The sequence below is a fragment of the Ruegeria sp. N4 genome (assembly GCF_056531425.1).
Genome location: NZ_JBQFLT010000006.1, coordinates 1 through 111,842, shown reverse-complemented (window position 1 = coordinate 111,842; position 111,842 = coordinate 1). Strand labels below are relative to the sequence as shown.

Genomic DNA, 111,842 nt, shown 5'->3' with positions numbered 1-111,842 from the left:
GTCTGGCAATTGTCCGATCCCAAAATTACATCACATGTTAAATAAATTGTTTGACTCGAGACCGCAACGTTCGATAGGTATAATATTACTTAACATATCAAATAAAATGGATTGAGACGTGCCGCATATCCACATCGAATATTCCGCAAACCTGGAACAGGTCGTGGATATGGCCGGGCTGTGTGATGCGTTAAGGCAATCTGCGGCCCGGATCGACGCCTTGCCCATGCCCGGTTTGCGTGTGCGGGCGATCCGCGTCGATCATTATTCCATCGCGGATGGCGATCCCAAACACGGGTTTGTCGACATATCGGTCCGCCTGCGCGAAGGACGGGCGGATGAGGTCAAGCAGAACGTCATCAAGCAGATTTTCGACACCGCGCGGGTCTTTCTGAAACCCGCAATGGACACGCATTCAATCGCTTTGTCGTCTGAATTGCGGGACATCGACGCTGGTCTATCGCCCAAATTCGGCACGATCCGCGACCATCTGGAGGATCCGAAATGAGCAGTTTGGAGCAGAACCTGGAAAAGCTGAACGGGTTGCTGGCGCGGTTCCGGAAGAATGGGATCAGGAACCGGATTGCGGGCGAGGATCGGGACGGGTCCGCAGGCAGGTTCCAAACCACGTCTCCGGTCGACAAAAGCGTGATTTGCGAGGTTGCCCAGGGCAATGCGGACGATATCGACGCTGCGGCCAATGCTGCGGTAGATGCCTTTCCCCAATGGCGTGACATGCCCGCAACCGAACGACGCGAAATCCTGATCCGTGTGGCCGAAGGCATTGGGGCGCGCGCTGAGGAGATCGCCTTGTGCGAATGCTGGGACACCGGACAGGCGTTGAAATTCATGTCGAAGGCCGCACTGCGCGGGGCCGAGAACTTTCGCTATTTTGCGGATCAGGTTGTGCAGGCGCGGGATGGTCAGCATCTGAAATCGCCGACGCTGATGAACATCACCACGCGCGTCCCGATTGGCCCGGTCGGTGTGATCACGCCCTGGAACACGCCCTTCATGCTGTCCACGTGGAAAATCGCACCGGCGCTGGCGGCCGGGTGCACAGTGGTTCACAAACCGGCCGAGGCCAGCCCGCTGACGGCAAGGCTGTTGGTCGAAATCGCGGAAGAGGCCGGTCTGCCAAAAGGCGTTTTGAACACGGTGAACGGTTTTGGCGAAGAGGCGGGAAAGGCGCTGTGCGAACATCCGAAAATTCGCGCCATCGCCTTTGTGGGCGAAAGCCGCACGGGCAGCCTGATCACCAAACAGGGGGCAGACACGCTCAAACGCAACCATCTGGAGCTGGGCGGCAAGAACCCGGTTATCGTGTTTGACGATGCCGATCTGGACCGCGCGCTGGATGCGGTGATCTTCATGATCTATTCGATCAACGGCGAGCGCTGCACCTCCTCCTCGCGTTTGCTGGTGCAGGATACGATCAAGGATGCCTTTGAGGCCAAGCTTGTTGAGCGCGTGAACAAGATCAAGGTCGGCCACCCGCTGGACCCGGCGACCGAGATCGGACCGCTGGTGACCGAGGAACATTTCAACAAGGTCACCAGTTACTTTGAGATCGCGAAAGAGGATGGGGCGACCATCGCCGCGGGCGGAACGACAGTCGGGGAGACCGGCTATTTTGTACGACCGACCCTTTTCACCAACGCAAACAACCAGATGCGCATCGCGCGCGAGGAAATCTTTGGCCCGGTTCTGACCGCCATTCCATTCTCGACCGAGGATGAGGCGCTGCAGTTGGCCAACGACACACCCTACGGTCTGACCGGCTATGTCTGGACCAACGACCTGACCCGCGCCTTGCGTTTCACCGACAAGCTTGAGGCCGGGATGATCTGGGTGAACTCGGAAAACGTCCGCCATCTGCCGACGCCGTTCGGTGGTGTCAAAGCCTCGGGGATTGGTCGGGACGGCGGCGATTGGAGCTTTGAGTTCTACATGGAACAAAAGCACATCGGCTTTGCCACCGGTCAGCACAAGATCACTCGCCTTGGGACCTGACACGCGTCGCCCTGACAATCCAAAGCACTTAGGAGTTTGAAATGCCTGTACCCGCTCCGAACCTCTACCCGGATTTCAACACGATCCGCCTGAGCCATGTTTGCCTGAACGTTAAGGATCTGGCGGTATCCAGGGCGTTTTATGTTGACATGTTCGGCCTGCAGGTGGCGCATGAATCCGACACTCACATCTACCTGCGCGCGCTGGAAGAGCGTGGGCATCACAGCGTGGTTCTGCAGAAATCCGACGCGCCCGGCACGGTCGATGTCATGGGGTTCAAGGTCTTTGATGAGGCTGATCTTGATCGCGCCGAAGCCTGGTTTCAGGCCAAAGGCCGCCCGACCCAGTGGATCGAACGCCCGTTTCAGGGGCGCACGCTGCTGACCTCGGACAATATCGGTATCCCATTGGAATTCTACAACAAGATGGACCGGCTGCCGACGATCCATCAGGACTATGTCCGATACCATGGCGTGCGCCCCTTGCGGATAGACCATTTCAACTGTTTCAGCCCAAACGTCGATCACAGCGTCGCCTTCTACAGCGACATGGGATTTCGGGTTACGGAATATACCGAAGACGAAGACAGCAAGCGGTTGTGGGCGGCGTGGTTGCATCGCAAAGGTGGTGTGCATGACATGGCCTTTACCAACGGTACCGGGCCACGCATGCACCATGTGGCGTTCTGGGTCGCCAACCCGATGCACATCATCGATCTTCTGGACGTCATGTCGACCACGGGTTACGTCGAGAACATCGAACGCGGGCCGGGACGGCACGGTATTTCCAACGCGTTCTTTCTGTATATCCTTGACCCGGATGGTCACCGGATCGAAATCTACAGCTCGGATTATCAGACGTTGGACCCCGATCATGAGCCGCTGAAATGGGACCTGAAAGACCCGCAGCGGCAAACCCTATGGGGTGCGCCCGCACCGCGCAGCTGGTTTGAACATGGGTCTCGGTTCACAGGCGTTGACGTGGCCGAGGCGGATCTGAACGCCACCCCAATCATCGCACCCTGAGGAGGCGGGAATGGACTGGGACGAGTTTAGCCACTGGGGCAAACGCATATCCGACTGGGCTGCGGATTATCACAAGACTTTGCCCGACCTGCCGGTGCGCGCGCAAACCGCCCCGGGTGAGATTGCCGCGCAGCTTCCCCAGCAGCCACCAGAACACGCGCAGGCCATGGACACCATCATGGCCGATTTCGAACGGATCGTGATGCCGGGTATGACCCATTGGCAGCACCCGCGTTTCTTTGCCTATTTCCCGGCCAATGCCGCGCCGCCGTCGATGCTGGCCGAGATGCTGGTCACCACAATCGCGGCGCAGTGCATGTTGTGGCAGACCTCTCCGGCCGCGACCGAGGTCGAAGGGGTTATGGTCGACTGGCTTAGGCAGGCGCTGGGCTTGCCCGAAGGCATGACCGGGGTCATTCAGGACAGCGCGTCCTCGGCCACCTTGTCGGCGGTGCTGACCATGCGCGAACGGGCCACGGGCTTTACCGGCAATCGTGACGGGTTGAACACCAAAGGCGCGCTGCGGATTTATTGCTCGGACCAGGTGCATTCGTCGATTGACCGGGCCTGCTGGGTCGCGGGTATCGGTCAGGACAATCTGGTCAAACTGCCCGCACATGGCCCGACCTTTGCGATTGATCCAGATGCGCTGGAGGCCGCAATTCAGCGCGACATCGCCGCCGGGCATGTGCCCGCCGGGATCATTGCCATCACCGGGGGCACCGGGGTGGGGGCATGCGATGATCTCAATGCGGTTGCTGATGTGGCGCAGAAACACGACCTCTACACCCATCTGGATGCGGCATGGGCCGGGTCGGCCATGATCTGCCCTGAATTTCGCCAGACGTTTTGGTCCGGGGCCGACCGCTATGACAGTATCGTCTTCAACCCGCATAAATGGCTGGGCGCGCAGTTCGATTGCGCCATTCAATTCCTCAGGGACGCCACACCGCAGTTGAACACGCTGAAGATTGAGCCCGAATACCTCAAGACAACCGGGGCAGAGGTCACGAATTATTCGGAATGGACGATCCCCTTGGGGCGCAGGTTCCGGGCGCTGAAAATCTGGTTCCTGTTGCGCTCATACGGGTTGGAGGGGTTGCGGGCCCGCATCCGCAACCACGTCGCCTGGGCAGCTGAACTTGCCGAGATGATTAGCACGATGGAAGGGTTTGAGGTGACGACGGGCCCGATCCTCAGCCTGTTTTCCTTCCGTTGTCCCGGCGATGATGAGATGCAGCAGCGATTGGTGGATGCGCTGAACGATGATGGCCGGATTTACCTGACCCAAGGCCTGTTCGACGGTCGCAAGATCATCCGCTTTCAGGTCGGCCAATTCGATACAACGCGCGAAGACGTGCTGATGGCGGCAGAGGTCATTCGCGACGTCTGGGGAAAGATCGCATGAAGTTTGCTACCTACACATCAGATAACAGGACGTTTTTTGGGGCCATCACCGACAACGGCGCTATCGCTCTGAATGATGCGTCCCCGGATTGCGCCAGCCTGTATGAGGTGATCGCCTCGAGTGCATTCGGGCAGTTGGCCAAAGCTGCCGAAGGCAGGCCCGTCACCCATACCGAGTTCACCTATGAGATGGTGATGCCGGATGCGCGCCGTATCCTATGTGTTGGGGTGAACTTTCCGGACCGAAATGCGGAATACAAGGACGGCAGCGCGCAGCCCAAATACATGTCGCTGTTTCCACGTTTTCCCAGCGGCTTTACCGGCCATGACCGCCCATTGATCCGACCGCCCGAAAACCACACGCTGGATTATGAAGGCGAGGTTGCAATTGTGATCGGCAAGGGAGGGCGCAGGATCGCTCAGCAAGACGCGTATGACCATATCGCGGCCTTGACCTTATGCAATGAAGGCACGATCCGGGATTGGGTGCGGCACGCCAAGTTTAACGTCACGCAAGGAAAGAACTGGGACAAATCGGGGTCAATCGGCCCGTGGCTGGTGCCGTTCACCGATGCGGCGCAACTGGATGACGCCCGCATCCAGACCCGCGTGAATGGCGAGCTACGGCAGGATGATACGCTGAACCGCATGATGTTCCCGATCCGGCGCGAGATCGAATATATCTCGACCTTCATGACCTTGCAGCCCGGCGATATCATCGTCACCGGCACCCCGAGCGGCGCGGGCGCGCGGTTCGATCCGCCAAGATACCTGGTGCCCGGCGACGTCATAGAGGTGTCGGTCGACGGCATCGGCACCCTGCGCAACACGGTCGAGGATGAACAGGTATGACCCCCGAAGATCACGACCGCGCCGCTGCCGATTTGATGCAAGCCGAACGAACGCGCGAACAGATCGGGTTGCTGAGCCTGCGCCACCCCGAGATGGGTATGGACGACGCCTATGAGGTGCAGAATGCGATCTACCGCCAGAAACTGGCCGAAGGACGCAAGGTGATTGGCTGGAAGATCGGGCTGACCTCGAAAGCGATGCAATATGCGTTGAATATCGACATCCCCGACAGCGGGATTTTGTTCGATGATATGGTGTTCGCGAATGGCAGCACTGTCCCGGCAGGGCGTTTCATCCAACCCCGGATCGAGGCCGAGATTGCCTTTGTCATGCACTCCGCCGTGGGGGGCGAGGACGTCCGTCGTGAGGATGTCATCGCAGCCACGGATTACGTCGCGCCGTCCATCGAAATCCTCGACACCCGTATTCAGCGGGTGGATCCCGAGACCGGCAAGGCGCGCACGGTGTTTGACACGATCAGCGACAATGCGGCAAATGCGGGCGTCGTGTTGGGCGATGAACGCCATGCAATTGATGCGTTTGATCTGCGTTGGGTGGGCGCACTGACCTTCCGTAATGGCGAGATTGAGGAAACAGGGCTGGGGGCCGGTGTATTGAGCGATCCTATCGAAAGCGTTGTCTGGCTGGCCCGCCGCATGGCGCAGTACGGCCAAAGCATCGAACTGGGTCAGGTCATCTTGTCCGGCAGCTTCATCCGACCTGTCGAATGCCCGTCAGGCACTGACATCCACGCCGATTTCGGCGCGTTTGGCTCGGTCGATATTTCTTTCGCCTGAACGGAGCGAAACAGATGCCCGATCCGATCTACGCAATAGGCGACATTCACGGTCAATTTGGGATGCTGGAGGACGCCCTGGCGCGGATCGAACGCGACGGCGGCCCCGATGCCAAAGTGGTGTTCATTGGCGATTACACCGACCGGGGGCCACAAAGCCGTGAGGTTCTGGATTTACTGATCAAAGGGCAGGCCGAGGGCAGGAACTGGACGTTCCTGCGCGGCAATCACGACCAGATGTATGCGATGTTCTTGGAGGATTATCCGCGCAACGATGCCCGTCTGCTGGTCGGGTATCATTGGCTGCATCCCCGGATCGGAGGTGCCGAGACATTGCAGTCTTACGGGGTAGGGGTAGAGGACGGAGATCGCATCTATCAGGTTCACGCTCAGGCGAAACAGGCGGTGCCACAGGCGCATATCGACTTTATGAATCAGTTGCAGCCCTACCACCTGACCACCGATGTGCTGTTTGTCCATGCAGGCATTCGACCCGGTGTGCCATTAAAGCAGCAGGACCCCGACGACCTGATCTGGATCCGCGATGAGTTTCTGGATCACGAAAGCCAGCATCCGTGGCTGGTGGTACACGGCCACAGCCACGTGTCTGCGCCGGATCACCGGGGTAATCGGATCAATATCGACACCGGTGCAGGCTATGGCCACCCGCTGACTGCGGTGGTGTTCGAAGGCACGGACTGTTGGGTGCTCGAAGCTCAGGGCCGCAATCGACTGGTGCCCTAAGCTGTATTTCGGATCTGTCGCCGGGTCTGACGCTTTTCAAGCAGCGGCTTGCAGGGCCTGCCTGAGCGTTTCGTGATCCCCAATATGATTGGCCAGCACAAGGATCAGTCGGGCGTTCAGCGCTTCGCTATCCTCATCCGACAGCCCGTCATGGGCCGCGATCAGATCGGCGTAGAAATCGTCCGGTGATGGCAGGTTTGGCTCGGTAATCAACGGCATGTGCTATTCCTTTCCGCAGGCTTTGCGAACCGCCGCGCGCGTCGCCGCCTCATCAAACGCCACCCAGCGGGCCGCTACATGCTGATCCGGGCGGATCAGATAAACGGCCTGTTTGTTCGCCCCAAGATAGCGGGCAGCTAAGGCATCGGTCGTCTGGACAGAGACGGTGCGCAGGGTGATCCCATCCACGTCCAGATGTGCCGGTGCATCCGTGTTGATCGCCAGAAGAACAAACTCATCCCCAAGCCGGTCGAGCAGGAAGCCATCGCCCAAAGGCACATCTGCACATGTCGCACCGACGCGCGTTCCGCTTGGGCCGTCGGGCAGGGCATCCTCGCCGTTCAGGGATGAATGATCGTAGGTGCAGGGCACGGACAACCGCCCCGAATTGACCAGAGGCCGGGCAAAGCTGTGCGTTTCAGCCAGCTTCAAGACTGCATCGCGAAACCTTTTGCTGGTTTTGGATTTCGGGGTGATGAAATCGGTCGAACGGGTCGAGTTGAGGATATTCTCATCCGCCGCAAACACCCGTTCCTGATCGTAGCTGTCCAGCAGGCTGTCGGCTGCCTTGCCCGCAATCACAAGGCCAAGCTTCCAGCCCAGATTGTCCACATCCTGCATCCCCGAATTGGCCCCGCGCGCGCCAAACGGGGATACCTGATGCGCGGCATCACCTGCAAAGATCACCCGGCCATGGCGGAAGTTCTGCATGCGGCGGCACTGGAAGGTGTAGATTGACGACCAGACAAGTTCATATTCGACGTTGTCACCCAGCATCGCATCCAGCCGTCTGCGGATGTTTTCCTCTTTCAGCTCCTCTTTGCGGTCCACGTCCCAGCCGATCTGAAAATCCACGCGCCAGACATCATCGGGCTGCTTGTGCAGCAAGGTCGAGGCACCGGATTTGAAGTAAGGCTCGAACCAGAACCAGCGTTCTGTCGGGAACTCGGCGGTTTTCATCCTGATATCGGCGATCAGGAAGCTGTCCTGAAACACGCGCCCCTCGAACCCCAGATCAAGCATGTCCCGCGTTGGGGACCCCGCGCCGTCGCAGGCGATCAGCCAATCCGCCTCGATCTGGTAAGGGCCATCCGGGGTTTCTACGGAAAGGGTCACGTGGTCATCTTTGACATCAATCGCTTCAACCCGGTTCTTGCCGCGGATTTCGATGGGCGTTCCGCGCTCCTGTTCGGCACAAATGGCCTCGAAGATGAACTTCTCGAAATAGGGCTGTTGCAGGTTGATGAACGCCGGGTTGCGATGGCCGGTTTCGGGCAGAAGGTTGAATTCATAGACTTGTCGGTCGTCCTGAAACACCTTGCCGACATTCCAGACCACGCCCTTGTCCAGCATCGGTGCGCCGCACCCGTGGCGGTCTGCGATCTCCAGCGTTCGCTTGGCAAAGCAGATCGCGCGGCTGCCCATGCCGATCCCTTCGTGATCGTCCAGAACCAGTGCAGGAATGCCCTGCCGTCCCAGATCCAGCGCCATGGCCAGCCCGATCGGGCCGCCGCCTACGATAACAACCGGATGGCGCCTGGCATGTGGTGCGTCCTGATCAGCGGATTTCCGATAGGGATAAAGCCGAAACGCGAGCGAATATCTGTCCTGAAGCATCTGAATACCTGACGTGCCGAATTGGGTGTAATCGGATCAGCCTTGCAACTGCTCCCACATCTCCAGATCGCGTTTGTCGGTCCAGATGCGGGGGTGGGTGATCCCGCGTGCTTCGTCATAGGCGCGGCTGACGTTGAAGGGCAGGCAGTGTTCGTAGATGGCGTAGTCCTTGAACTTGGGGTCACAGGCGTCACGCACGGCGTCCCATGCATCCTTGAGCGACCCGCCCTTCATCGCCACGCGCTGGGCCGGGGTGTAGGTCGAATTCACAAAATCCCGCGTGCTTTCGATGGCGCGCTCCACCGCCTCCTTGCCCACCAGCGCCGCACCACGACCCGGCGCAATGGCGTCCACGTCATAGGCCTTGATCGCGTCGAGCGTTCCGCCCCAATCCGCGAAATGCCCGTCGCCGCAATAACAGGCCGAATGATCCTCGACGATATCGCCGGTGAACATCACATTCTGGTCGGGCACATGGATCACTGCGTCACCTGCCGTATGGGCCCGGCCGATCTGTTTGATATCCACGCGGCGATTGCCCAGATAGACCGTCATACTCTCGCTGAAGGTCGTCGTGGGCCATGTCAGGCCGGGGATGCTTTCGTGTCCTTCGAACAGCCGCGGGAAGCGTTGGAATTCGCTATCCCAATCCTCTTGCCCGCGTTCGACAACCATCGAGCGGGCGACATCGGACATGATGATTTGCTGCGCATTAAAGGCCGACGCGCCCAGCACCCGAACGGCGTGATAGTGGGTCAGCACAACGTGGGTGATCGGTTTGTCGGTCACGGTCCGGACGCATTCGATCACTTTGTTGGCCAGTCGTGGGGTGGCCTGCGCCTCGACAATCATGACGCTGTCGTCGCCGATGATGACGCCAGAATTCGGGTCGCCCTCGGCGGTAAACGCGTACAGCCCTTCGCCAATCTCATCAAAAGTGATTGTCTTTTCGGTCAGATCGCCTTGCGATGCAAATGCCTTGGCCACGAGGATCGGTCCTTTTGCTGTTTTGACGAAGAAGGCCCCGGGGCGCTTCTGGTCCGAGTGTATAGGAAATTGCCTCAGATAATCGTTGCATTTGCAACGGTGTCAATATTTTTGTTGCATTTGCAATGAATATTTGGCCTCCATACGAAAAAAAGGACGTTGCCGGATGACGCCAAACACCTTGCCCGAGTTCGATCTGGAGAAATACCTGCCGTACCGCCTGACGGTCCTGGCTGCGCGCCTGAGTATGGACATGGCGCAGCAGTATAAAAGTGAGTTTGGCATTTCGATTCCCGAGTGGCGGGTTCTTGTAAACATTGGATACGCAAAGAACTTATCGGTGCGGGACATCGAAAAACGGGTCAGTTTGGAAAAATCGATGGTCAGCCGGGCAGCGGCGCGGCTAGAGGCGCGCGGGCTTGTTTCCAAGACGGTCGACCCCAAGGACCGGCGTCTGGTGAAGCTTGAACTGACCGAAGAGGGGGCCTTGGTCCTTGGAAAACTGATCCCGATCGCCTCGGCCTTTCAGGCAGATCTGGAGCGCAAGCTTGGGGCGGAAAAAGACGCGCTTTATTCCGCGCTGGATAGGTTGGCGGATTGAAGACCGTTGGCCTTTTTGGCGCAACGCGGCAGGAAGGACGTGGTCGCGCCCCGGGAAAAACGCAACGGAACTGTGGCCAGTTGCGTGCGCTTATACTCTAGTCAAACCAGGTATCGGGTTGAGAGGAGGGCCGGGCACACCGGCTGATAGGGGCAATGTTGGTAAAGGCGGCAAAGATCTTCGCGGGCGCGGCAGTCGCCGGCGCACTCGGTCTGACAGGGTATCTGTTGATTGCGCCGCCCGATTTGCTGAAGGTTGGCACGAACTACTCGGCCAAGATCGTCTGTTCCAACGTGTTCATCGCGGGGCGCGACCCGGATGAGGTTCTGTCGGTTGACGTGCAAGCCCCCGGGCATCCATTGCTGCGGCAAATCTCGATCAAAGTGGACCGCGAAGCGCAAAACGTCGAGGCACGGATTTTCCGGTTCTTTGCGCCTGCAACTTCTCAATACCGCGAGGGGTTGGGGTGTACGAACCTGCACACATCCGAACTCAGCGACAAGACCCTTGCTGCGTCGCCGTCATTGCCGGACGGCATCTGGCCGAAGGGAAACCGCGTCAATCCGTCTCAAGAAGCTGAAATAGAACGCATTCTGGCAGACGAGACCTTGCTTGGCGAAGGGTATCGCGCTGTCGTTGTCGTGCGAGATGGTCGCATCGTTGGGGAAAGCTATGCGCCGGGTTTCGACGAAAACACCCCACTGCTGGGATGGTCCATGACCAAGACCGTGACGGCGGGCCTAATTGGTACGTTGATACAGTCCGGCCAGATGGCGTTGGATGATAAACTGATCGACAGTTTCCCCGAATGGGCCGGTGACAGCCGCAGGGACATCACTGTCGCGTATATGTTGTCGATGACAAGCGGACTGGAGTGGAACGAAGAATATGGGGATGTTTCTGACGTCACCAGAATGCTCTATCTGCGTGATGACATGGCCGGATTTGCGGCCGGTCGTCCAGCAGAGAGCGAAATTGGTACCGACTTCAACTATTCTTCCGGAACATCCACCGCATTGTCCCGCGTGTGGCAAGACGCGGTTGGGGACGAGGCGCTAAGCTATCCAAAGGAGGCATTGTTTGAGCCATTGGGCATGACCTCGGTCGTGATGGAAACAGATGCTGCGGATACGTTTGTCGGGTCCAGCTATATGTACGCTACGGCGCGGGATTGGGCGCGGTTTGGGCAGTTTTTGCTGCAAAAGGGCGTCTGGGACAGGCAGCAGATACTGCCCGAGGGATTTACGGATTGGATGTTTGAGCCGGTGGCCGCGTCGAATGGTGCCTATGCCAAAGGGCACATTTGGATCGAGGCACCGGGTGGCGTGCCGTCCTTCGAAGATTCGGTCTGGTTGCAAGGCCACGACGGACAAACCATCGGCATTTTCCCGTCCCATGACATGGTCGTTGTCCGGCTGGGCCTGACGCCTTCGAAACTGGGGTATTCCTCGCTGCCTTTGGCGCAGGAACTGATTGCGGCCTTTGCAGAAAACTAACTTTATAGGGGGAGGTTCTGATCCACGCTGCTGAGAATGCCAGCCTCACAGAATCTCAGCAGATTTTGGATCAAGTCGTCAGACTGCGGTTCGTCACCCATGCCGCCGAGCGCGGCAATCCGCCAGTCAGAGGTGCAGAGCGCCAGCATGGACGACACCGCGAACACCAGCGCGCCAGCGACGCGCGCCGGGTCCGCGCCGGGGAAGCGCGCGCACAGCAACTGCACGACACGCGTGGCCACCGGATCGAAATGCGTATTGGCCAGCGCGCGCCATCGCGTGTCAGCGGAAACAATGGCCACGATACGCGCATAAGCTAGCCACTGAGGATCGCCGCCAAAGGCGCGGGTCACAAGTGGCAGCATGAAGGCCGACATCAGGTCGCCTACGCTCCAGTCCTGTTGAGCTTCAAGCGCTCTGATAGACGCAAGGCGTTCTTCCGACAACTCGGCGGCCCGACGCGCCACGATACGCTCGAACAACTCGTCTTTCGGGCCACCGTGAAAGTTCACGCTGGCCTTTTGAACCCGCGCCCGTTCGGCAATGTCCCGGATCGATGCCCCTTCGAATCCCCGTTCTGCAAAAACCAGCTCGGCGGCGTCCAGGATTCGGTCCCTCGCGGCAAGCGATCGCTGCGAGGGTGCTCTTTTTCTTTCTTTTACAGCATGTTGGGCCATCTCAAAAACCAGTTTGCCTTATTTCGAACGTTCGTTCAAGATAATAGATGTCGCAGGAGGAGGCGCGGATGGAACAGGGGCAGGTAAGAGCGGGCCAACCGGTTGAGGTAAAGGCCCGCCCCCAAGAGTGTTTTGCATTGATCGGCGCGGGGCCCATGGGTCTTGCAATGGCCAAGACACTGATCGAGCAGGGAGTGCCATTTCAGGGATTTGAACTGGCAGATGATGTGGGTGGTCTTTGGAATATCGATTCACCCAGGTCCACGATGTACGAGACCGCCCACCTCATATCCTCCAAGCGGATGACGGAATTCACTGACTTCCCCATGCAGGAGGACACGGCAGAATACCCGTCGCATCGCGAGATGAAGCGTTATTTTCAGGAATTCGCGAACGCCTTCGACCTGAATCAGCACTTTCACTTCGGTGCCGAAGTTCTAAGCGCCAAGCCTTTGCAGGATGGCGGATGGGATGTGACCTGGCGCGATAGGGCCGGGGTCGAACAGACCCAGACCTTTGCGGGTGTTCTGGTCGCAAATGGCACCTTGTCGGAACCCAACATGCCCAAGTTCAAGGGCGAGTTCACAGGTGAACTGATCCACGCGTCCGAATACCGGTATCCGACCCAATTCGCCGGTAAGCGTGTTCTGGTCATCGGCGCGGGGAATTCCGGGTGCGACATTGCGGTGGATGCCATCCACCACGGGCTGTCCTGCGATCTGTCGATGCGCCGCGGGTATTACTTTGTGCCGAAATACGTGTTTGGCGTTCCGGCGGACACGATGGGCGGCAAGATCCGCCTACCCATGTGGTTGAAGCGCAAAGTTGACGGGGCAATCCTGAAATGGTTCGTCGGTGATCCGCAGAAATACGGGTTTCCGAAACCGGACTATGCGCTTTATGAATCCCATCCTGTTGTGAACTCGCTGATCCTGTTCCATGCCGGGCACGGGGACCTGAAGGTGCGCCCGGATGTGGAACGGTTCGAGGGTAAGACGGTTCATTTCCGTGATGGCAGTTCAGCCGACTATGACATGATCCTGACAGCCACCGGGTATTCGCTGCACTATCCTTTCATCGAAAAGGAGTTGCTGAACTGGAAGGGCGACGCCCCGGACCTGTACCTCAATTGCATGCACCCGGACCGGGATGACCTGTTCGTCCTTGGCATGGTCGAGGCGTCGGGGTTGGGCTGGCAGGGTCGCCATGAGCAGGCCGAGATGGTTGCGCGGTATATCGCTGGTCTGCGCTCGGGCAACGCGGCAGCCAAGGCGATCCGTGCCACCAAATCCAAAGGGTATGAGCGGGCGACGGGGGGCATGAACTATATCGACCTTCCGCGCATGGCGTATTACGTCGACAAGGCAACCTATCGCAAAGAAGTCACCGGTCAGATTGCGGCGCTGCGGGCGGCTGAGCGATGAACGGTATCGATCAGGTTGCGCTGAACTTTGATGCCGGAAACCTCAGGGTTCTGAATGCGGTTCTGGCGATCATCATGTTCTCGATTGCGCTGGATTTGCGGATTGACGATTTTCGCCGCGTTGTGCGCGGACCCAAGCCACTGATTGTCGGGCTGGCGTCGCAGTTTCTGATCCTGCCTGCGCTGACATTTCTGATGATCCTTGTGCTTCGGCCCATGCCATCTGTTGCGATGGGCCTTATTCTGGTTGCGGCCTGTCCCGGCGGGAATATCTCGAACTTCATGACCCATCGGGCGCAGGGCAATGTCGCGCTGTCCGTTTCCATGACGGCCTTTGCGACGGTCGGGGCGATTGTCATCACACCGATAAACATTGCGTTCTGGGGCAATCTTTATGGCCCGACGCGCGAGATTTTGCAGCGTACGGAAATCGATCCGGTCTCGGTCGCGATAACGGTTGGGTTCATGCTGATCCTGCCGCTGATCCTGGGAATGGTCGTGAACGCGCGGTTCACTGCATTTGCCGACCGTATTCGCCGACCAATGCAGTGGGTGTCGATGGGCATTTTCGTGGCCTTCATCGCATTGGCGCTGGCCGCGAACTGGGCCCATTTCCTAAGCTTTGCCGGGGCGATCATCGGCCTTGTCATAATCCACAACGCGCTGGCCTTTTTAGGCGGGTATGTCACCGCGACCGTGGCGGGGCTGTCCGAACGGGATCGCCGGTCCGTGACCATCGAGACCGGCATTCAGAACTCGGGCCTTGGGCTGATCCTGATCTTTGCCTTCTTTGGGGGGCTGGGCGGGATGGCCGTTGCAGCGGCCCTTTGGGGCATATGGCACGCGATCTCGGGGATCGCACTGGCGCGCTATTTCGCACGGCGAGCGGTTCCGGCATGACCCGGATATTGATCACTGGCGCAGCCGGGGCGGTGGGGGCCGCGCTTTTGCGGCGCCTTGGTGAACGCCCGGAACTGGATGTGGTTGCGACCGACATTCGCAAGCCTGAGGACTTGCCGCCCAACGCGCGTTTTCTGACGATGGACGTGACAGGCGACGACCCGCAGAACATCATCCTTGCAGAACGCCCCGATACCGTTGTGCATCTGGCATCGATTGTAACTCCGGGCCCCGAGTCAACGCGAGAGATCGAATATCAGGTCGATGTCGAAGGCACCCGGAATGTGCTGAACGCGGCCATTGCAGCCGGGGTGCGGCGTTTGGTGGTCACGTCCTCGGGCGCGGCTTATGGCTATCACGCCGACAACCCTGTACCGCTGTGTGAAACGGACGCGATCCGGGGCAATCGGGAGTTTGCCTATTCCTGGCACAAGCGCTTGGTCGAAGAGATGTTGGCCGAGGCCAGAGAAAACGCCCCCGATCTGCAACAGGTCGTTCTGCGCGTGGGTACGGTGCTGGGCGAAGGTGTCGAGAACCAGATCACGTCCCTGTTCCATAAACCGCGATTGCTCGGGTTAAGGGGGTCGGACAGCCCCTTTGTTTTCACCTGGGATCAGGACCTTGCCGAGATTTTGCTGCGGGCTGCAACCGACGGGCCAGCGGGTGTTTTTAACGTTTCGGGTGATGGCGCTTTGACACTGTCCGAAATCGCCAATGCAATGGGTAAAACCGTGCGATGGCTGCCGCCGAGGCTGATCAAACTGGCCTTGACCGTGGCCCGGCCCTTGGGTCTGAGCCGTTACGGACCCGAGCAGGTCAGGTTCTTGCAGTATCGGCCCGTGCTGGACAACGCATCCCTGAAATCCGACTTTGGCTATCACCCCAGCCTTTCCAGCGCCGAAACGTTCCAGCGCTGGTGGGAGAGCAGGACATGACAAAGACCGCCGTCATAACCGGAGGGGCAGGCGGGCTAGGGCAGGCCCTTGCCAAGGCGCTGCGGGATCAGGGTTGGCATACGGCGTTGATCGACCTTCCCGGCCCTGAACTTGATGCACTGGCGGCTTTGGAAAATGTCAGCGTCTACGCCTGCGATCTGACCAAGCCAGATCATTGTGCGGCGACCTGCGCCGAGATCATTGGTGACAGACCCTCGGTCGATCTGGTCATCTACAACGCGGGCGTTTCGCAAATAGCGGCCTTTGTCGACAGCGACATGCAGGCACACAGGAAACTGTTCGAAATCAACTATTTTGCAGCCGTCGAGTGTGCAAAACACTTTCTAGAACCCGTCCGCTTGGCCAAAGGAACCCATCTGGCAATATCCTCGGTCGCCGGGTTTGCGCCGTTGCTGCACCGCACCGCCTACGCCGCCAGCAAACACGCGATGGAGGGGTTTTTCAAATCGCTACGGGCCGAGGAATTGCCTCATGGGGTAAACGTGGTCATCGCGGCCCCGTCTTTTGTCGCGACCAATATCGGGCGACCGCATGCCAACCAATCGGATTTTGTGCGTCCGGGCTCTGCGGCTGATGGTATCGAGTACATTGCGCCTCAGGACGCAGCACGGATCATTCTTCGCGGTGTGCAAAAGCAGCAGGATTTTGTTCCCGTTGGGCGTGTGGCCACGCTTTCGAACATTTTGAACCGCGTGTCCCCAACGCTTTACCTGCGCCAGATGATACGAAGGATTGGAAAGGGTTGAAGCGCCCATAGGCTGGTGCAGGGTCAACTCAGCATTCTTTGCGAGACGTCTTCCAGAAGATCGTGCAAATCGAAATCCTGGCCTTTCTCTGCAAGCGCATGGTCTTTCAGGATGAAGGACAACCCGTGAACGAAACTCCACAACAGAAAGCCTCGGCGGCGGACCTCTTCTGTGATTTCCGATTCACCCAGACATTTCGCCACTTCGGCCAAGAGAATCCCAAAGCTCTGCTGCCCACCTTCTTCAAGGCGCTGGTCGGCGATGCGGTCCGTGAATCCGCCGAATTTCAGCCGGAAAATCCCCGGCTCGTTCAGCGCGAAGGCAATGTATTCCATGCCGATTGCGGTGATGCGTTCGGGCGAGCCTTCGGGGATGCCCTCGAGCGCCGCCAGCATGTTTTCGCGATGCCGGACCATCCCTTCGAGAACGGTGGCGACAAGCATTTCCGTCTTGTCCTTGAAGTGTTTGTAAGGCGCAGCGGTGGATACTCCGGCCAGCCTGCAGGCTTCGGATACGGAAAAACTGTCGGGGCCTTTTTCTTCCACCAATTGCCGGGTCGCTTCGATCAGGGCGGCCCGTAAATCACCGTGATGATAGGCTTTCTTGCCCACGGCCTGGCGGTCAGCGCCCCTGGTTGGCGCGAGGATTTTTTCTGTGCTCGTCATGATCCAACATCTGCCAGATCGCGTACCCCTTGTCAAAGTAAGAGGTTCTAACATATGTTAGAGAGGCTAACTTGATGAGGTCCCCAAATGCCGAATCCTGCGACATCCCCCTCTGAACCTGCCAAGCAAGGTCTGTTTTCGCGCGTGTTGCGCGGCACGGTGCGGCTTGGATTGACCGTCAGCGTGATCGCCGTTGCAGCCGCCGCTGTTTACGTCGGAACCGCGGAACTGACGCGCAGGGCGGATGCTGTGCCTGCACCAGACGCCGCCGCAGTGACCCCGGTATCCGTCACTCCGATCATCTCTGAAAACGCCTATACGGTGGATCGGGTCTTCATCGGGCAGGTCGAACCTCAACGCTCGGCTGATGTTTCGTTCGAACTGAATGGCAGGCTGGATCAGATTCTTGTGGATGAGGGCGATGCAGTGGCCAAGGGGCAGCTTCTTGCGACCTTGGACATTGCGCTGCTGGAGGTGGAACGCGATCGCCTGACCGCGTCACGAGATGCCATTGCCGCGCAGCTTGCCTTTGCAAAGAAAACAGTCGAGCGAAACGCAAAACTCATCGGGCAGGGCTTTACCAGCCAGGCCCGTCTGGACGAGGCCGTCGCGCAGCAGGATGAACTGTTGTCCCGGATTGGTGAGCTTGACGCTGGTTTGCGGGATGTGACGGTGCGAATCGAGAAATCCAGCATCGAGGCCCCGTTTGCGGGTCAAATCACCTCGCGGCACGTGGATGGCGGGGAAACGCTCCGGTCCGGTGAGTTGGTGTTGGGCATGGTCGAGCTTGTCTCGCCTCAGGTTCGGATCGGAATCCCGCTGGATGTCGATCCGGCGCTGCTGGCGGATGTTGAGATCGAAATCGCGGGTCAGAGCTACCTGGCAGAACTTGCAACCCTGCGCCCCGATATTGATCCGGTGACCCGTACGCGGACGGCACTGTTCGATCTGAAAAACGGGCCGGATGTTGCGTTCGGGCAGACTGCACGCGTGCATGTCCTTGATCCGGTGGAAAGTGCCGGGACATGGGTGCCCACGACATCCCTAAAGGAAGGGACGCGGGGGCAGTGGACGCTGCTGGTTGCCGATGCGCAAAAGACCGTGCGGCTTGCGACTGTCGAAGTGCTGCATGCCGAGGATGACCGGGTCTTTGTGCGCGGGCAGTTTCCGGACGGGACCGTCCTGATCGATCAGGGGCCACAACGTGTCACTGTTGGTCAGCGTGTCGCCTTCGGCGCCGGCGAGTAACGGAGCGGTCCCATGGAAACCCTGACCTTTCGCCACCCCCGCCTTGTCGCCCTGATTATTCTGGTTCTGGTCTCAGCGGGCCTGTCATCCTTCCTGTCGCTGGGACGTCAGGAAGACCCTACGATCACCAACCTTTTTGCAACAGTGACCACACAGTTTCCGGGTGCTGACCCCGAGCGGGTCGAAGCGCTGGTTACGGCAGAGATCGAGGAAGAACTGCGAAAAATCGCCGAGGTGGATGAGATCAGTTCCGTGTCCCGCTCGGGCGTTTCGGTGGTCTCGGTCGAATTGCTGGAAACACTGGACGAAGCCACCATAGAACAGGTTTGGGCCGAGGCGCGCGATGCCGTCGAAGATGCCCGTCAGACCTTCCCGGCAGGTGTGCTGCCCCCGGATTTCGATGCCGAGGGCATTTCGGCCTATTCAGCGGTTATCGCAGTCGCTGCGGATAGCCCGGATTTCCCGGTCACATTGTTGTCGCGCCATGCCGAGGCCTTGGGGGATCGTTTGCGCGCGATCCCTGCAACGCGCGCCGTTGAGTATTTTGGTCAGCCAGATGAGGAAGTGCTGGTCAGTGTGGATATGGACAGGGCAGCGGCCCTGGGGCTAAGCGCCGCCGAGATCTCGCAGCGCATTGCCGAGGCGGATGGCAAGGTCCAGTCGGGCCGACTGCAATCCGACGTGGATTTGACAATCAACATCAGCGGTGAAATCGAAACGCTGGACCGCATTCGCAGCATCGTCCTGCGGGAAAGTGAAGAAGGGGCGGTGGTGCAGCTGGGCGATATCGCCAGCGTGGATCGCGGTGCGCGCAATCCGCAATCCTCAATCGCCTTTGCCAATGGCAAGCCCGCCGTGCTGGTGGGCGTGCTTGCACAAGACGGCGCGCAGATCGACCGCTGGACCGGTTTCCTGCGGGACGAGCTTGCGGCAGGTGCGCCGTCGGTCCCGTTGGGCGTTCAGGAAGTGCTGCTGTTCGATCAAAGCCAGTATACAACGGACCGTCTGACCGAGGTCGGGATCAATATGGCCATTGGCGTCGCGCTGGTTGTGGCCGTTTTGTTCATCACACTTGGTGTTCGCGCTGCGGCCATTGTGGCCTTGGTGCTGCCTGTCGTCTCATTGGCGACCTTGGCCACGATGAATATGATCGGGCTGCCGATCCATCAGATGTCTGTCACCGGCCTGATTGTGGCCTTGGGTCTGCTGGTGGACGCGGCCATTGTCATGACAGACGAAATCCGACGACGCTTGCAAGACGGGATGGCCCGTATTGCCGCCGTGCAGGACGCCGTTCGCCGGTTGGCCGCGCCGTTGCTGGCATCGACGGTCACCACGGCGCTGGCCTTTACACCCATGATCCTGCTGCCCGGGCCCGCCGGGGATTTTGTCGGCGCCATCGCCATTGCGGTGGTTTTGATGCTGGTGTGGTCTCTGGTCGTTGCCCTGACCGTGACGCCGGCGATTGCGGGCTGGGTTTTGTCCGACCGCCCGGATGCCGGAATGCTGAGCCGGGGCATCAGCATCCCGCCGCTTGCCCGCCTGTTCGAAGCCTCGATCCGCCTGTCGGTGGCCAACCCGGTTCGGTCCATCGCACTGGCGCTGGTTCTGCCCGTGCTTGGGTTCGCGGCCTTCCCGACGCTGACCGCGCAGTTCTTTCCGGGTGTCGACCGCAACCAGTTCTATATCGAGATCGACATGCCAGGCGGCACATCCATTGCCACCACCGAAGCAACAGCGCGGCAGATCGACGCCATGCTGCTGGCCGACAAAGGCGTCAAAAGCGTCTACTGGACCGTGGGTGAGTCCGGCCCGGCCTTTTACTACAACATCGTCGGCAACCGCTCACGCGAACCGGGGTTTGCGCAGGCCATGATCACGACCGACACCGCCGATGACGCAGCCCGCCTTGTTGGGGCGCTTCAAAGCCGTCTGGATACCGATTTCCCCGATGCTCAGATCATCGTACGCAATCTGGTGCAAGGCCCGCCGGTTGACGCCCCGGTCGAGGTCAAAATTCAGGGGCAGGACATCACTGTTCTGCGCAATCTGGGCGACGAAGTTCGCTCGATCATGGCGAACCTTGATCTGGTGACGCAGGCACGGGCCAGCGTCAACGGCGGCAACCCTCAGATCCGGTTCGAGATTGATGAGGTCAAGGCCCGCCTGCTGGGACTGGACGTGGCCGATATTGCCAGTCAGTTGGATACGGCACTGGTGGGCATTACCGGCGGGTCGCTGATCGAAGGCACCGAGCAATTGCCTGTGCGCGTACGGCTGGGCGACGAAGTCCGCTCGGACCTGAGCGCGATTGTCAGCATGCCGATCCTGTTGCCGAATGCCCCTGCAGTTTCGGCCACCGGAGTGTTCCCGGCAGTGCCGTTGTCAGAACTGGCGCGGCCCGTTCTGGAACCTGCCGAAAGCACCATCACCCGGACAGATGGCGTGCGCGAAAACACCATTCAGGCGTTCATCGTGCCGGGCGTATTGCCGGAAGAGGCGTTGCAGGACGTGCTGGAAGCGCTGGACGCATCCGGATTTGTCCTGCCGCAAGGCTACTCGATGTCTTTGGGCGGGGACAGCGATGCGCGGTCCAACACGGTGGGCAATCTGCTGGCATCTGTCGGGCTGATTGTCACCTTGTCGATTGCGACTATTGTGCTGACCTTCAATTCCTTCCGTCTGACCGTTGTAACGCTGGTCGTGTGCATTCTGTCCGCCGGACTGTCGATGCTGTCACTGGCCGTCATGCAATTCCCATTCGGGATCACCGCGATCATTGGCGTGATTGGGTCAATCGGCGTGTCGATCAACGCGGCGATCATCATTCTGACCGGATTGCAAAAGGACCCGGATGCAAGTCAGGGCGATCTGCACGCCATGGCGCGGGTTGTGTCAGGGTCAAGCCGCCACATTATCTCAACAACCATCACCACGTTCGGCGGGTTTCTTCCCCTGATCCTTGGCGGGGGCGCATTTTGGCCGCCCTTTGCCGTGGCAATCGCCGGTGGTGTTTTGCTGTCGACTGTGGTGTCCTTTTACTTCACGCCGCCCGTCTTTGCGATGTTGTACCGAAGACGGTCTGGCGCGATATGCTTACCTGCCAGCCGGAAATCCGAGCCTGGCACTGCGGTTGTCCCACTTGCCGCCGAATAAGAGTTCTGACGCCTGAGGGCAGGGTTCTTTTCGGTTTCGCCAACCTATTTTGAGACGATCAGGAACAGATCGTCTCAATACGCGCCAATAAAAGTGGAAACCTACTCGGCCACCATTTGGGCAGACGGCGTGGACATCGAGATTGCCTGTTCCTCGTCCGTCATCTCGTCTTCGATCCCTTCAAACAAAGGTGTCGAGAGATAGCGTTCGCCCGTATCCGGCAGCATGACCAAAATCACCGAACCTTCGGGGGCATCTTCGGCCACCTTCATCGCCACTGCAAAAGTCGAACCACCGGAGATTCCGGTAAAGATACCTTCCTCGGCGGCAAGGCGGCGCGACCATTCGATGCCTTCGGCACCAGGAATTGGGATCAACTGGTCATAGTAGGATTGATCGATCGCTTCCTGCAGAACCCACGGGATGAAATCCGGCGTCCAGCCCTGAATGGGATGCGGCTCAAACTCGGGGTGGCTTTCGGTTGGCTGATGATCCGCATTGCGGGTGTTTACATAGCCCGATCCGACAAGGGCCGCATTCGCAGGCTCGGTCAGGATGATCTTGGTGTCAGGGCGTTCCTTGCGCAGAACGCGCGCGACGCCGGACACCGTTCCGCCCGTTCCATACCCCGTGATCCAGTAATCCAGCCGTCCGCTGCCGAAATCGCCAAGGATTTCCTGCGCGGTTGTGTTTTCGTGGATATCCGCGTTGGCGGCGGTCTCGAACTGGCTGGCCAGGAACCACCCGTTCTGCTCGGCCAGTTCCTTGGCCTTGGTATACATCCCAAAGCCCTTCTGCGCCCGTGGCGTCAGAACAACCTTCGCACCCAGAAACCGCATCAGCTTGCGCCGTTCGACCGAGAAGCTGTCTGCCATGGTCACGACAAGCGGGTACCCTTTGGCCGCACAAACCATCGCCAAACCGATCCCGGTATTGCCCGACGTCGCCTCGACAACCGTTTGACCCGGCTTCAGGCGACCGTCGCGCTCGGCTGCTTCGATGATGTTGAGGGCCAGACGATCCTTGACAGATCCGGCAGGATTGAACGCTTCGAACTTGACATAGACGGACACATGCGCCGGTGCGATCCTGCCGATGCGGATGCAGGGCGTGTCACCTACCGTGTCCAAAACACTGTCGAACAGGCGTCCACGCCCCTTAGTCTTGCGAATAGCCATGAGGTCCTCCCAGTTTTCTTTGTTTGCGAACCGTGCCACAGGTCGGCTCAGATTGATACGTCACTTGGTCGTTCTGCGGGGTCAGACGCTGATCGGAGAGATGCCGCCCGCGAAAGCCGCCAAAATGGGGGCGGCCAGCGCAAAACCTGCGCGCATGAAATCGCCGGGCCCATCTGACAGCCCGTGTTCCTTGCGCCAGTCCTGAACGTCAAAATCGTCCTCACCGCCTTCATTCTGGCGGGCGGCGATTGCCAGATTTGTGACGCGGCCGTCCAGAATTACAGCCACAGGCAGGAAAAAGCTGAGCATCAGCAGGCAGAAATAGGTGCCGGTCAGCAAGGCCGAGGCGGTGACCAGGGATGTGAATGCGGATTTTTCCGACTCGGCAATCACCGGCAAGGGCCAGTACATCCAGCTTGAGGCGAAAAACATGCCGAAAGTCAGGATCAGGCTGGACAGGTAAAGCTGTTGCTTCATCTGGCGTATGTTGCGGGCCAACCTGACGGCGGTGTCTTCGATATCGCCGTTTTCGCCGGTTGCCAGGCACAGGATCATTCCCGCAATCAAAGCCCCGACCGCAAGACCTGCCAGCCCGGTGATGATGTCCATCACACGACGGAACAGTGAAAACACCGGAATTTCCCCGCATGTGCCCATCAGCCAGCGATCGCCGACGCTCTGGCAGCCGGGCAGGGTTCCTTTGGACAAGGTCATCTCGAACACTTCTTTTCCCACCTGCCGGTAAATTTGCGGCGGCGTTCCCGTCAGGTACTGTTGGATCACCGGGATCATGGCCAGCATAAATACGACCAGAACGGTCAGAACCGCCGCAACCCTTGTATTCCGTTCGGTCGGGCGCATCAGATTTCGGGCCAGCACCGCGACCGGCAGAATGGCCAGCGCGGCAAAGAACCAGGCGGCGGCAAGAAACCTGTACCTGCCAACCGTCTCCAACCAGTCCTTGTCCTGCACCAGAATGTCAGGGGAAAGGTCCAGATCCTTGGACAGCATATGGGTCTGGATCAGTTCATGGACCGCAAAGACGCATATGGGCAGCGCGACAATGGAAAAGTAAACCAGTTCAACTCGACGTTTGCGCACGCCAGACCCCCTGCGTGAAAAACCATGACAAAACAAAGCATATCACGGATTTGAAGCAGCTTCATCGTTTCTGAGGTTCAGCCCACGGGCCACGCATGTCGGCAGTTTTCGGCCATGGCTTGGCCACGGTGTGTTATGATCAAGCCCGAGCAAGTTTTGGTGGGGCCATGATCAACCCGATTCAGAACTATCACTACAATCAGCAGCGCCGCGCCGGGCCCCGGCCTGTCCTGTGTTACAGCCCATCGACCAGCCTGTATTTCGGCACGGACGGCAATGTCTCAAGCTGTTGCTACAATCGCGAGCCTTTGGGCCGGTACCCGGATCAATCCATCCACGAAATCTGGCAGGGGCGTCCGCGCCAGACATTGTGCCAGCGCGTGGCAAAAGGCGAACTTGGCGGAGGGTGCAACGGATGCGGATCGCAGATTGAATTCGGGAACTACGGCGCGGTCGTCGCGCAGCACTTTGACCGTTGGAGCGTTGATCCGGATCACCCAACCTCGTTTTCCTTCGAGTTGCACAATGCCTGCAATCTTGAATGCATCATGTGCAATGGCGAGCTGTCCTCGCGCATTCGCCGCTACAGGGAACTGCGTGCGCCCATGCAGCAAGCTTATGGCGATGGTTTTGTCGAGGAGTTGGAGGATTTTATCCCGTACCTCGAAGGCACGACCTTCTATGGTGGTGAGCCGTTCCTGATGCGGCTTTACTACCGGATTTGGGAGAAGATGATCACTCTGAACCCGGATTGCGAGATTACCATTCAGACCAACGCAACCCTGCTGCCGGATCAGGCCTTGTCCGTGCTGGAGCGGGGTAACGTACATATCGGTATCTCCCTCGATACGGTCCGGCGTGACACCTATGGCTCGATCCGGCGCAACGCGGATTTTGATGAGGTGATCCAAAACACCCGCTGGCTGGCTGACTATTCGCACCATCACAACCGGCCCATTGGCATTTCGGCCTGTATCATGACGGTGAACTGGCAGGAGCTGTCCGAATTGATGGATTTCACCGACGATCTGGGCGCGGTTTTGTATTTCAACACAGTGTGGGAGCCCGAGCATCTGTCGCTGGCTTATGCCGAACCCACCATGATCCTGCGCGTCATCGAACATTACAGCCAGCTTTCGGTCGAACGGGGGCTGCGCGGGCCGCATGATACCGCCGGAACCGTGACATCGACCAATCTGACGGGATATATCGCCCTGCTTGGAACTTGGTATCAGGCCGCTATCCGCCGGGCGGGTGAGGCGAAATTGGCGAATTTCAACAGTTTGGTGTAAGCTGGCCGCATTGGCGAGTGCAGCAGACAGAGGGCTGAGATGGCTAAAGCAACCGGCAAGCAACCCGCAAAACGCCCGCGTCCCAAAGCAAAGCAAACGGCGCCCAAGCCCAAACCCAAGCCGGAACCGGTTGAGGTTAAGCCGGAGGTCGAGGTTGCGCATGCCGCTGAACCGCCCACGCATCACGGATTGGGCAAACAGGCGGAATTGCAGGCAGCGATGGAGGAAAGCTATCGCCAGCTTCAATCGATCTATACCGCCTTCACGCAGCAATACACCGACGCAGGTACGCAATATCAGCGATTGTCGGAACAGGGCTATGACCCTGACATGGCCGATCTCTACAAGGAATTCACCGAAACGCGCGGGGCCGAGATTGCGCAAGAGGGGTTGCAGCTTGCCATCCGTTATGCGGCCTCGGCTCAGGTCCTGTCCAAGCGTTATACGGACGAACTGTTCCAGTTTCTGAACAATCGGGGAAGAAACGGGCTTGCTGCCGAGCAGCCCGCGCAACCCCAGACGGCCACGATCTCATTGAGCGGCGCGGCTGGCAGCACCCTGTCGGCCAGTTTCGAGTTGGAGAACAGCACCGCGACAAGTGTCAGCCCCCGGATTTCGACCACCCCGGTTCTGGACGAGGACGGCGTTGCAGTTGAAGGCGCGATGATCGACGTGATCCCCGATCTGATCAATCTGGCACCGGGTCAAAAGCAACTGGTCAAGGTCATGGTTCCCGTCGACGCCGAACTGTACCGCGCAGGGCATAGCTACTCTACAGCGTTGGTCATCGTAGGGTTAGGACAGGCGCGCAATCAGTTGATTTCCATGGAAATCGACGTCAGTTAGAGGGCTTCCTGAGCCGCCAGATGCGATAGCTCCATTCCCCGGATTTCATCGACTCGTAAACCGCCGATCCGGGCGCGGCGAGGAAGTTGCTCATCTCCTGATCGCCGCCGAAGGCACCAAGACGCGACGCGGCAATCTCATCGCAGGACAGCAGAACATTCGGCGTGATGTCGCGTTCATCTTCGATGTCAAAGCCAAGATCTTTCAGACGTTCAATGCACTGGTTCAGTTTCCCGAGCGGTAGCAGGTCAGTGTAAAGAAACGCGCCGCCGGGTTTCAGGACGCGCAGGACCGAGGCATAGAATTTCTGGATCGCCGGATAGGTGTGTGAGCTTTCGATATTTGTGACCGCGTCGAACTGGCCATCCTCGAATGGCAGGTTCTCGGCGTCGCCTTGCACAAAGGTCAGGCGGGGATCGGTATGCGTTTTCCGGCAGAACGCGATGGCGGCCCCGGATAAATCCAGCCCGGTGACAGAGGCGGGCTCAAAGAACTCGACCAGCGTCCGGGCCGTACCGCCGCGACCGCATCCCACATCCAGAACGGATGTGCCGTCAATCGGGTGCGTGCCAATCACCTCCAACGCAAGTTTGACCGAGTTTCGGTTCATCATCGTGTCGCTGAGCCGGACATCCGACGCCGCGGGCGCACCGTTGGGCGCATAGCCGTAGTTCAGGAAATGCGCAAAAGTCCCGAAGGCCGAGCTATCAAGCTGGTTGGTCACGCCGTCATACATGTCCTGAAAGCTTTTCTTGGCCCCTTCCAGGTCAAGATCAGGCTCGGGCTGTGGGGCCGCAATGTCCGGCTGGATTGGTTTGTCGGTGGTCTTGCCAATATTGGCTTCGATGATCGGGGCCAGACCCGCGATTGTGGGCGTATCAAAGATCTGGCCGACCTCGGGGTTAAAGCCAAAGCGCTCCTCGATCCGCATAGTCATTTCGATGGCCAGCAGCGAATGACCGCCCAGTTCAAAAAACTTGTCATGGATGCCAACGGGGCTGAGGCCCAGCAGATCTTCCCAAATGCCAGCGAGGATGGTCTCCATATCCGTTTTTGGTGTTTCGAACGGGTTGCTGAGGTTGGGGCGGCTATGGCCCGTGGCAGTGGTTTCGGTGGTTTTGGGCGTAGCCGTGAACTCGACCCATTCCGCCAGACGCGCGTGCAACGGGGTGGCTGAGATCACGATCTGATTGGCCTCCAATGCAGACAAACGGTGCAGCGCCTCGACCCCATCTGCGGGCGAGATTGCGTCCTCTCCATGCGACTGATCGGCAAAGGCCCATTGATCCCAGTTGACCGAAATCCAGCGGGTATCGGAGGGGCGCGAGGCGGCGAACGCGTCCAGCATCTGGTTTGCGATGGCGTAATATCCAAGGTTCAATCCGCCAAGAACAGCGGACAAGGACGAGCCCAGCATGACGAAATCCGGGCTGTGATCGTGCAATACCTGCGCAAGTACGCGGGCACCGCCGATCTTTGGGTCAATCTGACTGTGCAGATCGTCTGCTGTCAGATCGCTGAGTTTGCCAAACCCGCTGCCAACATTTCCGGCCATGTGGAAGACGCCATTGATAGGGCTTAGCTTTCGGACGGCTTCGGACAAGGCGCTGCGCATCGCCTTTTCGTCCGACACGTCTGCTTTCAAAACCATAACTTCGGTTTTGTGCGACAAGTCCAGCAGCCTGCGTGCCAGCATCGCGGTTTTGTCGAACTCGTTGGGGCCGTTGGCCAGCGCCTCCCATTCGGATTCCGAAGGTCCGCCCGAACGGGACAAAAGGACCAACTTGGCGTTGTAGCGTTCGGCCAGCATCTCGGCCATTGCCAGCCCGATATTGCCCAAGCCGCCGGTGATGACATAGACATCTTTGCGTTTGAACAGAGGTGACGCTTCTACGGGTTCCAACTGCTGCGCCTGATAGCTGAGGCGGCACCGTTTCCCGTCGATATAGGCAACCGAAGGGGCGAACTCTGGCGCTTGCAATTCGTTCAAAAGCCAGCCTGCGAGGCGATCCGCGGCAGGTTTGGTCCGGTCGTTTTCCGCAATGTCGACCGAGGTAACGCGCAGCGAGGGGACCTCCTGTCCCAGCACCTTCGCCAAGGCGAGTGTAGCCGAGGCATCGACGCCCGTCGTCTCGTCCGCTCGGGCAGGCTGCGCCTGGGATGTGACCGAGATTATCCGAACCTTGGCCAGTCCGTTGGCTTTGGCGATGGCCAAAGCCGCGCTCTGCATCGCCATGACATTGGCCGAGGCGTCCAATAGCGCGAGAGGCCAGAGATAAACGGTATGTGTGATCGGCTTGTCGTTGTCCCGCAGTTCGCTTGCAAGCCGGGTGAAGTGTGTTGGATTGCTCGGATCAACCGAGAACGCCCTGTCCTTGCGGTGCATGAACCGCGAAGATGCGGTGACAATGGTAGCGTCGACCCCCTTGGATCGTAACGTTTTTTGCAAAACTCTGGCTGCTTGCCCCTTGTCGCTGAAGATCAGGACACGCGCATCGTCGGGCAGACCTTCCGTGTCTGTGATCGGAGCGTCTATCCACTTGGGCACATACCCCCAATCGACCATCGCTTTGCGCGTTGCCGCCGCGTCCACGCTGGGATCTTCTGCACCGCCGACCCAATAGCTGTCCCGTTCGAACGGGTAAATCGGCACGGGTACTTTGCATCGCGCTTCGTCCGCATAATAGCGATGCCAGTCGATTTCAGCCCCATGCGCCCAAAGCTGGCCGAGCGTGTCGGTGGCCATGTCAGCCTCGAACTGCGGGCCGGATTTGCTGTCCATCGAGGGCAGGGCGACCGAGCCGGTCCCGCTCAGTTGCAGCCCGGCGAGGTTGGTCAGGGATCGGCCGGGGCCGACCTCAAGGAAAATGGCATCGGGCAGGTCCAGCCCGGCTTTGACGCAGTCAGCAAACCGCACCGCGCTGCGCAGGTGCATGGCCCAGTAGGCCGGGTCGATTGCGGCGGTTTTGGTCAGGACGGTGCCGGTGAGGTTCGAATAAATGTCGATCTGAGGCGCACGCAGGCGAATGCCCTGAAATGCGTCGATGAAGTCGTCCAGAATCGGGTCCATCATCGCTGAATGGAACGCGTGTGAGGTTCGCAGAATAGTGGCTTTGATCTTCTGGTTCTCAAGCCGCTTCGCCAGTCGCTTGATTGCCGGGCTCGGTCCGGCCACAACGGTCATTCCGGGAGCGTTCACAGCGGCAACCGCGATGTCGTCGGGAAGCAACGGGCGCAGATAGGCTTCCTCTTTCGGAACTGCCAGCATCGAGCCGGGCTTGCATGACGCCATCAGAGCTCCACGTCGGGCCACCAGTTTTGCCGCGTCCTTTAATGTCATTACCCCGGCCAATGTTGCCGCAACATATTCGCCGATGCTGTGCCCGATCATCGCGCGCGGTCGAACGCCCCACGACATCCAAAGCTGCGCCAGCGCATATTCTACGGCAAACAGCGCAGGCTGCGTGAATTGCGTCTGCTTCAATTGCTCAGCCGCGCGTTCACGGTCCGCTTTTTTGGCGAAAACGATGGGCTTCAGGTCCAGACCGCTGCTGTCCCGAAAGGCGCGGCAACAACGGTCGAAGGCTTTGCGAAACACCGCTTCCGACCGATAGAGGCCCTTGCCCATGTCAGGGTATTGCGCGCCTTGGCCCGAGAACATGAAAACGACAGGGCGATCCTCGCCGCTGGATTCAATCGTGCGGACCTTGTCGCTGTTATTCGCCAACAGGGCCAAAGCGCTGCCCGCAGGGTTTTTGGCATCAACGCGCACATAGCGCCGAAGGGCAAACCGCGCGCGGCTTGTTTGGGTTGTGTAGGCAATATCCGCCAGGTCCGAGGGCGCGGCGCTCATGATGCGGCGTGCATGTGACAGCGCCAACCGATCCAGCGCGGCTTTGTTGCGTGCGGACATGACGATCAATTGCTGCGGGCGCCCCGGCCCGGATGGGCCCTGTTTCGGAGGCTCCTCGAGCAGGATATGCGCGTTGGTTCCGCCAACCCCAAACGAACTGACACCGGCCCGGCGCGGACCGTCGCTTGCCGCCACCTTGGTCGCGTCGCGGTTGACGTAGAACGGGCTGGTCGGAAAATCGATGCCCGGGGCAGGGATGTTGAAATGGGGGTTGGGGGGGACCGTGCCGGTCTCGGCCACCAAAGCGGCCTTGATCAGCCCGGTTACTCCGGCAGCGCAGCTTAGATGGCCGACATTGGCTTTGACCGATCCGATCGCGCAGAACTGCTTGTCCTCGGTCGATTTGCGGAACACGCGCGACAGGGCCGCGACCTCGATAGGGTCGCCGAGCATGGTCGCGGTTCCGTGCGCCTCGATATAGCCGACCGAGCGGGGCGGGATGCCCGCCATCTGAAACGCGGTTTCAATTGCACGGGCCTGACCTTCAGCGCTGGGCGCAGCATAGCTAACCTTGTTCGATCCGTCGTTGTTATGCCCAAACCCCCGGATCACGGCGCGTATGCGATCACCGTCGCGCAGGGCCTTGTCTAGCCGTTTGAGCACCACAAGACCCACGCCGCTGCCCACGATTGTCCCTTGCGCCGCCGCATCGAAAGGGCGGCACTGGCCGTCCGGCGACAGGATGCCCCCGGCAGCAAACAGGTAGCCGCGTCGCTGGGGGACCTTGACCGTAACGCCCCCGGCCAGCGCAATGTCGCAGCTTTCTTCCAGCAGGCTCTGACAGGCGAGACAGGTCGCGACGAGGGAGGTTGAGCATGAGGTCTGAACCGTGATCGCAGGCCCGGTCAGGTTCAGCTTATAGGCCACCTGTGTGGCCATGTAGTCCTTGTCGTTGGTGATCATCAACTGCATGCCGTCCAGAAAGCCCAGACGGTCAAGATTGCGGTTGATCAGGTACAGGTAGCCCGACAATTCACAGCCGCCAAAGACACCAACGTCTCCTTTGTAGCGGTCGGGTACATAGCCCGCATCTTCAAGCGCGTGCCACGCGCATTCCAGAAACAGGCGGTGCTGGGGGTCGGTCAGTTCCGCATCGCGCGGGCTGAAGCCGAAGAACTCGGCGTCGAACTTGTCCACGTCATCCAGCAGGGTGGCCTTGTTGACGTAGTTCGGCAGCTCGTGCAGCTCTTTCGGGACCTGCGCGCCTTCCATTTGCTCGGGGCTCAGCGTCGTGACGGCCTCGCGCCCGGCCAGCAGGTTCTGCCACAACTCATCCACACTGGCCGCGCCGGGAAAGCGGCCCTGCATGCCGATAATGGCAATCGACGCCTCATCCGGCGCGATGGAGATCCTTTGAGTGTTCATTCAGGGCATCATCAACGTAGTCGAAAAGTGTGTCGGCGAAATCCGGGTTGGAAAAGGGGAAGAAGTGATCGCCTGCAAACAGGCGGCATTCAAAACGGCTGCGCGTGCGGTGCCGCCAGCCGAGAATGCTGTGGAACGGAACCTGCGGGTCATTGTCCGAGCCGACCGCAAGGATTGGGCAGCTTAACGGGGGGTGCTTGCTGGCGCGGTCCGCGTCATACGCTTCGAGCAGGGCAAAATCTGCGCGCAAGGCAGGCAGAAACCGATCCATCAAGTCTGCATTGGACAGAACATCGGGCGGCGTGCCGTTGATGGCCTCAATCTCGGACAGAAACCTCGACCTTGGCAGCCCGGATATTGAGCGTTCACGCCGGGCCACCTGCGGTGCAGACCCGGCGACGACCAGCAGGTCGGGCGGCTTGCCCTGATCGTCAAGCGCGCGGGTGATTTCATAGGCCAGCAAGGCCCCGAAACTGTGACCGAATACAGCAAAGGGTCGATCTGTCAGTGGTTGAATCCCGGCCAGAACCGACTCGATCAGATCTGGCCAGTGATCCACTGGTGGTTGGTCCAAAAGCCGTCCGCGTCCGGGCAGGGTAACGGCCCTGACATCCAGAACCGGCGCAAATCCGCTCATCCAGTCGTGAAAGCGCTCTGCCGCGCCGCCCGCATGCGGAAAACAGACCAGCCGACCCGACAGCCCGGCATGGGTAGGGTTCTGCGGAGTCAATGCGATTTCTACACTCACAGCGTCTGTCACCTTTGGTGATACCCTCGTTCGCGTCGCGCAGACGTCGTTTTGGTCAGCGCCTATCATACCACGAATTCAGGGGTTTGACGCCGTCCAAGCCGCCGGACCACAGGTTCACCCGTGAAACAGAGGCCAAAATATGCTACCTTGGCGGTACTTTTTGCACAGTTTTCGTGCCAAGCGCTTACTCAGGTGCGGCGAGCACCGGAATGGATTTGGAGGTGACTATGCCAGGGGGCGGAGGCAAAGGTGGCGGTGGCCGCAGCACCGTAAACGTCAATAACGGACCCATCACAATCGACTCGGACACAGATGCCGATGTCACCATCAACGGCCTCGACGATATCGGTGTCACGCTGAACGGGGGTCAAACACCGATCAAGACCGAGACCAAGCTGGAAGGCGGCGATCCGATCAAGACCGAGAGCGTTCAGGACCTGAAAATCTCGGAACCCATCGTCAGCGAAAACACCACCGACCTGACGCTTGAGATCAAGCCGCTGTCGATTGATCTGAAACCTGTGGCGCTGGATCTGTGCACGACCGTCAATTACGGCAAGCTTCCGACCGGTATCATCCGCCAGCCCTATCACCACCATATCGGCGTGACTTATATGGGCGTCGAATATTACGGCGTAACCTATAGCGGCGAAAGCAAGCAGGTCTACGAAGAGTTGCCCTTCCGCCCCTCGGTCCAATTGCCTGCGCAAAGCTCGGCCCCGTCCGGTGGGTCGAAAACGGCCAAGCCCAGCACATCCTCGGGCGGCGTCAAAATTCACATCAAATAGGGGTGCGATATGGCCAGGGCTGCAAAGACCAAGACGCCGGATGTCACACTTCTTGAGCCACTTGTTCTGGTGGGCGCGCCCGGCGCGGTGCACGGCACCTTGAACCTGGGCAACGCAAGCACGGAACGCAAAGCCCTGCGTGATTTGAAGCTGACAGAGGTCAAACCCACATCGGGCCGGGGGGCGCGGGCTGCGGCAGCGAAACCCACACTATCCGTGGATCTGCCGCGGGTGAAACTGCGGGCCGGGGCCAGCAAGTCCGTACCGGTTACAGTAGCGCTCAGCCCGACGACCCCGCCGGGTATCTACGCGATGACGCTGCCCGTTGATGGCACAGAACACCCGGCCGAGGTTATCGTGACCGAGGTGGTGGATTTCGAGATCAACCCGGATGAGGTGTTTCTGGTCGGCGCCGCCGGAACCAAGGTCAAGAAACTGATGGCGTTCCGAAACCACGGCAATGTGCCGGTTGATGTTCCCTCCATCGGGGCCGTGCAATTGGATCTGGATCTGCTGCATTGCCGGGCGCAGCGCGAGACCCTGAAGAAACTGCGCGATACAGATCGGACTCTGGACGACGTCATGAAGGCCATGTCGCTGAGTTATGATGCCGAGCTGGAGAGCTTCACGCCGCTCAAGGTCAAGAACGATCCGGTAACGGTGGCTGCGGGGCAGACGGTCTCGCAAATGTGGGAATTCACGATACCGGGCACGATCCCCAAGGGGGTCGAGGCCAACGCGGCCATCCGGATTTTGTCTGAAACAGTGACAGTGCACATTCTGGCGGTTTGAACGCTCTGTCCGTGATGAGGAGGCAAGAAAATGCAAAGAACCATGACACGGCGCAGCAGTGGGAAGGGCAGAAACCCCGAGGTGTTTTACGGCTACTGCTACCGGACGCAGGGCATGCGGATGATGACGGTCGACGACTATCTCTGTAACCTGCGCGAGGGGTATACGCAGATACAAGCCTATACCCAAAGCCTGTACGGCGTCCCAGATGCGCGGCGGTCCTATTACGACGATTGTGGCTGCGATTGTGACCCGTGCGGGCACGACAGTTGCTGCGACTGCTGTATCTGCGATGGCGATGTGCTGATCGAAGCGCGCTGTTCTGAACGACGCGTTATCTCGCTGACCTTCTCAAATGACTCGCGCCGCACCCGTGACGTCACCGTTTCGCTGAGCAGCTTTTCAACCGCCAGCGGGCGCGATCTTGGCTGGGCGGCGGCCCTGTCGGACACAAAGTTCACGCTTGGTCCTTGCGAGGAAAAGGTGGTTCAACTTGTCGTAAATATCGATTGTTCGGTTTTCCTCAAAGACGATCCCGCAAGCACGGCAAGCACGGCAGGCACGGCAAGTTCAGCTGCCAAGGCCCGCAAGGATGACAATAACCAACGCCTTGTGGACGTGGACAGGTGCGAGGTCGCCTATGCCCGCGTCAGTGCCGATGGCTGCATTTCGCGCCCGGTTCTGGTTGCGGTCGCCGTATTGCCGAACCATTGCGACAGCTACGTCGCGACGTGCAAATGCGATTGTTGCTGATCAGGTCGCGCTGCAATCAGACAACTGCATAATGTAAGCCGTGCCTTGCGTGCATGGCGCGTTGCGCTTTACCTGCAGTAATTGTGGAAGGCGTTGCCTTTGCCCTGCGGTTTTCGCCGAAGACTTACGCAATTCGGCAAGTAATTCCGAAAATCTCGAATATTGGTTTTCGTAATTTCGAACAAACTTCGTTTCTGCTGTGTCGCGCTTGATGCGCAATACATTCGCATGTTTCACTTTTCCAACACGTGTATCGCCAATGGGTGCAGGCTAACAAGCTGCAAACACACGTGTTGTCAAAAAAGAACAGGCGCGGGTGGGTGGGACCTGCTGAAACACCGTGCCCCATAAAGTTCAACATGGAGAGATCTTATGAAAAAACTATCGTTGCTACTGGGTGGTGCTTCTGCAGTCGTCGCCCTGCCGGCTTTTGCGGCCGACATCGTGATCGGCGTACCAAACTGGGCCTCGGTCAACGCAACGGCGCATATCCTTGAGGTTGTCATCGAAGAGAATCTGGGCCTGGATGTCGAACTGCAAAACGGCACCAATCCCATCGTGTTCGAGGCGATGGACAGTGGTTCAATGCATGTTCACCCCGAAGTGTGGATGCCGAACCAGCAGAACCTGCATGATACCTATGTCAAGGATAACGGCACTGTTGTGATGAACGAAAACCCGGTTCAGGCGGAACAGGGCATGTGTATCCCGACCTATATCGCGGAACAGCACGGCATCACCTCGATTGATGACCTGAGCGACCCGGACAAGATGGCCATTTTCGACACAGACGGAAATGGCACGCCAGAGGTATGGATCGGCGCGCCCGGATGGGCCTCGACCGTGGTCGAGAAGATACGCGCGAAATCATATGGTTATGATCAGATCTTCGACCTGACCGAATACGAAGAGACCATCGCCTACGCCAATCTGGCCAACGCGACCAAGGCAGGCGATCCGTGGATCGGGTTCTGTTATAGCCCGCACTACATCTTCGTGACGCAGGATCTGACTGTGCTGGAAGAACCCGCCCATGATCCGGCGACCTGGACGATTGTCCAGCCGACCGATGATCCTGATTGGCTGGCCAAGTCCGAAGCATCAACAGCCTGGAACGGTGCGACCTTGCACCTGCACTATGCGAAAGAACTGGAAGAGGCCTATCCCGAAGTGGCCGCATTGTTCCGCAACTATCAGATGCAGGGCGACGACCTGAGCGCGATGGGCAAGGCGCTGGCCGTGGATAACATGGAAGCATCGGATTTCGCTCAGCAATGGGTGGCCGACAACGAAGACACGGTAATTGGCTGGTTGACCAACTAAGCCGATGAAACCCGGGCCGTTGCGACAGATCGCGACGGCCCTTTTCCTATCTGCCTGGCGAAACCGCGCCTTATGGGGGGCAAATGGACGAATCTGTCGTTAAACTTGAACATGTCTGGAAAATCTTCGGTAACCGCGCGCCCGAAGCCATGGAGGCCGTCCTGAAAGAGGGTCTGACCAAAGCGCAGGTTCTGGAGCGTTTTGGCTGTGTGGTCGGCGTGCAGGACGCCAGTTTCGAGGTCTCGCGCGGCGAGATTTTCTGCATCATGGGCCTTTCGGGATCGGGCAAATCCACTCTGGTCCGGCACGTGAACCGCCTGATCGAACCCACGGCGGGCAAGATTGAAATTCTGGGCAAGGATGTATCAGCCATTTCCGAAACAGAACTGCGCCGCATTCGCGCGCAACAGATCGGAATGGTGTTTCAGCATATGGCGCTGATGCCGCATCGCTCTGTCCGCGATAACGTGGCCTATCCGCTGGAAATTCGCAAAGTGTCGAAGTCCAAACGCTGGGCGGTGTCAGATCACGCATTGGGCCTTGTGGACCTGACCGGTTATGAAGACCGCCTGCCCAAAGAGCTGTCCGGCGGGATGCAGCAACGCGTGGGGATCGCGCGGGCGCTGGCCTCGGACCCTGAGATTTTGTTGATGGATGAACCGTTCTCGGCACTGGACCCGTTGATCCGCCTGCAATTGCAGGATCAGTTCAAGGCACTTGTGGCGCAGCTGAAAAAGACGACGCTGTTCATCACCCATGACCTGGACGAGGCCATTCGCATCGGCCACCGCATCGCCATCATGAAGGACGGCGTGATCGTTCAGATCGGCACGCCCGAAGATATCGTGATGAACCCAGCAGACGACTATGTGCGCGAGTTTGTGCAGGGCATCTCGAAGCTGAAACTGGTCAAGGCGCATTCGATCATGGAGCCGGTCGCCAGCTATTCCGGTCCGCTGGATGGCGCGCCGCGTGCAGATGAAGGGGCCGATCTGGATCAGTTGATCGATCTGGCCGTGAATACCGATATGCCGGTGGTCATCACCGACGCGGGCGCGGATGTAGGCGTCGTGACCAAGCCGCGCTTGCTGCGCGGAATTCAGGGGGGCAAAAATGACTGATGCAGCCATGGAAATGAAGGTCACCGCCGCCTCGGATATCGAAGTCGACCGCGAGACGCTGGATCGCTCGATCCACGAATTCGCTGGGCCAAACGGAGACTATTACGTCAACGCGTTTCACAAGATCCACGACGCGACCAGTGCGATCCCGAACACCTTCAACCTGTGGGCCGCCGTGCTGGGGCCGTTCTGGTCGGCGTCGCGCGCCATCTGGGGTATGTTCTGGACCTTCCTGATCCTCGAAATCATCGCCTGGGTCCAGATCGGGCGCGGAGCCTGGGGCAATCCGGGCGCGGATTTTGCCGACCGGGCGGCGCGTCAGCAGGAACGCGCGGACGAGTTGCTGGGTCGGGCTGCCGAGGCGACCGAGCAGGCAGATATCGACCGTTTCACCAAACTGGCCGAGAATATCCAGAAAGCGGCGGACACAAGCCTTGAGCGTGCGCTGGCCGCGCAGTCCGAGGCGACGGGCATCCTGATCACCGGGCTCTTGATGCTGTTGGTTTTCAAGGTGGTTCAGGGCTTCTACGCCGACCGTGTGTACGAGAAACAGTATTCGAACTGGCGGATCAATCCGGACAGGACGGAAAGCGGGCGGTCCACGCGGAATATCGTTATGGGCGCGATCCTGATCGCTGCCATCGGGCCTCTGATCGTCTACAAGTTCACCGTGAACGCATCGCTGCCCTTGTTGGACGCCTTCCCGGAACAGGAGGTCTCGGCTGTCTTTTTGGGCGAGGATGGTGGGACGCTGTTCTCAGCGCTTGCCAGTTGGATGGAGGCGCAGATTGATGCCGCCGCAGCCGCCGGGGGCGATGTCTTTGACGGGATCGTCGCAGGTGTCCGATCCGTTCTGGATGCGCTGACCATTGCCCTGATCGGGTCGCCCTGGCCGGTGGTCATGTTGGTCATCTGCGTGACCGCCTGGCGGGCGGCTGGCCCTCGGGTCGCAATCTTCACGGCGGCGTCCTTGGCGTATATCGCGCTGTTGGGATACTGGGACGTGGCGATGGAGACGGTTGCGCTGGTGGGTGCAGCGGTGATCCTGTGCGTGGTGTTCGGCATTCCGCTGGGCATCTGGTTCGGTAAATCTCAGCGCGCCTATCGCGCGGCGGAACCGGTGCTGGACCTGATGCAGACCCTCCCCGCGTTCGTCTACCTGATCCCGATCATCGCCTTCTTTGGCACCGGCAACCCACCGGGCATTCTGGCCACGATCATCTTTGGCATGCCCCCCGTGATCCGCCTGACGGCGCTGGGGATGCGTGGGGTGCCTGAAAGCATCAAAGAGGCTGCGGTCGCCTTTGGAGCCTCGAAATGGCAATTGCTGAAGGATGTGGAGATTCCACTGGCCTTGCCCTCGATCATGACCGGGGTAAACCAGACCATCCTGATGTGCCTGTCGATGGTGGTGATCATCTCACTGATCGGCGGCGGGGGCCTGGGCAAGGAAATCCTTGAAGCGCTGCAATACGCGGCCAAGGGGCCGGGCCTGCTGGGCGGCTTTGCCATCCTGTTCTGCGCCATGGTCATCGACCGCATCGTGCAGGGTGCCTTCCGGCGAGAAGACGAGAAAATCTGAATGCAAACGCCCTCGGTTCCCGCCGGGGGCGTTTTTCTTTTAGGGAGAGCGGAATGGTAGATCGCTACGAACAATCCATGATGGATAATCTGTACTGGTGGGGTGTGCCGACGCTGTTTCGCTGCCCCAACACAGGCCCCGAGGGGCAGGACATCGCCTTGGTCGGCGTCCCGCATTCCACGGGTAACGGCACGACCGAGCGGGACCAGCATCTGGGGCCGCGCGCTTTGCGCCACGTCTCGGCCGTGCAGCGCAGGGTCCATTCCCTATTTCAGATCGACCCGTGGACCAGTGCGAAAATCGCGGATGTGGGCGACGTGCCCTTTCCCCGCGCCAATGACAACGAAGCCTGTATCGAGCAGATCACCAAGTTCTACAAAGACATTGACGCCGCCGGTGCGCGCCCGGTTTCCATTGGTGGCGATCACTCGATCACAGGCGGTATCGTTCAGGCGCTGGGCTGTGGCAAGCTGGCGGGGGGCGAGCCGGTGAGCTTCCTGCATCTCGATGCCCACACGGATGTGTTCACCAAGGTGGACCACTTTCTGGGCGCAAAGAAATCGGCGGCGCATTGGGGGGCGTATCTGGCCGATCAGGGGCAGGTTGATCCAAACCGGTCCATGCAGATCGGTCTGCGGGGGCATCCGCGCAGTCTGGACTGGCTCCAGCCATCTTATGACTACGGCTATAACATCGTCACGATGCGCGAGTTTCGGCAGCGCGGTCTTGCCGACGTGGTGGCGCAATCGCGCGAAGTGCTGGGCGACCGTCCTGTCTATATCACCTTCGATCTGGATTGCCTTGACCCGACCGTTGCGCCTGCGGTGTCCAATCTGGAACCCGGCGAGAAGGGTTTCGATATTGATGAGGCTGTGGGCCTTCTGCATGCCGCGCGTGGGCTGAACATCATCGGAGGCGACGTGGTCTGCATGATGCCTACGAAAGACAGCCCGAACAACATCACCGCGCTGACGGCTGCGGCGGTGATGTTCGAGATGATCTCGATGATTGCCGAAAACGTCAGCTAGCGCCGCGCATCCACGGCCTGCGCCAGCACACAGAGCAGTTCGAACATCAGTGAAATACCAAGCCATGCCGTACCCCCGTTTGGATCGAACGGGGGTGCGACCTCGACCAGATCGGCGCCGACAAGGTTCACGCCGGACATCTGGCGAATGACCTGCTGCGCCTGAAAGCTGTTGGGTCCGCCGATTTCGGGTGTGCCTGTGCCGGGGGCGTAGGTCGGGTCGACAAAGTCTATGTCATAGGTGCAATAGGTCGGGGCTGTGCCGACAATCTGTCGGACCTCGGCCATGACATCATCGATGCCGCGGTCGAACAGTTCCTCGATGCGGATAATACGAATGCCTTGCGCCTCGCCCCACTCGATATCCTCGGTATTGTAGGCGGTGCCGCGAATGCCGACTTGCACAAAGCGTTTCGGATCGACCAGACCTTCTTCGACCGCGCGGCGGAACGGGGTGCCGTGGGTGAATTTGTGGCCGCCGAAATAGGTGTCGAACAGGTCGGTATGGCTGTCGAATTGGATCAGACCCAGCGGACCGGATTCTGCCAAAGCGCGCAGGACGGGCAGGGTGGTCAGGTGATCCCCGCCAGCGGTAAGCGGCGTAACGCCATCCGACACAAGACGACCGTAGAAGCTGGTCACGCGATCCAGAGTGTCGTCAATGTCGACCGGATTGGGCGCAACATCGCCCAGATCGGCGCAGTTCACCAAGGAAAACGGGCTGACGCCGGTGACCGGGTTCATGGCGCGGATCATGGTGGAATAGTCGCGCAATTGCCGGGGGCCATGCCGCGCGCCGGGTCGGTTTGTAGTGCCACCGTCCCATGGGATGCCGACCAGCGCCAGATCGACGTCTTTGTATCGCTCATGCTCGGGTGTCAGGTTCGGCAGGCGCATGAAGGTTGGAACACCCGCAAAGCGGGCAAGGTCCATCGCCGATACCGGTTGAAAAAATGCGTCTGCCATGGTTCCCCCTGATCCGTGTCGGTGTGACCCTAACCGGCTGGCGGTGTGTCGCCAATCCATAGATTGCGGTCAGTAGAGAATACGAAACCGCTTGCGAATCTCTGCATCCTGCTCGGGCGTCAGATAGGTGGGGTGATGGGTTTGCAAGGTCTCGATGGCTTGTTCGCGGGCGTTGGTCCAGGCGTCCTTTGCGCCGTCCTCTTGCCACGTGCGCGGCTCGGTTCGATCTGCAAGGGCCGGGTAGAAATAGTCCCGCTCCATCGCTTCATAAGTATGAGAACTTCCGAGGAAGTGACCATCACCCAAAACCGACTGGCAGATCGCCTCGAAGCCCAGATTTTCCTCGGTCACTTCGATCCCCCGCAGCGCACGATAGGTGTGAGAGTGCATTTCGTTGTCCAGCACAAAGGCTTCAAAACTCGCACCCAATAGCGACGCGGTCATGCCCGAGCTTTCATAGATCAGGTTGCCGCCCGCCAAAGCCGCCGCCAGCGAGGTCATGCCCTTCTCAACCCCATATTGCGCGTCAATGGCCTTGGCGTCCGTCATCGAGGCCGCAACGCCCGAGGGCAGGCCCAGCCAGTTGATGATCTGGGCCGAGGCCGCGTTCAGGATGGCGGTCTCGCCACTGCCGCCCGCAAATGCCCCGGTCCGCAGATCCACGATGAAGGGCCAGTTGGAAAACACCATGGGAAAGCCGGGCTGGATCGTATTGACCATCACCAGACTGGCCAGTGTCTCGGCCAATGATTGCGCCAGAAACCCGGCCAGCGTTGCAGGGGCCGTCGCCCCGGCCTGCGCGGCGGTGATGCAGGACATCGGGATGTTGTGCCGGACGCATTCATAAACCACGTCCACCGCATCTTCACCGTATCGCAACGGAGAAATTACGGGACTGATATGCGCCTTCAGAAACGGCCGTTCGGAAAATGCGCCGGGGCCACCTGCGGCAATGTCCAAAAGCGAGACAATAGGTGCGACATGCTCGGCCAGAGTGAACGATGTCGCGACGGGTTTTGTGGTGTTTTTGACCAGCGCGTAAGCGGTGTTCACGTCCAGATCCAAAACATCGGGTACATCTGTCGCGACGCAGCAACGGGTGAACCAGCTGACATTGGCCAGCGTGTCCTGCAGGCGGGTGAAATCATGCAGATCGGCAAGGGTTGAGGGGCGATAAACACCGCTCTCAAGGTCCAGCGTCTGGACCGCAGCCCCTCCGGTTCCGAAAAACACCCGATTGCCACCGACTTCGATCGAACGGGCCTCGTCCCGCCCATGCAGGGTGAAAGTTTTTGCCGCCGTGTTGATTGCACGTTCGACCATCGCGCGCGGGAACAAAACGCGGTCATGTTCAGCCTCCAACGCGCCTGCTGCCAGCAGGTCCTTGCGCAAACGATCCGGGACTTCGCCCATGCCAAGCGTTTCCAGCAGACGAAGCGCGGTGTCGAAGATCCGGGAAATCTCACCCTCGGTCAGCGGCTTGTAGAAACCGCCAACCTGACCGGGCGCGCAGGGGTCAACCTCGGGCTTGGCCGCGCGTTGGGCATGACGGGCCTTGCGACCGCTTCTTCTGTTTCCGTCCGATGCCATGCGCGGGGCGCTCCTCCGTCGTGTCTGGTCCCACCGTAAAACTCACATATCGCGGCCCGCAAAACCAGAAATCAGCCTTTTGAAATCTAAAACCACAGTTTCGATTTTTTCAAAGCAACAAAAGGCGCGTTGCTGAGAGATCCGGTTTGTCCCCACCATCTGACCGACGCAGGAAGGAGCGCGCGATGAAGTCACGCACAAAGGTCGTTGTGATCGGAGGGGGGATCGCCGGGTGTTCCACCCTGTACCATCTGACGCAGGAAGGGTGGAACGATGTGGTTCTGGTTGAACGGAACGAACTGACATCGGGCACCACATGGCATTCTGCCGCGCAAGTGACGAATTTCGGCATGAACCAGACGATGGTCGGGCTGAAATCCCACTCGATCCGGCTGTATAAAGAGCTGGCAGAAGATCCCGATTACCCGATCAACTACCACCACGGTGATGGCGGCATTCGGCTGGCCAATACCGAGGCGCAAATGCAGGGTTATCGCCACTTCGCCTCGATGGCGCGGGGGATGGATGTGCATTTCGAGGTGATCGATGCCGAGGAATGCGCCCGCAGGCACCCTTTGATTTCCACAGATAACCTGATCGGCGGGCTGTGGGACCCTTTGGATGGTGATATTGACCCGGCGCAACTGTGTCAGGCTTTGGCGCGTCGTGCCCGGAAAGCAGGGGCCGAGGTTTATCGCAACACGCCTGTGATCGGATTGATCCAGCACAGCGACGACACCTGGACCGTGAAGACAGAACATGGCGAAATCGACTGCGATATCGTCGTGAATGCCTGTGGCTATCGTGTGAACGAGGTTGGCGCGATGATGGGGGTGCATCATCCGGTTTCCTCGATGGAGCATCAGTATTTCCTGACGGAAGAGATCGCGGCCATTCGCGATGCCGGCCACCGAATGCCGCTGCTCAGATGTCCGATCAGCGACTATTACTGCCGTCAGGAAAAAAATGGCCTATTGGTCGGTTTCTATGAGCAGGATTGCAAAACCTGGGGCATGGACGGGATCGATCCCAATTTCGTCAATGCCCTGTGCCCCGATGATCTGGACCGCGTAACGGACGTTCTGGAAGGCGCTTTTGCCCGGATGCCTGCCTTGATGGAGGTCGGTATTCACACGGTCGTCAATGGCCCGATCACCTACACGATAGACGGCGCGCCGTTGGTCGGGCCGATACCCGGCAAGCGCAACGCGTTCTGCATCATCGGGCTACGCGCCGGGTTGGGCGAGGGTGGTGGGCACGGTTGGCTGCTGGCCCAGCAGATCGTGCATGGTGAGGCCTGCTATGACACATGGTGCCTCGATCCGCGTCGGTTCACCGGGCACGCGAATGTCGAACTCACGGCGCTGAAGGCGATTGAGGACTATCAAAACGAATTCAGGTTTCATTTTCCGCACGAACACCGCCCTGCCGGTCGCCCGGCCAAGACCACGCCGTTGACTCCGGTTCTGGCTGCGGCTGGCGCCGAATTTACGGTGGTGAACGGATGGGAACGTGTCGATTACATAAAACCCAGTTCTGAGTTTGAGCCGACCTTGGGCTTCGATTTTGACGAAACGTTCGACGTTGTCGCCGCAGAAGTGCAGAACGTGCAGACAAATGTCGGACTGGCCGAGGTAAACGGGTTCAACCGGATCGAGATCACCGGCGCGGATCGCCATGCCTTTCTGGATCGCATGTTCTGCGGCACGGTGACGAAACGCGAAGGACGCGTCGGGCTGGGCTATCTGCTGAACCATCACGGCATGATCAAGGGTGAGGCGACGGTTGCGAACCTGCCCGCCAGTGATCGCGGCCCTGCGCGGGTCTGGTACGGCTCGGCGGCGGCTAGTGAGTTTCATGATATGGACTGGCTGACCCGACATCTGCGCACGGACGAGGATGTGCATCTGAAAAGCCTGACCAATGACCAGACGATCCTTGTGCTGGCGGGCCCGAACGCGCGCGCGGTTCTGTCCGCCTGCGCGCGGGGTGATTGGTCGGCGGACGCCTTCCCGTGGCTTAGCGTGCGAGAGTGTTTCGTGGGCATCGCACCCGCGACGGTGATGAATATCAGTTTCTCGGGTGAACTGGCCTATGAGATTCACGTGCCCAACGCTTCGCTTTATGCCGCATACCTTGCCTTGCAACAGGCAGGTGCCGCGTTTGACATGCGCCTGTTCGGGGCACGAGCGGTTGACTCGATGCGAATGGAGAAGGGATTTCTGCACTGGAAAGCCGACCTGATCACCGAATTTGATCCATATGAGACGGGATTGGCCCGTTTTGTGAAACCGCAGAAGGGTGAATTCATCGGGCGAGAGGCATTGGCCCAGCGACACGCCAGGGGGCCATTGAAATGTCTTGTGACCCTTGCGGTGAACGCCACCCATGCCCCGGCGCATGGGGGCGCGTCGGTGATGCAAGGGGACCGTGTGGTGGGGACGGTGACGTCGGGCGAGTGGGGGCACCGGACGGGATTGAACCTGGCCTATGCCTTTGTCGATGCGGCCTTGGCCAGCGTCGATACCACGTTTGACATCGACATGTGCGGAACGCGGGCCGAGGCCAGGATCATCGCCCCGTCCCCCTATGATCCACAGTTCGAGCGGATGCGCAGCTAGGCGAAAACGGCCCGATTTTTGCCCAGCCGCGCCGCATTCGGTGGCCGAACTCCGAATTGAACATTGCCGATCCGACGATTCTCTGTTTCGATTTTACCGAAAGAACGGGGCCGGAGGAGGCGCGCCTATGTCGAAATCGCTGAGCCTGCGCTGGCTGGAGGTGTTCCAGTTGATTGCCAAATCCGGGTCCATCCAACAGACGGCCTCGGAAACTGGGTTGTCGATCAGCACCGTCTCGAACCATTTGCGCAGTCTGGAAACCGCGTTGGGGATTGATCTGGTCGACCACACCCGACGCCCCATGAGCCTGACCCCCGCCGGAGAGGTGTTTGCCCGCTATGTGCGCGAAGGTCTGACCGTGTTGAAACGGGGTGAGGCGGAAATCCGATCCGGCAACTGGCTGCACGCGACCTCTTTGCGGTTGGCGCTGATCGACGATTTCGACAATCAGGTCGCGCCTGAGCTGTTTCGCTATCTCGCCCAAACCCTGCCGCGATGCAATTTCCGCCATTTCACCCGCCCCAGCCACGAAATCATCGCGAAACTGCAGGAACACAAACTGGATGCAGGCGTCGCGACCCGGCCACCGGGCAAGACCGATGGGCTGGTCGAATACCCGCTGCTGCGGGATCCGTTCATTGTCATTCTGCCCAAGTCCTTCGGCGGATCGATTGAGGATGTGCTGAAACCCGACGCGGACCTGCCTTTCCTGCGCTATTCCCGCGATTATACCATCGGGAAGCAGATCGAGATTCAGTTGACGCGCAGCAAATACAACCTGCCCAACCGGTTTGAGCTGGAATGCAATCAATCCATCGTCGGGCTTGTGGCCGAAGGCAGCGGGTGGGCCGTGACCACGGCGGCCAGTTTTCGGCGCGCGCGGCGGTTTCATGACAGCATTGATGCACAGCCCTTCCCGGGCCGGAATTTTGTGCGCACCGTGTCCCTGTTCACTACGGATGTGTATCCCAGATCGACCTCTCTGCTGATCCACCGTGTTCTCGGTAAACTGATCCAAACCAATTATTGCGACCCTATCGGCGCAAAACACCGCTGGATGGAGAACGAGTTCAGAACCTTGCCCAGCGGGGTCGACGGTTAGCGCGGGCGCATGAAGACTAGCCCTTGGTGCAGGGCGTCGCTTCGTGCCACACTGATCGGGTCATCGCACCGGGATCGCGCTTATGTCTGACGCAAAGCTTAAAGGCTGGAACCACATGCCCGAGGTTCCGATACAGGTCTCGCCCTTTTTCACCTGGCCGCTCAGGCCGGTTCGGATGCTGCGCTGGGTCTGGGACTCTTGGCTGCTGATCTCGGAAAAGCTGATTATCCTGCTGATTTCCTGCGCCTGTTACCTGTGGCTCAGCCCATCCTTGGCAGAGACGACGCAGTTGCAGTTCGGTTGGATCGCGCAAATCTACGTTCGCAATCTGGTGCTGATCTTTTGCATCGCCGGGCTGCTGCACCTGTGGTTTTATAGGTATTCGGCCCAAGGCGATCGGCTGAAATACGACCCCCGGCCCCTGATGCTGAAGGGTAAACAGTTCACTCTGGGCGGTCAGGTGCGGGATAATGTGTTCTGGACGCTCGGTTCCGGTGTATTCTTCTGGACCGCTTACGAAGTGCTGATGTTCTGGTCGATGGCAAACGGCTTTGTCCCGTATGTCAGTTGGGCTGCAAACCCGATCTGGTTTGTTGCTATCTTCCTGCTGATCCCACTATGGGAGAGCTTTTATTTCTACTGGATCCACCGGCTGATCCACATTCCGTTTCTGTATAAACGCATCCATTCTGTCCATCACAGGAACGTCAATGTGGGGCCGTGGTCCGGCCTGTCGATGCACCCGGCAGAGCATGCGATTTATCTGGGGTCCGTCCTGATCCATTTCGTCATCGGCGCGCATCCGCTGCATATTATCTTCCACCTGCAATATTACACTCTGACAGCGGTCACGACGCATACCGGGTTTCAGGGGCTGGTGATCAAAGACAAAAACCGGCTGGCGCTGGGCACGTTCCATCATCAGATGCATCACCGGTATTTCGAATGTAACTACGGCTCGCTCGAGATGCCGTGGGACAAATGGTTCGGCTCGTTCCACGATGGCACCGTCGAGGCGAACGAAAGGATGCAGAAAAGGCGCAAGTCGATTATGGGAAAGTAGCTTGCGCTGGCCCCAGCGACTGGCGGGTGACGACGGTGGTGTCCAACCGCAGCGATGTCCCGGAAGATCGTGTTTCGACCATATCGATAAGTTCGGATGCGGCTTTGCGGCCCATCTCTCGGTGGGGGACGTGCACGGTTGTCAGTGATGGGGTGATGATCCGTGCAAGCTCGATATCGTCAAACCCTGTAATGGAAACCTCATCCGGGATTGAGATACCCATTTTCTGCGCCTGCCGCACCGCACCAACGGCCAGCACGTCATTGCCGCACAACACGGCGGTCGGACGCTGGGGCAGGGACATCAGCCGCCCGAAGGCGTCGGCGCCGTTTTCGATTTCGTAGGTCGTCTCGACCACCGACAGAGAGGTCTCGGGCAGGCCATTTGCCCGCATCGCATCCCGTATCCCTTCGATTCTGAACCGCGCCCGGTCATTGCCTTTGGTAAGCGCGGATATGGCGGCAAGGCGCGTATGGCCCAGTTTTATCACCTGTTCCGCCAAGGCCTGCATCGCCTGACGGTTGTCAAACCCGACCGACGGGGCGCTTTGGTTCGGGGCAAATGACCAGGCTACGACCACCGGAACTTTCTGCGTTTCCAGATAGTCGAAAATGCGTGGATCGCGGTCATGTCCGATCAGCAACAGCCCGTCCGCGCCGCGCGCGACAAGGGTGCGGATCTGCTCTTCTTCGGCTTCTGGCTGATAGGCAGAACTAGAGACCAGCAGGGTGTAGCCCTGGCTGTGAATTTCTTCCTGAAAGGCCTGTAACCCTCTGGCAAAGATTGCGTTTTCCATGGTTGGAATGATCGCGCCTATTGTGAATGAACGCTTGGCCGCCATGACACGCGCCGCGAAGTTCGGCGTATATCCAAGGTCTGAAACCGCCGTCATCACCCGGGCGCGGGTCGCTTCGACCACACGCTGCGGATTGTTCAGGCATCGCGACACCGTTGCCGTGGACACACCCGCCTTTTTGGCGACGTCATCCAGGGTTGGCGCGGAATGGGGTTTTGGCATCTTCAAACTCAGGTTTCGATTTCTCTTAACTCTACCCCGTTCCAAGCGCATGTGAAAGCATCAATGTAAGCGCTTGCATTTGTGATGTAAGCGCTTACAAATGGAGTTGGACCGATTCTATAAGGAGTCCCGGAAATGTTTCTTGCAGCCTCGATTGTCGTATTCGTCATCTACTTTGCGAATGTTGCGTTGGGTGCTTTCTCGAACGCAGCGTTTCTTGGGGATGTCGGAGAGATGTTGGTCCTGTTCGCGGCGTCGATCCTGTTCGTTGTCGCAATTCTGAAAAAGGAGGCCGACCGGGACACCGAAAACGGCGGCTGAATTTTTTGCTTGGGAGGGCAATTTATGAACAACGACAAGAACGAGCTGGCGTCCGCAGAACGTCGCAATTTTCTGAAACTCAGCGCCAGTGGGGCGTTCACGGCGGCGCTGGTCGCAGGGGCAGGCGGGGTGCTTTGGTCGTCCGAGGCCGCAGCACAGACCGCCAAGGAAGAAAGCGAGCGGGAAAAGGCAGCCGATCACGTGATGACCATCGCGACGGCCTATGTGCTGGGCGCATCGCGCAGCTATCCGATCATGCAGCTGGACCTGAAGGAAAACATCCAGAACGCTACCAACGGCAAGGTTTACGTGAAACTGGCGCCGGGTGGCCAGTTGGGTGCGGGCGGCTCGCTTGTGCAGAAGGTGCAGGGCGGAACCATTCAGGCCGCGCAGCACTCGCTGTCGAACTTTGCGCCGTTTGCTTCGACCGTCGACCTGATCAACATGCCGTATCTGTGTGGCTCGAACCAGCGGTTCACCAACCTGGTCCATTCGGACACCTGGAAGAACGAAGTGCATCCCAAGGTCGAGGCTGCGGGCTTCAAGGCGCTGTTCTATGTCGTTATCGACCCGCGTGTGGTTGCGGTGCGTCAGGGCGGCGATGCCGTTCTCACCCCGGGCGATATGAGCGGTATCAAGTTCCGCGTGCCGGGCTCGAAAATGCTGCAGCAGTATTACCGCATGGTCGGTGCCAACCCGACGCCGGTGGCATGGGGTGAGACCCCCTCGGCCATTAAACAGGGTGTGGCGGATGCGCTTGACCCGTCCGTGGGCGCGCTGTTTGTCTTTGGCTTCAAGGACATCCTCAGCCACGTGACCTTTACCCAGGCAGTGCCGGACAGTCAGGTCTATTCCTGTAACCTGGAATGGTTCAACTCGATGCCCGCCGATGTGCAGGAAGGCATCATGTGGGGCTCGGAAATGACCAGCCACCAGAATCTGTCCAAGGTGCCTTCTGCGCGCGCCTATGCCATGGCGGAACTGAACAAGGCGGGCGTGCAGTTCCACTCGCTCAGCGACGATCAACTGGCCGAATGGCAGGACGCAGGCGGCTATCAGAACGCCGACTGGGATCCGTTCAAGACCGAGCTGGCCGGGTCGATGGACAACTTCGAGAAGCTTGTCGAAGCGGCCGGTACGCAGGGCAAATACTACGTCCACGACGCATAATGCGATCTAGGCGGGTGCGCTGCGGCGCGCCCGTTTGCTCCACAATAAGCAGCATATTTAAGCGGTTAGCGTGACTGCCTTCTGAAGTGCTGCCAAGAATTGGGACCGGACATGACTGTACTTCAGAAAATAGACCGGGATGCCGAGCGCTGGCTGCTGCTGGTGTTCTACGTGATGCTGGTCATCACCATGGCAATCGAGGTTCTGCGGCGCGAGATTTTCGCCTATTCCTCGATCTGGGGCGAAGAGATCGTCCGGTATTCCTTTATCTACCTCGCCTGGATCGGGGCCGCGGCCGCGGTCAAAGAACGCGCGCATATCCGCATCGATGTGATCATGCATTACCTGCCGCAGCGGCCCAAGGCACTGCTGTATATCTTCGGTGATCTGGTGATGTTCGTTGTGGCGGTTATCGCGCTCTACTGGTCCTACGAGGCGGTGCATGTCTCGGCCAAATTCGGATCGGTAACGGATGGTTTGCGGGTCTCGAAGGTCTGGTTCCTGATGGCCGTTCCGACCGGTTTTGCGCTGATGATCTGGCGCTTGATGCAATCCCTGATGCGCGATCTGAAATCCCTTCGCGACGGTACCCCCGTCTTCGAAGGCGACAAGCTGTTTGACTGAGGAGACCCGCAATGCTCTGGAATTCCCTCAATCAAACCGTTGAACTTGGCTGGGATTTTTACCTGCCTGTCATTCTGTTCGTTGGCCTGATCGCCATGGCCGTGCCCGTCTGGGCCGCCATTGGCACTGCCGCGATCGTCATGCTGGTCATGTCCGGCGACCTGCCGCTGAGCCTTGTGGGCGAAAGCCTGTTCACCGGCATCGATGCCTTTGCCCTGACCGCCGTGCCGCTGTTCATCCTGACCGGAGACGTGCTGGTTCGCACCGGTCTGTCGCGAAAATTCCTGGACGTGGCCGAAGCACTAACTTGCTTCGCAAAGGGCGGTTTCGGATCAGCCACCGTTCTGGTCTGCGGCATGTTCGCGGCGATTTCAGGCTCGGACGCGGCGGGGGCCGCCGCCGTAGGCCGGATGACCATCAACCGTCTGGTCGAAAGCGGCTACCCGCGCCCTTACGCCTGCGCGCTGGTGGCAGCAGGGGCCTGTACCGGCATCCTGATCCCACCATCGATTGCCTATATCATCATTGGCCTAGTGCTGGGGATTTCGGCCTCGACGCTGTTCCTTGCGGCACTGATCCCTGGCTTGGCCATTCTGGTCTCCATCCTGATCACCAACATCATCATGAACCGCCTGTATGCCTACGAAGGCGGCGGCATGATGACGATGGGTGAGTGGCTGGCCAATCTGGGCAAGGCCCTGAAATCCGGCTGGTATGCTTTCATCGTGCCGGGCATCATCTTCTACGGAATCTTCTCGGGCCGTTTGACGCCGACCGAGGCAGGGGCGACCGCAGTTGTCGTCACCATTATCATGGGCTTCATCCTACGCACGCTGACGCTGGCTGATTTCCCATCGATGCTGGTCAGCTCAGCCAAGGTGAACGGGGTGATCCTGCCGATCATCGCCTTCTCGGCCCCACTGGCCGAGGCGCTGGCGATCATGGGTGTGCCGCAGGGCTTTGTGACATCCGTGACCAACCTGACCGACGATCCCTACCTGCTGATCCTGCTGATGATCGGCATCCTGATCGCCGCAGGCTGTGTGATGGAGACGACACCGAACATCGTGATCCTTGCGCCGATCCTGAAGCCGCTGGCAGACAATATCGGCATGAACGAGATTCAGTTCTGCATCATGATGATTACTGCGCTTGGCGTGGGTTTCATCACCCCGCCGCTGGGTCTGAACCTGTTCGTAGTTTCGGGCATTACCGGAGAGTCGATCCTGAAAATCGCCGCTCGCGCTGTGCCCTTTGTACTGACCATGCTGATCGTGGTGATCCTGATCGCCTATGTACCAGCCGTTTCAACCACTTTGCTTCCTGCAATCTACCAATAGGATCTGCTGAATATGCCGCGTGACTATTTGAAAAAGGCAACCCTGACGGCGCAATCGCATGCGTCCGAGGTTCACGATACGGTCAAGACCATTCTGTCCGATATCGAGGTGGGTGGCGATGCCAAGGCGCTGGAATACGCCGCGAAGTTCGACAAGTTCGAGGGTAACGTTCTGATGACTCAGGACGAGATCGACGCCGCCATCGCGCAGGTGCCGGAGAAGCTGAAGGCCGATATCCGCTTTGCCCATGACAACGTGCGCCGCTTTGCCGAAACGCAAAAGGCCACTGTGTCGGATGTGCAGACCGAGATCGTGCCGGGCGTTGTCGCGGGGCAAAAAGCCATCCCCGTGGATGCGGCAGGGTGCTATGTGCCCGGCGGGCGCTACAGCCACATCGCCAGCGCGATCATGACGGTGACGACCGCCAAGGTAGCCGGGTGCCGCCACATCACGGCCTGTTCGCCTCCGCGTCCGGGTGAGGGTGTGGCCCCTGCGATTGTCTATGCCGCGCATATCTGCGGGGCCGACAGTATTCTTGCAATGGGCGGTGTGCAGGGCGTGGCCGCGATGACCTATGGTCTGTTCGGCTTGCCACGCGCGAATATCCTTGTGGGGCCGGGCAATCAGTTCGTGGCCGAGGCAAAGCGTATTCTCTATGGCAAGGTCGGCATCGACATGATCGCGGGACCGACGGACAGCCTGATCCTTGCCGATAGCAGCGCAGATGCGCATGTGGTCGCGACCGATTTGGTCAGTCAGGCCGAGCATGGCTATAACTCGCCCGTCTGGCTGGTGACCGATGATCGTGCGTTGGCGCAAAAGGTGATGGAGCTTGTGCCCGCGCTGATCGAAGACCTGCCGGAACTGAACCGCGAAAACGCATCCGCCGCGTGGCGCGACTATGCTGAGGTGATCGTCTGTGCAGATCGCGAGGAAATGGCCGCATGTTCCGACGACTATGCGCCTGAACACCTGACCGTCCAGGCCGAGGATCTGGATTGGTGGCTGAACCGTTTGACCTGCTATGGTTCGCTGTTTCTGGGTGAGGAAACCACCGTGTCCTATGGCGACAAGGCCACCGGCACCAACCACGTTCTGCCCACCTCGGGCGCGGCCAGCTACACCGGGGGCCTCAGCGTCCATAAGTATATGAAGATCGTGACATGGCAGCGGGCAACGCGCGAAGGGTCCAAGCCTATCGCAGTCGCAACTGCGCGCATCTCACGTCTGGAAGGGATGGAAGGCCACGCCCGTGCCGCTGATGTGCGGCTGGCCAAGTATTTCCCGGATGAGCAATTCGACCTGACCGCAGATGGATGACCCACGTTCGCTCTTTGACCTGACAGGGCGCGTGGCCTGCGTCACCGGCGCAAGCTCGGGGCTGGGGCGACGGGTGGCTTTGGTACTGGCGCAGGCCGGGGCCAAGGTGGTCGGCGTCGCGCGGCGGGCCGATGCGTTGTCTCAACTATGCGATGAGATCGGGGCAAATGCTGCCGCAGTAACTGGCGATGTTGCGGATCGAGGGAATATGGGGGCTTTGGTCGCCGAAATCTCTTCCCCCTTCGGCCCGCCTGACATCATCGTCCACGCCGCCGGGGTGAACACGCGCGAGGCGGCGGATGATGTGACGGGGCAGGGATGGGATGCGACTCTGGCCCTGAACCTGAGCGCACCGTTTTTCCTCAGCCAGGCCATGGTGCCCGCGATGAAGGAAAAAGGCTGGGGCCGGATCGTGAACTTTGCCTCGCTGCAAACAACACGGGCCTTTCCGGGTGGCATCGCCTATGGCGCGACCAAGGCCGGGATCGGGCAGTTGACCCGCGCCATGGCCGAGGCATGGTCGCCGCACGGCATCACCGCCAACGCCATCGGGCCGGGGTTCTTCCCGACCGAACTGACGCAGGCCGTGTTCGACGACCCGGAGCGCGCCGCGCGAAACGCCGCACAGACTTGCATCCAACGCAATGGGCGGATGGAGGATATGGACGGGCCGATCCTGTTTCTGTGCTCGAAGGCCTCGGATTATGTCACCGGGCAAATCCTCATGGTGGACGGGGGGTTCACAGCGAAATGAAAGCGCTTGTCTATGAAGGTGTCGAACAGGTTGTGCATCGTGAGGTGCCGGATGCCGTGCCGGAATTTGGCGAGCATCTGATCCGGGTTGAGGCGGTTGGCATCTGTGGCTCGGACATGCATGCCTATCTGGGGCATGACGCTCGACGCCCCGCGCCGTTGATCCTGGGCCACGAAGCCGCAGGCGTGATTGTCGGCGGTCAGCGCGATGGCGCGCGCGTGACGGTCAACCCTCTGGTCACCTGCGGGGGCTGTCCCGCCTGCAGGTCGGGTCGGGAAAACCTGTGCCCAAACCGCCAGATCATTTCGATGCCCCCGCGCGAAGGGGCTTTTGCGCAATATGTCACCATGCCAGACCGCAATCTGGTCGAGGTGCCCGAGGATGTGCCGCTAGGCAAGGCCGCTTTGGCCGAACCTCTGGCGGTTAGCTGGCATGCGGTTCGGCTGGCCATCGCAGCGCTGCATCCGGCAAGCGAAAAGCGCGCCCTGGTGCTGGGCGGCGGCGCAATTGGGCTGGCCGCTGCGCTGGCGTTAACCGCGATGGGCGTCGAAGAGGTCACTCTGGCCGAACCGAATCCGGGGCGGCGGGACTTTCTGCTGAGGCTTGGCCTGCGCGTTGTCGACGGCGTCATAGGAACCTATCCGATCGTGATCGACGCGGTCGGCTTTGCAGCGACCCGTGCGACCGCCTCGGCCTGCGCCGAACCCGGTGGCGTTATAGCTCATGTCGGTTTGGGTGAGGATACGGGTGGCTTGGACATTCGCCGCATGACCCTGCAAGAGGTCACGTTCATCGGAACCTACACCTACACCGCCGAAGATTTCCGCCAAACGGCGCAGGCCATTTTCGACGGCCGTCTTGGCCAGCTGGACTGGACCGAAGCGCGACCCTTGTCCCAAGGCGCTCAGGCGTTTCGCGATCTGCGCTCTGGCGCGGTTGCCGCGCCAAAGATTATCCTGGACCCGTGGCAATAGACCGGGCTGAAAAGGAGTTTGATATGTATAAGAAAGTTCTTGTCCCGATGGCGCTGGATCACGGCATTTCGCAGCACACGCTCGAGGTTGCCCGCGCGCTGTCCGAAGAGGGGGCCGAGATCGTCGCCCTGCATGTCTACGAGATGCCGCAGGGCTCGGTCAGCGCATATCTCGACAAGGCGGCGGTCGCCGAAGGATTTCAGCGCGCCCGTCTGGAGTTGCTGAAAAAGGTCGAAGGGCTGGACGGTGTGACCGCTGAGATCGTGAAGGGCCACACCGCGCGGACAATCATCGACTATGCCGGCAGCAACGATGTGGATTGCATTGTCATCGGTTCTCACAAGCCCGACCTCAGCGACTATTTCCTGGGATCGACCGCGTCGCGCGTCGTTCGCCATGCCCCCTGCGCCGTGCATGTGCATCGCGGGGGCTGAATTCCTCAAACGCGCCTATCGCGCCCCAATCAGGACCAAAAGCCGGACCATGAACATAGACAAGAAGATCACTGACGATCTGGTGGCGAACGATATCTCGTTCGTGACCACCGTCCCCTGCAAGCAACTGGCCGGGGTGATAGAAGAGATCGACCAACGCGACGGCATCTTCCACATCCCGTCAAACAAGGAAGACGAGGGGATGGGCCTGTGCGCCGGTGCCTGGATGGGCGGCAAACGCCCGGCCATCATCATGCAGAACACCGCCATCGGCGTGACGATCAACACGCTGGCGACGCTGATCCAGTATTACCGGATGCCGCTGCCCATGCTGATCTCGTATCGCGGAGAGCTGCGCGAGCCTGTGGCCTGCCAGGTCGAGATGGCTGTGCACACCAAAGCGCTGTTGGCGCAGATGAACATCCCGACCTACCATTTCCACAAACAATCGGATGTCGAAGAGCTCGACATGATCCTGAAATACACCTTCATGTGCAACAAGCCGGTCGCCATCCTGACCGATGCCAATTTCTGGGGAGGCTATGGCGACCAATGATCCGTTCCGAGATTCTGAAAGAAATCGCCCCAATCCTGCGTGACCAACTGGTGGTCTGCAATATCGGCATCCCCAGTCAGGAACTGCACGCCATCGACGATCAGCCGACCAACTTTTATATGCTGGGCACGATGGGGCTGGCTTCGTCCATCGGTTTGGGGCTTGCGCTGTCGCAACCGAAACCGGTGATTGTGATCGATGGGGATGGCTCGATCCTGACCAATCTGGGCACGTTGCCGACCATCGCCAACAACGTGGCGGATAACTATATCCTGCTGATTGTCGACAATGGCTCGTACGGGTCGACCGGGGATCAGCCGACCTATGCAGGCCAGAAGACCTCGTTGACGAAAATGGCACAGGCCGCGGGCTGTGAACGCGTGATTGAATGCGCCGCCGAAGACACGGGCCGTGTGCTGCAAGAGGCGCTGGATGCCAAGCAGATGACCATCATCGTCGCCAAATGCGAAAGCGGCAACGCCAAGATGCCGGTTATCACCATGGATCCGGTGGTGATCCGCGACCGTTTCATGAAGGCCGTACAGGCCTGATGGGCGCAAGCGCCATTCACTGCGCCGAAGACGCCCGCCGCCTTGCGCGGCGGCGTTTGCCTTGGATGGTGTTCGACTATATCGACGGTGCTGCGGGGTCCGAAGTCGGGGCTGCGCGCAACCGCGCCGCAATGGATGCGATGACCCTGCGCCCGCGCATCCTGCGGGATGTGAGTGACCGTTCGCTCGGAAGCTCGGTTTTCGGCAAACCCGCGCAACGTCCCTTTGGCATTGCGCCCATGGGCATGTGTAACCTGTCCGGTCCGGGAGCCGACCTGATGCTGGCGCGGCTGTCTGCGCGATATTCGGTGCCCTTGGGGGTCTCGACTGTGGCCTCAACGCCCATGGAAGAGATGCTGGACGTGTCCGAAGGCAACGCCTGGTTTCAGCTGTATTTCAGTGGCGATGGGTCGGGGACCGCCAAGCTGGTGGATCGGGCCAAGGCTGCTGGGTACGAGACACTGGTCCTGACCGTTGACGTGCCCGAGGTCGGACGCAGACCGCGCGAATTGCGGCATGGGTTCCGTATGCCGTTCCGACTGGGTCCGCGTCAGTTTCTGGACTTTGCCCTGCATCTGCGCTGGTCCCTGTCGACCCTCGCAAGTGGCAAGCCTCAGATGGCGAATTTCCTGATGGAGGGCTACACCTTCGACCGAACCGAAAGCCGTGCCAAAGCCGATTGGGACACACTGGCAAGGCTCAGGGATCAATGGCAGGGGCATCTGGTCGTCAAAGGTGTTCTGGATGCCGAGGATGCAGTTGCTTTGAAAACAGCCGGTGTGGACGCAATTCAGGTCTCAAGCCATGGGGCCCGGCAATTGGAAAGCGCACCGGCCCCGTTCTCGGTTCTGCCCGACATTCGCGCGGCGGTCGGTGAAGACTATCCGTTGTTCTACGACAGCGGGCTGCGGTCCGGCGAAGATGCGTTGAAGGCAATCCGGAACGGCGCTGATTTCACCTTCTTTGGGCGCATTCTGCAATTCGCCATAGCCGCCGGGGGCGAGGCGGGTCTAAACCAGCTTTGGCAGGTGCTGAGCGATGAGATGAGCATCGCCATGGCTCAGATCGGGGCGACACGGGTCGCGCGATCAACCGAGTAGGGCACCATGTATCAGACCAAGGACCGGTGGTTTTTGAGGTGCCGCTGCACCATGTTGCGGACCTGTCGCCCTTTCGAGGGGATGCGCCGCGCAGAGTGTGCCACGTAGCCCGGCAGCCGTAGGAACGGGAACAATTCTAAGATTTCGGCGCGGGCGGCGGACGGCAGGCTGCGCATGGTTTGCGGACCGGTTAACAGGCTTTCTGACGGTGCGCCTTCGGCAAAGACGACCTCATGCCGGTCAAACAGCATGTGGTAATAGGTGACCTTCCTTGCGGTGTCTTCGCAATCAATGCCCGGCAGTTCGGTCAGCATATGCGCAGGCACCAACACCTCGGCCGCGTCGAACATCCGCGTGGCGATGGGGGAGCGGACAAGCATCCGGTGCTGCGGCGATACAAGCAGATCGCGACGGGGCAAACCGCTGCCCAAAGCGCCAGCTTCAATCCGTATCGGCCTTAGCTTGGGTTTGGCGGCCAAAGCCGCCTGATCCAACTGGCACGCGCCAATCCAGCGGATGGGCTGATCACTGTGATCGGCAGTGCAGACCAGATCACCGGCGGACAGAGATTCAATCGGTTTTGGTCCCTCAGGGGTCGTGATCAGGGTGCCAGCGACAAAACAGGGCACGTCGATGATCGCGGTTGGATCTGACGTGTCAGGCGCGTTGGTTGGCGTGACATTGACCACCTGGATGTCATAAGTGACCCCCGGATCCAACGGTTCGGACGTGATGTAGCCAACCAGCGTGCCTTCGATTTCAACGGCATAAACCGTGATGTTGTCGCCACCGGGTACCGTCAGGATATAGGATTCCTCAAGATAGATGTCACCGCTGCCAAAAGTGGTCGAACCGTCCAGACTGGTCACAATACCTGTCTGTGTTGCGTCATCTCCGTTTTCGTTATTGAAGCGGTCCCCGTTGAAGATGGTGCCGTCATCCGGCAAAGGATTCGCGCCGTTCAGAATGGTGCCGCCTGCGTCGTCCTGAACATCAAAGACCCTGCGATCCGTGCCGGGGCTGTAGCTGGCCGCCAGTGTGATCGTATCCTGCCCGACAAAGTTCACTGAAATAACGTCCGGCGCGTAGCCGATATACGAGTAGTTCGCCATGACCTAACCCAAACCTCATCCCCTAACAAACCGCCCTGTCTCAATTCATTGATTAAGCCAGGGAGGTTGGCGTTCCCTTAACGGCACCAACCTGCGGCTGAGCTAGTGCGCCTTTGAGGCAATTTGTGGGCGCAGGCGATCAAAACTGGGTGAGGTGGCCAGAGTTTTGAAACGATCTGAAGCAGGTGCGCCAGTCCCCAAGTGATCAGACCCCTTTGGCGCAAAAACCTCACACAGCGGTTTCAGTTTGGATAAGGTGTTTCACATTGGGACCGTTTCGGAACACGATTGCAAAACCACAATAATGGGACAGAACCTTGGCCGATACTTCCCCGCGTGAGGCGGTGTTTCTGAACGGAAGCCTGATGCGGCATGTGACACGGATGTCACTGACAACCAGCATTGGTTTGATGGCGATTTTTGCCGTCGATTTCGTCGATATGGTTTTTATCTCGATGCTGGGCAATGACGCGTTGGCCGCAGCCGTCGGATATGCCGGGACGCTGCTGTTTTTCACCAACGCGATCAATATCGGCTTGTCTATCGCGGCCGGGGCGCTTGTCGCGCGCGAGCTTGGGGCAGGAAGGCCCGAACAAGCACGGCACTACGCATCCAGCGTGGCGACACTGGGCCTGATCGTCGGTTCAATTACCTCAGGTTTGGTATTGTTAAATATCAGCTTTTTGCTGTCATTGCTTGGCGCGGAAGGCGAGGTTTTGCGGCTGGCGACCCGCTATGTCTCGATCATTCTGCCAACCATGTGGGTTATGTCGATTGCCATGGCGGCAATGGCCGTTCTGCGCGCGCACGGGGATGCCAGACGGTCGATGATGGCCACGATCTATGGCGGGCTTGTCAACGCGGTGCTCGATCCGATCCTGATCTTTGGGGTTGGGCTGGGGCTGGACGGCGCGGCCATCGCCTCGGTCGTGGCGCGGGTGTGCATGTTGGCGGCGGCGTTGTGGCCCGCATTGCGTGTGCATCAGGGTTTTGCGCGCCCCTCGTTGAAACAGGTCGGGCGCGACCTTCGGCCTGTGCGTGCCATCGCGATCCCCGCTGTTCTGACCAATGTGGCAACGCCGATTGGCAACGCGATTGTCGTGCGTGAGATTGCTCAGTACGGGACAGATGCGGTCGCGGGTATGGCGGTGATCGGGCGATTGTTGCCGGTGGCGTTTTCGGTGATCTTCGCGCTTTCTGGCGCGATCGGGCCCATCATCGGCCAGAATTTCGGGGCCGAGAAGTTCGACCGGGTTCGCGCGGCCTATCTGGCAGGGATCAAATTCACGGCGATTTATGTCCTGGGCATGGCCGCAATCCTGTTTTTGCTGCGTGCCCCCATTGCGGATCTGTTTGTGGCGCAGGGCGAGACCCGCGTGCTGATCTACCTGTTCTGCGGGCCGCTGGCCCTGGCGTCGTTCTTCAACGGGGTGATCTTTGTTGCCAATGCCAGCTTCAACAATCTGGGCCACCCGGTCTATTCCACATGGATCAACTGGGGCCGCCACACGGTTGGAACCTGGGTGTTTGCGACCTTGGGCTCGTACCTTGCAGGCGCGCCCGGAGTTCTGCTGGGTCAGGCGTTTGGCGGCGTCATTTTCGCCGTCATCAGTTGGGTTATGGTGATGCGCGTGGTTTCGGGCCTGCAAAGATCTCAGGCGATTGAGCCATTTGCGGATCAAAACCGCCTTCACTCTCTATTCGGGCGGCGAGGGTGGTAACGGCGTCAGTTGCCCTGATTGCGGGCTTCCAGCCGCTCCAAATTCACGACCGTTGACAGCATGATGCGATCATGGCTCCAGTCTCCGGTCTGTTGGATCGAAGCGGATCCCAAGGCCAGCAAGGCCGCGAAGATCAGCGTCAGTCCCAGAAAGGCCACCGGCAAGGGCGCGGAAACGGTCGGAGTGTCGGTCAACGCGATGACCCGCTGTCGCAGCACGCGCTTGGCGTTTCCGCTTGTGACCATTGCGACATGCAACACACGGGGGCTGCCTTTGGCGACCGAACGTGCGCAGTAATCCAGCAAACACGTCGTGTAGTCCCTTGTATCAATCCGCTTGCGCGCGACAACCGACTGGTCGCAGGCCAGTTCGCGCAGGCGGTCGAACTGGTATTTCAGGATCAGATAAGCCGGGTTCCAGAACAGCAGGGGGCGCAGAAGTTCGAACCCCAACTCCCGCTCGACGTCGCCTGCGCGGATGTGCTGAAACTCATGCGCCAGTGCAAATCGCAGCTCGCGCGGGGTGTCCAGAAGGTGACTGGGCAAGACCACGTGGCGGCGGCGCAGACCGCGGACGGCGAAAGGAACGGTGATACGGTCGGACAGGCGGATATCGACCTTGTTGGATCGCCGCCAGAGAAAGCTGGACGTGACCGTGTCGCGGATCGCAAGCGCGTCGCGTGTGACACGTAAAGCCAGCAGGGCAGCGACGCATGCCAGCAGGGTCAACAGCACGGTAACGGCAGAGGATTGACCGGACAGCACCAGATCGACCCAACGCTCGCGCGTGTTCAGCAACGCTTCGAACTGGGTTGCAGGCATCGCAATGTCGCCGCGCAGATAGGCGGCCACCGCGATATCGCCAAGGGCAAACCCCCGATCAGGCCATGCCAGACTGGACAGTGCCGAAACGCCAAGCGCAAGGATCGGGCTGACCAGAACGCAAATACACAGCGCCTTGAACGCGTGCAGCTGCGAGATAAACCCGGTGCGCAGTGACGTGCGGGCCAGAGCCGCGCGGGCGATCAGCCAGATAAGGGCCGACAGGCCCAGCACGATGTTCATTTCCAGAAATGCGTCGAGTACCGGTTTAACCGCGGTCATTTTGCAGTCTCCTCTCTACCAGTGCTCGAATTTCCTCCAGATCGGTTTCGCTCAGACCTTCATCGTCGACCAGCCGGGCGACCAGTGAGGCGGGCGTGTTGTCAAACAACGTCCGCGACAGGTTCTGAAGTGAGCGTGCCTGATACCTGTCCTTGTCCAGAAGCGGTCTGTAGATCAGGGTCTTGCCGTCCTTGCGGCTTTCGACAAATCCCTTTTCGTCGAGAATACGCAGGATCGTGGCCCCTGATGTATAGGCCAGATTCCGTTCCGGGGGCAGGCGGTCCAATACATCGCGCACCGAGCCGTGACCAAGCGCCCAAAGCTCGTTCATGAACTCCAGTTCAACTTCGGTCAGCAGGTTTGTCGTTTTTTTCTTACGCATCGATCTCGGTGTCGTCATGATTGGTCTGCCTGTCAAACAAGCATCCTTTCGCTGTTTCGCAAAGCTTAAACTTTCCAGAAGACGAAAATGCCCCAACCGGTGGATAAGAAAAGCGGGGTCCAGACCGGTTGACCCACCAGGCCCAGCCAGGCCAGGAAGATATAGGCCGATCCAAGCAGGGTGATGAACAGGCGATCACCCAGCGTGGTTGTCAGCCCCAAAACCCCGCGCCGTTCGATCCCGTCGCGGTATTTGAAGCCTTCCAGAATACCGATCAGGGCGATGGCCGAGAAGATGCCGACAAACAGGGCCAAGGTCGCCGGGGTCCAGGCCATCCAGAAATCGGGCCACAGGGGATCGGTCCACGAAAAGCCTTTTTCCTCTTGCTGGCCGACACTGCTCCATCCGGATTGCTGGGCGACGGCCATAGAGGGCAAAAAGGGCAGGGTGAGAAGGAGTTTACGCATATCGAACCTCACACACGTCCCATCGCGAAACCGCGCGCGATGTAGTTGCGGACAAACCAGATGACGATGGCGCCGGGGATGATCGTCAGGGTTCCGGCGGCGGCCAGCAGGCCCAGCTCATACCCCGCGCTGGAAGCGGTGCGGGTCATCACGGCAGCGATGGGTTTGGCCTCGACCGCCGTCAGGGTTTTTGCCAGCAGCATTTCCACCCATGAGAACATGAAGCAGAAGAAGGCCGCCACGCCGACGCCCGCTTTGATATTGGGCAGGAAGATCGTCACGAAGAACCGTGGGAAGGAATAGCCGTCGACATAGGCTGTTTCGTCCAACTCCTTCGGGATGCCGCGCATGAAGCCTTCCAGAATCCACACCGCCAGCGGCACGTTGAACAGCGTATGTGCCAGCGCCACAGCCAGATAAGTGTCGAACAGGTGGATCGACGAATAAAGCTGGAAGAAGGGCAGCGCGAAGACCGCCGCCGGGGCCATCCGGTTGGTCAGCAGCCAGAAGAATAACTGCTTGTCGCCCAGGAACCGATAGCGCGAGAACGCATAGGCCGCAGGCAGGGCCACACAGACCGACAACACCGTGTTGATCGTCACGTAGATGATCGAGTTGATGTAGCCCCAGTACCATGTCGGATCGGTGAAGATGGTGATATAGTTCTCCAGAGTAAAGGTCTGGGGGAACAGGGAAAAGCCCGACAGAATCTCGTTCGTCGTTTTGAAGGACATCGCCACCAGCCAATAGATCGGCAGCATCAGGAACGCGATATAGAGGATCGGAATAAGGGACCGCTTCTTCATTGCGCGTCATCCTTTGTCATCAGAGTGTAGAAGACCCAGCTGACCAGCAGCGTGATGGCGAAGTAGATCAGGCTCATCGCCGCAGCCGGGCCAAGGTCGAACTGTCCCAGCGCGATCTTCACAAGATCGATCGACAGCAAGGTGGTTGAGTTTCCGGGGCCGCCGCCGGTCAGAACGAAGGGCTCGGTGTAGATGTTGAAACTGTCCATGAACCGCAGCAGGACGGCGATGGTCAGGACGGTTTTCATCTTGGGCAACTGGATATAGCGGAACACCGACCACGGGCTGGCGCCATCGATCTTGGCGGCTTGGTAATACGCATCCGGGATCGAGACGAGCCCCGCGTAGCACAGCAGCACAACCAGCGAGGTCCAGTGCCAGACATCCATCACAATGACCGTGATCCAGGCCGAGATCGGCTGTTGCGTCATGTCATAGTTGATGCCCAGAACGTCATTCAGGAAATATCCCAGCAAACCAATTTTGGGCAGCGTGAAGATGTTCCACATCGAGCCGACCACGTTCCACGGGATCAGCATCGGCAGCGCCATCAGCACCAGACAAACCGGCACCCAGAAGCCTTTGCGCGGCATGGAAAGGGCGACGATGATGCCCAAAGGCACCTCGATCAGCAGGATCAGGAAGGTGAACAGGAATTGCCTTCCCAGCGCTGCCTGAAACCGGTCCGACCGCAGGATTTGTTCGAACCAGCCAAGCCCTTCCCAGAAGAACTGGTTGTTGCCGAAGGTTTCCTGCACCGAGTAGTTGACCACTGTCATCATCGGCACCAGCGCGTTGAACGCGACCAGTGCGAGAACTGGCAGGACAAAGAACCATGCCTTTTGGTTTTCCGTTCTCATTGCGCCCGCTCCTGAGTTGCGATCCAGCCGTCGCGGTAGACGCGGGATTGTTCGGGTTTGAATTGCAGAAAGACCTGTGATCCCGGTTCGGGCACTTCATGTTCCGTCACGGCCTTCAGCGCGGTGTTGCCGACCATCGCGCTTACCACATAGTGGCGGCCAATGTCGGAAACTTTGGTCACATGCGCCGGGATACCGGTATCGCCAAAGCCTACATATTCTGGGCGAATGCCCAGATCGGTGCGGCCTCCGTCGCCATGGGTCGGGCCTTCCAGCATGACCTCGTGGCCCTCGAACACGGCCCGATCGCCCTTGGCCTCGCAGGGCAGCACGTTCATGCCGGGTGAGCCGATGAAATGGCCGACGAATGTGTGCTGAGGGCGCTCGAACAGTTCAACCGGGGTGCCGATCTGCACCACCTCGCCGTCTTGCATCACCACGACTTCATCAGCGAAGGTCAGCGCCTCGGTCTGGTCGTGGGTCACGTAGATCATCGTGGCCTGCACGCGCTGGTGCAGTTCTTTCAGTTTGGACCGCAGCTTCCATTTCAGATGCGGGTCGATCACGGTCAACGGCTCATCGAACATCACCGCGTTCACGTCGTCGCGGACCAGCCCGCGACCCATCGAGATCTTCTGTTTGTTGTCCGGGCTGAGACCCGAGGCGCGGGTGTTCAGCATGTCGGTGACGTCCAGCATCTCGGCGATCTCATCGACGCGGCGTTTGATGGTCGCCGGGTCAACACCGCGGTTTTTCAACGGGAAAGCAAGGTTTTCGCCCACCGTCATCGTGTCGTAGATCACCGGAAACTGGAACACCTGCGCGATGTTGCGCTGATCGGGGGGCAGGGCGGTGACGTCCTGACCATCGAACAGAATCTGCCCCTCGGATGGTGTCAGCAGGCCCGAGATGATGTTCAGCAACGTGGACTTGCCGCAGCCCGACGGACCCAGCAGTGCATATGCGCCGCCGTCGCGCCAGGTTACGTCGATTTCCTTCAGCGCATAATCCTCAGGGCCTTTGGGTGAGGGCATATAGCTGTGCCGCAGGTTTGAAAGCTTGATCTGAGCCATGTCACGCGACCCTTTGGCCGTCTTGGCCGAAATACCGGCAATGCGCCGGGTTCATGTAGAAACTGTGATCTTCGCCCACCTGATAAGGGTGGACACCGGCGGCAAGCGACACCCAGGCATCCTCGCCATGCTGGAAATGTGCGCTGGAATCCGAACCCGACAGTTCGGTCACGATCACGCGCCCGGTCAGTTCCACATCCGCATCCGAGGTGCGGAACGGCGTCACGCGATGCGGGCGTACCGCGACGGAGTAGTCGCCATCTGCCATGCCCGAGACATTCCAGCGTCCGCCACCTTCCAATTGCGCCATAGCGCCTGTCACTGTGACCCGACCAACATTGATTGGCGGATCCGAAAAAACGCGCGCTGCGGCGATGTTTTCGGGGTTGCGGTAAATGTCGGCGGTGGGGCCGAACTGAGTGACCCGGCCATCCTCCATCAGCGCGGTGTAACCGCCCAGAAGCAACGCCTCTTCGGGTTCCGAGGTGGCATAGACCACCACGGCACCACGACCGGCGAACAGGTCGGGCAATTGCTCGCGCAGTTCTTCGCGCAGCTTGTAGTCGAGATTGGCCAGCGGCTCGTCCAGAAACACCGCGCGGCTTTCCTTAGCAATCGCGCGCGCTAAGGCGGTACGCTGTTGTTGCCCGCCCGACAGCTCATGCGGGCGGCGGTGCAGCATGGGGCGCAGTTGCAGCAGGTCGGCAGCCTCTTCGACGCGGCCCTCGATCTCGGACTTTGCCATGCCCGCCACGCGCAGGGGCGAGGCGATGTTGTCAAACACGCTCATATGCGGGTAATTGACGAAAAACTGGTGCACCAGACTGATCTGCCGCTTCTGCGTGTTCAGCCGGGTCACATCCTGCCCATCCATCAAAACCTTGCCCGAGGCGATCGGGTCCAGCCCGGCCATCATCTTGATAAGCGAGGTCTTTCCCGAGCCGGTCGCGCCCAGCAGCACGTTGAAATGGCCGGTTTGCAGCGTCAGGTTTGTAGGCTTGATATGGATGACGTTGCCGACCCGTTTGGTCGCGTCCTGTAGTTCGATCATCGGGGAAACTCGTGGGGTATTTGGGGTAGGCCGGGCTGAAGCCCGGCCTACGATGTTGCGTTTACTGGGACTGCCAGCGCTGAACCAGTTCGTCATAGTTGACGGTCTGACCCTGCGGCTTTTCGTTCTCCAGCTTCGCCTTGGGCGAACCGGCCTTTTCCAGCCAGAAGGACGGATCCTGCGGCTCGTTCAGGCGGGGGCCACAGCCGCCGTAGACATTGGCTGCTTCGTCCGCCGCCTGCATCCGGGACATGGTGATGTCCATCTCTTCGGCCAGACGATCCATCGCCTCTTGCGGAGTGAAGGCACCCGAGTTCACGTCACCGATCTGCTGCCACCAGATCTGGGCCAGCTTCGGATAATCCGGCACGTTGATGCCGGTCGGCGACCAGGCCACACGGTCAGGCGAGCGGTAGAACTCGACCAGACCACCCAGCTTGGGTGCGCGTTCGGTGAACGACTCGTGATTGACCGAGCTGTCGCGTGCGAAGGTCAGACCCACGTGGGATTTCTTCACATCGACAGTTTTCGACGTCACGAACTGAGCGTACAGCCATGCCGCCTGAGCCCGATCCGACGGGGTCGATTTCAGGAAGGTCCATGACCCCACGTCCTGATAGCCAACCTTCTGGCCTTCTTCCCAATAGGGGCCATGGGGGCTGGGCGCCATCCGCCATAGCGGCGTGCCTTCGTCGTCGACAGTATTGTTGCCTTCGGACTTCGGCTTGACCATGTCGGCGGTAAAGGCGGTGTACCAGAAGATCTGCTGGGCCACGTTGCCTTGGCTAAGCGCGGGCAGCGACTGGTAGAAGTCATAGGACGCCGCACCGGGAGGGGCATAGGCCCGCAGCCATTCATCCCACTTGCGGATCGCATAGACCGCGGCCGGACCGTTCGCAGCACCACCGCGCGACACCGAAGCGCCAACCGGATTACAGGTGCCCGCTTCCATGCGGATGCCCCATTCGTCGACGGGAACGCCGTTCGGCTCGCCCACGTCACCGGCACCGGCCATCGACAGCCATGCGTCGGTCATACGCCAGCCCAGGTCAGGCGCGCGTTTGCCGTAGTCCATGTGGCCATAGATCGCCACACCGTCGACTTCCTTCACGTCGTTGGTGAAGAACTCGGCGATGTCCTCATAGGCCGACCAGTTGACCGGAACGCCCAGATCATAGCCGTATTTCTCTTTGAACGCGGCCTTGTTGGCCTCGTCATCGAACCAGTCCTTGCGGAACCAATAAAGGTTCGCGAACTGCTGATCCGGCAGCTGATACAGGTTGCCGTCCGGGCCGGTGGTGAACTGAATGCCCATGAAGTCATCCAGATCCAGTGTTGGCGAGGTCGTCGCCGCCCAGTCACCGCCCATCTGTTCGGTCAGGTTATACGCCAGTTGCAGGCGCGAGTGGGTGCCGATCAGGTCGCTGTCATTGACATAGCCGTCATACAGGTTTCGGCCGGTCTGCATCTGGGTTTGAACGGCCTGAACCACTTCGCCCTCACCAAGTATCTGATGATTGACCTTGATACCGGTGATTTCCTCGAACGCTTTGGCCAGAACCTCGGATTCATAGGAATGCGTGGGGATGCTTTCCGACAGAACGTTCAGTTCCATTCCGGCATAGGGTTCGGCAGCTTTGATGAACCACTGCATTTCCGCCATCTGTTCGTCTTTCGACAAGCTGGACGGCTGGAACTCATCATCGATCCAACGCTGTGCTGCGGCTTCGTCGGCCCAAACGGGACCGTGCCCCGCAATGACGGCAGCCGCCGCCACTGCGGAAAGTAGATGTCTCCGCATCTGTCTCCTCCCAAAGATTATGGTTGTCCGGCGCTAACCGGATGGCGCTCAGCATCAGCGATTTTTTGCATATGTGTCAAACTAAATTTTTAGTAAATGAGGATCGGAGAAGAATTCGGATGCGAACCCCGCGCCGTTTCTAGGTTCGCATTTTTCATCTAACTGATTGTAAAGTAATATTTAAAATGCGCAATCAACCTTGGGATACGTGACGCGTTCGCGTGAGAATAATCGATGCCCTGAACCCGTATGCTCTGAAATTCTGTTCCGAAGACTGACAGCGATGCACCTTTTATTCGGCTGTTTTTGGCTCATTTGGCGGACACTGTTTTTAGGGGCCAATTACACGCTCGCAGCCCTACGGCGCAGCCAGAATCGCGATTCGCCCCCAATGCCAAGGCAATGGCCTCATCACAGTACCGATCCGCGCTGTTGCCCGAATAACCAACCCTGCCAGAGATCGCAGTGCGAATTGTAAATCTGCTGGATTTGCCGGCTCGGCTTCGTAGTTTTTACGCCAGTTTGATTTTTCGGAGCCGACCTTGAAAAAGCCCGTCCTCAATACCCATCGCGAGCTTGAACTGCTGGACGCCCTCAAGCGTCTCGGTGGGACGGCCCGGAACTCGGAACTTGCCACGATGCTGAATGTCTCCGAAGAGACGGTGCGTCGTACGATCAAAGCCTTGTCCAGCGCCGGCACGGTCGAACGTGTTCACGGCGGTGTTTACCTTGCGGGGGCACAGGGCGATCCCGGATTTTTCCGCCGTATTTCTCAACATGCTGACGAAAAACGCCTCATAGCGCAGCATGTCGCGCGGATGGTCAGGGACCGGATGACCATCTTCCTGGACGTCGGATCGACGACCGCTTTTGTGGCAGAGGAACTGCGCCATGCCGAGAACCTGACCGTCGTGACAAACTCAATCGTGGTGGGGCTGACACTGGTGGGCGTCAATGGCAACCGGGTGCATTTGTTGGGGGGCGAGATGCAAAGCGACGAGCGCGGTACCTTCGGGCACGTGGCGCACCGGCAGCTGCAGCGTTATGCCTTTGACCTTGCGATCCTCAGCACCGACGCGATTTCGGACAGCAAAGGGTTTTTGTATCAAAGCCTTGGCGAGGCGGATCTTGCATCCGTCGTGGTGCAGAATGCGGATCAGGTTGTAATGGCGGCAGCGCATTACAAATACGACGTATCGGCACCCTATGTGGGCCCGGATCCGCGCCGGATTCACATATTGGTAACGGACAAAGCCCCGGACGGAGCGCTGGCCGATCAGATCGCAGAATGGGGCATAGACATGCAAATCGCGTCTGCATGAGCCATCGCAGCCGTTTTCGTTCGCGATATAGGAAGGAAATGGCAGCCCGTAGGGGAATCGAACCCCTCTTTCCAGGTTGAAAACCTGGCGTCCTAACCGATAGACGAACGGGCCACTGGGTATTGGCGCGCAAGCAAAAATGGCAGCCCGTAGGGGAATCGAACCCCTCTTTCCAGGTTGAAAACCTGGCGTCCTAACCGATAGACGAACGGGCCACGCTGGCTTGTGGAGGGCCTTTTACGGTTTCACCCCGACCCCCGCAAGCCGAAAAATGCAGGGATGCGAAAGTTTTTTGGTGGCTTGAAACAGACCGGAAATCCGTTCAATTGGCCTCCGCCGCATCCTCAAGCCGAAGCTGTACGTTTTGACGACCACCCCAGGAATTTACTTCGAGCCGACCGGCAAAATGAAACCGCGCGCCGCCGTGGTTCGAAAGCCTTTCGCCCAAGGGGCCGTCGAATGCCCCAAAGGCGATGGCGTCCAACCCGCTGCTCAGCCCGTCGGACAGGGAAAGTTTCAGATGCGACTCGCCCACGCGCTTGGCAAACCGTACCTGCAGATCGGGCAGGGCATAGCGTGGGGCAGGGGCGCTGGCCCCAAAAGGGCCTGCCTTTTCAATCTGTTCGATCAGGTCTACGGTGGCCGCGCCGGGCATCAAAGCGCCATCCAGCTTCAAGTCCGCCGGGCCGCCTTGCCCCGCGCCTTGTTTGGCCAGCAGTTCCGACAGACGTTCCATCGCCGGTTCCAATTGGTCCCGCATCACGGTCAGCCCCGCCGCCATTTTGTGGCCGCCGCCTTTGACCAGCAGCCCCTCGGCCGCCAGCCGCTGGATCGAAGCCCCCAAATCGACACCCGACACCGACCGGCCCGAGCCCTTGCCCTCATCCCCGTCAAAGCCGATGACGATGGCGGGGCGGTTCGCGGCTTCTTTTAGGCGAGAGGCGACAATACCGACGACGCCGGGATGCCAGCCCTCGCCAGCGGCCCAGACAAGTGGCGCGTCCAGACCGCGTTCCTCAGCCTGTTCCAGCGCTGCAGCTCGCACGGCATTTTCAATGTCACGTCGTTCGGAATTCAACGCATCCAGTCGCTGGGACAGGGCTTCGGCTTCGGTCATCGAGTCGGTGCTGAGCAACCGCGCGCCCAGATCGGCCTGACCGATGCGCCCGCCCGCATTGACCCTTGGGCCCAGCAGAAACCCCAAGTGATAGCTGTTTGGCGCGGAATCCATACGCGCAACATCTGACAGCGCCACAAGTCCGGGCCGTTGCCGCCCGGCCATAACCTTCAACCCCTGCCGAACCAAAGCCCGATTGGCCCCGATCAAAGGGGCCACATCGGCGACCGTGGCTAGAGCGACGAGATCCAGCAAAGACACCAGATCCGGTCCCTTCGCCCCGGCTTCACGCATTTGCCGCCCGGCCTCAACCAGCGTCAGAAAGACCACCCCAGCCGCGCAGAGATAGCCCAGATCGCCGCTTTCATCCTGTCGGTTCGGGTTCACGACGGCCACACAGTCGGGCAAAGTTTCTCCACCCAGATGGTGATCCAGAACGATGACATCCGCGCCTTTGGCCGCCGCGATTGGCTCATGACTCAAAGTGCCGCAATCAACGCAAATGATCAGATCGTGCGCCGCCGCCAGTTCCTGCATGGCGGGAACATTCGGCCCATACCCTTCATCAATCCGGTCGGGTACGTAAAGCGTCGCCTGAAGCCCCATCTGGCGCAGCCAGACCAGAAGCAAAGCCGCCGAACTGCCGCCATCTACGTCATAGTCCGCGAAAACCGCGATCCGCTGTTTGTCCCGAACGGCCTTGAGAAACCGCGCCGCCGCAACTTCCATATCCTTCAAGCTGCGCGGATCCGGCAACAGCTCTTTCAGCTTCGGCTCCAGAAAGCCAGCCGCCTCCATCGGAGGAACACCGCGCCGCGCCAGAACCTGACAAACCGCGCGCGGCAGGTCGGCTTGTTGGGCCAGCATCTCGGTCGCGCGCTCAACCTCGGGCGAGGGGCCCACCCAACGCCGACCCGTCAAAGATTGCTCAACCCCAAGAAAACCCATCGCGCCCCTCATGCACCAAGGCCGGACCCTTGCGGACCCGGCCCTTCTTCTCGTTCAAAATACGGTCGCCGAAGGCAGCGGCGCAAGCCGCTTAGCCGTCGTTATGCGACCACATGGGCGTGCGGTAGGACATACGACGCACCGACCCGGTTTTGGACCGCATGAGCAAGGTGGTCGTCTCAACCCAACCCGGCTCGCGCTTGATGCGCGGCAACAGCGAGCCGCCGGTCACGCCGGTCGCGGCAAAGATCACATCGGCGGTCACCATTTCATCGCGCGCATAGACACGGTCCAGATCGGTGATGCCCGCTTTGGCCGCACGGCCACGTTCGTCATCATTGCGGAACAGCAGACGGCCAAAAATCTGACCGCCCATGCATTTCAGCGCGGCTGCGGCCAGAACGCCCTCGGGCGCGCCGCCTTGCCCCATATACATGTCGATGCCGGTCACTTCGCTTTCCGCGCAGTGCATTACACCTGCCACGTCGCCATCTGTAATCAACCGGATCGAGGCACCGGTCTCGCGCACCTCGGCAATCATCGCCTCGTGACGCGGGCGTTCCAGAATGCAGACAGTGATATCGGCAGGCTCACAGCCTTTGGCCTTGGCCAAGGCTTCCACCCGTTCGCGCGGGCTCATATCCAGATTGACGACGCCTTCGTCATAGCCCGGACCCACGGCCAGTTTGTCCATGTAGACGTCCGGCGCGTGCAGCATCGACCCGCGCGGGCCCATGGCGATCACGGTCAGCGCATTCGGCATGTCCTTGGCGGTCAGCGTGGTGCCTTCCAGCGGGTCCAGCGCGATGTCCACTCCGGGGCCGTTCCCGGTGCCGACTTCTTCACCGATATACAGCATCGGAGCTTCGTCCCGTTCACCTTCACCGATGACAACAACACCCGCGATATCCAGCAGGTTCAACTGCTCGCGCATCGCGTTGACCGCGGCCTGATCGGCGGCTTTCTCGTCACCACGGCCAACCAGCGAGGCCGAGGCAAGCGCCGCCTGTTCTGCGACACGCGCAAGTCCCAAAGACAACAGGCGGTCGTTAAAATCGATCTTGGCAGCACTCATGCGATGTATTCCTTTGGTCGGCAATGGCGTTACGTCTGGCATAGCCTGCACGGGGCGCAGGCCGCAAGGGGTCAGACCTGTTCGATCCGCAAGGCGACAGGTTCACCGGCAACAACATCCGTGTCGCGGAACCCGTCCAGCGCCACGTCCAGAGTGGCGCGTGTGGTCTTATGCGTCACGATCAGAACCGGCGCGGTGTCGTCGCTGTGCCCATACTGGCGCATCCGGTCGATCGAAACCCCGGCATCGCCCAGAATGGCCGCGATTTTGGCCAGTGCGCCCGGTTTGTCGAACAGGGCCAGCCGCAGATAGTAGGGGGCGGGCAGGCCGGTGCGGGCCGGGGTGGCGTCTTCCAGCGAATTCGCCGGGCGGCCGAAGGTCGAGATTTGCAGCCCACGCGCCAGATCGCAGACATCGCCCATCACCGCACTTGCGGTCGGGCCTTCCCCTGCACCGGGGCCACGCAGAACAACCTGTTCCACCGCGTCGCCTTCGATCACGACCATATTGGTGCCGCCTTCCAACTGACCCAGTGGTGAGTCGCTGGGCACAAGACATGGCTGCATCCGCTGTTCCAGACCGCGTGCCGTCCGCTGGGCTACGCCCAGCAGTTTGATGCGAAAGCCCATGTCATGGGCCTGATCGATATCTTCCAGGCTGATTTGTTGAATGCCTTCGATCTCGATCCCGTCGAAATTTGGTTTGGTGCCAAACGCGATCGACGACAACAGCGCAAGTTTATGCGCCGCGTCGATGCCGCCGACGTCGAGGTTCGGGTCCGCCTCAAGATAGCCAAGCTCGGCACATTCATCGAACAGCGCGTTATAGCCCTGACGCTGCGATTGCATCCGGGTCAGGATATAGTTGCAGGTGCCGTTCATGACGCCCATGACGCGGGTAATTTCGTTCCCGGCCAGACCTTCGGTCAGGGATTTGATCACCGGGATACCGCCCGCCACGGCGGCCTCGAACCGGATGACGCGCCCTGCGGCCTCGGCCTGTTCCGCAAGGTCCTGACCGTGGATCGCCAGCAGCGCCTTGTTGGCGGTGACCACATCCTTGCCGCTGGCCAGCGCCGCCTCGACCGAGGCTTTGGCCGGACCGTTCTCGCCGCCCATCAGTTCCACATAGACGTCAATGTCGTCGCGCTTGGCCAAAGCGACCGGATCAACCTCCCACGCATAGTCAGAGAGGTTCACGCCGCGATCCTTGTTGGGGTCGCGGGCCGACACGGCCACGATTTCGATCCGACGCCCCGTGCGGGCCTGCAGCAGATCCGCATGACGGCGGATGATCTTGATGACACCCACACCAACCGTTCCCAAGCCCGCAATTCCAAGCCGCAGCGCCTGTGTCATTCCGTGGGTTCCTTTCCGCTCGACATGTTCTGAAACCGGACGCTTTTGTCCGTTCAGCGCTGCCTTAGCGGGTTCAGGCCGGGGGTGCAATCCGTCACTAGGCCCTGACCGGTTTAAGCTAGTTGGTTTCAGCGTTCTGAAGCGCTTCGGCCTTTTTCTTCAGCGCCTCGCTGCGGGTGGTCAGGTCTTCTTCGACCTCTTCCGCCTCGCTGACAGGATCCACCGGTGCGCCCAGCGTGTCCTGCAGCGGGATCAGACGTGGATAGGCGGCTTTTTGGATCCCGCGCGGTTCGACCCCGTCCAACTCGGGAATATCGGCACAGCTTGCCAGAGCAACCGTCAGGATCAAAAAGGGCAAAGCTTTCATCGACAAAGGCTCTCTCTGGCGCAGATCCCCCCCGTGATGCACCTTTTGCCGGATCGGATCAAGCGGGCTTCTATCTGAACGATTGTTCAGATACGGTGTTTTCATGGCACGCACACAGGGATCACATTCGGACATCACCGGACCGCGCATTCGCAGCGCCGCGTTAAGGCTTTTTGCCCGCCACGGCTATGCGGCGGTGTCGATGCGCCAGATCGCAAAAGAGGTCGGGGTACAGGCCGGGGCGCTTTACAACTACACCCCGGACAAACAAAGCCTGCTGTTCCGCCTGATGCGCGAACATATGCAGGATCTGTTGCAGGCCTATGCCGATTTGAACACCGCATCCGATCCGAAAGAGGCGCTGCGCCGCTTTGTTGGTTTCCATATCCGCTTCCATCTGGAACGCCCGGACGAGGTCTTTATCGCCTATATGGAGTTGCGCAATCTGACGCCCGAGAACTTTACCGAGATCGAAGACCTGCGCCGCCGATACGAAGACGCGCTGGAAACGATCCTGCACAAGGGCCAGCAAGCGGGTGAATTTGCGATTTCGGATACCAAGATCGCGACCCTTGCGGTGATCGCAATGCTGAACGGCGTCATGACATGGTATCGGGCCGGAGGGCGGCTGTCGCTGGACGAGGTCGAGCAGATTTACTGGGACATGGTCCGCAGCGCGGTCGCGGCCTGACCGAAGCCAGGCTGCTTTGACGGCTAATGCGCCGGGCGGATGAAGGAGCCGTTGCGTAGTTCGCGAAACGCCTGTTCCAGTTCGGCCCGCGTGTTCATGACAATTGGGCCGTGCCAGGCCACAGGTTCATCAATCGGCGCCCCCGAGATCAGCAGAAAGCGCACGCCTTCGGGCCCGGCCTGAACGGTGACCTCATCGCCTGTACCAAAGCGCACCAGAGTACGGTCGCCGGACATATCGCGGATATTCACCTCCGCCCCGGCAACCTCTTTTTCCAGCAACACGCCGGTCGGTTGCGAGGCATCGGCAAACGCGGCCTGGCCCTGAAAGACATAGGCAAAGGCGCGGCGGTAGGTGTCGATGCGAAAGGTCTTTTTCACGCCCGCCGGGATCTGGATGTCCAGATACTGAGGGTCCGCTGCAATGCCATCCACCGGACCGGTCTTGCCCCAGAACTCACCCACAATCACGCGCACGATTGTGCCGTCATCGTCGATGACCTCGGGGATGTCCTTGCTTTGCACATCCTGATAGCGCGGCGCAGTCATCTTCTGGGCCGAGGGCAGGTTGCCCCAAAGCTGAAAGCCATGCATCTGACCGCTGGTATTCCCGTGCGGCATCTCCTGATGCAGAATGCCCGACCCGGCGGTCATCCATTGCACATCGCCTGCGCCCAGCGTGCCGCTGTTACCAAGCGAATCCGAATGCTCGACCGTTCCGGCCAGCACATAGGTGATGGTTTCGATCCCGCGATGGGGGTGCCATGGAAATCCGGCCTGATAGTCCTGCGGACGCTCGTTGCGGAAATCATCGAACAGCAGAAACGGGTCCAGTTCCGATGGATCCTGAAATCCGAACGCGCGATGTAATTTGACGCCAGCCCCTTCCATCGTGGGCATGGCTTTGCGGGTTTCCAAAGTGGGTCTCAGGGACATGAGTGCCTCCTATTCCTTTGCACAGCATGTAACCCCTGCATTGCTGCGGTCAATTTGCATAAACCCACTGGACTTGTGCGAATTTGTGCAGATATCGGTGGCCCTGTTTTTCCGTGGAAAAAGCGGATAGACGGGTTCCGTACAAAGCGGAGGCATCCATGCAAGATGAAGTGCTGGCAACAATAGAGGCCTCAGCGCCCAGACGCTGGGCGGGGGTTGCCATGTTGTCAACGGTTGGCCTTCTTGTTCTGCATGTCGCCTTTGCCACCCCACCCGCGCTGGTGTGGCAGATTTTCCTGCTGATCGTTGGTGGGGCGGCTATGTGGCTGGCCTATCGCGTCTGGTACGCCACGCAGGACCGGATCGAACTGACCCGCAGCGAACTGCGCACCGGAACAGGGCAGGTGATCGCAATCGTGGACGAGATCGAAGCGGTGGACCGGGGCGTGTTCGCCTTCAAGCCGTCAAACGGATTTCTGGTCCGCATGCGGTCGAAACCGGGTAACACCTGGGCACCAGGATTGTGGTGGCGGCTTGGACGACGTGTTGGCGTCGGCGGCATGACCGCCGCCTCCGAGGCCAAGTTCATGTCAGAAATGCTCTCGGCCATGCTGATGGAGAGGGAAGGGGTTTAGCAGTCGTCAGCTGCGACAATCTGCGTATATCCACGCGGTTGAGTGAAAATAAACTTGTCGATGGCGAACGAATGATCCCCGTACCCGATTCTGAAGGGTCGAGTATACCAGTCTTTTGTTTCGACGAGGATCATTGTGGCCCTGTCCGCCATTACAGGAATACGCCCTTTGAATTCTTCGTTAAGAGTTTGGTTATCCAATTCGTCAAAGCTGTCGCCTCGGACGCAAGACCAGAGCTTTTCGTAGCTTCCTCCGTCCGCTTCGTTTTCGCCCGCGTTAAAGCGGACGAAAGAAATTCGCATAGACACAGTTGACCGGTCTGCGACCATGAATTTTTGCAGGTCATACATGTTCGAAATGTAATTGGCCGTAACCAAGTTCTTTTCGCGAGAAAGAATGTCAGCGACTGCATAGGCCGCCTTCAGGTTTCGAGCGCTTTGACGATAGCCGTCAAAGAATGTGTAGGAGGCCCAGATTGACCAGAACAGAAGCGGAAAAATCATGACCGCTTCGATGCTCACGATCCCGTCCTCCTTGCGGAAGAAACGTGCGAGCCGATTGGCTGTTGGTTGAACGATGTACTTCTTAAAACGGTTCATGGACAAACACCGTTGTTGAATGCAGTTCGTACTGGCCGTCTGGGTCTTGTTGGGCCAATCGTCCCAGCGTTGTGCCAAAAAACAGCGGATCGACTTCAATGCAAGCCCGAACGACCATCAATTGATTGGACGTACCGGGCGTGAACAACTGGTCTTCTTTTCCGCGCACTTCTTCAGGCGTATCAACGCAATAAGGGTTGCTGAATACGCTGCCGAGATCTGACTCGGGATTGTCGCTGAAGATACTGTCTTCTGCGTAAGGATTGATCGAGAGCATTTCCAATGCCAGATTGTCGAAACAATCCGGGATGACGCCAGCTTTGTCGCAAATGATCTGTTTCAGCAAGGTATGCGTCCACACCGCGCCGATGCTAGAATCGTATTCTTCAATGCGGTTCATGCGAACGTCCTGAATGGTTTCGTCCAGTGCCCGCTCCAGGTTGGTGTGGTTCCAGGCCACGATTCCCATCTCAACGCCGGAATAGGTTGTCATCATGAAGACCGGGAACCAGAACACGAATTCAATAGTGGCCATTCCGTCTTCTTTGCCGCGAAATCGGCGCAGATTATTTAAAAGGCGTGTGATCATTGTGTGAGCCTCAGGTTTCGAATGCTCGATGTAATCGAAGCAAACACGTTTGGCAGATCTTCTGGTGTGGCTTCATAATATGTTCCGACGTCCGTGCGGCAATGCTGCATGATCGCGCGGCCCGCGCTCGGGGCTTCCAATGAGATAGTAAAGATTACGACACCCATTTGGTCTTTCGCGTAGGTGCACATCGAGCGCACACGAGGATCTTTCGTACCCTGGCCGCTTGACGAAACGGCGTCATAGTAAAAGTCGTAGGCCCAGCTAGAACCGTAGTAGTCATAGAAGCGCTGGTACAGGTTGTATCGCGTTGCTCGTTCCCACAACTCTGGCCACGTCAGATTGTCCGAAGGCTGTACGTCTAAGTCGAGGTAGGTTTTTACGCGCGGATTGTCCCTATCAAGGCTTACGCATTCACCCGTGGTACCGGAGAAGGCCAGGCAGCGGTACTGAATAAACCCCCTTACGTACTCACCGGTTGGGTCTACTTCTTCAGCTGTCGCGACGCTGTCCGTGTTTACGTAAGTGAGGGTATCGGTGTTTACAATCGTGTTGCCAAAACAAGTGGGCTGGAGCTCGTCTCTAACCCAATACGCGCCGCCATTTGACGAGTCCCATTCGATCATGTCGACATCTGGCCAGATGTAGTCTGTACCGAATTCAATGGTGATTTCGTCATTTTCATCCAACTCTGCGTATGAAACGTATTCGTTCAGCCCATCGTTCCAGCAAACGCCGGACTTACCATCGCGGTAGGGATCGTTCGTCCAGTATTGGGTCGTATTCGCACCGTCCGTCATAAGTATCATAACTTTGAGTGTATCACCGCTTCGCGGGTTGTCTGGGCGAGATGCGAACTCAGATGGAACATCACCTGCGGCCGCCATCTGCGCAACTACGGGTTGGAAGCTGTCGTCAAGCAGGGTCAGGCCCCATTTAACGCCAAGGTCGATCGACGTATTCCCATCCGCGACAAACGATTCAATTTTATCTTTTAGAAGGTCTGCATCCTTCTGAAAGATCATTGCTTCACGGTTCTCGTCGGTCTCACAAATTTCGCTGTAGACCAGATTGTTATTCACCGGGCGCTGGTCGTAATTGTTCCAAGGAGTGAAATGCAGTGTGCGATCATACACCAGGTTCAGATCGAAATCGCTGGTCTGAAATTGAGCGGTTTCAAAGTTGATGCAATTTGCATGCGGGTTAACACCGTCGGTGTTCAGGTATCCCATCACAGAATCCGGCAGCGCAACTTGCGTCGCGTAAGGAATGATCGAAATCGACATTTTGCCGTCTTCGGATTTATCGACCATTTCCTGCACAAATTCCTGTGCCGCCAGTTTCAGCGTCGTAAGGCGGCTGTTCCGGTTCATCGAGCCAGAAACATCCAGAACCATCGAAATCTCGACATTCCCCAGCGCTTCTTCCGCGGCGCTGACAACCGAAGTCGTGATCGTATCAACGTCCCACCACTGCATGAAGTGCATTTTGACGGGCATAACTGCGGTCGCCTCGACGCGACGGAAACCTTCAATGGTCACAGCGTCGGAACCGCAAAGGTTTGCAGGTTCGATGACAATTTGATCCTTCAGAAGAAATTCTTTTAAACCTTCTTTATCCAGATAATCTTCGATGACTTCAGTGGGGCAAAGGTCCTGCGCCAGGTCGGTCGCCGCCAAAACTGCACGATCCAGCGAGTATTGAAGCCGCGCGCGCTCGTGGTCAAAGCGCATGATGTCAACGGCAAATCCTCCGACGGCAAATACGATCATTATAAGGACCAGCGTAAAGATCGTCATGGTCCCGTCTTCTGACCGGACAAACGAATGCGGCGCAGATCCATGCCGGTCTGCGCGCTTTGGTTTGTCGATAATCCGCTTCCAGTCAAATTTCTTCATAATGAGTCCCTCTGCCGGTCAGGCACACTGATCTCAGTCCGTCGCAACTTTAATAAATTAGCCGTGGAACGTGGCGAGATTTGGGCGCCTTTGCCACTATGATGCTATTATTGAATGAAAATCGGCCGCAGTTTGGGGCTGCTTGTCAGCTTTGTTTCGTCAGGGCGAACAATTCCGGGGCAAGTGTTAACCGGACGACTCAGGCCCTTAACCGATAACCAATCCTTCAGGAAGTGATGAAAAAAAGTGCAAGAGAAGATTGCAGCATCGAGTAAGTGGTGCGACAAAACGTCATGACGTTTGTCAGTTACCGGTACGGAGGATTTTATGACCGGCATCAAAGAACCCAGCTTTCGTGAGAGTGTTGACCTGATGTTCAACAGGGCGGCGTCCCTGATGGATATGCCCCCGGGGTTGGAGGAAAAGATACGGGTCTGCAACGCCACCTACACGGTGCGGTTCGGGGTTCGATTGCGCGGCGAAATTCACACGTTCACAGGTTATCGTTCGGTTCATTCCGAACATATGGAGCCTGTAAAAGGCGGTATTCGTTACGCCACGGCGGTCAACCAGGACGAAGTCGAAGCGCTGGCCGCGCTGATGACCTACAAATGTGCGCTGGTTGAAACGCCCTTTGGCGGCTCGAAAGGCGGGCTATGCATCGATCCGCGCCAGTATGAGGAACACGAGCTGGAGCAGATCACGCGGCGCTTTGCCTATGAGCTTGCCAAGCGTGACCTGATCAATCCGTCGCAAAACGTTCCGGCCCCTGACATGGGGACCGGTGAACGTGAAATGGCTTGGATGGCCGACCAATACGCGCGGATGAACACAACCGATATCAACGCGCGGGCCTGTGTGACCGGCAAGCCGCTGAACGCGGGCGGAATCGCCGGGCGGGTCGAGGCAACGGGGCGCGGCATTCAGTATGCTCTGCGCGAGTTTTTCCGCCACCCGGAAGACATCGCCAAAGCCGGGTTGTCCGGCAAATTGGACGGGAAACGCATTGTGGTGCAGGGGCTCGGCAATGTGGGCTATCACGCTGCGAAATTCCTCAGCGAAGAAGATGGCTCGCGCATTGTGGGGATCATCGAATGGGATGGGGCGCTGTATAACCCCGACGGTATCGACGTCGAAGCCGTGCGCCAGTGGATCGTCAAGCATGGCGGCGTCAAGAATTACCCGGATGCGACCCACTCTGCCGAAGGCGGGGCCGTGCTGGAGGCCGAATGCGATATCCTGATCCCGGCCGCTTTGGAAGGTGTGATCAATCTCGGTAACGCCGAGCGCATTCAGGCACCGTTGATCATCGAAGCCGCGAACGGTCCGGTGACGGCCGGGGCGGATGAAATCCTGCGCAAGAAGGGCACGGTGATCATCCCGGATATGTATGCCAATGCGGGCGGTGTGACGGTGTCCTATTTCGAGTGGGTCAAGAACCTTAGCCATATTCGCTTTGGCCGGATGCAGCGCCGTCAGGAAGAGGCGCGGCATGAGCTGATTGTCAGCGAATTGGAGCGGCTCGATCGCTATCTCGGTGATGCCTGGTCGATGTCGCCGGACTTCAAGGCCAAGTACCTGAAGGGCGCGGACGAGTTGGAGCTTGTGCGGTCGGGCCTGGATGACACCATGCGCATTGCCTACCAGTCGATGCGCGAGGTCTGGCACAGCCGCGACGATGTCGAGGATTTGCGGACCGCGGCCTATATTGTCGCAATCGACCGCGTGGCCAGCAGCTATCGGGCCAAGGGACTCTGATCTCGGTCGGAAGGGGGCGGTTGGTCCGCCCCCTCTGAAACACCAACCATCTTTCCGAAAAGGACAATGGCAGGTCTGGCTGCGGGCGGGTAAGCTGCCGTCGAACAAACGATTCCGGGAGACCTAAATGTTGCGTATCGCTATCGCTGCCGCTGTGCTTGCCACGCCCTTGGCCGCTGCTGAAACCAAGGAAGAAAGCTGCAAGTATCAGGCCGATGTGGTTGCCGCGATTCAGCAGGCGCGTTTGGACAGGGTGAAGGAACGCGATGTCCCGCAGGCGGTTGCCGACAGCAGTCCGACCTGGCCCGAGAACTACAATGCCGCGATCCCGCTGATCACGCCTTGGGTCTACGAACAGAAGATGCGCGATGTACGCAAAAAGGACCTCGGTGCCGCCTGGTTGGAGCTGTGTTTGCAGCAGTAATCCACAATCCCGCATTTCCTTGTGGATAAGCCCGTGCCTTCCCCTTGGCGCGGGTTTTCATTTCTGGCAGGTTTGATCCATGTCTTTGCCCCCCGGATTTCTGGATGAGTTGCGTACCCGGCTGAGCCTGTCTCAGGTGGTTGGGCGAAAGGTCATTTGGGACCCACGCAAATCCAATCAGGGCAAGGGAGATATGTGGGCGCCGTGCCCCTTCCACCACGAAAAAACCGCGTCATTTCATGTGGATGATCAAAAAGGGTTTTACTACTGTTTTGGCTGTCACGCGAAAGGCGATGCCATCAGTTTCGTGAAAGAGACCGAGAATGTCTCGTTCATCGAAGCGGTCGAGATTCTGGCCCGCGAGGCCGGGATGCCGATGCCTGCCCGTGACCCCAAAGCGCAGGAAAAACAGGACCGCCGCTCGCAACTGGCCGAGGCGATGGAGCAGGCGGTACAGTTTTTCCGGCTGCAACTGAAGACCGGGGCAGGGGCTGCGGCCCGCGATTACCTGACGCGCCGGGGTCTGGACACGCAGGCGCTGGATCGGTGGGAGATCGGCTTTGCCCCCGATGGCTGGCAGGCGCTGTGGGATCATTTGACCAATAAGAACGTGGCCGAGGATCTGATCCTGGGCGCGGGGCTGGCCAAGCCCTCGAACAAGGGCAAAAAGCCTTATGACACGTTTCGCAACCGGATCATGTATCCGATCCGCGATCCGCGCGGGCGCTGCATTGCGTTTGGTGGCCGGGCGATGGACCCGAATGACAACGCCAAATACCTGAACTCGCCCGAGACCGAGTTGTTCGACAAGGGCCGCAGTCTTTACAACCACGGTCCCGCGCGTCAGGCGGCGGGCAAGGGGCAGCCGCTGATCGTTGCCGAGGGATACATGGACGTGATCGCGCTGGCCGAGGCCGGATTTGGTGCGTCGGTGGCCCCTTTGGGGACGGCGATTACCGAACATCAACTGCAACTGCTGTGGCGTGTTTCGGACGAGCCGATCATCGCGCTGGATGGTGACACGGCGGGTCTGCGCGCGGCGATGCGGGCGGTTGATCTGGCGCTGCCGTTGCTGGAGGCCGGTAAGTCCCTGCGCTTTGCCATCATGCCCGAAGGGCAGGACCCTGACGATCTGCTGCGCGCCGAAGGGCCGGGGGCCGTACAGGCGGTTCTCGATGGTGCGATCCCGATGGTTAAACTGCTGTGGCAGCGCGAAACCGAAGGCAAGGTTTTCGACAGCCCCGAACGCAAGGCGGCGTTGGACAAGGTGCTGCGCGATAAGATCAAGCTGATCCGCGACCCATCGATCCGGTCCCATTACGGGCAAGAGATCAAGGATTTGCGCTGGCAACTGTTTCGCCCGCAGAGACAGTCACAAAACCGTGCGTGGCAACCGCGTGGCAAATGGCAGCCGCCGAAACAACCGGCAACGCCGGGCGCGCGGTCGTCATTCCTGGCCTCTTCGGAGAATGCGGACATCCATCTGCGCGAAGCGGCCATTCTGGCCATCGCCCTTCTGAACCCGCAGGTGGTTGTGCAGTTCGAACACCAGCTTGAGGATATGGAATGCCGCGACCCGGATCACGCGGCCCTGCGCGATGCCATTCTGCGCCACGCCATCGACGACCCGGACAATCTGAAAGACCACATCGCTGAAACTTTGGGGCCCGAGCCCCTTGAAAACCTGCTGGGCCTTCGCCATGTCGCAGTGATCCCCTGTGTGTTCAAACCGGGCGACGTTGAAAAGGCCGAGATGACGCTGGCCGAGGAACTCGCGAAAATCAAAGCGCTCCGGGGGTTGGATGCTGAGATCGCTGAAGCAACTGAGGAACTGTCCGACTTGGCTGACGAGTCACTGACGTATCGGGTGGGTCAGGCCGCCGAAGAGCGCAACCGCGCAAGCCGCAGCCAGAACGAGGACAGGGCCATTTTCGACATCGCCGACAACGGTGCGCGAATCAACCGCGACGAGAAGGATGCGTTTGAGGCGATCATGTCCGGTATCAATTTCGAGCGGAAACGCCGGTAAAGTGGTGTTTTCATAAGGCACTGGAAAAGAAAAACGGGTAAACGGGTGGCCGAATCAGTTTCACGCGCTAATGATTCGGTTCCAACGAATCACCCATCCCTGCAGGAGCATTGAATGGCCGCCAAGGATACGAACGAAGACCGCAAATCCGACGAGCAGGAACAGGAAATCTCGCTGGACATGAGCCAGGCCCAGGTCAAGAAGATGATCGCCGAGGCCCGCGAGAAAGGTTACATCACCTACGATCAGCTCAATCAGGTCCTGCCGCCTGATCAGGTCAGCTCGGAACAGATCGAAGACGTCATGTCGATGCTGTCCGAAATGGGCATCAACATCATCGAAGATGAAGAGGCCGAAGAGGAAGAGAACAAGGGCTCGACCGAACTGACCACCACGGAAAGCAACCGTGAGGTTGCGCTGGCTGGTGCCGCCACCGAAAAACTGGATCGCACCGACGATCCCGTCCGCATGTATCTGCGCGAGATGGGCAGCGTCGAACTGCTGAGCCGCGAGGGCGAGATTGCCATCGCCAAGCGGATTGAGGCTGGCCGGAACACCATGATCGCCGGTCTGTGCGAAAGCCCGCTGACCTTCCAGGCAATCACCATCTGGCATGACGAATTGCTGTCCGAAGACATCCTCTTGCGCGATGTCATCGATCTGGAGACCACTTTTGGCAACCAGATGGACGAGGACGGCGATGTTCAGGAGCCTGTGGTGGATACATCCGCCGTTCAGGCCGCCAAGCCCGCCAAGGACACCGGCCCCGAACTGGATGCCGACGGCAACCCGCTGAACAATGATGACGATGACGACGATGACGATCAGGCCAACATGTCGCTGGCCGCGATGGAAGCCGCGCTGAAAGATCAGGTTCTGACCACGCTGGAACGGATCTCGACTGACTTCTCGATGCTGTCAGAAATGCAGGACAGCCGGATTTCGGCGACTTTGAACGAGGATGGTTCGTTCAGTGAAAAAGATGAAGAGACCTATCAGAAACTGCGCGCGGAAATCGTCGAACTGGTGAACGGCCTTCACCTGCACAACAACCGGATCGAAGCGCTGATTGACCAGCTTTACGGCATCAACCGCCGGGTTATGTCGCTGGACAGCTCGATGGTGAAACTGGCCGACCAGGCCCGTATCAACCGTCGTGAGTTCATCGATGCCTATCGCGGGCGTGAACTGGACCCGAACTGGCTGGCCGAAATGGCGGAAAAGCCGGGCCGGGGGTGGCAGATGTTCATCGAACGCTCGACCGACAAGGTTGAAGAGCTGCGCAACGATATGGCTCAGGTCGGTCAGTATGTCGGTCTGGATATTTCTGAATTCCGCCGCATCGTGCAGCAGGTTCAGAAGGGCGAGAAAGAGGCGCGTCAGGCCAAGAAGGAAATGGTCGAGGCCAACCTGCGTCTGGTGATCTCGATTGCCAAAAAATACACGAACCGTGGCCTGCAATTCCTTGATCTTATTCAGGAAGGTAACATTGGCCTGATGAAAGCGGTGGACAAGTTCGAATACCGCCGCGGGTACAAGTTCTCGACCTATGCGACATGGTGGATCCGTCAGGCGATCACACGCTCGATTGCGGATCAGGCGCGGACGATCCGTATTCCGGTTCACATGATCGAAACGATCAACAAGCTGGTCCGGACCGGTCGCCAGATGCTGCACGAAATCGGCCGCGAACCGACACCGGAAGAACTGGCCGAAAAGCTGCAGATGCCGCTGGAAAAGGTCCGCAAGGTGATGAAAATCGCCAAGGAACCGATCAGCCTGGAAACGCCCATCGGCGACGAGGAAGACAGCCAGCTTGGCGATTTCATCGAGGACAAGAATGCCGTTCTGCCGCTGGACAGCGCCATTCAGGAAAACCTCAAGGAAACCACAACCCGCGTTCTGGCCTCGCTGACCCCGCGCGAGGAACGGGTTCTGCGGATGCGTTTTGGAATCGGCATGAACACCGACCACACGCTGGAAGAGGTCGGCCAGCAGTTCAGCGTGACCCGCGAACGTATTCGCCAGATCGAGGCGAAGGCGCTGCGCAAGCTGAAACATCCCAGCCGGTCGCGCAAACTGCGATCTTTCCTGGATCAATAGAAATCAAAGGCGCCCCGAATCCGAGGCGCCTTTTTTCTTTGCCATCACGGTTGGCTAACACGCCAAACACATTGGCGCGAACTCACAAGGATCGGGTTCGGCACACCACTATATCGGCCCTGTCCACTCATGGGACGGGCCGGGGCGAGGCGCAATAGCTGATGACCCCCGGTTCTAGTTGCGGATCGGGTGTTCGACACGGGTTTTGAAGGCGCTGGGGGTCTGACCCGTCCACCGCTTGAACGCGGTCGAAAAGGCTGCCTGATCCGCGTATCCCAGCGAATAGGCGATCTCGGCCAGCGGCATCCGGTTGGTGATGAAGGTCTGCGCAAGATCGCATCTCAGGTCTTCGACAATCTCGCGGAAGCTGGTGCCTTCATCCTTTAACCTGCGCGCAAGAGTTCTGGGACTCATGCCCAGATTGGCGGCGGCCTCTTCGGCCTGAATGATATGGCCGGGCAGCGAGCGGGTGATCAGCCCTTCGACCTTGGCGCGGGTCTTTTGCTGGGGGGACCGGCGCTCGGCCAGGATACGCTCGCCATATTCCAGCAGATGCGCGCGCAGCTTAGGGTCATAGGTTGGGACGGGCAGGTCCAATGAGGACAAGGACAGAATGATCTCCATCCGTTCCGCACCAAAAATAACCGGAAAGCCTGCAAGTTTCTGAAAGGCCTTCGCGTTTTCGCCGATCTCGTGCTGAAACCGCATTTCGATGGGATAGAACTGTGTCTGGGTCAGGTTCCGCATTCGCGCCAGCGCGGCGAATAACAGAAACTCGGTTCTGCGATGATAGCGGGCAAAGCTGGGGTCTTTCCAATCCGCCTCGAACGCTGCGAAATTTCCGGCCATGCGCAGGCTGAACGCTATGGAGGGGTCAATTATGCCGTGAAACCGGGACGTGTTTTCGGTCACTTGCTTCAAATCGCGGGAATACTTGCTGATATATCCTGTCAGGGTTGAAACCGAGGTCACGTCCAACCCGGCCCGCGCGGCAAAGGTGATGTCGCGAAGCGCGTCGCAGGCATAGCGGACAAACAGCGCTTCTTTATGCGCGTCATAGGTGGTTGCGGCGGGATCCATATGATCGGGTGCCAACCCGCTTTGCGCCAGAACGCGTTGCGAGGTCGAGGCATTGCCGCTGTGCCGGTCCAGCGATTGGGTCAGGATATGAAGACGGCTAATATCAACATCCATTGCGGTGCCCTAATGCATTTAACCAAAACCGCCCTCGGTGGTGTGAAACCTGTTAGGCGCATTGGGATCATAGGCTGAAATGTCCGGAAATCGAATGGATTTGTCCGATGCTATCAAGAGATTGCCCCGAACGTGTCCTACATCGTCAGTGCTGTCGGGTCGCGACCTTTATGGGGATGAGGTCAGAGCCACCATGCGATCGCCGCGATCGCGCGGAGGCTCCCCGGCACGCGCGCCGTCCCGCCATTCTTGTCGCATTGCCTGATCGAACGCTGCGTGACACCGTATATCTGCGCAGATCGCGGAAAGGCGGTGATGTCATGCAAAAGCTTGATGTTTCGCAGAAAACTTACGATGGCAATCTCATCATCTTTGATGGGATCTGTGTCCTGTGTTCCGGGTTTTTCCGCTTTATGCTGCGGCATGACAAGGCGCAGGTGTTTCAGTTTGCTACGGCTCAGTCACCATTGGGGCAGCGCCTTTACCGGGAACTCGGTCTGCCGACGCAGGAGTTTGAGACCAATCTTGTGATTGTGAATGGCGTGGTTCATCAGCGTCTGGATGCCTTTGCTGTGGCGATGGGGCAGTTGCGCGGGCCATGGCGTATTCTGTCGCTGTGCCGGGTCCTGCCCAGGTTTGTGAAGGATCCGCTTTATCACGCGATTGCACGCAACCGATATGCAATCTTCGGAAGATCCAAAACCTGCCTTGTGCCGGATGCGGCGACCCGCTCGCGCTTTGCTGTGCAAGGGTTTTAGATGGACCCGTTTTTGCAGGCTGCGGCGGAACCGACAGGGCTTCCCGAGGCGTTACATAACTTGCACAGCAAGGAAGGCACGTACATCGGTCGCTGCGAAATTCAGCGGGGACAAGGGTGGCTGGCCGGTTTGGCTTTGTGGTTAGGAGGGTTCCCCCACTCCGGGCGCGACGTTTCGGTCAGGGTCACGGTATCTCGGTGCGGGCCGGGATGGGAATGGAGACGCGATTTCGGAGGACATATCACCCAGTCCCGCTTGTCCTTTGATCGACAGTCAAACTGTGTGCGAGAGGATTTTGGTGCCTTGTCCATCTGGTTGAAACCGGTTGTGGCCGGGGCGCGGTTGCAGATCAATATCCGGCGTTTGACCCTGTGGGGGACTTCGGTTCCAAACGCACTGCTTCCGCAGTCATCAACGGTCGAATGGCAGGACGATCAGGGCCGGTTCCGGTTTGACGTGTCCGCCCGCGCGCCGCTGGTCGGACAGTTGATCCGCTATCATGGCTGGCTCACGCCCGATCACACTCGGCCACCCGCGATCTGAACAGGTCGTGAGGCGGCCTGTTCAGCGCCGGACCCGGTCCTAATATTTTGGTCACACACAATCAGGGAAAAGATTAACAATGAAACAGATTTTAGCCTGCGTAACGCTCGCCGCCTTTGCCCTTGGCGTTCCCGTCACCGCGGACGCCGCCCGCAATGGATACCGAACCGAGCCGATCAACAGCACCGATTTCGAAGTCATCCCGCGCGCCCAGCAATTCACGGACGGGTATTGGTGTGCGGCCGCCGATTTTGCCCGGCGAAAATTGGGTGCCGGCTGGCAGCAGCAAATTTACGTCCTGCGCGGATATGGGCCCAGCGTGACCACAGGGCGCAAGACGGCCGTTCAGTTTACGCTGAAAAAACCGGCCGAGGTTCCCGCGCAACCCAGCTTTGTCTTGACGCCCTTCGTTCCGGGGTCCAGCGTATCTGTGCAAGGGGCCGAGGCACGGTGCAGGACGCGCCCGTTCATAAACTGACGCAGTGGTGAAACAGCGCGGATGCAGACAGAATTCTCGATCCAGACGCAAGGCCCCGGACTCTATGAATTCACCAAGGATGTGCATCGCTGGCTGAACCCGGTGGCGAAGGATGGCGTATTGACGCTGTTCGTTCGCCACACCTCATGTTCTTTGCTGATTCAGGAAAACGCTGACCCCGAGGTTCAAATCGATCTGCACGCGTTTTTTGAACGGCTTGTACCGCCCTCGAACCATCCCTCGATGGCTTATCTGCGCCACACATATGAGGGGCCGGACGATATGCCAGCGCATATCAAGGCGGCGCTTATGCCGGTCTCGCTTTCGATCCCGGTCTCTGGGGGTCGTATGGCACTTGGGACATGGCAGGGGATTTACCTGTTCGAACACCGGACCGCACCGCATCGCCGTTTGGTCGCTGCGCATCTGGGGTAACCCTTTATCTAGGGGTTGAAAATTCCGACTACCCAAATCCTAGCGGCTGCCCTATAGTTGTGGATAAGTAAGCCGTAGCGCTTACAAAAAGAGGCCGAACATGGGACGAGGAGACGGCGGATGCGCTGCCCGTTTTGCGGAAATATCGACACTCAGGTGAAAGATTCACGCCCGGCAGAGGATCACGTCGCGATCCGCCGACGCCGCTTTTGTCCGGCCTGTGGGGGTCGGTTCACCACCTATGAACGCGTGCAACTGCGCGATCTGGTGGTGATCAAAACCAACGGCAAACGCGAGGATTTTGACCGCGACAAGCTGGAGCGATCAATCCGCATCTCGATGCAGAAACGCCCTGTTGATCCCGAGCGGATCGATCAGATGATCTCGGGGATTGTCCGGCGTCTGGAAAGCATGGGAGAGACCGACATACCCTCCGAAAAGATCGGTGAGATTGTCATGGAAGCTCTGGCGCGGATCGACACCGTCGCCTATGTTCGCTTTGCGAGTGTCTACAGAAACTTTCAGGCGGCCGATGATTTCGAGGAGTTTGTCCACGAACTGCGCCCGCCGCAGCCTCCGACGGACGAGTGAGCGAAACAGATAAGCGATTTATGGCGCTGGCCTTGTCATTGGGTCAGCGCGGCCAAGGGTCATGCTGGCCCAACCCGGCAGTCGGGTGCGTTGTCGTGCAGGGTGGCCGGATTGTTGGACGTGGCTGGACCCAACCCGGCGGGCGACCCCATGCGGAAACCGAGGCTTTGGCTCAGGCAGGAGACGCGGCCAGGGGCGCGACGGCCTATGTGACGCTGGAACCCTGTTCGCATCACGGAAAGACACCGCCTTGCGCTGCTGCCCTGATCGAGGCCGGCGTCGGGCGTGTTGTTGCAGCCGTGGAAGACAGTGATCCCCGGGTGGCGGGGCAGGGCTTTGCCATGTTGCGCGAAGCCGGGATCGAGGTTGAAACCGGCGTTCTGGCCGAGCAGGCCGAACGGGATCTGGCAGGCTTTTTTCTGAAGACCGAGCAGGGCCGACCTTTTGTTACCCTGAAACTGGCCAGCAGCTTTGACGGGCGCATTGCCACCCAGACCGGGCATAGCCAGTGGATCACGGGCCCCGAGGCGCGCCGCGCCGTTCACGCGATGCGCGCGCGTCATGATGCGGTGATGGTGGGGGCAGGCACGGCGCGGGCGGATGATCCGTCGCTGACCGTGCGTGATTTGGGCGTCGCGCAGCAGCCTGTGCGCGTTGTCGTGTCCCGCCATCTCGACCTGCCGCTTATGGGGCAGCTTGCCCGCACAGCGGCTGAGGTTCCGGTCTGGCTGTGCCACGGCCCCCATCCCGATGCCGAACGTGCGCGCGCATGGGACGGGCTGGGTGCGCGTCTGATCCCCTGCGCCTTGCAGGATCATCACATCGACGCGGCGGACCTGTTGCAGCAACTGGGTCAGGCCGGATTGACTCGTGTGTTCTGCGAGGGTGGCGCCGCGCTTGCCGCCTCGCTGCTGGAAAAGGACCTGGTGGATGAACTGGTCGGCTTCACCGCGGGCCTGACCATCGGGGCCGAGGGTTTGGCCGCAGTTGGTCGGTTGGGGCTGGAAAAGCTGGACGCGGCCCCCCGGTTCGAACTGATCGAAACCCGCGCTATCGGTCCCGACATTCTGCATCGTTGGCGACGTCCAACGCAGTGACGTTCCGGTCAGCGCCACAAATGCGCATGTGTGGCAAACGCCCCCTGAAGCTTGGACAGAAACCGGTTCAAAGGCCCCGTTGGCGCGGCCGTGTCACTCACCAACCGATCAACGGCGACTTCGACCGGGCAGGGCTGTCCGGTCAACGGATCCATGTAGCGCGGGTAATCAATCAGCGTCGCATGAACCAGCCCTATCAAGGACGGGCGCGCGCCGCGCCGGACAGGCACCGCACCCAGATCGGTTGTCAGCCCCCAACCGGCATAAAAGGGCGCGCCCAGCGTCGTGACCTGAACACCGCGCAAAAGCGCCTCGAACCCCAGAAGCGAGGTCATGGTCCAGACTTCGTTCACATGAGGCAGCAAAGACGCCGGATCGCAATTGTCGAGGATCAGATCCGCCAGTTCCTCCGCCTCAATGCGCCCCTCACGCAGCCCGGCTTCGACATCGGGATGAGGTTTGTAGATCAAAACGGCGTCCGGATTCGCTTCCCGCGCGGTTTGCAGCAACTCAAGATTGGTGCGCACGCCGCTGGTGCCCAACAGGATCGAGGCATCATCCTCAACTTGTCCCGGCACAAGAATGCGGTGCCCATCTGGCAGGGTCGGAGCGGGCTGGCCGGTGTTGTATTTGCTCAGACCGTCCGAGAGCAGCCTGCTGACCAGCCGTTCGGCCCGCCGTTCCTGATCGGGGCGCAGGGTTTCGCGCTGGGCGATCAATTCCTCCAACCGGCTAGGCCGTGTGGGGTCGTAGTAAATCCCCAAATCGTCCGTTACCAGTGACAGAGGCGGAACCAGCTTGGCCCCCAATCCGCGCGAGCGCAAAAAGCCATCCTCGACCCGAATGGCCCCTTCGGCATCCCGTGCCTGATTGGCCCAAACCATGTGGGGGCGATCGGACGTTGTCGGCGGGGCCGAGGTGAATTGCATCTTTTTGTGACGCCCAAACATCTGTTGCAGATGCTTGCGCTTCCACAGCCGCATGCCCGACGCGGTCCAGCCAAACCGATCCTGCCGCCACGCGCGGCTCAGCGCTTCGAGTGTGTCCAGAACGGTTTCCAACTCGCACAATTGGTCCCGATATGGGTCGTACCAGACTGGGTAAAGCAGCATGGATGCCGCGAACAATTGCGGTCGGGTCAGATTGCGGGTGCGGCGCGGGATTGGGTCTTCATCCTGCGTCAGCCCCCAACCCGCATAGAAAGGCTGCCCAAAGACGCGGGGCTTGTGACCGGCCAAAGTAGCCTCGAACCCCAGTTGCGACGATAGTGTGTAAACAGCAACCGCGCCTTCCAGCAGGGACCACGGGCTGATCGGGTCGCTTAGAAAGGACACCCGGTCAGACAGGTCCTGATCGCTGAAATACCCCGCGCGATGGCCGGCCTGCGTTTCAGGGTGCGTTTTGATGAGGATCCTTGCGCCGGGGTTTTCCTCTTGCGCGATCACCAGCATTTCTCGGAAGCGGGCATAGTCGCCGCCGCTGGCCGTAACTGCCGCATCACCTTGGGTCTGATCGATGACCAGCACATATCCGGGATCGGGCGGTGCAATATCCAGATCAAAGGCCGAGTATTTGCTGAGATGCAGGTCTTTCAGTCGCGCGATTGCCCCCCGAGCCCGGTCCAGCAGCGCAGTGTCATCCAGCGGGTGCGTGGCCAACAGGGTCTCAAGATCAGATGGCGCAGACGGGTCGAAATGCAACCCGGTCCGATCCACCAGCAAGCCCAGCGGCGCTTCGCCCTGACGACCGGGGTGAAGCGAGCGCAGAAACGCGTCTTCGACCCGCAGAACCGGGGCGTCGTACTTACTCGCAACGCGCAGGCCGCGATGGGCAGTCGGACTATTGCCCCAAACCCCAACCATGTCACCGGGTTTCAGCAGGCCCAGACGAATGTCATAGCCAGCCAAGGACAGGATGCGCCGAATGCGCCGATTGGTCAGAAATCCCCCATTATACACAAACAGCCGAGAGCGCTCCGCCCCGGCTGCGGTGTCCATTTCGGGGGTCACGGATCAGTTGCCGGTCAGGGTCGCGACGTTTGCAACCGGAGTCAGCCCGCCCGCGATAAGCGAGATCGATTTGCTCCATTGCGCGTAAGGCGCTTCGGTCACGTAGATCGTGTCGTCGTCGCGGATGACAAAGTCACGGGCGATGAACAGGCCATTCGGCGCGGTGAGGTTGAGCAGGTAGATCATCCGCTGATCGCCCTGCAGTTCGGCCCGGCCCGTAACGCTGCGGGCGATGTCCTGACGTTCTTTCCGCAGGATGAAAATCCCGGTCGGATCCGATGACAGGCCTTGCAGGCCGCCGACCTGCGCCAGGGCTTCCAAAGCTGACAGGTCCTGAGTGTCAAAGGCGATACGAGATTGCCCGCCGGTTGCGCCAAGCGCGATGTAGGATCGGCTGTCCGCCTCGACCAGAATACGGTCGCCGCCACGCAGCGCCACATCCAGCCTTGGATTGGTGAACAGGTCTTCATACCAGACCGTGCCCTTTTGGTCGCCCCGGATCAGGGTGACCAGCGCAATGTCCGATCCGACGGCCACGCCGCCCGCCTGAGACAACATGCCCAGCAAGGTGCGGGTGGGGCGTTCGATCGGGTAAATACCGGGGGCTCCGATTGTGCCTGTGAGAGACACGGTCGAGCCATCGCCGGCAACGCGGCGCACCTCGACCTGCGGGTCAGGAGTTTGTTCCTGCAAGCGGTTGGTGATCAGGATGCGCAACTGCTCGGGCGTGTTCCCGGCGGCGCGCAGGCGTCCGGCATAGGGCACAAAGATGAAACCTTCGCTGTCGACCTGCACTTCGTCCAGCGCAGTGGCCGAGCCCGTTTCGCCCGCCAGCAACCCGTCATCCACGTTTTCCCAGATGGTCAGGCCCAGAACATCGCCGGGGCGCACCGTATCGGCCGCCACGCTTTGCGCACTGCTGAACGACGACGAAAAGCCAAATTGCGGAACGCTGGAGGTTGCCCGTGTGACACGATCATCGACCTCAACCACGAAGGCATTGCCTCCATTTTCGACCGAGCCTGCCAGAATCTCTGATTTGTTCGGTCCGGATTTGGGAAGCTGACACGCGGCCAAAAGGCCGCAAAGGCCCACAAGGATAATCCCCCGCATCCATCGGATTGGAAAGCTCTGCACTGCCGATGATCCTCAGTATTCTTAGTTTTGGGAAACTTACCCGCTTCGGGATACAACATCCAGCAGAGGATGCCCCATTTCACTCAACGAGCCGCAACTGTGGCGTCAGTGCCTCGTTGTTTCTGAGGACACTCTGATAAGGATCGTTGGCGCGCAACATCATGTCTGCGGCGCGGCGCAGCAATTGCCGACGCCCCCGGCGCGAATAGAACCCGCCCGGAACCTGACTGGTTTCCAACAGGAACTGACGATAGATGCGGTAGGCCTTGGCATCCGGCATATCGGGATTTGCATAGAAGTCTTCGATGGCTTGATGCGACACGAATTCTGGCTTGTCGTAGACCGATTTGCCAAAGATCCGCAGCGGAATGCCCCGCCACAGCACCTGTTGACCGGCCGTTGAGTTGATCGTGACGGCCGAGTTCGCCTCATCCAGCAGTTTGGCCAGCTTGCCGCCCGGCACATAGTGAACGCGATCTTCGATCCCAAGCGCGCGTGCCATCTGACGTACGCGGCGACGCAGCGGTTCGCGGTGGTTTTCCAACGGGTGTTCCTTGATCACCAGCCGATGATGTCCCGGCGCGCCCTTGGCAAAACCCGTGATCATCTGTTCGATAAACGCGCTCATCCCTGAGTAATCGGAATGCGCCTGAACCGAGCTGTCGTGACCCAGTTGCAAAAGGACAAGGTGATAGGGGTGGGGGCTTCTGCGGACCAATCCCGTGGACCAACCCCTTTGAATGCGATGGAACGGCATCAGTGCCAGCCGCTTGAAATACAAGCGGAATTCTTTTGACACCGGCAATTCCCGATGCGGGCGGAAGTTCCGGTAACGACGGTTCAGGAACAAGACGAACCAATGGTAGAGCGCACCGTAGAAGATATGCTGCCGCATGTCCCCCCAATGCGACGGTGGCGGCGGGGACTGCGTGTCCGAATGCTCGAGCGCGTGTTGCATATCCTCGACATTCAGCGACATGAGGCGCGAGTTTCCGTTCGAGCCGCCACGCTCATACGTGACCCACCAGGGCCTCAGATACCCTTCTTCGAATACATGCACGGTGATGCCGCGCGACCGCGCGATTTCAACGGCGCGCGCATGCACCGGGCGGGTGTCGCCATACAACACAATGTCGGTCACGCCCTTTCCGACGATCAGGTCAATCAGGGTTTCGGACCAGCGGTCCGGCGTGTCGCGAAACGGGATATAGCTGGATTTGTCGAACCAGAACGCCCGATCACCTGCGTTGAACCCCACGCGCCAGACCTGCGCGCCCGATGCCTGCAACATCCGCCCAAGGGCGCTGAAAAACGGCCCATGGGGCCCCTGAAGAAACAGGAAGACGCGGTTATTTCGGGCGGTGGTTGAGTGGTTCATCTTGGTGACAATATCCAAACTTCTGGGCGAATCTATGCCGTATCTCGCCAGTTTTTGTTCAATCCGGCCTTTTTTACCGTGTCGGGTCCTTGCCCGCGCAAGGGGATGGGCGTACCTCAGCTTGTGAAAACACGCTCAGGTTAGGGAACGAGGGTTAACAGGATGTTTACAGGGATCGTCACCGATGTCGGCACTGTCACCGAGTTGGAGCAACAAGGCGACCTGCGCGCCCGCATTCAGACCGCCTATGACACGTCCGGCATCGATATCGGGGCGTCGATTGCCAGCGATGGCGTGTGCCTGACCGTGATCGCGCTGGGCGACGACTGGTATGACGTTCAGATCAGCGCCGAGACGGTGTCTAAAACCAACCTGAACAGCTGGACCACCGGATCGCGGGTGAACTTGGAACGCGCCTTGAAGGTGGGTGACGAACTGGGCGGTCATATCGTCTCGGGCCATGTCGATGGCGTTGCCGAGGTTGTCGCGGTTGAGGATGAAGGCGACAGCACAAGGGTCACGTTGCGCGCGCCTGCGGATCTGGCGCGGTTCATTGCGCCGAAAGGGTCGGTTGCGTTGAACGGAACCTCGCTGACCGTCAATGACGTGGATGGCCGCGATTTCGGGATCAATTTCATCCCGCATACCAAAGAGGTCACGACCTGGGGCGATGTTGCTGTCGGGGATCACGTTAACCTCGAAATCGACACGCTGGCCCGGTACGTCGCCCGCCTGGCTGAGATGTCCTGACCGCGAAATACGTCGCGTCCTGACAGGCCAGCGCCGTTTGCGCTCTGGCCTTTGGGCGCAGTGTGGTCTATCCCGCCTTGCAGAAATGCTCTTGTGAAAGGCTGCCCCATGAGCTTTGAAACCCCCGGTCCGGTCGAGGCCCAGTTGCGTGACGCGATCAGCCCGATCGAAGAGATCATCGACGAGGCGCGCAAGGGCCGGATGTATATTCTGGTCGATCACGAGGATCGCGAGAACGAAGGCGATCTGGTGATCCCGGCTGAATTTGCCGATGCCGAGGCGATCAACTTCATGGCCACCCATGGACGCGGGCTGATCTGTCTGCCGATGACGGCCGAACGCGTGGATGCTCTGGGCCTGCCGATGATGGCAGTGAACAACTCGTCGCGTCACGAGACGGCCTTTACCGTGTCGATTGAAGCGCGCGAGGGTGTGTCCACCGGGATTTCCGCTGCCGACCGCGCGCTGACGGTGGCAACTGCGATCAACGGGCAGAACACGATGGCCCATATCGCAACGCCGGGCCATATCTTCCCGCTGCGTGCCAAGCGGGGTGGGGTGCTGGTGCGTGCAGGACATACCGAGGCCGCCGTGGATATCTCGCGTCTGGCGGGGCTGAACCCGTCGGGTGTCATCTGTGAGATCATGAAGGCTGACGGCACCATGGCGCGTCTGCCCGATCTGGTGGAATTCGCCAAAGAGCATGACATGAAGATCGGCACAATCAGCGATCTGATTGCGTACCGGTCGCGCAATGACAATCTGGTGGTCGAAACCTCTCGCGAAACCGTCAATTCAGAATATGGCGGCGAATGGGAGATGCGGATTTTCACCGACCAGACCCACGGCATCGAGCATGTGGTGATGGTCAAAGGCGATGTGACTACACCAGAGCCGGTTCTGACCCGCACCCACGCCCTGCACGAAGCGCCGGATATTCTGGGCCTCGGCCCTAAATCCTCGCGCGAGTTGCCGCGCGCGATGGAGAAGATCGCAGAAGTGGGGCGCGGTGTGGTCTGCCTGTTCCGGCAGCCGCGTAACTCGCTGTATGCGGCCGAAGATGAAGGCCCGCGCACGATCAAGCAAACCGGTCTGGGCGCGCAAATCCTGTCCAAGATGGGCATTCAGGAACTGGTGCTGCTGACGGACTCGCCTGAAACCGTTTATCTGGGGCTCGACGCGTTTGGCCTGTCCATCGTCGGTACCCGTTCGATCCTGAAGGAAGACTGATCATGGCTGCTCAAGACGAACATGGCGTTTTGCCGACACTCAAATTCGACAAACCGGTGAAGCTGCTGATCGTGGCGGCCCCTTTCTATCGCGCGATTGCAGACAACCTGATCGCCGGTGCGAAGGCCGAGATCGAAGCGGCCGGCGGCACCTGTGAGGTCGTCGAGGTCCCCGGCGCGCTGGAGATTCCCACCGCCATCGCCATGGCGGACCGCCAGTGCAATTTCGACGGCTATGTCGCGCTGGGCTGCGTCATTCGCGGTGAGACCACGCATTACGAAACCGTCTGCAACGACTCGAGCCGCGCCATCCAGTTGATGGGCCTGCAGGGCCTGTGCATCGGCAACGGTATCCTGACCGTCGAGAATGACGATCAGGCCGAGGTTCGCGCCAACCCCGAAAAGATGAATAAAGGCGGCGGCGCGGCTGCTGCGGCCTTGCATCTGATTGCGCTCAGCCGTAAATGGGGCGCTTCGAAAAAGGGCGTTGGCTTCAAGCCACCGTCCGAGTCCATCCTTGTGGCGGGCGACAGCAACGGACCCTCGACAGCATGACCAAGACAGACGCGCCGAAACCGGCCAACCAGAAACGCCTGATGAAATCCGCCGCCCGGCTTTATGCCGTGCAGGCGCTGTTCCAGATGGAGCAGTCGGGCCAGACGACCGAAGCCGTCGTGAATGAGTTTCTGGATCACCGGTTTGGCGCTGTCTATGAAGGGGACGAGATGCTGGATGGCGATATCAGCGTCTTCCGCTCGCTGGTGGACAATGCTGTGAACTATCAGGCCCCGATTGACCAGATGACCGACCGTGCGCTGGTCGCCAAATGGCCGATCTCGCGCATCGATCCGACCCTGCGGGCGCTGTTCCGCGCAGCCGGGGCCGAGCTGACCCAAAGCGACACGCCGCCCAAGGTGGTCATCACCGAATTCGTCGATGTCGCGCGCGCCTTCTTCCCCGAAGGCAAAGAGCCGAAATTCGTCAACGCCGTGCTGGACCACATGGCGCGTGAGGCGCAACCCGAGGCGTTCTGAGCCACATCACCGGACGACAAGAATAAGGCGCAGACTCGAAACCGAGCTGCGCCTGAACGTTTGCAATACACTTGTTTAAACAAGCCTCCGGTGTCCACCACTCACAGTTTTATCCAAAGACACCAGCACTTTAACGGAAATCCTCTGACGCGCCACCTATCGATTCCGATAGCGCTGCGGATCGATCAGGCCCAGCTGCATCGCGCGGACCAAGGCGGATTCGCGGGTTGGGGCCTGCAGTTTGTCACGCGCGTTTTTCAGATGGGTGCGTATCGTAATCTCGGACAGGCCCAATTGTTCAGCGATCCTGTCGTTGCGGTGGCCAAGCGCCAGTAGGTTCAGAACCTGCAATTCCCGCAGTGTCATGTCCGGCGCGGTCGGTGCGATGCTGGCGATGTCGTAGACACGGCCATGATTGCTGGGAATGTCCGACCCCAGATTGGTGGCCAGCACGGTGGCCAAGACGCGCATGTCCCGCTGCTGTTCGGTCATCATCAACTGGACGTCCTGTTGGTCCGAGGCCAGCACGACCAGCTTGGCCTCGTTGTCGGGGCAGGGCACCACCAGAGAATACAGGTGGATATATCCGGCCTTCTCCAGATCATGGTTCAGACCCAGTGCCTTGTCAGAATGGCCATCCGACGGTTTCAGGCTTGCGGCCTGCACGTAAAGGCTTTCCTTGCCGTTCTGAACCTGCGCCAGCATGGGGTCCGCTTCGGCATAGCCTTGCGTGTCGTAGCGGTTCAGCCAGCCTTTGGACATCGAACTGCGCACCCAATGGATCGCGCCGGTCTCGGGCGTGAAGCACACCATGTTCAGCGCGTTGAACCCGATCTCGGCCAGCCGGTCTAACGTGAACTCCCACCGTTCCTGATCGTCGTGACGCAAAGACAGCGCTTCGAGTAGGTCAAGCGCGAACAGGCTGAGGGCATTCATTGAAACTCCGCATACAGTGTCGCACCCCGGCGGGGCGCGGTTTACTCTGCCCGACCATGCGCTATCCTCGTGGCATCAGACAAGGAGCTTTGTGATGCCCAAACTGATCCGCCTTTACATTACGCAAGTTGCATGGGGATTTGTGATCTCGGCCGTGTTTGTCGGGGTGCTGCTGGCGCTGAATGTCGCAAATCTGCGAGGGCTGATTTTCGGGTCCGAGGTCGGGTTGATCGCGCTTGCGATGATCTGGTTCATGAACGGGATCGTCTTTGCCGGGGTGCAGTTCGCCTACAAGATCATGAGCATGGCCGAAAAGCCCGGCGGCCCGCGTCGCGGATCGCCCGTTGTGCACAGCTTCAAGCCCGCTATGGCCAAGCAGGAAGCCCGCGCAGAGCGCTGAATTTCAGGGGAAAAGTGGCGGGACCGCCAGCCAACCGTGCGGTGTGATTCCCGAGGACCTGTATGTACAGGTGGGCGCCGGGTAATCAGGCCAGGACCTGAACAGAGCCAGCCCCCTCGGAATTGCTTAAGGCCACCAGAATGCTACCTGTCACAAGAAGGGCAGAACCCGCCAAGCGCTTAGTTAGGGCGTCTGACGGGTTCGCACAAGGGGTCAGGCATCAACAGTTTCGTGCAATGCTGTGCGCATCTTGCCGAAATGCTCGTCCCAGCCGTTGTCCAGCGCCAGGATAAGGCCGAAGGCGTCGGCATTCTGCGGCAGGCCTTCGTGCAACAGGCTCAGACGCGTTCCGCCCGCAACCGGAGTAAGCGTCCATTTGACCACGCTGACGGCGTCGCCCATGGGTTTCACGGTGAACGTATATTCCAGATACTCTGGCGCGCGCGCCTCGCGGACTTCGCCCCAGATCAAAAGGTCGCCGCTGGTGGTTCCGTACATCTCAAGCTTTTGACCCTTGGCCAATGGGTGCTGGGGTTTGTGGAACCATTCCGCCAGCCTATCGGGCTCGGTCAAATAGGCCCATACGGTTTCCGGTTCGGCCCGCAGAAAGATCGTTTTTTGCAAAACAGATTCGGTCATTTATCATTCCTTTCAATAGCTTCCTTGAGAGAGTTGAGGCGGTCATCCCAGAACTGGTCAAAGTAGCTGAGCCAGTCCAGAACCGGGGCCATACCGCGGGGTTCTATGCGGTTGATGCGTTCTCGGCCGCGCGCCTCGACCGTGATCAGCCCGCCATCGGACAGGACCGTCAGGTGTTTCTTGACGGCGGCGCGGGTCATGTCGAACCGGTCCGTCAGTTGGCCGATTGTCATATCCTCGGACGCCAGCAGTTTGACGATGTCACGCCGGGTAGGGTCGGCCAGCGCACGAAACGCGTTTTGGGTTAGGGTCTGCATTTGTTACCTCGGTAAGGATACCATTTGGTATCATATTGATGCAGTACCATACGGTATCATGTCAAGCCACGTTGGGAGGCTTTACATTTGTTCACGCATTGTTCACACTTCTCGCATGACACTGGATCTGCAACCCGGACAGAAACTTGCGCGTGGCGTGGCGCGTCATCTGACCGCGCATGGATTTGTTTCCGTTGAGGAATTCGTTCCGGCGCGTGGCCTGCGCGTCGATGTGATGGGGCTGGGCCCCAAGGGTGAGCTTTGGGTGATCGAATGCAAATCCAGTCGCGCCGATTACCAGTCGGATTCGAAATGGCAGGGCTATCTGGAGTGGTGCGACCGATTCTTTTGGGCCGTGGATACCGAGTTCCCGACCGAGCTGTTGCCAGAGGAAACCGGCCTGATCATCGCCGACGCTTATGATGCCGAGATCATCAGAATGGCACCCGAAGACAAGCTGGCCCCGGCGCGGCGCAAGAAGATGATCCAGAAATTTGCAACCGACGCGGCCCGTCGTCTGCAGGCGCTGCGTGATCCGCGAATTTGAAGCTGGTCAGTCTTTGACGGCACGCGCCGCCTGTGCTGCCGCGCGCAGTTCGTCGGCGATTTCTTCAGCCTCTTCAGGGTCGAAATCCATCGGAATTTCGATGCCATCGGCCTCGATGAACAAACGCACCATCCCCTGATCGGTAGGCCCGATCTGAAGGTTGGCCTGAATGTCTCGTTCGGTGTTGATACCCATACGCGCCTCCGGGACTGAGCACTCGTGCTAGCGCGCGCGGGGTTGAGAATCAAGCCGCCAATGCGCTCAGATATGGCATGGCAAATGTGGATCTCAGACAATTCCGGGCCGAAGATGCCCCGTGGCTGGTTGAACGGCACGGAACGCTTTATGCGCGGGACGAAGGCTTTGATGAGACATTCGCCCCGCTGGCGGCGCGTATTCTCGACGACTTCATCGCGGATCATGATCCGACCTGCGAGCGCGGCTGGATCGCCGAGCGGGACGGAGAGCGGTTGGGCAGTATCTTCTGCGTCAGGCTGGATGACCAGACGGCAAAACTCCGTCTGTTCCTTCTGGTGCCCGAGGCGCGCGGCTTGGGGCTGGGCAAGCGGCTTTTGGCGACCTGTATGGGCTTTGCCCAGGCCGCCGGATACAGGCAGATGCAGCTATGGACCCATGAAAGCCACGAGGCCGCCTGCGCGCTGTATAAGGCCACCGGATGGCAGTTGGTGGACAGCAAACCGGTGCGGTCTTTCGGGGTCGATCTTGTCGAACAAAGCTGGAAATTTCGGCTTTAATCCTCTTGCATTCCCCGGGCGCGTTCGGTAAATCGCCCCTCACGAGTGCCGCCTTAGCTCAGTTGGTTAGAGCGCTGGATTGTGGATCCAGAGGTCCCCTGTTCAAGCCAGGGAGGCGGTACCACTTCCCCAAAATGAGACGTAAAAATCGCGCTTTTGGCGGGTTCAGTGCTGTGTGCCTAAGACGCGCCTGAATTCAGCGCGCCAGGTTCAGTTTGAATTTCATCTTGCTCTGTTTCGCGGCGGGCAAATGCCGGTTCAGGCGTTTGTTGACCAGTCCAAAGCCCCAGATGATCACCAGCGTCAGCAGGATGAAGTAGAATGCCAGAATCGGGTAAGGCACAAACGGGTTGAACGTCTTGTCCGCGAAATAGCTGGCGTAATACAGCGCATCTCCGCGTTGTTGCCAGGCGGGGAAGGCCGAGAAGAAGACCAGCGTTGTGGCGTGGAACAGAAAGATCGCCTCATTCGTGTAGGCGGGCCACGCAAGACGCAGCATGGTGGGCCAGACGATCCGGCGGAAGCGAGCCCAGCCGGTCATACCATAGGCGTCTGCCGCTTCGATATCGCCCTTGGGGATCGAGCGCAGGGCGCCATAGAAGATCTCACCTGTATAGGCCGCGGTGTTGAGGAACAGAACGATCAGCGCGCCCAGCCAGGCCGAGGTGAAGGCGTCGAACATCGGGTAGGGTTTCTTCAGCGAAAGGAAGAAGAAATAGGCGAAGAAGAACTGGATGAACAAAGGCGAGCCGCGGAACAGGAAGATGAACCATTCCGCAGGCTTGCGCAGCCATTTGTTCGGGGAAGCCTTGCCGACGGCCAACGCGGTGGCCAGAAAGAACCCGGTCGCAAGGGCCATAATGCCGAAATAGATATTCCAGATCATGCCCGAACCAATCAGCGTGAACTGCTCGCACAGGGTAAAGTCTGATTTCGGCAGCAGGCGCTCGCCAATGCCGACAGAGCGGAGGGCGTAGTCCTGAATTGTCTGGATGCAACTCATGCCCGGGCTCCTTGCAAAGGAGACCGCGTGCGCGAAAGCCATTGCATTGCAATCGCGTGCGGCACCCGGTTGAGGTTTTGAAGCGCGATTGTCATGCCGTCGTCTCCTTGCGCAGCAACTCTCCGCCCGCGGTGGCCTGACCGTGGGACAGGCGGCGCATCAGCTTTTCAAGCACGATTTCCGAGATGCGGGTCATGCCGAGATAGAAGATCAGCAGGAACAGGAAGTACCACATGCGCCAGTCGCCATGCGGGTAATCGGTGAAGCGCGAGGTCTTGGTGCCACCCAACTCTCGGGCCCAATAGACGATGTCCTCGATGCCCAACAGGAACAGCAGTGGGGTGGCCTTGATCAGCACCATCCACAGGTTCGACAGGCCGGGCAGGGCGTAGACCCACATTTGCGGCACGAGGATACGCCAGAAGGTCTGGCGGCGGGTCATGCCATAGGCTTCGGCGGTCTCAAGCTGGGCATGCGGAACCGCCCGCATCCCGCCGAACAGCACGTTGGCTGCAAACGCACCGAACACGATAGAAAAGGTGATGACGGCCAGCACGAACCCATAGGTTTCGTGCACCCATTCCGGTGCGCTGCCCAAGGGCAGTTTTGCGGCCTGACAGACGATGAAGTCATTGCCCTGACGCACCGGGTCGGTCCATTCGGAGCACATAACTTGGTGGCGAGTCCATTCGAATGCCTGATCCAGAGCAATCACAAAGAACAGAAAGAACGCGATGTCGGGCACGCCGCGTACGACGGCTATGTATCCTTTACCCAACCAGCTGAGCGGAGCGAAATGCGACCGGGCCGCCATTGCGCCTGCAAACCCGAAACTCAGCGCGACCGGGGCGGTCACGGCCAGCAACCCAAGGACCTTCAGAAACGACAGGTAGAACGACCAGTGCACACCGTTGGTCAGGTAGCACGAGAACCAGCGGAAGGTGCCCAGCGTGTCGGGATCAGCACAATAGGAAAACATACGGCGTCTTTCGAACGTCAACCCCGGCGCAGGGCCGGGACAGGTTCGGCGCTACTAGGGGCGCCGAACCCATGTGTGCGGATCAGTTGGTGACGACCGAACCGTCAGAGTTATAGGTCGGCACGCCTTCGCCGAACCACTTGACGATCAGCTCGTTCAGTGAGCCATCGGCCTTCATCGAGGTGATCGCCTCGTCGAACTTGCCGCGCAGCTCGCCATCGGATTCGCGAATGCCCAAGCCGATGCCGCCGCCCAGCGGGACGTCATCACCGACAAAGACCAGCTCACCACCGGATTCCTCGACGATCGGGACCAGGAAGTCCTTGTCGGCAAAGACCGCATCAGCCTCACCGTTGCGCACGGCTGCGATGGTTTCTTCCGGGGTCGCGAACTCGACCAGAGTCGCGCCGGATTCGGCGACGTGACCGGCCTGAATGGTTGCAGTTTGTGCCGCAACGATGCCGCTGCTCACGTCAACGCCATCAGACGCACCGACATAGGCCGAGGCTGCAGGCGGGAAGTAGTTCTGAGTGAAATCAATAACTTCATCGCGTTCGTCGGTGATCGACATGCCCGCGATGATGGTGTCGTAGTTGCCCGAGACCAGGTTCGGAATGATCGAATCCCAGTCGTTCTTGACCCATTCGCAGTCCAGATTGGCGCGTTTGCACAGCTCGTCGCCCACTTCACGCTCGAACCCGTCGATTTCGCCGGCGTCATTGATGAAGTTATACGGAGGGTAGGCGCCCTCGGTCCCCATGCGGACGGTGTCGGCCATGGCGATACCGGCGGTCAGCGCCAGTGCTGCGGTAGACAGAATCAGGTTTTTCATTGGTTACTCCCGAGTTTGGTTCTGTTCTTAAAGTTACGCCGCCTGAGTGGCGGAGAGAAAACCCCGAAGCCGTTCGGATTCGGGAGAGGTAAAGATATCTTCGGCCGTGCCTTCTTCTTCGATCCGGCCCTGGTGCAGGAACACGACATGGCTGGAAATGTCCGCAGCCATTTTCATGTCATGGGTCACGATGATCATCGTCCGGCCTTCGGCGGCCAGATCCTTGATCACCTTGATCACCTCTTGTTCAAGTTCCGGGTCGAGGGCCGAGGTTGGCTCGTCAAACAGCAGGGCCTCGGGCTCCATGCACAACCCGCGCGCGATAGCGGCGCGTTGTTGTTGGCCACCAGACAACTGCGCCGGGTAGACATCGCATTTGTCGCCAATGCCAACCTTTTCAAGGTATTTACGGGCGCTGTCTTCCACTTCGGCCTTGTCACGGCCCAAAACGGTTACCGGAGCCTCCATGACATTTTGCAAAATGGTCATGTGCGCCCACAGGTTGAACTGTTGGAAAACCATCGACAGGTTGGTCCGAATGCGCATCACCTGCTTGGGATCAGCCGGGCGACGCCCGTCGCCAGAGCCGCTCCAATGCACCGGCTCGCCCTTGAACATGATCTCGCCCTGCTGGCTGTCTTCCAGCAGGTTGCAGCACCGCAGAAGGGTGGATTTGCCAGAGCCGGATGACCCGATCAGCGAGACAACGTCGCCGCGTTTCGCAGTGATATCCACGCCCTTGAGCACCTCGAGACTACCGAAGCTTTTGTGAAGGTTCCTGATCTCGATTACGGCAGAGGCGTCTGTCACGGAGGGTCCAGTCATCGTTGGTATTGGTGCGGTAATAGGGCGGAAAAACGGGCGCAATGCAATGCGCAAATCACAGATTCGTGCGGTTAATCAACCAAAATGGCCAGAGGGTATGACCAAATCGGTCAGCTTCTGCGCGCAAATGCTTCGGGCGTGGGCGGAGTTGGAACCGCAAGGTACTGATCCGCCGGAATATCGATCAACCTGCGGATGTGAAGCCGCCGCCTGTCATCATCCGAAAGGTCCACAATGGCGGACCGAACAGCCTTGGCGATCTGGTCCGCGTCTTGCCCGAGCGAGGTTATGAACGGCAGGGCAGGGGTCGGGGTCGTGCGGGCGATTTCGCATAAACGGCTGCCCAGATCTGTATGCTCTTTCAGCAACTCCCATGTCAGCGCATCCAACGAGGCAAGATCCGCGCGACCCTCCGCCACGGCCTGCGCGGACAGTGCGTGGCCGCCTGTTTCCAAAAGCTGGGTCGGAGCCAGACCCAGCGCGGTCAGATGCGTGATCGGGGCAGCCCAGCCGGATTGAGACAGCGCCTCGTTATACGCAAAAACTCCGTTGGTCAGATCGCCCAGATCGAGCGGATCATCCGCACGGGCGACAAGGACCGAGCAATAGTGGCCAGCCGGGCATCCGGGCAGGTCGTAATCCGGGGTGCCAACCAACTGCACCTGACCATGCAGCCGGGTGCGGTAGGGCATCCCGCAGGTCTGGGCAAAGATCAGAGCGGAATCCTGCCAGACGTCCCAGACATCTCGGGTTCGGTCCAGATGCTGCGGGCCATAACCCAGATTCGCATGGATCAAAGACCAGAATCGGTCATTGGCGGCGCGCAGGGGGGGCATGTCATACATGCCCAGCATCGCTGTCACGCTTTTGCAACCTTCTGACGGGCGCGCGCCGAATCCACGTCGCTGACGCCCAGCAGGCTGACAACCAGACGCAGCAGCGAATCCTCTTCACCGGTGCGCTGACCATCGGCCAGCGCGACCGACCACATGGCCTGAACCACGGCCAGACGATCCTCGTAGGCGACGGCCTCTTTGATCGCGCGGGTAAAGCGGACGGTGTCGGGGGCCTCGGCCTCAAGGTCTTCGGCCTGGGCGCGCAGGGCTGCGGCCTCGAACGGTGACAGGCCATAGCGCTCGGCCGAGACTTTGTCGATCCGCGCCATTTCAGTGTCGGCATAGTCATTGTCGGATCGCGCGATGCGGACCAACAGGGCCGTCAGGGCCAGCCGGGCATCGTTTTCGACCAACGGGTCGGGATCTGGCTGGGTCAGCCGGGACAGAAAATCGCTAAACATGACTCAGATATAGACGCGGCTTAGCTGGCTTCCAAGCGGCTTTGCACACGTTCGCGCGCGGCCTTGCTGTCGTTAAAGCTCAGCCCCATGGCGGCGCGGGCCTCTTCGACGATCTTGATCTCGCCCTCGTCCGAGTCGCCATCGGCCAGCACCACCTCCCACAGGGCGTCCAGCGCGGCCATGCGTTCCTCAAGGCCCGTGGTTTCGCGGATCAGCTTGCCGAACGTGTCGGTTTCGGGGGCGGCTGCATGCAGCTTCTCGCAGGTCGCGCGCACCTTGGCGGCTTCGATTGCGTTATGCTGATAAAGACGCGCCAAAATCCGGTCGATCAGGCTGATTTCTTCCAGCTTGTAATCGCGATCCGCCTGCGCCACCCGCACCATCAACGCCCCCAACGCCAGTTCGGCATCAGGGTCAGGCAGTTGCTGGGTCTGAGGCGGTCTGAACGCCTGAAAGAACTTTTTCAACATGAGGTCAGGTTAGTCCATATTTTGTGGCGCGCCAAGCTGGGACTACCCGTCATAGGCATGAATAATCACAAGATCGCCGAGAGCGACCGAATCCCGCCCAGCCTTGGCGAATTGGTATCCGCATTTTGTGACAGGGCGGGATACTGAGATTATCCGGACCCTGAATCTTGGTCACCGGACGCCTACTTGGCGTAGTCGATGGCGCCACGTGCCTGTTCCGTCAGCCATGCCACCATCTGGCGATAGGGCACAGGGCCATAGCTGACCCGCGCCACGCCCAACGTTGCCAATCGCGGTGTGTCAGGGGTGCCGGGCAGGGCGATAATGTTGACCGGCAGGTCGGTTGCTGCGCAGAGCTGCTCAATCATCGCTTCGTCCTTCAGGCCAGGGGCAAAGAACCCGCTGGCCCCGGCGGACTGGAACGCCGCCGCACGGGCAACCGCGTCGTCCAGCATGGCTGCGTTATGCGTGTCGGCGGGTGCTTTCAGGAAGATATCGGTCCGGGCGTTGATATAGGCCGGAACCCCTGCCGTATCACACGCTTTGCGCATCGCTTCGATCCGTGTGGCCTGTTCGGCAATGGGGTAAAGGCCATCACCGCCGACGATCTGATCCTCGAAGTTGAAGCCTACCACACCGCAGTCCAGGGCCCGCGATACGTTTTCCGCAATCCCGTCAGGATCAGCGGCATAGGCCCCCTCGAAATCCAGCGAAACAGGCAGATCGATCGCGGCCACAATGCGTTTAGCATTGTCCAAGGCGACCTGCAGCGGGATATTCTCGCCGTCCTTGAACCCCTGCGCCATCGCGACCGGAGCACTGCCGGTCGCGATCGCCTGCGCACCTGCGTCGCGCACGGCCGCGGCGCTGCCTGCGTCCCAGATGTTGAACAGGATGACCGGATCACCTTTCTTGTGCAGGCGGGTGAAGGTTTCGGCGTGTTGGGCTTGGGTGGTCATGGGGTATCTCCTGTCGAAGCTTGTTCAACAGTTAACCCCATGCCGGACATTCGCTAAGCGCTTAATTGTGTCGGTACATCACTTTGCAGCGACCGGATCAGACCAGACGCGACGTGTCCTTGGCCGCGCGCACAAAGTCGCGGAACAAAGGGTGCGGATCGAACGGTTTGGATTTCAGTTCCGGGTGATACTGCACCCCGATGAACCACGGGTGATCCGACCATTCGACGATTTCCGGCAAGCGGCCATCCGGTGACATGCCCGAGAAATTCAGGCCCGCTTTTTCCAGCTTGTCGCGGTATTTGATGTCCACTTCATAGCGGTGACGGTGACGTTCCTCGATCTGGGTGCCGCCATAAACCTCGGCCACTTTGGAGCCGTCGGCGAGAACCGCGTTATACGCGCCGAGCCGCATTGTGCCGCCTTTGTCATCCCCAACCTTGCGTTCGACCTTATGGTTGCCCTGCACCCATTCTTTCAAATGGTAGACCACAGGCTCAAAGCGCCGTTTCCCAGCCTCGTGGTCGAATTCCTCGGACCCGGCCTCGGCGATGCCAGCGGCGTTGCGGGCCGCTTCGATCACAGCCATCTGCATCCCCAGACAGATACCCAGATAGGGCACCTTGTGTTCACGTGCATATTGCGCCGCTTTGATTTTGCCTTCGGTCCCACGCTCGCCGAACCCGCCGGGCACGAGGATCGCGTGGAAGCCTTCCAGATGCGGGGCGGCGTCTTCGGTGTCGAAGATTTCCGCGTCTACCCACTCGACCTTGACCTTGACCCGGTTGGCCATGCCGCCATGAGTCAGCGCTTCGGCAATCGACTTATAGGCGTCTTCCAGCTGGGTGTATTTGCCAACGATGGCCACCTTCACCTCGCCCTCGGCGTTGTGGATGCGGTCACTGACGTCTTCCCATTTGGCCAGATCGGGCTTGGGTGCAGGGCTGATCTGGAACGCATCCAGAACCGCCTGATCCAGCCCTTCGCGGTGATAGGCCAGCGGGGCGTCGTAGATGGTCGAAAGATCCTGCGCCGCGATCACGCTGTCCGGGCGCACGTTGCAGAACAGCGCCAGCTTTTCGCGTTCCTTGGTCGGAATCGGGCCTTCCGAGCGGCAAACCAGAATATCGGGGGCCAGACCGATGGACCGCAGTTCCTTGACCGAGTGCTGGGTCGGTTTGGTTTTCAACTCACCCGACGCCTTGATATAGGGCAGCAGCGTCAGGTGCATGAACAGGCACTGACCGCGCGGCTTGTCCTGGCTGAACTGACGGATGGCTTCGAAAAAGGGCAGGCCTTCGATATCGCCGACAGTGCCGCCGATCTCGCACAGCATGAAATCAACCTCATCCTCGCCGATGGCGATGAAATCCTTGATCTCGTTGGTGACGTGCGGGATCACCTGAATGGTTTTGCCGAGGTAATCCCCGCGGCGTTCCTTTTCCAACACGTTGGAGTAAATCCGCCCCGAACTGACCGAGTCGGTCTTGCGCGCGGCCACACCGGTGAACCGTTCATAGTGGCCAAGGTCCAGATCGGTTTCGGCCCCGTCATCGGTGACGAAAACCTCGCCATGCTCGAACGGCGACATGGTGCCTGGATCGACGTTCAGATAGGGGTCCAACTTGCGCAGACGCACCGAATATCCCCGGGCCTGTAACAGCGCGCCCAAGGCCGCCGAGGCCAGTCCTTTGCCCAAGGACGAAACCACACCACCAGTGATGAAAATAAATCGCGCCATAGTTTTTCGGCTGCTCCCGTGAGACGTCAAAATCAGCTGCCCGACGGTTCCGAAAAACCGCTGCATCACGGGACTTCACGTATAAAGGATTCGCGCGCATAGCGCAAGAGAACCGCAAGATGCTGTTGCAGTTCTCTTTCAGGTTTCTAGGTCTAGTGGATCAGTCGGCCTGCGGGATCAGCGGCGCGTTGTCACCCTCTGCCGGGGGCAGCAGATCATCCGCTGACGGAACCGCAGGTGTGCTTTCTTCGGTCGCGGCAGGGGCCGGAACACCCAAACGGTCGATCACCGAACTGCCCGAAGATTTCTGTGCCGCCAGAATGGTCAGCGTGATCGAGGTCACGATGAAACAGGCCGCCAGAATCCAGGTCACTTTGCCCAATGCCGTCGCCGCTGCGCGGCCAGTCATGGCACCGCCGCCACCGCCACCCATGCCAAGGCCACCGCCTTCGGACCGCTGCATCAGCACAACGGCAATCAGGCCCAAAGCCAAAAGAAGGTGGATGATGAGAACAACGTTTTCCATGGTGGTCCCGTGCAGCGTGACGTGTATCGCGTGGTACTTATGCAAGTTTCATCTTGGGGGCAAGACACGAGTTCACATCACCCCGCGTGATGTATCATATCACAGCAAAGGGACTGGACAGAGCGGTAAATCCTGACGCAGGCTTCGGGCTATGCCTCATGACGATCCCGACCACCCGCACGCCCTTTTGCCACCCGAACCCGCGCTGCGCGTCAAGGCGCTGGAGACGATTCTGATCCGCAAGGGGCTGATCGATCCGGCAGCATTGGATGAGATCATCGACACCTATCAGAACAAGATCGGCCCGCAAAACGGCGCGCGCGTCGTGGCAAAAGCCTGGAGCGATCCTGATTTCAAAACGGCACTGTTGGAAGATGCCACACCCGTCGTTGCCGAGCTTGGGTATTACGGCCGTCAGGGTGAACACATGGTAGCCGTCGAAAACACGCCCCAGCAGCACAACATGGTCGTGTGCACCCTGTGCAGTTGCTACCCGTGGCCGCTGCTGGGTATCCCGCCCGGATGGTACAAATCCGATGCCTATCGCGCCCGTGCCGTGCGCGAGCCACGCAAAGTACTGGCCGAGTTCGGCGTTACCTTACCCGAAAGCACCGCAGTGCGTGTCTGGGATTCGACCGCCGAGATTCGGTACCTTGTCTTGCCGATGCGTCCCGAAGGCACAGAAGGTATGGGCGAGGATGAGCTGACCGCATTGGTGACACGCGACAGCATGATCGGGACGGGCTTGCCCAAGGTGCCCTCATGACACGAGTTCACGACATGGGTGGACGCTTTGGCGATGGCGAAATCCGGCCCGAGGCTGAGGACGCGCCGGTCTTTGCCGAAGACTGGCACGGGCGGGCTTTGGCCGTGACGCTGGCTGCCGGTTTTCTGGGGCAGTGGAACATCGACATATCTCGCCACGCGCGAGAGCGGTTGTCGCCCAAGGATTACACCCGGTTTTCCTACTATGAGAAATGGATCTCGGGCCTTGCCGATCTGTTGGTTGAACAAGGCGTACTGACCCTGGATGATCTGCGAGGGGCCGGAGATGATGCGCCGCATCCCTTGACGGACAAGACGCTGAAGGCCGAGGCTGTCGCCGCTGCACTTGCAAAAGGCGGACCAGCAGATCGGCCTTCAAACGTTGCCGCGCGTTTTACGATCGGTCAGCAGGTGGTGACAGCGCGACCAGCCGCCAATCGCCTTGTCGATGGTGGTCACACGCGCTTGCCTGTCTATGCTGCCGGCGCGCGAGGTCGTATCCTGCGATTGCATGGCACCCATGTCCTGCCGGATTCCAACGCGCATCGTTTGGGTGAAGCACCGGAACCGCTATATGCCGTTGTCTTCCCGGCATCCGAGCTTTGGCCCTCCCCTGAACACCCGGATGATGAGGTCGTGCTGGACCTCTGGCAAAGCTATCTGGAGCCCGCATGAGTGACTGCACCACACATTCCGCGCCGGAACCGGTGTTTGCCGAGCCCTGGCACGCGCAGGTCTTTGCCGTAACGGTTGCCCTGAATGAAGCCGGACGTTTCGGCTGGCCCGATTGGGCGGCCCGGTTTTCGGACACGTTAAAGCGCAACGGGCTGGATCGTGAACTGGATGGCGGAGACGACTATTTCCACGCGTGGCTGGAAACGCTTGAAGGGTTGCTGGTCGAACAGGGCGCGGCGGTGCCGGAAGACGTGCAGATGCTTCACCGCGCGTGGGAGCAGGCGTATCTGACCACACCCCATGGCCAGCCGGTCCACTTGCGACCAGGCGGGTAGGGGGCGCTGCCCCCGCCGCCCGTTCCGGGCGACTCCCCCGAGATATTTTTGGCCAGATGAAGCAGGGGATCCGATATTCATCTGGCTATAAATATCCCCGCCGGAGGCATCGCGCGCCAG

Annotated in this window: 110 protein-coding genes and 3 tRNA genes (1 of these 113 running past the window's edge); 63 read left to right on the top strand and 50 right to left on the bottom strand. The window is 59.4% G+C overall.

Features of this window, described 5'->3' with window-relative positions; all coding sequences use genetic code 11:
- Nucleotides 1-9, bottom strand: the 5' end (the start) of a protein-coding gene (gene hpaR, locus ACR0LW_RS11340; RefSeq protein ID WP_480581826.1) for a homoprotocatechuate degradation operon regulator HpaR. 468 nt of this gene lie to the left of the window's left edge; 9 of the gene's 477 nt are visible here — the first part of the coding sequence; it begins with the start codon at nt 7-9; its stop codon lies off the left edge, out of view.
- A gap of 109 nt (nt 10-118) precedes the next feature.
- Here hpaR and ACR0LW_RS11335 point away from each other — a divergent pair, with 109 nt between their 5' ends.
- From ACR0LW_RS11335 to ACR0LW_RS11305, 7 genes are read left to right on the top strand one after another with little or no spacing between them, the layout of a single operon-like run.
- Complete coding sequence (locus ACR0LW_RS11335) at nt 119-508, top strand: 5-carboxymethyl-2-hydroxymuconate isomerase (protein ID WP_170451724.1); 390 nt, start codon at nt 119-121, stop codon at nt 506-508.
- Nucleotides 505-2,013: a 5-carboxymethyl-2-hydroxymuconate semialdehyde dehydrogenase gene (hpaE, locus tag ACR0LW_RS11330; RefSeq protein ID WP_480882700.1), complete on the top strand. Its 1,509-nt coding sequence runs from the start codon at nt 505-507 to the stop codon at nt 2,011-2,013. The genes ACR0LW_RS11335 and hpaE overlap by 4 nt, the downstream gene beginning before the upstream one ends.
- A 41-nt stretch (nt 2,014-2,054) precedes the next feature.
- Nucleotides 2,055-3,038, top strand: coding sequence for a 3,4-dihydroxyphenylacetate 2,3-dioxygenase (gene hpaD / locus ACR0LW_RS11325; RefSeq protein WP_480882699.1), 984 nt, complete (start codon nt 2,055-2,057; stop codon nt 3,036-3,038).
- Between the two features lie 10 nt (nt 3,039-3,048).
- Complete coding sequence (locus ACR0LW_RS11320) at nt 3,049-4,446, top strand: pyridoxal phosphate-dependent decarboxylase family protein (RefSeq protein ID WP_480882698.1); 1,398 nt, start codon at nt 3,049-3,051, stop codon at nt 4,444-4,446.
- On the top strand, nt 4,443-5,297 hold the full coding sequence (locus ACR0LW_RS11315) for a fumarylacetoacetate hydrolase family protein (RefSeq protein ID WP_480882697.1): 855 nt from the start codon (nt 4,443-4,445) through the stop codon (nt 5,295-5,297). The genes ACR0LW_RS11320 and ACR0LW_RS11315 overlap by 4 nt, the downstream gene beginning before the upstream one ends.
- On the top strand, nt 5,294-6,094 hold the full coding sequence (gene hpaH / locus ACR0LW_RS11310; protein WP_480882696.1) for a 2-oxo-hept-4-ene-1,7-dioate hydratase: 801 nt from the start codon (nt 5,294-5,296) through the stop codon (nt 6,092-6,094). Before ACR0LW_RS11315 ends, hpaH begins: the two co-directional genes overlap by 4 nt.
- A 14-nt stretch (nt 6,095-6,108) precedes the next feature.
- Entirely contained in the window at nt 6,109-6,837 is a 729-nt protein-coding gene (locus ACR0LW_RS11305) for a metallophosphoesterase family protein (RefSeq protein WP_480882695.1), read from the top strand.
- A gap of 36 nt (nt 6,838-6,873) precedes the next feature.
- Here the strand turns inward: ACR0LW_RS11305 and ACR0LW_RS11300 are convergent, their stop codons facing one another.
- From ACR0LW_RS11300 to ACR0LW_RS11290, 3 genes are read right to left on the bottom strand one after another with little or no spacing between them, the layout of a single operon-like run.
- The gene (locus tag ACR0LW_RS11300) at nt 6,874-7,056 is read right to left on the bottom strand and encodes a DUF2783 domain-containing protein (RefSeq protein WP_170451711.1); all 183 of its coding nucleotides are present in this window, start codon (nt 7,054-7,056) and stop codon (nt 6,874-6,876) included.
- 3 nt (nt 7,057-7,059) lie between these two features.
- On the bottom strand, nt 7,060-8,673 hold the full coding sequence (locus ACR0LW_RS11295) for an FAD-dependent oxidoreductase (protein WP_480882694.1): 1,614 nt from the start codon (nt 8,671-8,673) through the stop codon (nt 7,060-7,062).
- A gap of 36 nt (nt 8,674-8,709) precedes the next feature.
- Nucleotides 8,710-9,660, bottom strand: a complete 951-nt coding sequence (locus ACR0LW_RS11290) for an MBL fold metallo-hydrolase (protein WP_480882693.1) — start codon at nt 9,658-9,660, stop codon at nt 8,710-8,712.
- Nucleotides 9,661-9,826: 166 nt separating this feature from the next.
- On the opposite strand from ACR0LW_RS11290, the gene ACR0LW_RS11285 reads away from it, so the two are divergent.
- Both ACR0LW_RS11285 and ACR0LW_RS11280 read left to right on the top strand, forming a co-directional pair.
- Nucleotides 9,827-10,261, top strand: coding sequence for a MarR family winged helix-turn-helix transcriptional regulator (locus ACR0LW_RS11285; RefSeq protein ID WP_480882692.1), 435 nt, complete (start codon nt 9,827-9,829; stop codon nt 10,259-10,261).
- A gap of 155 nt (nt 10,262-10,416) precedes the next feature.
- Entirely contained in the window at nt 10,417-11,757 is a 1,341-nt protein-coding gene (locus ACR0LW_RS11280) for a serine hydrolase domain-containing protein (protein WP_480882691.1), read from the top strand.
- A 2-nt stretch (nt 11,758-11,759) separates the two neighbouring features.
- Here the strand turns inward: ACR0LW_RS11280 and ACR0LW_RS11275 are convergent, their stop codons facing one another.
- The gene (locus ACR0LW_RS11275) at nt 11,760-12,434 is read right to left on the bottom strand and encodes a TetR/AcrR family transcriptional regulator (RefSeq protein WP_480882690.1); all 675 of its coding nucleotides are present in this window, start codon (nt 12,432-12,434) and stop codon (nt 11,760-11,762) included.
- Nucleotides 12,435-12,502: 68 nt separating this feature from the next.
- Here ACR0LW_RS11275 and ACR0LW_RS11270 point away from each other — a divergent pair, with 68 nt between their 5' ends.
- Genes ACR0LW_RS11270 through ACR0LW_RS11255 form a run of 4 tightly spaced genes read left to right on the top strand, consistent with a single transcriptional unit; the run spans nt 12,503 to nt 16,459 of the window.
- Complete coding sequence (locus ACR0LW_RS11270) at nt 12,503-13,858, top strand: flavin-containing monooxygenase (protein ID WP_480882782.1); 1,356 nt, start codon at nt 12,503-12,505, stop codon at nt 13,856-13,858.
- Nucleotides 13,855-14,757 carry a bile acid:sodium symporter family protein gene (locus tag ACR0LW_RS11265; RefSeq protein ID WP_480581798.1) on the top strand — a complete coding sequence of 301 codons (903 nt, stop codon included), beginning with the start codon at nt 13,855-13,857 and terminating at the stop codon, nt 14,755-14,757. The genes ACR0LW_RS11270 and ACR0LW_RS11265 overlap by 4 nt, the downstream gene beginning before the upstream one ends.
- Nucleotides 14,754-15,692, top strand: coding sequence for an SDR family oxidoreductase (locus tag ACR0LW_RS11260; RefSeq protein ID WP_480882689.1), 939 nt, complete (start codon nt 14,754-14,756; stop codon nt 15,690-15,692). Before ACR0LW_RS11265 ends, ACR0LW_RS11260 begins: the two co-directional genes overlap by 4 nt.
- Nucleotides 15,689-16,459 (top strand): SDR family NAD(P)-dependent oxidoreductase, encoded by a 771-nt coding sequence (locus tag ACR0LW_RS11255; protein WP_170734455.1) that lies wholly within the window; start codon nt 15,689-15,691, stop codon nt 16,457-16,459. Before ACR0LW_RS11260 ends, ACR0LW_RS11255 begins: the two co-directional genes overlap by 4 nt.
- A 23-nt stretch (nt 16,460-16,482) precedes the next feature.
- On the opposite strand, the gene ACR0LW_RS11250 is transcribed toward ACR0LW_RS11255, so the two are convergent.
- Nucleotides 16,483-17,124 carry a TetR/AcrR family transcriptional regulator gene (locus ACR0LW_RS11250; protein ID WP_480581795.1) on the bottom strand — a complete coding sequence of 214 codons (642 nt, stop codon included), beginning with the start codon at nt 17,122-17,124 and terminating at the stop codon, nt 16,483-16,485.
- A gap of 87 nt (nt 17,125-17,211) precedes the next feature.
- On the opposite strand from ACR0LW_RS11250, the gene ACR0LW_RS11245 reads away from it, so the two are divergent.
- Both ACR0LW_RS11245 and ACR0LW_RS11240 read left to right on the top strand, forming a co-directional pair.
- Entirely contained in the window at nt 17,212-18,372 is a 1,161-nt protein-coding gene (locus ACR0LW_RS11245; RefSeq protein ID WP_480581792.1) for an efflux RND transporter periplasmic adaptor subunit, read from the top strand.
- A 12-nt stretch (nt 18,373-18,384) separates the two neighbouring features.
- Nucleotides 18,385-21,528 (top strand): efflux RND transporter permease subunit, encoded by a 3,144-nt coding sequence (locus ACR0LW_RS11240; protein ID WP_480882688.1) that lies wholly within the window; start codon nt 18,385-18,387, stop codon nt 21,526-21,528.
- Nucleotides 21,529-21,629: 101 nt separating this feature from the next.
- Here ACR0LW_RS11240 and ACR0LW_RS11235 read toward each other — a convergent pair whose 3' ends face one another.
- Nucleotides 21,630-22,706, bottom strand: a complete 1,077-nt coding sequence (locus tag ACR0LW_RS11235) for a pyridoxal-phosphate dependent enzyme (protein ID WP_170451687.1) — start codon at nt 22,704-22,706, stop codon at nt 21,630-21,632.
- Between the two features lie 81 nt (nt 22,707-22,787).
- Nucleotides 22,788-23,807: a hypothetical protein gene (locus tag ACR0LW_RS11230; RefSeq protein ID WP_480882687.1), complete on the bottom strand. Its 1,020-nt coding sequence runs from the start codon at nt 23,805-23,807 to the stop codon at nt 22,788-22,790.
- Nucleotides 23,808-23,974: 167 nt separating this feature from the next.
- On the opposite strand from ACR0LW_RS11230, the gene ACR0LW_RS11225 reads away from it, so the two are divergent.
- Nucleotides 23,975-25,099 (top strand): radical SAM protein, encoded by a 1,125-nt coding sequence (locus ACR0LW_RS11225; RefSeq protein ID WP_480882686.1) that lies wholly within the window; start codon nt 23,975-23,977, stop codon nt 25,097-25,099.
- Nucleotides 25,100-25,138: 39 nt separating this feature from the next.
- Nucleotides 25,139-25,945: a hypothetical protein gene (locus ACR0LW_RS11220; protein ID WP_480882685.1), complete on the top strand. Its 807-nt coding sequence runs from the start codon at nt 25,139-25,141 to the stop codon at nt 25,943-25,945.
- Here the strand turns inward: ACR0LW_RS11220 and ACR0LW_RS11215 are convergent.
- Both ACR0LW_RS11215 and ACR0LW_RS11210 read right to left on the bottom strand, forming a co-directional pair.
- Nucleotides 25,938-31,223: a beta-ketoacyl synthase N-terminal-like domain-containing protein gene (locus tag ACR0LW_RS11215; protein WP_480882684.1), complete on the bottom strand. Its 5,286-nt coding sequence runs from the start codon at nt 31,221-31,223 to the stop codon at nt 25,938-25,940. The two genes, ACR0LW_RS11220 and ACR0LW_RS11215, sit on opposite strands and share 8 nt — an antisense overlap.
- Complete coding sequence (locus tag ACR0LW_RS11210; protein WP_480882683.1) at nt 31,189-31,971, bottom strand: thioesterase II family protein; 783 nt, start codon at nt 31,969-31,971, stop codon at nt 31,189-31,191. The genes ACR0LW_RS11215 and ACR0LW_RS11210 overlap by 35 nt, the downstream gene beginning before the upstream one ends.
- A gap of 230 nt (nt 31,972-32,201) precedes the next feature.
- On the opposite strand from ACR0LW_RS11210, the gene ACR0LW_RS11205 reads away from it, so the two are divergent.
- From ACR0LW_RS11205 to ACR0LW_RS11175, 7 genes are all read left to right on the top strand, one after another.
- Nucleotides 32,202-32,762, top strand: a complete 561-nt coding sequence (locus ACR0LW_RS11205) for a hypothetical protein (RefSeq protein WP_480882682.1) — start codon at nt 32,202-32,204, stop codon at nt 32,760-32,762.
- 9 nt (nt 32,763-32,771) lie between these two features.
- On the top strand, nt 32,772-33,554 hold the full coding sequence (locus tag ACR0LW_RS11200) for a COG1470 family protein (RefSeq protein ID WP_480882681.1): 783 nt from the start codon (nt 32,772-32,774) through the stop codon (nt 33,552-33,554).
- Nucleotides 33,555-33,584: 30 nt separating this feature from the next.
- Nucleotides 33,585-34,307 (top strand): hypothetical protein, encoded by a 723-nt coding sequence (locus ACR0LW_RS11195; protein WP_480882680.1) that lies wholly within the window; start codon nt 33,585-33,587, stop codon nt 34,305-34,307.
- A 372-nt stretch (nt 34,308-34,679) separates the two neighbouring features.
- Nucleotides 34,680-35,630, top strand: coding sequence for an ABC transporter substrate-binding protein (locus ACR0LW_RS11190; protein ID WP_170517634.1), 951 nt, complete (start codon nt 34,680-34,682; stop codon nt 35,628-35,630).
- Nucleotides 35,631-35,713: 83 nt separating this feature from the next.
- On the top strand, nt 35,714-36,751 hold the full coding sequence (locus tag ACR0LW_RS11185) for a quaternary amine ABC transporter ATP-binding protein (protein ID WP_480871704.1): 1,038 nt from the start codon (nt 35,714-35,716) through the stop codon (nt 36,749-36,751).
- Nucleotides 36,744-38,333: an ABC transporter permease gene (locus ACR0LW_RS11180; RefSeq protein WP_480882679.1), complete on the top strand. Its 1,590-nt coding sequence runs from the start codon at nt 36,744-36,746 to the stop codon at nt 38,331-38,333. The genes ACR0LW_RS11185 and ACR0LW_RS11180 overlap by 8 nt, the downstream gene beginning before the upstream one ends.
- A 53-nt stretch (nt 38,334-38,386) precedes the next feature.
- Nucleotides 38,387-39,361 (top strand): arginase family protein, encoded by a 975-nt coding sequence (locus ACR0LW_RS11175; protein WP_480882678.1) that lies wholly within the window; start codon nt 38,387-38,389, stop codon nt 39,359-39,361.
- On the opposite strand, the gene speB is transcribed toward ACR0LW_RS11175, so the two are convergent.
- Both speB and ACR0LW_RS11165 read right to left on the bottom strand, forming a co-directional pair.
- On the bottom strand, nt 39,358-40,326 hold the full coding sequence (gene speB / locus ACR0LW_RS11170; protein WP_480882677.1) for an agmatinase: 969 nt from the start codon (nt 40,324-40,326) through the stop codon (nt 39,358-39,360). The two genes, ACR0LW_RS11175 and speB, sit on opposite strands and share 4 nt — an antisense overlap.
- A 69-nt stretch (nt 40,327-40,395) precedes the next feature.
- A complete protein-coding gene (locus ACR0LW_RS11165; RefSeq protein ID WP_480882676.1) occupies nt 40,396-41,916 on the bottom strand; it encodes a trimethylamine methyltransferase family protein in 1,521 nt (506 codons plus the stop codon).
- Between the two features lie 185 nt (nt 41,917-42,101).
- Here ACR0LW_RS11165 and ACR0LW_RS11160 point away from each other — a divergent pair, with 185 nt between their 5' ends.
- The 3 genes from ACR0LW_RS11160 to ACR0LW_RS11150 all read left to right on the top strand — a co-directional run bounded on the left by ACR0LW_RS11160 (nt 42,102) and on the right by ACR0LW_RS11150 (nt 46,702).
- Nucleotides 42,102-44,537, top strand: a complete 2,436-nt coding sequence (locus tag ACR0LW_RS11160) for a GcvT family protein (protein ID WP_480882675.1) — start codon at nt 42,102-42,104, stop codon at nt 44,535-44,537.
- Between the two features lie 127 nt (nt 44,538-44,664).
- The gene (locus tag ACR0LW_RS11155) at nt 44,665-45,639 is read left to right on the top strand and encodes a LysR family transcriptional regulator (protein WP_480882674.1); all 975 of its coding nucleotides are present in this window, start codon (nt 44,665-44,667) and stop codon (nt 45,637-45,639) included.
- A gap of 82 nt (nt 45,640-45,721) precedes the next feature.
- Nucleotides 45,722-46,702 carry a sterol desaturase family protein gene (locus ACR0LW_RS11150; protein ID WP_480882673.1) on the top strand — a complete coding sequence of 327 codons (981 nt, stop codon included), beginning with the start codon at nt 45,722-45,724 and terminating at the stop codon, nt 46,700-46,702.
- On the opposite strand, the gene ACR0LW_RS11145 is transcribed toward ACR0LW_RS11150, so the two are convergent.
- Nucleotides 46,689-47,720: a LacI family DNA-binding transcriptional regulator gene (locus tag ACR0LW_RS11145; protein WP_480882672.1), complete on the bottom strand. Its 1,032-nt coding sequence runs from the start codon at nt 47,718-47,720 to the stop codon at nt 46,689-46,691. The genes ACR0LW_RS11150 and ACR0LW_RS11145 overlap by 14 nt on opposite strands.
- A 135-nt stretch (nt 47,721-47,855) precedes the next feature.
- Here ACR0LW_RS11145 and ACR0LW_RS11140 point away from each other — a divergent pair, with 135 nt between their 5' ends.
- The 11 genes from ACR0LW_RS11140 to ACR0LW_RS11090 all read left to right on the top strand — a co-directional run bounded on the left by ACR0LW_RS11140 (nt 47,856) and on the right by ACR0LW_RS11090 (nt 56,864).
- Nucleotides 47,856-48,041 carry a hypothetical protein gene (locus ACR0LW_RS11140; protein WP_170451648.1) on the top strand — a complete coding sequence of 62 codons (186 nt, stop codon included), beginning with the start codon at nt 47,856-47,858 and terminating at the stop codon, nt 48,039-48,041.
- A 24-nt stretch (nt 48,042-48,065) separates the two neighbouring features.
- A complete protein-coding gene (locus ACR0LW_RS11135; protein WP_170451646.1) occupies nt 48,066-49,211 on the top strand; it encodes a TRAP transporter substrate-binding protein in 1,146 nt (381 codons plus the stop codon).
- A gap of 111 nt (nt 49,212-49,322) precedes the next feature.
- Entirely contained in the window at nt 49,323-49,835 is a 513-nt protein-coding gene (locus ACR0LW_RS11130) for a TRAP transporter small permease (protein ID WP_480882671.1), read from the top strand.
- Nucleotides 49,836-49,846: 11 nt separating this feature from the next.
- A complete protein-coding gene (locus tag ACR0LW_RS11125; RefSeq protein WP_170451642.1) occupies nt 49,847-51,175 on the top strand; it encodes a TRAP transporter large permease in 1,329 nt (442 codons plus the stop codon).
- A 12-nt stretch (nt 51,176-51,187) separates the two neighbouring features.
- Complete coding sequence (hisD, locus tag ACR0LW_RS11120) at nt 51,188-52,495, top strand: histidinol dehydrogenase (protein ID WP_480882670.1); 1,308 nt, start codon at nt 51,188-51,190, stop codon at nt 52,493-52,495.
- Nucleotides 52,488-53,249 (top strand): SDR family NAD(P)-dependent oxidoreductase, encoded by a 762-nt coding sequence (locus ACR0LW_RS11115; protein ID WP_480882669.1) that lies wholly within the window; start codon nt 52,488-52,490, stop codon nt 53,247-53,249. The genes hisD and ACR0LW_RS11115 overlap by 8 nt, the downstream gene beginning before the upstream one ends.
- On the top strand, nt 53,246-54,223 hold the full coding sequence (locus ACR0LW_RS11110; protein WP_480882668.1) for an alcohol dehydrogenase catalytic domain-containing protein: 978 nt from the start codon (nt 53,246-53,248) through the stop codon (nt 54,221-54,223). The genes ACR0LW_RS11115 and ACR0LW_RS11110 overlap by 4 nt, the downstream gene beginning before the upstream one ends.
- A gap of 23 nt (nt 54,224-54,246) precedes the next feature.
- Nucleotides 54,247-54,657: a universal stress protein gene (locus ACR0LW_RS11105; RefSeq protein ID WP_170517663.1), complete on the top strand. Its 411-nt coding sequence runs from the start codon at nt 54,247-54,249 to the stop codon at nt 54,655-54,657.
- Between the two features lie 49 nt (nt 54,658-54,706).
- Nucleotides 54,707-55,213, top strand: coding sequence for a sulfopyruvate decarboxylase subunit alpha (gene comD / locus ACR0LW_RS11100; RefSeq protein ID WP_170451631.1), 507 nt, complete (start codon nt 54,707-54,709; stop codon nt 55,211-55,213).
- Nucleotides 55,210-55,764 carry a sulfopyruvate decarboxylase subunit beta gene (gene comE, locus ACR0LW_RS11095; protein WP_170630348.1) on the top strand — a complete coding sequence of 185 codons (555 nt, stop codon included), beginning with the start codon at nt 55,210-55,212 and terminating at the stop codon, nt 55,762-55,764. The genes comD and comE overlap by 4 nt, the downstream gene beginning before the upstream one ends.
- Entirely contained in the window at nt 55,764-56,864 is a 1,101-nt protein-coding gene (locus ACR0LW_RS11090; RefSeq protein WP_480882667.1) for an alpha-hydroxy acid oxidase, read from the top strand. The genes comE and ACR0LW_RS11090 overlap by 1 nt, the downstream gene beginning before the upstream one ends.
- Before the next feature lie 11 nt (nt 56,865-56,875).
- Here the strand turns inward: ACR0LW_RS11090 and ACR0LW_RS11085 are convergent, their stop codons facing one another.
- The gene (locus ACR0LW_RS11085) at nt 56,876-57,976 is read right to left on the bottom strand and encodes a Hint domain-containing protein (protein WP_170734480.1); all 1,101 of its coding nucleotides are present in this window, start codon (nt 57,974-57,976) and stop codon (nt 56,876-56,878) included.
- A gap of 317 nt (nt 57,977-58,293) precedes the next feature.
- On the opposite strand from ACR0LW_RS11085, the gene ACR0LW_RS11080 reads away from it, so the two are divergent.
- On the top strand, nt 58,294-59,697 hold the full coding sequence (locus ACR0LW_RS11080; RefSeq protein WP_480581745.1) for an MATE family efflux transporter: 1,404 nt from the start codon (nt 58,294-58,296) through the stop codon (nt 59,695-59,697).
- Between the two features lie 5 nt (nt 59,698-59,702).
- Here the strand turns inward: ACR0LW_RS11080 and ACR0LW_RS11075 are convergent, their stop codons facing one another.
- The 8 genes from ACR0LW_RS11075 to ACR0LW_RS11040 all read right to left on the bottom strand — a co-directional run bounded on the left by ACR0LW_RS11075 (nt 59,703) and on the right by ACR0LW_RS11040 (nt 67,240).
- A complete protein-coding gene (locus ACR0LW_RS11075) occupies nt 59,703-60,800 on the bottom strand; it encodes a M56 family metallopeptidase (RefSeq protein WP_480882666.1) in 1,098 nt (365 codons plus the stop codon).
- Nucleotides 60,787-61,182, bottom strand: a complete 396-nt coding sequence (locus ACR0LW_RS11070; protein ID WP_170451622.1) for a BlaI/MecI/CopY family transcriptional regulator — start codon at nt 61,180-61,182, stop codon at nt 60,787-60,789. The genes ACR0LW_RS11075 and ACR0LW_RS11070 overlap by 14 nt, the downstream gene beginning before the upstream one ends.
- A 65-nt stretch (nt 61,183-61,247) precedes the next feature.
- Nucleotides 61,248-61,649, bottom strand: coding sequence for a DUF2160 domain-containing protein (locus tag ACR0LW_RS11065; protein WP_480882665.1), 402 nt, complete (start codon nt 61,647-61,649; stop codon nt 61,248-61,250).
- 8 nt (nt 61,650-61,657) lie between these two features.
- Entirely contained in the window at nt 61,658-62,455 is a 798-nt protein-coding gene (locus tag ACR0LW_RS11060) for a carbohydrate ABC transporter permease (RefSeq protein ID WP_058280831.1), read from the bottom strand.
- Nucleotides 62,452-63,315 carry a carbohydrate ABC transporter permease gene (locus tag ACR0LW_RS11055; protein ID WP_058280832.1) on the bottom strand — a complete coding sequence of 288 codons (864 nt, stop codon included), beginning with the start codon at nt 63,313-63,315 and terminating at the stop codon, nt 62,452-62,454. Before ACR0LW_RS11055 ends, ACR0LW_RS11060 begins: the two co-directional genes overlap by 4 nt.
- Nucleotides 63,312-64,388 (bottom strand): ABC transporter ATP-binding protein, encoded by a 1,077-nt coding sequence (locus ACR0LW_RS11050; protein WP_170451619.1) that lies wholly within the window; start codon nt 64,386-64,388, stop codon nt 63,312-63,314. Before ACR0LW_RS11050 ends, ACR0LW_RS11055 begins: the two co-directional genes overlap by 4 nt.
- A gap of 1 nt (nt 64,389) precedes the next feature.
- Nucleotides 64,390-65,439, bottom strand: a complete 1,050-nt coding sequence (locus ACR0LW_RS11045) for an ABC transporter ATP-binding protein (protein WP_170517684.1) — start codon at nt 65,437-65,439, stop codon at nt 64,390-64,392.
- Between the two features lie 61 nt (nt 65,440-65,500).
- Nucleotides 65,501-67,240, bottom strand: a complete 1,740-nt coding sequence (locus tag ACR0LW_RS11040) for an ABC transporter substrate-binding protein (protein WP_170451615.1) — start codon at nt 67,238-67,240, stop codon at nt 65,501-65,503.
- Nucleotides 67,241-67,782: 542 nt separating this feature from the next.
- On the opposite strand from ACR0LW_RS11040, the gene ACR0LW_RS11035 reads away from it, so the two are divergent.
- Nucleotides 67,783-68,562 (top strand): DeoR/GlpR family DNA-binding transcription regulator, encoded by a 780-nt coding sequence (locus tag ACR0LW_RS11035; RefSeq protein WP_480882664.1) that lies wholly within the window; start codon nt 67,783-67,785, stop codon nt 68,560-68,562.
- A gap of 39 nt (nt 68,563-68,601) precedes the next feature.
- Here ACR0LW_RS11035 and ACR0LW_RS11030 read toward each other — a convergent pair.
- From ACR0LW_RS11030 to ACR0LW_RS11005, 6 genes are all read right to left on the bottom strand, one after another.
- Nucleotides 68,602-68,676, bottom strand: a tRNA-Glu gene (locus ACR0LW_RS11030).
- A gap of 26 nt (nt 68,677-68,702) precedes the next feature.
- A tRNA-Glu gene (locus tag ACR0LW_RS11025) sits at nt 68,703-68,777 on the bottom strand.
- A gap of 107 nt (nt 68,778-68,884) precedes the next feature.
- Complete coding sequence (gene recJ, locus ACR0LW_RS11020; protein ID WP_480581736.1) at nt 68,885-70,627, bottom strand: single-stranded-DNA-specific exonuclease RecJ; 1,743 nt, start codon at nt 70,625-70,627, stop codon at nt 68,885-68,887.
- A 91-nt stretch (nt 70,628-70,718) separates the two neighbouring features.
- Entirely contained in the window at nt 70,719-71,702 is a 984-nt protein-coding gene (gene glpX / locus ACR0LW_RS11015) for a class II fructose-bisphosphatase (RefSeq protein ID WP_170621563.1), read from the bottom strand.
- A gap of 71 nt (nt 71,703-71,773) precedes the next feature.
- Nucleotides 71,774-73,060, bottom strand: a complete 1,287-nt coding sequence (locus ACR0LW_RS11010) for a homoserine dehydrogenase (protein ID WP_480882663.1) — start codon at nt 73,058-73,060, stop codon at nt 71,774-71,776.
- Between the two features lie 118 nt (nt 73,061-73,178).
- Nucleotides 73,179-73,532 (bottom strand): hypothetical protein, encoded by a 354-nt coding sequence (locus ACR0LW_RS11005; protein ID WP_480882662.1) that lies wholly within the window; start codon nt 73,530-73,532, stop codon nt 73,179-73,181.
- On the opposite strand from ACR0LW_RS11005, the gene ACR0LW_RS11000 reads away from it, so the two are divergent.
- Nucleotides 73,531-74,118, top strand: a complete 588-nt coding sequence (locus ACR0LW_RS11000) for a TetR/AcrR family transcriptional regulator (protein WP_170451607.1) — start codon at nt 73,531-73,533, stop codon at nt 74,116-74,118. The genes ACR0LW_RS11005 and ACR0LW_RS11000 overlap by 2 nt on opposite strands.
- A gap of 23 nt (nt 74,119-74,141) precedes the next feature.
- On the opposite strand, the gene ACR0LW_RS10995 is transcribed toward ACR0LW_RS11000, so the two are convergent.
- Complete coding sequence (locus ACR0LW_RS10995) at nt 74,142-75,053, bottom strand: pirin family protein (protein ID WP_480882661.1); 912 nt, start codon at nt 75,051-75,053, stop codon at nt 74,142-74,144.
- Between the two features lie 158 nt (nt 75,054-75,211).
- Here ACR0LW_RS10995 and ACR0LW_RS10990 point away from each other — a divergent pair, with 158 nt between their 5' ends.
- Entirely contained in the window at nt 75,212-75,688 is a 477-nt protein-coding gene (locus ACR0LW_RS10990; protein WP_480882660.1) for a hypothetical protein, read from the top strand.
- On the opposite strand, the gene ACR0LW_RS10985 is transcribed toward ACR0LW_RS10990, so the two are convergent.
- From ACR0LW_RS10985 to ACR0LW_RS10975, 3 genes are read right to left on the bottom strand one after another with little or no spacing between them, the layout of a single operon-like run.
- Nucleotides 75,685-76,287: a hypothetical protein gene (locus ACR0LW_RS10985; RefSeq protein ID WP_170451602.1), complete on the bottom strand. Its 603-nt coding sequence runs from the start codon at nt 76,285-76,287 to the stop codon at nt 75,685-75,687. The two genes, ACR0LW_RS10990 and ACR0LW_RS10985, sit on opposite strands and share 4 nt — an antisense overlap.
- The gene (locus ACR0LW_RS10980; protein ID WP_170451600.1) at nt 76,274-76,876 is read right to left on the bottom strand and encodes a TadE family protein; all 603 of its coding nucleotides are present in this window, start codon (nt 76,874-76,876) and stop codon (nt 76,274-76,276) included. Before ACR0LW_RS10980 ends, ACR0LW_RS10985 begins: the two co-directional genes overlap by 14 nt.
- The gene (locus ACR0LW_RS10975; RefSeq protein ID WP_480882659.1) at nt 76,873-78,774 is read right to left on the bottom strand and encodes a pilus assembly protein TadG-related protein; all 1,902 of its coding nucleotides are present in this window, start codon (nt 78,772-78,774) and stop codon (nt 76,873-76,875) included. Before ACR0LW_RS10975 ends, ACR0LW_RS10980 begins: the two co-directional genes overlap by 4 nt.
- A 327-nt stretch (nt 78,775-79,101) precedes the next feature.
- Between ACR0LW_RS10975 and ACR0LW_RS10970 the strand changes: the two genes are divergently transcribed.
- The 4 genes from ACR0LW_RS10970 to rpoD all read left to right on the top strand — a co-directional run bounded on the left by ACR0LW_RS10970 (nt 79,102) and on the right by rpoD (nt 85,088).
- The gene (locus ACR0LW_RS10970) at nt 79,102-80,532 is read left to right on the top strand and encodes a Glu/Leu/Phe/Val family dehydrogenase (RefSeq protein WP_170734491.1); all 1,431 of its coding nucleotides are present in this window, start codon (nt 79,102-79,104) and stop codon (nt 80,530-80,532) included.
- 127 nt (nt 80,533-80,659) lie between these two features.
- Nucleotides 80,660-80,956, top strand: a complete 297-nt coding sequence (locus ACR0LW_RS10965; protein ID WP_170451594.1) for a hypothetical protein — start codon at nt 80,660-80,662, stop codon at nt 80,954-80,956.
- A gap of 79 nt (nt 80,957-81,035) precedes the next feature.
- A complete protein-coding gene (dnaG, locus tag ACR0LW_RS10960; RefSeq protein ID WP_480882658.1) occupies nt 81,036-82,985 on the top strand; it encodes a DNA primase in 1,950 nt (649 codons plus the stop codon).
- A 114-nt stretch (nt 82,986-83,099) separates the two neighbouring features.
- A complete protein-coding gene (rpoD, locus tag ACR0LW_RS10955; protein WP_170621570.1) occupies nt 83,100-85,088 on the top strand; it encodes an RNA polymerase sigma factor RpoD in 1,989 nt (662 codons plus the stop codon).
- Nucleotides 85,089-85,262: 174 nt separating this feature from the next.
- Here the strand turns inward: rpoD and ACR0LW_RS10950 are convergent, their stop codons facing one another.
- A complete protein-coding gene (locus ACR0LW_RS10950; protein ID WP_480882657.1) occupies nt 85,263-86,282 on the bottom strand; it encodes a helix-turn-helix domain-containing protein in 1,020 nt (339 codons plus the stop codon).
- A gap of 320 nt (nt 86,283-86,602) precedes the next feature.
- Here ACR0LW_RS10950 and ACR0LW_RS10945 point away from each other — a divergent pair, with 320 nt between their 5' ends.
- From ACR0LW_RS10945 to ribD, 6 genes are all read left to right on the top strand, one after another.
- Nucleotides 86,603-87,040 carry a thiol-disulfide oxidoreductase DCC family protein gene (locus tag ACR0LW_RS10945; RefSeq protein WP_480882656.1) on the top strand — a complete coding sequence of 146 codons (438 nt, stop codon included), beginning with the start codon at nt 86,603-86,605 and terminating at the stop codon, nt 87,038-87,040.
- Nucleotides 87,041-87,583 carry a DUF4166 domain-containing protein gene (locus ACR0LW_RS10940; RefSeq protein WP_480882655.1) on the top strand — a complete coding sequence of 181 codons (543 nt, stop codon included), beginning with the start codon at nt 87,041-87,043 and terminating at the stop codon, nt 87,581-87,583.
- 79 nt (nt 87,584-87,662) lie between these two features.
- On the top strand, nt 87,663-88,061 hold the full coding sequence (locus ACR0LW_RS10935) for a hypothetical protein (protein ID WP_480882654.1): 399 nt from the start codon (nt 87,663-87,665) through the stop codon (nt 88,059-88,061).
- Between the two features lie 21 nt (nt 88,062-88,082).
- On the top strand, nt 88,083-88,496 hold the full coding sequence (locus ACR0LW_RS10930) for a secondary thiamine-phosphate synthase enzyme YjbQ (protein ID WP_170517733.1): 414 nt from the start codon (nt 88,083-88,085) through the stop codon (nt 88,494-88,496).
- A 120-nt stretch (nt 88,497-88,616) separates the two neighbouring features.
- Complete coding sequence (gene nrdR, locus ACR0LW_RS10925) at nt 88,617-89,087, top strand: transcriptional regulator NrdR (protein WP_170451578.1); 471 nt, start codon at nt 88,617-88,619, stop codon at nt 89,085-89,087.
- On the top strand, nt 89,084-90,184 hold the full coding sequence (ribD, locus tag ACR0LW_RS10920; RefSeq protein ID WP_480625843.1) for a bifunctional diaminohydroxyphosphoribosylaminopyrimidine deaminase/5-amino-6-(5-phosphoribosylamino)uracil reductase RibD: 1,101 nt from the start codon (nt 89,084-89,086) through the stop codon (nt 90,182-90,184). The genes nrdR and ribD overlap by 4 nt, the downstream gene beginning before the upstream one ends.
- An 8-nt stretch (nt 90,185-90,192) precedes the next feature.
- Here ribD and ACR0LW_RS10915 read toward each other — a convergent pair whose 3' ends face one another.
- The 3 genes from ACR0LW_RS10915 to ACR0LW_RS10905 form a co-directional block, all read right to left on the bottom strand.
- A complete protein-coding gene (locus ACR0LW_RS10915; protein WP_480882781.1) occupies nt 90,193-92,181 on the bottom strand; it encodes a capsular polysaccharide biosynthesis protein in 1,989 nt (662 codons plus the stop codon).
- Between the two features lie 15 nt (nt 92,182-92,196).
- A complete protein-coding gene (locus tag ACR0LW_RS10910; protein ID WP_480882653.1) occupies nt 92,197-93,306 on the bottom strand; it encodes a polysaccharide biosynthesis/export family protein in 1,110 nt (369 codons plus the stop codon).
- A gap of 103 nt (nt 93,307-93,409) precedes the next feature.
- Nucleotides 93,410-94,708: a capsule biosynthesis protein gene (locus ACR0LW_RS10905; protein WP_480882652.1), complete on the bottom strand. Its 1,299-nt coding sequence runs from the start codon at nt 94,706-94,708 to the stop codon at nt 93,410-93,412.
- 162 nt (nt 94,709-94,870) lie between these two features.
- Here ACR0LW_RS10905 and ACR0LW_RS10900 point away from each other — a divergent pair, with 162 nt between their 5' ends.
- The 4 genes from ACR0LW_RS10900 (at nt 94,871) to nusB (ending at nt 97,721) form a co-directional block, all read left to right on the top strand.
- Complete coding sequence (locus tag ACR0LW_RS10900; protein ID WP_170451568.1) at nt 94,871-95,458, top strand: riboflavin synthase; 588 nt, start codon at nt 94,871-94,873, stop codon at nt 95,456-95,458.
- A 108-nt stretch (nt 95,459-95,566) separates the two neighbouring features.
- Nucleotides 95,567-96,688, top strand: coding sequence for a 3,4-dihydroxy-2-butanone-4-phosphate synthase (ribB, locus tag ACR0LW_RS10895; protein ID WP_480882651.1), 1,122 nt, complete (start codon nt 95,567-95,569; stop codon nt 96,686-96,688).
- 2 nt (nt 96,689-96,690) lie between these two features.
- Nucleotides 96,691-97,242: a 6,7-dimethyl-8-ribityllumazine synthase gene (locus ACR0LW_RS10890; RefSeq protein WP_480882650.1), complete on the top strand. Its 552-nt coding sequence runs from the start codon at nt 96,691-96,693 to the stop codon at nt 97,240-97,242.
- Nucleotides 97,239-97,721 carry a transcription antitermination factor NusB gene (gene nusB / locus ACR0LW_RS10885; RefSeq protein ID WP_170621577.1) on the top strand — a complete coding sequence of 161 codons (483 nt, stop codon included), beginning with the start codon at nt 97,239-97,241 and terminating at the stop codon, nt 97,719-97,721. The genes ACR0LW_RS10890 and nusB overlap by 4 nt, the downstream gene beginning before the upstream one ends.
- Before the next feature lie 156 nt (nt 97,722-97,877).
- On the opposite strand, the gene ACR0LW_RS10880 is transcribed toward nusB, so the two are convergent.
- Nucleotides 97,878-98,657 (bottom strand): helix-turn-helix transcriptional regulator, encoded by a 780-nt coding sequence (locus tag ACR0LW_RS10880; RefSeq protein WP_170621578.1) that lies wholly within the window; start codon nt 98,655-98,657, stop codon nt 97,878-97,880.
- Nucleotides 98,658-98,751: 94 nt separating this feature from the next.
- Between ACR0LW_RS10880 and ACR0LW_RS10875 the strand changes: the two genes are divergently transcribed.
- A complete protein-coding gene (locus ACR0LW_RS10875) occupies nt 98,752-99,057 on the top strand; it encodes a hypothetical protein (protein WP_170621579.1) in 306 nt (101 codons plus the stop codon).
- A gap of 213 nt (nt 99,058-99,270) precedes the next feature.
- Here the strand turns inward: ACR0LW_RS10875 and ACR0LW_RS10870 are convergent, their stop codons facing one another.
- Nucleotides 99,271-99,696 carry an SRPBCC family protein gene (locus tag ACR0LW_RS10870; RefSeq protein WP_480882649.1) on the bottom strand — a complete coding sequence of 142 codons (426 nt, stop codon included), beginning with the start codon at nt 99,694-99,696 and terminating at the stop codon, nt 99,271-99,273.
- Complete coding sequence (locus ACR0LW_RS10865) at nt 99,693-100,013, bottom strand: ArsR/SmtB family transcription factor (RefSeq protein ID WP_480882648.1); 321 nt, start codon at nt 100,011-100,013, stop codon at nt 99,693-99,695. Before ACR0LW_RS10865 ends, ACR0LW_RS10870 begins: the two co-directional genes overlap by 4 nt.
- 115 nt (nt 100,014-100,128) lie before the next feature.
- On the opposite strand from ACR0LW_RS10865, the gene ACR0LW_RS10860 reads away from it, so the two are divergent.
- Complete coding sequence (locus ACR0LW_RS10860) at nt 100,129-100,560, top strand: MmcB family DNA repair protein (RefSeq protein WP_170630316.1); 432 nt, start codon at nt 100,129-100,131, stop codon at nt 100,558-100,560.
- A gap of 6 nt (nt 100,561-100,566) precedes the next feature.
- Here ACR0LW_RS10860 and ACR0LW_RS10855 read toward each other — a convergent pair whose 3' ends face one another.
- Nucleotides 100,567-100,755, bottom strand: a complete 189-nt coding sequence (locus ACR0LW_RS10855) for a DUF6324 family protein (protein ID WP_170451549.1) — start codon at nt 100,753-100,755, stop codon at nt 100,567-100,569.
- Nucleotides 100,756-100,832: 77 nt separating this feature from the next.
- Between ACR0LW_RS10855 and ACR0LW_RS10850 the strand changes: the two genes are divergently transcribed.
- Both ACR0LW_RS10850 and ACR0LW_RS10845 read left to right on the top strand, forming a co-directional pair.
- Nucleotides 100,833-101,315, top strand: a complete 483-nt coding sequence (locus ACR0LW_RS10850) for an N-acetyltransferase family protein (protein WP_480882647.1) — start codon at nt 100,833-100,835, stop codon at nt 101,313-101,315.
- 47 nt (nt 101,316-101,362) lie between these two features.
- Nucleotides 101,363-101,439 (top strand) — tRNA-His (locus tag ACR0LW_RS10845).
- 72 nt (nt 101,440-101,511) lie between these two features.
- Here ACR0LW_RS10845 and ACR0LW_RS10840 read toward each other — a convergent pair.
- The 10 genes from ACR0LW_RS10840 to secG all read right to left on the bottom strand — a co-directional run bounded on the left by ACR0LW_RS10840 (nt 101,512) and on the right by secG (nt 109,947).
- A complete protein-coding gene (locus tag ACR0LW_RS10840; protein WP_170630314.1) occupies nt 101,512-102,318 on the bottom strand; it encodes an ABC transporter permease subunit in 807 nt (268 codons plus the stop codon).
- Nucleotides 102,319-102,409: 91 nt separating this feature from the next.
- Nucleotides 102,410-103,297 carry an ABC transporter permease gene (locus tag ACR0LW_RS10835; RefSeq protein ID WP_480882646.1) on the bottom strand — a complete coding sequence of 296 codons (888 nt, stop codon included), beginning with the start codon at nt 103,295-103,297 and terminating at the stop codon, nt 102,410-102,412.
- Between the two features lie 82 nt (nt 103,298-103,379).
- Entirely contained in the window at nt 103,380-104,129 is a 750-nt protein-coding gene (locus ACR0LW_RS10830) for a transporter substrate-binding domain-containing protein (protein WP_170451541.1), read from the bottom strand.
- Between the two features lie 33 nt (nt 104,130-104,162).
- Entirely contained in the window at nt 104,163-104,939 is a 777-nt protein-coding gene (locus ACR0LW_RS10825; RefSeq protein WP_480882645.1) for an ABC transporter ATP-binding protein, read from the bottom strand.
- Between the two features lie 125 nt (nt 104,940-105,064).
- Entirely contained in the window at nt 105,065-105,817 is a 753-nt protein-coding gene (locus ACR0LW_RS10820; RefSeq protein WP_480882644.1) for a phosphate/phosphite/phosphonate ABC transporter substrate-binding protein, read from the bottom strand.
- Nucleotides 105,814-106,251, bottom strand: coding sequence for a tellurite resistance TerB family protein (locus ACR0LW_RS10815; protein ID WP_480882643.1), 438 nt, complete (start codon nt 106,249-106,251; stop codon nt 105,814-105,816). Before ACR0LW_RS10815 ends, ACR0LW_RS10820 begins: the two co-directional genes overlap by 4 nt.
- 20 nt (nt 106,252-106,271) lie before the next feature.
- Nucleotides 106,272-106,721 (bottom strand): tellurite resistance TerB family protein, encoded by a 450-nt coding sequence (locus ACR0LW_RS10810; protein WP_170451533.1) that lies wholly within the window; start codon nt 106,719-106,721, stop codon nt 106,272-106,274.
- 182 nt (nt 106,722-106,903) lie between these two features.
- Nucleotides 106,904-107,680 (bottom strand): isocitrate lyase/PEP mutase family protein, encoded by a 777-nt coding sequence (locus ACR0LW_RS10805; protein WP_480882642.1) that lies wholly within the window; start codon nt 107,678-107,680, stop codon nt 106,904-106,906.
- A gap of 97 nt (nt 107,681-107,777) precedes the next feature.
- A complete protein-coding gene (locus ACR0LW_RS10800) occupies nt 107,778-109,421 on the bottom strand; it encodes a CTP synthase (protein WP_170451529.1) in 1,644 nt (547 codons plus the stop codon).
- Nucleotides 109,422-109,581: 160 nt separating this feature from the next.
- Complete coding sequence (gene secG, locus ACR0LW_RS10795; protein WP_170453086.1) at nt 109,582-109,947, bottom strand: preprotein translocase subunit SecG; 366 nt, start codon at nt 109,945-109,947, stop codon at nt 109,582-109,584.
- Nucleotides 109,948-110,098: 151 nt separating this feature from the next.
- On the opposite strand from secG, the gene nthA reads away from it, so the two are divergent.
- Genes nthA through ACR0LW_RS10780 form a run of 3 tightly spaced genes read left to right on the top strand, consistent with a single transcriptional unit; the run spans nt 110,099 to nt 111,722 of the window.
- Nucleotides 110,099-110,713, top strand: a complete 615-nt coding sequence (nthA, locus tag ACR0LW_RS10790) for a nitrile hydratase subunit alpha (protein ID WP_480882641.1) — start codon at nt 110,099-110,101, stop codon at nt 110,711-110,713.
- On the top strand, nt 110,710-111,387 hold the full coding sequence (gene nthB, locus ACR0LW_RS10785; protein WP_480882640.1) for a nitrile hydratase subunit beta: 678 nt from the start codon (nt 110,710-110,712) through the stop codon (nt 111,385-111,387). Before nthA ends, nthB begins: the two co-directional genes overlap by 4 nt.
- Nucleotides 111,384-111,722 carry a nitrile hydratase accessory protein gene (locus tag ACR0LW_RS10780; RefSeq protein WP_480882639.1) on the top strand — a complete coding sequence of 113 codons (339 nt, stop codon included), beginning with the start codon at nt 111,384-111,386 and terminating at the stop codon, nt 111,720-111,722. Before nthB ends, ACR0LW_RS10780 begins: the two co-directional genes overlap by 4 nt.
- The last annotated feature ends 120 nt before the right edge of the window (nt 111,723-111,842 follow it).

Excerpts from the sequence above, each read along its gene's own strand:
- ACR0LW_RS11055 (WP_058280832.1), bottom strand. The coding sequence starts at position 63,315 with ATGAGAACGGAAAACCAAAAGGCATGGTTCTTTGTCCTGCCAGTTCTC.
- nusB (WP_170621577.1), top strand. The coding sequence starts at position 97,239 with ATGACCAAGACAGACGCGCCGAAACCGGCCAACCAGAAACGCCTGATG.
- ACR0LW_RS11065 (WP_480882665.1), bottom strand. The coding sequence starts at position 61,649 with ATGCGTAAACTCCTTCTCACCCTGCCCTTTTTGCCCTCTATGGCCGTC.
- ACR0LW_RS11315 (WP_480882697.1), top strand. The coding sequence starts at position 4,443 with ATGAAGTTTGCTACCTACACATCAGATAACAGGACGTTTTTTGGGGCC.
- ACR0LW_RS11090 (WP_480882667.1), top strand. The coding sequence starts at position 55,764 with ATGGGCGCAAGCGCCATTCACTGCGCCGAAGACGCCCGCCGCCTTGCG.
- ACR0LW_RS11130 (WP_480882671.1), top strand. The coding sequence starts at position 49,323 with ATGACTGTACTTCAGAAAATAGACCGGGATGCCGAGCGCTGGCTGCTG.
- comE (WP_170630348.1), top strand. The coding sequence starts at position 55,210 with ATGATCCGTTCCGAGATTCTGAAAGAAATCGCCCCAATCCTGCGTGAC.
- ACR0LW_RS10800 (WP_170451529.1), bottom strand. The coding sequence starts at position 109,421 with ATGGCGCGATTTATTTTCATCACTGGTGGTGTGGTTTCGTCCTTGGGC.
- ACR0LW_RS10915 (WP_480882781.1), bottom strand. The coding sequence starts at position 92,181 with ATGGACACCGCAGCCGGGGCGGAGCGCTCTCGGCTGTTTGTGTATAAT.
- ACR0LW_RS11280 (WP_480882691.1), top strand. The coding sequence starts at position 10,417 with ATGTTGGTAAAGGCGGCAAAGATCTTCGCGGGCGCGGCAGTCGCCGGC.
- ACR0LW_RS11135 (WP_170451646.1), top strand. The coding sequence starts at position 48,066 with ATGAACAACGACAAGAACGAGCTGGCGTCCGCAGAACGTCGCAATTTT.
- ACR0LW_RS11320 (WP_480882698.1), top strand. The coding sequence starts at position 3,049 with ATGGACTGGGACGAGTTTAGCCACTGGGGCAAACGCATATCCGACTGG.
- ACR0LW_RS11225 (WP_480882686.1), top strand. The coding sequence starts at position 23,975 with ATGATCAACCCGATTCAGAACTATCACTACAATCAGCAGCGCCGCGCC.
- ACR0LW_RS11265 (WP_480581798.1), top strand. The coding sequence starts at position 13,855 with ATGAACGGTATCGATCAGGTTGCGCTGAACTTTGATGCCGGAAACCTC.
- ACR0LW_RS10975 (WP_480882659.1), bottom strand. The coding sequence starts at position 78,774 with ATGAAGAAATTTGACTGGAAGCGGATTATCGACAAACCAAAGCGCGCA.
- ACR0LW_RS10880 (WP_170621578.1), bottom strand. The coding sequence starts at position 98,657 with ATGAATGCCCTCAGCCTGTTCGCGCTTGACCTACTCGAAGCGCTGTCT.
- ACR0LW_RS11105 (WP_170517663.1), top strand. The coding sequence starts at position 54,247 with ATGTATAAGAAAGTTCTTGTCCCGATGGCGCTGGATCACGGCATTTCG.
- recJ (WP_480581736.1), bottom strand. The coding sequence starts at position 70,627 with ATGGGTTTTCTTGGGGTTGAGCAATCTTTGACGGGTCGGCGTTGGGTG.
- ACR0LW_RS11255 (WP_170734455.1), top strand. The coding sequence starts at position 15,689 with ATGACAAAGACCGCCGTCATAACCGGAGGGGCAGGCGGGCTAGGGCAG.
- nthA (WP_480882641.1), top strand. The coding sequence starts at position 110,099 with ATGCCTCATGACGATCCCGACCACCCGCACGCCCTTTTGCCACCCGAA.
- glpX (WP_170621563.1), bottom strand. The coding sequence starts at position 71,702 with ATGAGTGCTGCCAAGATCGATTTTAACGACCGCCTGTTGTCTTTGGGA.
- nrdR (WP_170451578.1), top strand. The coding sequence starts at position 88,617 with ATGCGCTGCCCGTTTTGCGGAAATATCGACACTCAGGTGAAAGATTCA.
- ACR0LW_RS10870 (WP_480882649.1), bottom strand. The coding sequence starts at position 99,696 with ATGACCGAATCTGTTTTGCAAAAAACGATCTTTCTGCGGGCCGAACCG.
- ACR0LW_RS10970 (WP_170734491.1), top strand. The coding sequence starts at position 79,102 with ATGACCGGCATCAAAGAACCCAGCTTTCGTGAGAGTGTTGACCTGATG.
- ACR0LW_RS10945 (WP_480882656.1), top strand. The coding sequence starts at position 86,603 with ATGCAAAAGCTTGATGTTTCGCAGAAAACTTACGATGGCAATCTCATC.
- ACR0LW_RS11050 (WP_170451619.1), bottom strand. The coding sequence starts at position 64,388 with ATGGCTCAGATCAAGCTTTCAAACCTGCGGCACAGCTATATGCCCTCA.
- ACR0LW_RS11215 (WP_480882684.1), bottom strand. The coding sequence starts at position 31,223 with ATGAACACTCAAAGGATCTCCATCGCGCCGGATGAGGCGTCGATTGCC.
- ACR0LW_RS11180 (WP_480882679.1), top strand. The coding sequence starts at position 36,744 with ATGACTGATGCAGCCATGGAAATGAAGGTCACCGCCGCCTCGGATATC.
- ACR0LW_RS11250 (WP_480581795.1), bottom strand. The coding sequence starts at position 17,124 with ATGACGAGCACAGAAAAAATCCTCGCGCCAACCAGGGGCGCTGACCGC.
- rpoD (WP_170621570.1), top strand. The coding sequence starts at position 83,100 with ATGGCCGCCAAGGATACGAACGAAGACCGCAAATCCGACGAGCAGGAA.
- ACR0LW_RS10805 (WP_480882642.1), bottom strand. The coding sequence starts at position 107,680 with ATGACCACCCAAGCCCAACACGCCGAAACCTTCACCCGCCTGCACAAG.
- ACR0LW_RS10930 (WP_170517733.1), top strand. The coding sequence starts at position 88,083 with ATGCAGACAGAATTCTCGATCCAGACGCAAGGCCCCGGACTCTATGAA.
- ACR0LW_RS10780 (WP_480882639.1), top strand. The coding sequence starts at position 111,384 with ATGAGTGACTGCACCACACATTCCGCGCCGGAACCGGTGTTTGCCGAG.
- ACR0LW_RS10850 (WP_480882647.1), top strand. The coding sequence starts at position 100,833 with ATGGCAAATGTGGATCTCAGACAATTCCGGGCCGAAGATGCCCCGTGG.
- ACR0LW_RS11185 (WP_480871704.1), top strand. The coding sequence starts at position 35,714 with ATGGACGAATCTGTCGTTAAACTTGAACATGTCTGGAAAATCTTCGGT.
- ACR0LW_RS10810 (WP_170451533.1), bottom strand. The coding sequence starts at position 106,721 with ATGTTGAAAAAGTTCTTTCAGGCGTTCAGACCGCCTCAGACCCAGCAA.
- ACR0LW_RS10910 (WP_480882653.1), bottom strand. The coding sequence starts at position 93,306 with ATGCGGGGGATTATCCTTGTGGGCCTTTGCGGCCTTTTGGCCGCGTGT.
- ACR0LW_RS10995 (WP_480882661.1), bottom strand. The coding sequence starts at position 75,053 with ATGTCCCTGAGACCCACTTTGGAAACCCGCAAAGCCATGCCCACGATG.
- ACR0LW_RS11190 (WP_170517634.1), top strand. The coding sequence starts at position 34,680 with ATGAAAAAACTATCGTTGCTACTGGGTGGTGCTTCTGCAGTCGTCGCC.
- ACR0LW_RS10815 (WP_480882643.1), bottom strand. The coding sequence starts at position 106,251 with ATGTTTAGCGATTTTCTGTCCCGGCTGACCCAGCCAGATCCCGACCCG.
- speB (WP_480882677.1), bottom strand. The coding sequence starts at position 40,326 with ATGGCAGACGCATTTTTTCAACCGGTATCGGCGATGGACCTTGCCCGC.
- comD (WP_170451631.1), top strand. The coding sequence starts at position 54,707 with ATGAACATAGACAAGAAGATCACTGACGATCTGGTGGCGAACGATATC.
- ACR0LW_RS11275 (WP_480882690.1), bottom strand. The coding sequence starts at position 12,434 with ATGGCCCAACATGCTGTAAAAGAAAGAAAAAGAGCACCCTCGCAGCGA.
- ACR0LW_RS11220 (WP_480882685.1), top strand. The coding sequence starts at position 25,139 with ATGGCTAAAGCAACCGGCAAGCAACCCGCAAAACGCCCGCGTCCCAAA.
- ACR0LW_RS10950 (WP_480882657.1), bottom strand. The coding sequence starts at position 86,282 with ATGGATGTTGATATTAGCCGTCTTCATATCCTGACCCAATCGCTGGAC.
- ACR0LW_RS11295 (WP_480882694.1), bottom strand. The coding sequence starts at position 8,673 with ATGCTTCAGGACAGATATTCGCTCGCGTTTCGGCTTTATCCCTATCGG.
- ACR0LW_RS11010 (WP_480882663.1), bottom strand. The coding sequence starts at position 73,060 with ATGACACAGGCGCTGCGGCTTGGAATTGCGGGCTTGGGAACGGTTGGT.
- ACR0LW_RS11075 (WP_480882666.1), bottom strand. The coding sequence starts at position 60,800 with ATGACCGCGGTTAAACCGGTACTCGACGCATTTCTGGAAATGAACATC.
- ACR0LW_RS11150 (WP_480882673.1), top strand. The coding sequence starts at position 45,722 with ATGTCTGACGCAAAGCTTAAAGGCTGGAACCACATGCCCGAGGTTCCG.
- ACR0LW_RS10940 (WP_480882655.1), top strand. The coding sequence starts at position 87,041 with ATGGACCCGTTTTTGCAGGCTGCGGCGGAACCGACAGGGCTTCCCGAG.
- ACR0LW_RS11085 (WP_170734480.1), bottom strand. The coding sequence starts at position 57,976 with ATGGCGAACTACTCGTATATCGGCTACGCGCCGGACGTTATTTCAGTG.
- ACR0LW_RS11125 (WP_170451642.1), top strand. The coding sequence starts at position 49,847 with ATGCTCTGGAATTCCCTCAATCAAACCGTTGAACTTGGCTGGGATTTT.
- dnaG (WP_480882658.1), top strand. The coding sequence starts at position 81,036 with ATGTCTTTGCCCCCCGGATTTCTGGATGAGTTGCGTACCCGGCTGAGC.
- ACR0LW_RS11115 (WP_480882669.1), top strand. The coding sequence starts at position 52,488 with ATGGATGACCCACGTTCGCTCTTTGACCTGACAGGGCGCGTGGCCTGC.
- ACR0LW_RS11140 (WP_170451648.1), top strand. The coding sequence starts at position 47,856 with ATGTTTCTTGCAGCCTCGATTGTCGTATTCGTCATCTACTTTGCGAAT.
- ACR0LW_RS11305 (WP_480882695.1), top strand. The coding sequence starts at position 6,109 with ATGCCCGATCCGATCTACGCAATAGGCGACATTCACGGTCAATTTGGG.
- ACR0LW_RS10905 (WP_480882652.1), bottom strand. The coding sequence starts at position 94,708 with ATGAACCACTCAACCACCGCCCGAAATAACCGCGTCTTCCTGTTTCTT.
- ACR0LW_RS10840 (WP_170630314.1), bottom strand. The coding sequence starts at position 102,318 with ATGAGTTGCATCCAGACAATTCAGGACTACGCCCTCCGCTCTGTCGGC.
- ACR0LW_RS10965 (WP_170451594.1), top strand. The coding sequence starts at position 80,660 with ATGTTGCGTATCGCTATCGCTGCCGCTGTGCTTGCCACGCCCTTGGCC.
- nthB (WP_480882640.1), top strand. The coding sequence starts at position 110,710 with ATGACACGAGTTCACGACATGGGTGGACGCTTTGGCGATGGCGAAATC.
- ACR0LW_RS10830 (WP_170451541.1), bottom strand. The coding sequence starts at position 104,129 with ATGAAAAACCTGATTCTGTCTACCGCAGCACTGGCGCTGACCGCCGGT.
- ACR0LW_RS10900 (WP_170451568.1), top strand. The coding sequence starts at position 94,871 with ATGTTTACAGGGATCGTCACCGATGTCGGCACTGTCACCGAGTTGGAG.
- ACR0LW_RS11160 (WP_480882675.1), top strand. The coding sequence starts at position 42,102 with ATGAAGTCACGCACAAAGGTCGTTGTGATCGGAGGGGGGATCGCCGGG.
- ACR0LW_RS10985 (WP_170451602.1), bottom strand. The coding sequence starts at position 76,287 with ATGAACCGTTTTAAGAAGTACATCGTTCAACCAACAGCCAATCGGCTC.
- ACR0LW_RS10890 (WP_480882650.1), top strand. The coding sequence starts at position 96,691 with ATGGCTGCTCAAGACGAACATGGCGTTTTGCCGACACTCAAATTCGAC.
- ACR0LW_RS11195 (WP_480882680.1), top strand. The coding sequence starts at position 33,585 with ATGCAAAGAACCATGACACGGCGCAGCAGTGGGAAGGGCAGAAACCCC.
- ACR0LW_RS11245 (WP_480581792.1), top strand. The coding sequence starts at position 17,212 with ATGCCGAATCCTGCGACATCCCCCTCTGAACCTGCCAAGCAAGGTCTG.
- ACR0LW_RS10935 (WP_480882654.1), top strand. The coding sequence starts at position 87,663 with ATGAAACAGATTTTAGCCTGCGTAACGCTCGCCGCCTTTGCCCTTGGC.
- ACR0LW_RS11155 (WP_480882674.1), top strand. The coding sequence starts at position 44,665 with ATGTCGAAATCGCTGAGCCTGCGCTGGCTGGAGGTGTTCCAGTTGATT.
- hpaH (WP_480882696.1), top strand. The coding sequence starts at position 5,294 with ATGACCCCCGAAGATCACGACCGCGCCGCTGCCGATTTGATGCAAGCC.
- ACR0LW_RS11205 (WP_480882682.1), top strand. The coding sequence starts at position 32,202 with ATGCCAGGGGGCGGAGGCAAAGGTGGCGGTGGCCGCAGCACCGTAAAC.
- ACR0LW_RS10990 (WP_480882660.1), top strand. The coding sequence starts at position 75,212 with ATGCAAGATGAAGTGCTGGCAACAATAGAGGCCTCAGCGCCCAGACGC.
- ACR0LW_RS11110 (WP_480882668.1), top strand. The coding sequence starts at position 53,246 with ATGAAAGCGCTTGTCTATGAAGGTGTCGAACAGGTTGTGCATCGTGAG.
- ACR0LW_RS11240 (WP_480882688.1), top strand. The coding sequence starts at position 18,385 with ATGGAAACCCTGACCTTTCGCCACCCCCGCCTTGTCGCCCTGATTATT.
- hpaD (WP_480882699.1), top strand. The coding sequence starts at position 2,055 with ATGCCTGTACCCGCTCCGAACCTCTACCCGGATTTCAACACGATCCGC.
- ACR0LW_RS11175 (WP_480882678.1), top strand. The coding sequence starts at position 38,387 with ATGGTAGATCGCTACGAACAATCCATGATGGATAATCTGTACTGGTGG.
- ACR0LW_RS10855 (WP_170451549.1), bottom strand. The coding sequence starts at position 100,755 with ATGGGTATCAACACCGAACGAGACATTCAGGCCAACCTTCAGATCGGG.
- ACR0LW_RS11060 (WP_058280831.1), bottom strand. The coding sequence starts at position 62,455 with ATGAAGAAGCGGTCCCTTATTCCGATCCTCTATATCGCGTTCCTGATG.
- ACR0LW_RS11270 (WP_480882782.1), top strand. The coding sequence starts at position 12,503 with ATGGAACAGGGGCAGGTAAGAGCGGGCCAACCGGTTGAGGTAAAGGCC.
- ACR0LW_RS11285 (WP_480882692.1), top strand. The coding sequence starts at position 9,827 with ATGACGCCAAACACCTTGCCCGAGTTCGATCTGGAGAAATACCTGCCG.
- ACR0LW_RS10980 (WP_170451600.1), bottom strand. The coding sequence starts at position 76,876 with ATGATCACACGCCTTTTAAATAATCTGCGCCGATTTCGCGGCAAAGAA.
- ribB (WP_480882651.1), top strand. The coding sequence starts at position 95,567 with ATGAGCTTTGAAACCCCCGGTCCGGTCGAGGCCCAGTTGCGTGACGCG.
- ACR0LW_RS11300 (WP_170451711.1), bottom strand. The coding sequence starts at position 7,056 with ATGCCGTTGATTACCGAGCCAAACCTGCCATCACCGGACGATTTCTAC.
- ACR0LW_RS11260 (WP_480882689.1), top strand. The coding sequence starts at position 14,754 with ATGACCCGGATATTGATCACTGGCGCAGCCGGGGCGGTGGGGGCCGCG.
- hisD (WP_480882670.1), top strand. The coding sequence starts at position 51,188 with ATGCCGCGTGACTATTTGAAAAAGGCAACCCTGACGGCGCAATCGCAT.
- ACR0LW_RS10835 (WP_480882646.1), bottom strand. The coding sequence starts at position 103,297 with ATGTTTTCCTATTGTGCTGATCCCGACACGCTGGGCACCTTCCGCTGG.
- ACR0LW_RS11000 (WP_170451607.1), top strand. The coding sequence starts at position 73,531 with ATGGCACGCACACAGGGATCACATTCGGACATCACCGGACCGCGCATT.
- ACR0LW_RS11070 (WP_170451622.1), bottom strand. The coding sequence starts at position 61,182 with ATGCGTAAGAAAAAAACGACAAACCTGCTGACCGAAGTTGAACTGGAG.
- ACR0LW_RS11145 (WP_480882672.1), bottom strand. The coding sequence starts at position 47,720 with ATGCCAAAACCCCATTCCGCGCCAACCCTGGATGACGTCGCCAAAAAG.
- ACR0LW_RS10865 (WP_480882648.1), bottom strand. The coding sequence starts at position 100,013 with ATGCAGACCCTAACCCAAAACGCGTTTCGTGCGCTGGCCGACCCTACC.
- ACR0LW_RS10875 (WP_170621579.1), top strand. The coding sequence starts at position 98,752 with ATGCCCAAACTGATCCGCCTTTACATTACGCAAGTTGCATGGGGATTT.
- ACR0LW_RS11165 (WP_480882676.1), bottom strand. The coding sequence starts at position 41,916 with ATGGCATCGGACGGAAACAGAAGAAGCGGTCGCAAGGCCCGTCATGCC.
- ACR0LW_RS11200 (WP_480882681.1), top strand. The coding sequence starts at position 32,772 with ATGGCCAGGGCTGCAAAGACCAAGACGCCGGATGTCACACTTCTTGAG.
- ACR0LW_RS11040 (WP_170451615.1), bottom strand. The coding sequence starts at position 67,240 with ATGCGGAGACATCTACTTTCCGCAGTGGCGGCGGCTGCCGTCATTGCG.
- secG (WP_170453086.1), bottom strand. The coding sequence starts at position 109,947 with ATGGAAAACGTTGTTCTCATCATCCACCTTCTTTTGGCTTTGGGCCTG.
- ACR0LW_RS11235 (WP_170451687.1), bottom strand. The coding sequence starts at position 22,706 with ATGGCTATTCGCAAGACTAAGGGGCGTGGACGCCTGTTCGACAGTGTT.
- ACR0LW_RS11045 (WP_170517684.1), bottom strand. The coding sequence starts at position 65,439 with ATGATCGAACTACAGGACGCGACCAAACGGGTCGGCAACGTCATCCAT.
- ACR0LW_RS10860 (WP_170630316.1), top strand. The coding sequence starts at position 100,129 with ATGACACTGGATCTGCAACCCGGACAGAAACTTGCGCGTGGCGTGGCG.
- hpaE (WP_480882700.1), top strand. The coding sequence starts at position 505 with ATGAGCAGTTTGGAGCAGAACCTGGAAAAGCTGAACGGGTTGCTGGCG.
- ACR0LW_RS11005 (WP_480882662.1), bottom strand. The coding sequence starts at position 73,532 with ATGAAAACACCGTATCTGAACAATCGTTCAGATAGAAGCCCGCTTGAT.